We start from the raw sequence: 114,434 nt of genomic DNA on the forward strand, positions 1-114,434 counted from the left end.
CGATGCCCGCCTCGAGTTTGTGCTCCGGGAAACCGTGGCCGTCCTGGTGGACCGGCTGCCGTTCGTCACACTGCTCCTGCGCCTGCGGGGCAACACCGAGATCGAACGCGACGCCCTGGAGCGCCGCCGCGCCTTCGACCACAAGGTGGCCGGACTGATCTCCGCGGCACGCGACGAAGGCTCGCTGCGCCAGGACATCGATCCGCGGACCGTCACCAGGCTGCTCTTCGGCATGATCAACTCGATCGTGGAATGGTACAAGCCGGGCGGGCCCCTCTCCCCCCAACGCCTCGCCGATGACGTGATCACCATGGCGTTCGACGGACTGCACTCCGCCCAGCACTGAGCCAAATACTAAGGGTGCTTGGTATTTTCTCCGATCCCCGGCTACGGTGGTAGAAAGCCAGCCAGGACCCGGAGGAGGCCGTCCATGAACACCGTCATCCGCCTGGCCGTGCCGCGTCCGGCCCGCTTCCGGTCAGCGGCGGGAGCAGCGCTCCTCACGGCGTCCCTGGCCCTCACCGCCTGCACCGGCTCCACTCCCTCCCCGGAACCCAGCAGCACCTCCACATCCGGCCCGACGTCCTCGACCACGCCTGACCGCACCGCTGCTCCGGCCCCCGCGCCGGCTCCGGCTGCGGAGGGCGATATCCCGCAGCTGGTGGAGAACCTCGCTCCGTCCGTGGTCACCATCTTTACGGAGGGCGGCCTGGGCAGCGGCGTGGTCTACTCCGAGGACGGCCTGATCCTCACGAACGAGCACGTGGTCCGTGGCAACACCCTCGTTGAGGTCGCCTTCGCCGACGGCCAGCGGGTGGAGGGAACCGTCAAGGCCACCGACCCCGTGACAGACCTCGCCCTGGTGCAGGCCAACCGCACCGGCCTGCCCAAACCCGTGTACCAGACAGACCTGCCGCGGGTGGGTGAGGGGGCCGTGGTGCTCGGCTCGCCGCTAGGCTTCGAAAACACGGCAACCGCCGGGATCATCTCGGGGCTGCACCGGTCCATTCCGGGTTCGGCGTCCAACAGCCTGTCCCTGGTGGACCTGATCCAGACCGACGCCCCCATCAGCCCGGGCAACTCCGGCGGGGCCGTCATCAACCTGCGCGGGGAAATCATCGGCATCAGCGAAGCCTACATTCCTCCGTCCGCGGGGGCCGTGGCCCTCGGGTTCGCGATCCCGGCCGCGACCGCCGTGGAGGTGGCCGAGGAACTGCTGGCGGACGGCACCGCCGAGCACGCCTACCTGGGCCTCACCCCGGGCGAACTGACGCCGCAGATCGCCGGACAGCTGGGCATTGACGCAAGCGCCGGCGTCGTGGTTCTGGCAGTGGACGAGGACGGCCCGGCCGGACGCGCAGGCATCCGGCCCGGTGACGTCCTGGAATCCGTGGAAGGGGTGGACCTCAACGCCCCGGAGAAGCTCCTGGCGGAACTCCGGAACCGCAACCCCGGCGATACCGTAGGCTTCAAGGTCAAGCGGCAGGACCAGAGCCTTGACCTCAAGGCGGACCTGATCGCGCGGCCCACAAGTAACACCCGATAGGAAGGTAAGAAAATGAGCCACCCCAAAGACGAAGCAGACGCCGGATACATCATTCCGGACCCCTCGAAGGTCCGTGAGGACATTCCCGGCGACGCCGGCGACGAAGCCAATGTGATCCGCTTCAGCGAAGAGCAGGCCCTGATCGAGGAACAGTCGCACGGCATCCGCCCGGACACCTACAGCGTCCCCTCCGGCGGCCCCACGATGGACGAGGCCCGGGGCAACATGGACCTCTCGGACCAGAGCGAAAGCGGCCACGGCACCGGCCGCGAGGATGACAGCAGCGACGACAGCCTGCACGGCGGCGCCGAGTCCTGATTTTTCGGCGGCACAACAGGAGGGGCGTCCCGGTCAACCGGGACGCCCCTCCTGTGTTTTACGGACTTCTCCGTCTGGCTACAGCTCGTACTCAGCCTGGATGCCGAGCCTTTCGTGGACACACAGAATTTTACGCTTCCGCCCGCCCAAAAGATCTGTCCACTGCCCGGCCCGGTCCAGGACGAACGCTCTATCACTCCATGCGGGAAAACCCCCAACGCTCTCTCACTCGATGCCGGAAAACCCCGAACGCTCGCTCACTTTCCTTATGAGAGTGAGCGAGCGTTCGGGAAAAACGCACGTTAAGTGAGAGAGCGTCACGCCAAAACGCACGTTAAGTGAGTGAGCGTGCCCGGGTTATTTGGCTACGAGGGTGAGGACGTCGTAGGTGGCCACGATGTCGTCATTCTGGTTGGTCAGGACGGCATCCCAGGCCACCTCGCCGTATTCGTCGGTCTCGCGCGGGGTGATCTTCTTGGCCGTGAGCGTCACCCGGATGGAGTCACCCGCCGCAACGGGGGTGATGAACCGCAGGTTCTCCAGCCCGTAGTTGGCCAGCACCGGACCCGGAGCAGGCTCCACGAACAGGCCGGCACCCCAGGCCAGCAGGAGGTAGCCGTGCGCCACGATTCCCGGGAAGAACGGGTTGGCCTCCGCGGCCTCGTGGTTGGTGTGGGCGTAGAAGGTGTCACCGGTGGAGTTTGCGAAGGCGGTGATGTCCTCCAGGGTGACCTGCCGAAGGTCGGACCGGACGGCGTCGCCGATCCGCAACGTCTCCAGGGACTTCCGGAACGGGTGCGTCCCCTCCGTCTCAACCGTGAAGTTCCGGCTGGCCCCGGCATGCCACACGCCCGTGACGGCGGTAAGCATGTTTGGTGAGCCCTGGATGGCGGTGCGCTGCATGTGGTGCATCACCGAACGGATACCGCCGAGCTCCTCGCCGCCGCCGGCCCGCCCGGGCCCGCCGTGGACCAGGTGCGGCACGGGTGAGCCGTGGCCCGTCGACGAACGGGCGTCCTCGCGGTTGAGCATCAGCACGCGGCCGTGGTGGGCGGCGATGCCGGTCACCAGTTCGCGGGCCACGGACGGATCGTTGGTGCACACCGAGGCCACCAGGGAGCCGCCACCGCGCGCTGCGAGGCGGACGGCGTCGGGAAGGTCCTTGTACCCGATCACCGAGGATACGGGGCCGAAGGCCTCAAGGGAGTGGACTTCCTCCGCTTCGGGGTCCTGCCAGTTCAGCAGCACGGGTGCCATGAACGCGCCGCCGTCCACCACGCCCGTGGATCCGTCCGCGGACGTGACCGACGGCGAATCGAGCGTTCCGTACGCAAGCTCACCGCCGGCGTCGAGCATTGACTGGACGGCCGCACGCACGTCCTCCAGCTGCTCCACGGAGGCTAGCGCTCCCATGGTGACGCCGTCCGCACGCGGATCGCCCAGGACCACACGCTCCTGGATCCGCTTGCCGATGGCCGCAGATACCGCCGGAACCATCTCCGCCGGCACGATGGCGCGGCGGATAGCTGTGCATTTCTGGCCCGCCTTCGCCGTCATCTCCGTGACCACGGATTTCACGAAGGCATCGAATTCGGGGGTCCCCTCCACGGCATCCGGACCAAGGATGGCGGCGTTGAGGGAGTCGGTCTCGGACGTGAAGCGGACACCGCCCTGCACCACATTGGGGTGCGACTTCAGGGACAGGGCCGTGGACGCGGAGCCCGTGAAGGCCACCAGGTCGCGGTAGTCCAGGACATCCAGCAGGCCGCGGACGGAGCCGGAAATGAGCTGCAGCGAGCCCTTGGGGAGGATGTTCGATTCAACGATGGCCTTGACCACCGCAGCCGCCACGTACCCGGTGGGAGTGGCGGGCTTGACGATGGTGGGAACGCCCGCGAGGAACGCCGGGGCGAACTTCTCCAGCATGCCCCAGACGGGGAAATTGAAGGCGTTGATCTGTACTGCCACGCCCGGGATGCGGGTGTAGATGTGCTCACCGGCGAAGGAGCCGTCCTTGGACAGCACCTCCATGGGCCCGTCCACCACCACCTGGGAGTTGGGAAGCTCGCGGCGGCCCTTGGACCCGAACGTGAAAAGGACCCCGATGCCGCCGTCGATATCAATCATCGAGTCCACCTTCGTGGCTCCGGTCTGGGCAGAGAAGGCGTAGAAGTGCTCGCGCCGGGCATTGAGGTACTGCGCCAGCTCCTTGAGCTTGAGGGCGCGCTGGTGGAAGGTAAACCCGCCGAGTTCCTGCTGGCCCGTGGTGCGGCCGTAATCAACGACGGCGGCCAGGTCCAGCCCCTCCGTGCTCACCTTGGCCAGGACTTCCCCGGTGCTCGCGTCCCGGACGGGCGTTGCGGAAGCTGCCGCTCCGGCGTCGGGCGTCCACCACGAATCCATGATGAAGCTGGGCACTGTCTCCACGGTGTCCACCGTGGCCTGGGGAGCTGTGGCTGTGGTTGTCATCGTTGACGGGTCCTTCCAACAAAGGGGCAGACAGAAGCGGCCAAAGATTACTGACCGTCCGTTCGGTAATATATTTACCATACATGAATGTGCCCCGCTGCACACTAGGAGTCTGGTGCACACGGGAAGCCGCGTACAGTAATGCCAGCCGCGCAGAAGGAGAACACATGAGCACGCCATCACCGAAAGATGCAGCAGCGGAGGGCCACCCCGGCGGCGACAAGGAGTTGTGGAAAATCACCCTCGGCGAACTGGACGAGAAGATGGGCGTCAAAATCGTCGAGGAGTCCGTCCAGCGCGTGGTGGCCACCATGCCTGTGGAGGGGAACAGGCAGTCTTTCGGGCTGCTTCACGGCGGGGCGTCCCTGGCCGTGGGTGAAGCGGTGGGTTCCTGGGCGGCCGTGATCCATGCGAGCACGCTGGGCAAAACTGCCGTGGGCGTGGACGTTTCCGCCACCCACCACCGCTCAGCGCGGGAAGGCCAAATCACCATCACGGCCACACCCATCCACCTGGGCGGCACACTCACCACCCACGAGGTGCTCATCACCAACGAGGCCGGTCAGCGGCTCTGCACCCTCCGCATCACCAACCTGCTGATGCGGCGCCACAAATAAGCCCGTTGATCTGTCAGACGGCGATGTTATGCGCTGGCTCTGACCTTACTGGGTGATGGGTCATCCGGGGGTGTTCTGCCTCCGGCGGCGGACGAGTGCCGTCAACAGCGTTCCGACGGCGATCGCCCCCGCAGCAGCACCCGCTGCGGGAAGCACGCCGGCACCGGTATACGCCAGGCCCCTGCTGTCACGGTCCTGGGCGTAGCCGCCTGGCGGGTCAGCGGGAGGGGTGGCAGCAGGCGGGGTGGCTGCAGGCGAAGGTACGACGACGGCGTCCTGGCCAGGCGGCTTGGAACTCGCCGGGGACGGGGCCAGGTCAGCCGGGGCCGGGTCAGCTGGTACAGGCGCCGGGCTTGCCGGGGGCTCTTCCGGAGCCGGCTGCGCCGGCGGAGCAGGTTCAGTTGGATCCGGTCCGGCCGGGACAGCGGGGGCGAACTCAAAGTCCGCAGCGCCGGAGGCACTGAAACCGTTCACAGTCTCCGCGGTAAACCGGAGTGCATCCTTGCCCTCCGGCGCCGGGAAGCTCCAGGTCCCGTCGGCGTTGACCGGGACGTCGAAAGCGTCCTGTCCCGGGATGGTGATCCGGACGCTGGAGCCCTCAGCGACGGCGGTGGCAGGGGCTGCCGAAACTGTGCCGCTGATGGCCTGCCCCGGTTCATAGGTGGCGCCGGGCGCGGGAGAGGACACTGCAGGCCTGTTGAGGAAGAGTTCCAGCTGGTAGCCGGGCAGCACGGCCAGGCTGTCCGCCAGGGTGGCCCCCACCGCGAAATTCTCCACCACGTTGCCCTGTTCGTCAGGGGTGTCTCCGGCAGCGTGGGTGCCCACGGCGTAGTTGCCGCTGAGATAGGGGCCGCCGGAATCGCCGCCGCTGGACTGGACGCCATAGGACAGGAATCCGTTGAACGCCCGCAGGTCGTTGGGGTCCGCAGCGTAGCCGGGCCCGGGAACCACAAAGATCCCCACGGCGTCCACCCTGCCGCAGGACCAGGCCGAAGTCCGCCCCGAACGGCAGACCGGCATCCCCGCAACGGGCTCGGCCGTGCCGATGATCTTGACCTCGGGTTCCGGCTGGGACACGTCCCCCCAGGTGCTCGCGGCCGGCAGCGGGTCAAGGTCCGCGCGGAGGGACTCGACCACAGCAATATCGGTTCCCACGTTTCCCGGATCGCCCGGCTGCAGCGGGTCGTTCACGCTCCCGGGCCGCAGGACCGGGCTGTTGCCCGGGCCGCCGAACTGGCTGAAACCGAACTTCCCGAGCGGCCCTGTCCGGTTGAACTGGAATTCGAGCTCTGCGGTTTCCGCTGCCCCGTCAGAAGCACAGTGGCCTGCCGTAAGGACGGCCGGCAGGCCGGACGGGCCAAACGCCGAAAAGCCCGTGGAACAGATCCAGCCCGTGTCCGCGATGTACCCGACTCCCCCGCGGAGGTCCTCTTCCGGCGCCAGCGGAGTGCCGTCGTCGAGCTCCACGTTGGCGAACCGGGCAACAAATTCCGCCGGCGATTTCCTGCCGGTGCCCACACCTACGGAGTCCGCGGCGTCAGTAGCCTGACCATCCGGCCCGGCAGCAAGGGCGCCTGGGTTCCCGGCGGACTGCTCATCAGCGCCGTGCGGGGCCCTTTCCGGGGCCGCTTCCAAAGCGCCGACGCCACCGGTCCGGATGACGAACTTTCCTCCTGAGGTGACCACCGCCTGCAGTCCGTGGAGCCCCACCTCAGCCACGTACGCCTGGAACAGCTGTTTGGTGCTCAGCGCCAGCTCGGCACCGGGGTCCGGGGCAACAGGGTCCGGCGAAGCGGGCACCACGGCGCCGGCCGGCGCCTCAACAACAAGGCCAGGGATGCCGGCGGCGAGCGCAGCCACCGCGTCCTGGAGCTCGGCACCCGTTCCGGACACCACGATCCGCCCATCCTGCAGGCGGGTGCCCGCATAGCCGGGAACAGTCCGGAGCTGCCCGGCGGCGGCTGCGGCGCGGGAACCAAGTTCCCCTGCCGCAGCAAACTGTTCCGGGGTCAAGCCAAGGTCCCGCTGCACGGCATCGGCAAGGGCAGCGTCGGACAGGGATGAAGAGCCCAGGCCACCAACAGCCCCCTCCGCCGGAGGAATTTCAGTGTCCGCCCAGCCCGGGGCAGCAGCAACAGCGGAGGTTGCGAGGATTCCCGCAGCTGCGCCCAGGGAAAGGACCCGGCGGAGTACCTGCCCGGTCACCGGGCCACCCCCGCTCCGCAAAGGGCCAGCACGGCGTCCAGCTCAGCCGCGCTGAGGCCGTTGTCCAAGAGGAATGTGCGGGTATCCAGGCTCCGCACGAAGTCCGCCACGGCGTCCCCGCGCGCCTCGAGCAGCGGGCCCAACTCCGCCTCGCTGAGGTGGCGTTCCCGCGCATGGGGTGGGCCGTGGGTGCGGTAGCGCTCATTGATGCCGCGGGCTGCACGCCGGTAGCCGTCGGCGATGTCCTGCCCGGAGTCCCCGGCGAGGTCCTGGACCATGGCCGCCACCATGCCACTGCGGTCCCGCCCCGCCGCGCAGTGGAGCACCACGGCACCGCGGGCAGAGGCTGCCGCAAGTTCGTGGAAGACGCCCACCAGCTTCCCAGGGAACAGCCGGGCGTTCTCCGGGTAGTGGGCGGGATCATTGAGGTAGGGGCCGGTCACCGCGGTAAAGCGGGGGTGGCCCGGCTCCTCGGTCGGCGCTGAAACCACCACCATCCCGGACCAGGCTGCCCCGCCCACCACGGGATCCGTGTCCCGGCGCTGCGCCTCCGCCGCGTTGCGGAGGTCAATCACGGTGCGGATGCCGTCGTCGTAAGCCTGCCGCCAGCCGGACGCGGTGAGCCACTCGCGCCGGCCCATGCGGTACACGCCGCCGGCCACATGCCATGCGTTGACAGCACCATCCCAGCCCATGGGCCTGCCCGGTTTCTTCATTCGCACAGCTAATCACACCCGCCACACGAGGCGCATGTCACAGGCAGGTAGTACGGTGGCTCGTACTTGCCTTCTTCCACCGTTCCTTCTTCCACCATTCAAGGAGAGCCACTTGGGAAACATCACTGCACGACGGCGCCACTCGGCTTTTGCAGCCGGCCTCGCCACCCTTGCCATGGCGGCAGGGCTGGCCACTGTTCCTGCACAGGCTGCGGACAAGACCAAGTACATTGCCCTGGGAGACTCCTTCGCCGCCGGGCAGGGAGCCGGGCCGTACCTGGATGACTGCTACCGCAGTGACAACACATATTCAGGCCTTGCTGACGCGGCCAAGGCCGTCAAACTGGTGGTCAACGAGGCCTGCAGCGGCAAGACCACCCAGGATGTGGTGGACGCCCAGCTCAGCCAGCTGAACAAGAGCACCGAACTGGTGACCGTCACCGCAGGCGGCAACAACCTCGGCTTCGGCGCCATTATCACCTATTGCGGTGTGGCCCTGGCCGGCATGACCCCGGGCGCGGAGTGTGACGCTGCCACCGCTTATGCAGCCGCCCAGCTCGAGAGCGGGCAGCTGTACCGTGACGTGGTCTCGATGATCGAGAGCGTGCAGGCCGCCGCGCCCAACGCCAGGATCGTGGTCACCGGGTACCCGTATCTCCTGGACCCAATCCCGGCTGGCATGACCGACCCCGCGGCGCTGTTCATCTATCAGGCCACCGAGTTGGCTGACGACCTGAACGACGCCATCGCCGAGGCCGCGGGCGAGGCCGGGGCAACCTACGTTGACGTGAGGTCGGCGTTCCTCGGCCATGGCGCCCTGTCCCCGGATCCGTGGATCAACCTCGGCGGCCCGGGAAACCCCGATAGCTTCCACCCGAACGCCGAGGGCTATGAGGCGTATTACAAGGCCCTGAACGCCGCCGGGGCCTACTCCGCCGGGTAGCAGGGCACGGCTAGCCGCGCTTTGCCAGCCGGTACTCCAGGCCAGCCCGGACCATGGGCCACTCGTGCTCCAGGATGGAGAACACCACGGTGTCCCTGAGGAGCCCGTCGCGGGTCCGGGAGTGGTTGCGCAACACGCCGTCCTGCTTGGCGCCCAGCCGGGCGATGGCCTCGCGCGACTGGTGGTTCAGCCAGTGCGTCCGGAATTCCACGGCCGGGCAGCCCAGCGTCTCGAACGCGTGCCGCAGCAGCAGGAGCTTGGAGTCGGGGTTGGTCCCGGTTCCCTGCACGGACGCGGCGTTCCAGGTGGAGCCGATCTCCACCCGGGGCGTGCCGGCGTCGATATTCATGTAGGTGGTCATCCCGATGATCCGGCCGGGAGCGCCGGTGGCGGGATCCACCAGCCGGGCAGTGAACGGCAGCATGGATCCCTGCTCCTGCAGGGCGAGGCGCCGCCCGATCTCGGCGGCCATCTCCTCGGGGGCAGGCACGGAGGTGTACCAGAGCCGCCACAGGTCGCCGTCCCGTGCCGCGTCCACCAGGCCGTCGTGGTGCTCCACGGACAATGGTTCCAGGGTTACATACCTGCCCGTGAGGGTAAGGGGTTCTAGGAAAGTCACGGCACCAGCCTAGGTGCTACCACCACCGGGGCCGGTTACGCTGGGGACAGCACCAGGACGGCGAGCGAGGGAGTTTACGTGTCAGGAACCAATCCGGACCCTGAGGATGACAAGATCACAGGCCTGGAGCCCGGCGGCGGTGTGCCGCCAGGCGAAACGCCTCCCGGCGAAGGGTCGGTGGCAGGCAGCCAGGAACCCAGGCAGAAGGGGTCCGGAAAGGGCCAGCAGATCTTTTGGCTCGGAGCCATCGGGGCCGGCGTCCTGCTGTTCCTCCTCTATTTCATCGGCTACATCGTCGGTTTCTTCGACTGACCGGCGTTCCTAGCCGGGCCAGCTGAAGAAGCCTTGGCCGGTCTTCCGCCCCAGTTCGCCCCGGGCCACCTTGTCCTTGAGGATCTGGGGCGGGGCAAAGCGCTCCCCCAGGGTGGAGTGCAGGTATTCTGCGATGCCCAGCCGCACGTCCAGGCCCACGATATCCGTGGTGCGCAGCGGCCCGGTGGGGTGCTTGTAGCCAAGCACCATGGCGTTGTCGATGTCCTCGGCGGAGGCTACGCCTTCCTCCACCATCCGCATTGCCTCCAGTGCGATGGCCACGCCCAGGCGTGAGGAAGCAAAGCCGGGCGCGTCATTGACGACGACGGCGGTCTTGCCGAGTGCCTCCACCCACCTTCTCGCTGCGGCGGCGAGGTCCGGTGACGTTTGCGCGCCGAGCACCACCTCGATGAGCGTGGATGCCGGAACGGGGTTGAAGAAGTGCAGCCCGAGGAAATTCCCGGGCCGCTTCAGTTCTCCGGCGAGGCCGTTCACGGACAGCGATGAGGTGTTGGAGGCCAGATAGGCGTCCTCGGCCAGCCGCTCCTCGATGCCGCGCAGTGAGGTGACTTTAAGGTCCCAGTCCTCCGGCACCGCTTCCACCACCAGCTGGCGGTCCTTGAAGTCGTCGTAGTCCACGGTGACAGAGAGCCGGGACACCATTTCGTCCAAATTGGCGTCCGTCATACCGCGCTCGATGCTCTTGGCCGCCGCTGATTCCACGCGCTCACGGGCAGCTGCCGCGGACTGGTCGTCGCGCTCCACCACCAGCACGTCTGCGCCCTTGATGAGGAAGGCGTGGGCGATGCCGGCCCCCATGCGGCCGCCGCCGAGGACACCCACGAAGTGGGGAAGATCAGCGGGCATGCCGGAGGAAAGTTCTGGTGTGGTCATCGGTTCTGCTCTCCGCTCTCGGTGCCGGCCGTGGTGCCGTCGTTCTTGGCAGCGTTGCCGCCTTCCTTGCCGCCGGCTTTCGTGCCGGCCTTCCTGTCCAGGAACTCCTGCATCCTGTCGAACTTGGCCTGGGACTCGAAGAGGATTCCCTGTGCCAGCTGGTCGATGACGGGATGCGCTTCGGCAGGGGCGTGGAACACGGACTTGGTGATCCGTACTGCCAACGGATCCTGCCGCCCGATCCTGTCCGCCAGGCTGTGCGCCGCATCCATCAGTTCCGCGGCTTCGTGGATCCCGGTAATGAGGTTTACGGCCAGCGCTTCCTCGGCGGTGAGTACCCTGCCGGCCAGGAGGATCTGCTTGGCCACGGGCTCCCCCACCAGTTCCTTCAGCCGCCAGCTGGCACCGGCGGCGGCGAGGATTCCCAGCCCGGTTTCGGGGTTGCCGATGCGGACGCTGGACGTCCCGATCCGGAAGTCCGCCGCGTAGGCCAGCTCTGCACCTCCGCCCAGGCAGTACCCGTCCAGCGCGGCAATGACGGGCATGGGCAGCTTGGCGATGCGGACGAAGATGGTGGAATTGATGCCCTGCAGGGCGTCGTCGCGGCGCCGTTCGCGCAGCTGCGCAATATCGGCGCCGGAGGCGAACACCCCCTCCACTCCGCCGATGATCAGCACCTTGGGGTTCTGCTCCAGGGCGGTGCAGACCACGTGCAGCTCGTCCACCATCTGCTGGTCAATGGCGTTGCGCACCTCGGGCCGGTTCAGCAGCACCACCACACGGTCGGTGCGTTCCTCCACAAGGAGCGTGTGGAACTTCTCTGCCGCCAGGTCCACGCGGCCGGCCATCAGACCTTCTCCAGCAGCATGGCCGTGCCCTGGCCGACGCCGATGCACATTGTGGCCAGGCCCATCTTGGCGTCCTCGCGCTCCATCCGGCCCAGCAGGGTGATGGCAATCCGTGAACCGCTGGAACCGAGCGGGTGCCCCAGGCTGATGGCGCCGCCGTCGTTGTTTACAACGTCCGGGTTAATGCCCAGACGCCGGACGCAGGCGAGGGATTGCGTGGCGAAGGCTTCGTTGAGTTCGACGGCGCCGAGGTCGCCTACGCTGTAGCCGCTCCGCTTGAGCACCTTCTGCGTGGCGGGGACGGGGCCGATACCCATGATTTCCGGCTCGCAGCCGGCGGAGGCGCCGTCGATAATGCGTGCGCGGGGCGTCAGGCCCAGCCTTTCAATGGCGGCTTCGGAGGCCACGATGATGGCCGATGCGCCGTCGTTCAGCGTTGAGGAGTTGCCTGCGGTGACCACGGAACCTCCGTGCGTGACGGGCCTCAGTCCGGCCAGGACGTCCATGGTGGTACCTTCGCGGGGTCCCTCATCCGTGTCCACCACAGTCTCGGACTTGCGGGTCCTGACGGTGACGGGAACGATCTCGTCCTTGAACCGCCCGGCGGCGATGGCCGCGAGCGAGCGTTCGTGCGACCGGACGGCGAACGCGTCGGCGTCCTCGCGGGAGATGTTGTCCACGCGGGCAACTTCCTCGGCGGTCTCCGGCATGGAGTAGGTCATTTTGTCGTCGCGGGAAAGTTCTCCCTTCTGGAACAGCGGGTTGGCGAACCGCCAGCCGATGGATGTGTCGAAGATGGCACCGGGCTTTGCGAAGGCAGTGGCGGGTTTTTCCTGCACCCAGGGCGCGCGGCTCATTGATTCCACGCCGCCGGCTATGACGATGTCCGCGGCGCCCGACTTGATCATCTGGCTGGCCATGATGATGGCGCTCAGTCCGGACGAGCACAGCCTGTTGACGGTGATCCCCGGGATGTGGAGGGGCAGCCCGGCCAGCAGGGTGGCCATGCGGGCCACGTTACGGTTTTCCTCGCCGGCACCGTTGGCGTTGCCCAGGATGACCTCGTCGATGCTGTCCGGGTCCAGGCCCGCCCGGCTGACGGCCTCCCGGAGCACCAGGGCGGCGAGGTCGTCGGGACGAACGGAGGAGAGGCTCCCGCCGTACCTGCCCACCGGCGTTCGTACCCCGCCAACAAGGAAAGCCTGCGGACCTGCGGTTGCAGCCATGGAAACACCCTTCACGCGATAAACAGCACTGTCATCAGCGGCCGGCAGATTACCCACTTACCGACCGTTCGTTCTGTAAATAGTACACGGGAGGGTGTGCCGTGGATACGGGGACCTCCCGGGTACGGGGTCCCCTGGGCGGACTCAGAGGACCTTGAGCCCCAGATGGGCTGCCAGCAGGGGCGCCAGGAGGGCAAGCTGGACGTCGTCGATGACCACGCCGCCGAGACTGCCGAGTCCACTGATCCCCCTCAGTTCCGTGCCGCGAATATCAAAGTCCTGGAGCTTGGCCCCGGTGAAGTCCAGGGATCCGATGGTGCAGTTCTTTAATGCCACCCGCGTTCCAGTGGCCGAGCCGAGGTTCAGTTCGTTGATGATGCAGTCGCTGATCAGGACGTCGGTGAGTTTGGAACCCCGGAGGTTAAGGAAGTCCAGCTTGCCGCCGTCGATGCGGACCGACTGCCATCCGCTCTCATGCAGTTCGGCAGAACCCAGGCGGGCATTGCGGATCTCGACCTCCCGCCATGTGGAACGGGCGGCCAGGAAAACCGGCGCGTACAGTTCCTCCAGGATGCAGTCGCGGAACGTGGAACCGCGCAACTGGGCTTCATTAAAGACCGCTCCCTGAAACTCGCAGTCGATGAAGTCGGCGCCGCCCAGGTCCAGCCCCTCGGCCGCCACGCGGCTGTACCGCGCGCCGTCGTACCGCCCGCCGCGCTGGAAGTCCGGCTCAGCCACGTCCGTCAGGTTCTCGAGCCGGACGGGCGTAAGGCGTGGTGCGGTGACGCCGGAAGCTGCTGTCCGTGGGGCGCGCGGGGCCACTAGATGGATTCCGCCTTGGCCGCTATGTCCGCCAGGTCCCTGCGGAGCGCTTTCCGGGTGGCTGCCATAGCCATCTTGCCGAAAACTGCCATCATGATGCGGGTTGCGGCGCTGGGCTTGTGCATCTCTCCCCCGAACGTCACGCTGAGGTTTGTGCCGCCGTCGCGCGGGGAAAGGCTGAACCGGGTGCTGTAGTCGGCGCCGCCCTGGACGGCCTTCACGATGGTGCCGTGCGGCGGCTCAGCCTCTGCCACCCACATCTCCACGGTCTCAGACCTTCCCATCATCTTCCGGGTCTCCTTCCAGCGCATTCCTTCCCCGTACGGGCCGTCCGTCAGCAGCTGGACGGACTCCACGCCGGTCAGCGTGGTGGCGGAGCCGGGAATGTCCGTTATGACGGACCATACTTTTTCCGGCGACGCATGGATGTGCTGGCTGAGGCTGATGCTGTGGTCCATGGCTTCGAGCCTAGCCGCGGAGCCGTGCAATCGACAGAACCCCGGTGCCACAGGGCAACTTGTGGGGGACTTGAATTAGTAAGCATGCTTCGTGTTAGTGTGAAAATGTTCGATCACCGGAAACGAAAGGAGCCACCATCATGGGCCTCGGAGACAAGATCAGCAACGCAGCGGAAGACATGGGCGGCAAGGCCAAGGAAGCGGCCGGCAATGCCACGGACAACGACCGGCTGAGGGCAGAAGGCCAGGCCGACCAGGTCAAGGCCGACGCCAAAAAGGTCGGCGAAAGCGTCAAGGACGAATTCAAGCGCGACTAGGTATTCCTGCGCCATCCGGCTTGGCCGGGTTCCAGTAAGCAGGGCGAACGGCGGCGGATCCCTTTGGATCCGCCGCCGTTCTGCTTGTCCGCTGGCTTCCGCACCATTCTTCATCGATTGCTCCAATACTGCCGTTTTGGGGCAACGGCAGATAGCCAGCAACCGATGGAGCGTCACCATCCGCTGCGGGTGGGTGTGTGCCCCTGCCGGGAATCCTCGGGCATCGTCATTTCGGCGCGCAGCCCCAGGAGCCGGATAGGGCGGCCCGGCTCAATTTTCACCGCAAGGTCCAAGGCACGCGCCAGCACTTCGGCGGGGTCCGAGGTTTCCGGGATCTTCCGGGCGTAGGTCTTGGTCAGGAACGGCGCGTAGCGGACCTTGAGCGTCAGCCCGATCACCGGCCGCCCCTCGGCAGCGACATCTGTGAGGACGTGTGCCGCCAGTTCCCGGACGGCGGCCTCAATCTGGCCGGACCCGGTCAGGTCCTGCTGAAAGGTGGTTTCCCGGCTGTGCCCGCGCGCCACCCATGGAGTGTCATCGACTGTCCGCGAGCCGTCACCCCGCCCCAGCTGCGCATACCAGGGCCCCATCTTCGGACCGAACTCCGGAACCAGGTCATCGGGATTGGCCGCTGCGAGCTGGGCGACGGTCCCGATGCCGAGCTTCGAAAGCCGGGCCGACACCTTCGTCCCCACGCCCCACAGCTCGATCGTCGGCCGGCTCCCCATGACCTCCAGCCAGTTGCCCTCCGTCAGCCGGAAGACCCCGGCCGGCTTGCCAAACGTCGTGGCCACCTTGGCGCGGACCAATGTGTCGCCGATGCCCACGCTGCAGTGAAGCCGGGTTTCCTTCAGGACGTCGCCCTGCAGCCGGCGGGCATAAGCTTCCGGATCTTCGGCCTGGATCCCAACAAACGCTTCGTCCCAGCCGAGCACCTGCACCGTGGCGCCCGGTTGCGAGCGCAGCACCGCCATGACTTGTTCGGACGCCGCGAGGTAGGCCTCCTGGTCGACGGGCAGGATGACGGCGTCCGGCACTTTCCGTGCGGCGATGCGCAGCGGCATTCCCGAGCCGACGCCGAAGGCCCGCGCCTCGTAAGATGCCGTAGACACCACCGCCCGCTCAGTGGGATCCCCGCGCCCGCCGACAATCACCGCCTTGCCCGCGAGCTCCGGCCGCCGGAGCACTTCGACGGCGGCGATGAACTGGTCCAGATCCACATGCAGCACCCACGGTTCGTCCACAGGCCCAGTCTGCCCCCGCCGGCGCGCTCGGCACCACCCGTTGTAGACGCTCCAGCCCGGTTTTGCGCGGTAAAGCCGATGAAAGGGCAGGAGATATGCGGGACCGGCCGGCAAAAGTGGGCTGGCCTGGCCGGGAGACGCCGACGGCGGGACTCCCCTTCCAAGGGGCGTCCCGCCGTCGTCCGTACTGCTTGGGGCGGACCGTCAGCTGTACAGGGCGTTCTTCGGTTCGTTTGCCTTGACCTTCTGCCATCCCAGCCACAGGAGCAAGGCGAAGAACGGGATGGTGGCCAGGGTCCACAAGCCCAGGTGGAACACCTCACCGGTCTTGCTGGTCATGGTGTCGAAGCCGATCAGCACCGTGATGGCCAGGAGGGCAACCAGGCCAACCCAGCTGCTGGCAGCGCCGCCCGGCGCGGGCAGGGAGGAGACATTGCCCTTCTTCTTGCGCAGGGCGATCTGGCTGGCAAAGATGGCGCCCCAGGTGAAGATCACGCCGATGGATGCCGAGTTCAGCGCGAGGTCGAAAGCGTGCGAGCCGCCCAGCCAGATGTTGAGCATGATGCCCGCCAGGTACACCGCGCCGATGGCCAGGATGGCGGCGTACGGCACGTGGTTCTTCGACATCCTGGTCAGCCATTCCGGTGCATGCCCGTTGTTGGCCATGGTCCGGAAGATGCGGCCGATCGAGTACAGGCCGGAGTTGCAGGAGGACAGCGCGGCGGTAATGACGATCATGTTCATGACATCGCCCATCCAGCCGAGGCCCATCTGCCCGAACACGGTAACGAACGGCGAGGTGCCGGCCACGTACTGGTCCGATGGCAGCAGCATGGCCAGCAGGGTCACGGAGCCGACGTAGAACACCACAATGCGGAACACGACGGCGCGGATGGCCTTGGGCACTTCCTTGGCCGGGTCCTGCATTTCGCCGGCGGTGATGCCCACCAGCTCAATGCCGTTGTAGGCGAAGATCACGGCGTTCAGGACCAGGATCATCACCAGGGCACCCTTGGGGAACATTCCGCCTTCGGCTGCGAAGAGGTTGCTGACCGACGCGTTGCCGTCGCCCACCTGTGCGTTGGTGATGACCATGAAGGTGCCCACGGCCAGGAAGATCACGATGGCACCCACCTTGAGGCAGGAGGCCCAGAACTCGAACTCACCGAACGCCTTGACGCTCATGAGGTTGACACCCACCAGGAGCAGCAGCGCGGCGATGGCGGACAGCTCAACGGGCACGTTGGGGAAGAAGAACTGGAAGTACAGGCCGATCGCGATGAGCTCGGCGATGCCGGTCATCGCCCAGTTGATGAAGTACATCCAGCCGGACAGGTAGGCGCCCTTTTTGCCGAACATCTCGCCGGCGTAGCTCACGAACGAACCCGACGTCTGCCGGTACATGATCAGTTCGCCCAGGGCGCGCATCAGCAGGTAGGCGATGACGCCGGCAATGGCGTAGGAAAAGATCAGGGCCGGGCCGGTGGAGGCGAGGCGTCCGCCGGCACCCATGAAGAGGCCGACGCCGATGGCGCCGCCCATGGCGATCATGGTGACCTGGCGCCCGCTCAGGGATTTCTTGTAGCCCTCGGCGCTGAGGGTGGGGTCGACGGCGGTGGATGGTGCCGTGGGGTTGCGGACTTCTGCGGGGGTACTTTGAGGCACAACTGTTCCTTGTGGGTTGGCGGGTTGGCCGCATCCGGGACTGCGATGATTCCGCCCCCAAAATTCGGCGATCTGCCCCTTGGGCATCCGAATGTGAGCGGAATCTCTCGTGGCGCCGAAGCTTCGCGCGGCTCGTCTATCTTACAAGACCCGCCGGGGTGCTACGTGACCCGCACTACACCTGCCCTTTTTCGATCACCAGGTTGAGCTCATTGTCCACGCTCACGCGGTAGGCCCGCAGCGGCTCGGCGCCGGTGGTGGAGCAGCCGCTGGCGAGGTCGAACGCGTGCTGGTGCAGCGGGCAGATCACCTGCTGGCGGTCGATGGTGCCGTCCGCGATGGGGCCACGCCGGTGCGGGCAGACTGCTGCGAGCGCCCGCACGGTTCCGTCCCGGAGCCGGAACACGGCCACCTGTTCGCCGCCCACCGCGAAGGCCCTGCCCTCGCCCAGTGGGATCTGGTCCACGGGGCCAAGGGTGTGGGACGTCGCGGCTGGTCCGGGGACACTCATCGGGCCGGCGTTCATTGGACCGGCACCTGCGGAAGGACCGTCAGCGGCAGGGAGGTCCTGAACTGGCCGGGCGTCTGCGGATCCGCGCGTTCGCTCCACGGATCCACGTAGCTGTCCACGGACGCCTGCATCGAGGCATCCAGCTGCGCCGCGATTCCGTGGGCGTCATCGACGATCACCGCGCGGAGGTGCGCTATGCCCACCCGGGGCACAAACGCGTAGGTCCGCTCCAGCCAGTTGGCGTGTTCGCGGTAGTACTGCATGAAGCGCCCAGTGAGGACCTTCACCTCTTCGGGATCGTCAACAGTGGCCAGGAGGTCGCCTTTGCGGATGTGGGCACCGGCCGCTCCGCCAACGTAGATTTCCCAGCGGCCTCCTTCCACGGCCACCACGCCCACGTCCTTCACCAGGGATTCAGCGCAGTTGCGGGGGCAGCCGGAGACGGCCAGCTTCAGCTTGGCCGGCGACTCGATGCCCTGGAACCGGGATTCGATCTCGATGCCCAGCTTGGTGGAGTCCCCCGTGCCGTAACGGCAGAAGTCCTTCCCAACACAGGTCTTCACGGTCCGGAAGCTCTTGCCGTAGGCGTACCCGGACGGCATCTCCAGATCCGCCCAGACCTGCGGCAGGTCCTCCTTGGGGATGCCCAGCAGGTCGATCCGCTGGCCGCCGGTGAGCTTGATCAGCGGAACGTTGTGTTTCTCCGCCACATCCGCGATCCGGCGCAGCTGCTGCACAGAGGTGACGCCGCCCTTCATCTGCGGCACCACGGAGAACGTGCCGTCCCGCTGGATGTTGGCGTGCACCCTGTCGTTGATGAAGCGGGCGTCGCGTTCGTCGATGTACTGGTCCGCCAGCATCATCTTGAGCAGGGAGGCCAGGCCCATCTTGGACTTCGCGTCCTCGGCGCCGCCCGGGGCGAGCGCCTGGAACACGGCCGAGACGGACCGGAGCCCGCGTTGCCGGATCTCGGCCATGAGCGCGGCCTTGTCCAGCGGGATGCCCGGAACGTAGTACGTGGCAGAAGGGTCCTCCTCCACGGCCCCGTCCGCCGCCCACTCCACCACCTGCTTCACCAGCAGCTTGCAGGAGCCGCAGCCCTTTCCGGCCCGGGTGGCGTCCATGGCCCCGGCCACCGACGTGCAGCCGCCTTTCACGGCCGCGGCCAGGTCCTTCTTGCTGACGCCGTTGCAGTTGCAGACCTGGGCGTCGTCGTCGAGCTCGGCCACGCCCACGTCCTCCCCGGGGGTCCCGAGATCGAACATCAGGCCGATCCGTTCCTCGGGCAAGGGCGTGCCGCGGTCGTAGGCCTGGGTCAGGAAAGCCACCTTGCGGCTGTCGCCGAGCAGGGTGGCACCCACCATCTTGTTGTCACGGACCACGATGGATTTGAAGACCCCGCGGCTGGGTTCGGAGAAAACGATGTGCTCGTCGGTGTCCAGCTCCGGTCCCTGCAAGCCCATGGAGGCGACCTCAACCCCCGCCACCTTGAGCTTGGTGGCAGTCCGCGACCCCAGGTACGCGGCGCTGGTGTCCGCACCGGTGACATGGTTGGCGAGCACCACCGCCTGCTCCCACAGCGGTGCCACCAGGCCGTACACCTCACCGCGGTGCTGGACGCACTCCCCCACGGCGTAGATGTGGTCCTCGTCCTGCACGCGCAGCCGGTCATCCACCACGATGGCCCGCTCCACCGGAAGTCCGCTCAGGACGGCCAGGTCCACGTTGGGCCGGATCCCGGCCGCCACCACCACCATGTCGCATGGAATGTCCGGGCGGTCGCGGAGGCTGACGCCGGCCACCCTGTCCCTGCCGAGCACGGCTGTGGTCCGGCAACCCGTCAGCACCCCGATGCCCAGGGCCTCAACGCTCCGGCGGAGCACCGCACCGCCGTCGGGCCCCATCTGCGCGCTCATCAGGTGGCTCCCCGAGTGGACCACGTCCACCCCCAGCCCAAAGCTGCGCAGCCCCGCGGCCGCCTCCAGCCCCAGGAGGCCGCCGCCGACCACCACCGCATGCCGGTGGTGGTCATTCCGGGCGTGCTCTGCCATTTTGCGGGTGTCGTCGATGGTGCGGAAGCCGAAGACGCCCGGTTTGACCGAGCCGCCTGGCGTGTAGAGCCCGTCCATCGGCGGCAGGTGCGGGCGGCTGCCCGTGGCGATGATCAGGGTGTCGTAGGGCGTCACCCGGCCGTCGCTGGAAAACACGTGTTTGGCGAACCGGTCGATCCTGTCCGCCCGGACCCCTGCATGCAGTGTGATGCCGTTGTCCTCATACCAGGACAGCGGGTTGAGGAAGATGTCCGCATCGCTTTCCTCGCCCGACAGGACGTGGCTGAGCATGATCCGGTTGTAGTTTCCGTAGGGCTCGTCCCCGAACATGGTGATTGTGAACTGGTCCGCTCCGCCCCTGGCCAGGATTTCCTCCACGGCACGGGCTCCGGCCATTCCGTTTCCGATGACCACCAGGCGCCGGCGGGCGTCGCGGCTGCGTGCCCGGCTGCCGGGCCGGGTTTGTGCCCGTTCGGCCACGCTGGTCATCAGTGCTCCACCATGCCCAGGTCGATGACCACGGTGCCGTTGACGCCCTCCGGCGCGGCCAGGTACAGCTCCACGGCGGAGCCGCCTTCGATGTCCTCCACCACCCGCAGCGGGACATGGACGTCGCTCTTGGCACCGATGGGAAAGTACCGCATGGGCACGCCGTTGCGCATCAGCACCACGGCGATGAGTTCCCCGCTGGAGTTTCCGCCGCGGAAGTACAGCGCCTGGTTGACGACGCCGTCCGGGACATAGTGCGAGAGCTCGCTGTGCAGGGGCACGGGTTTCTCCATCCCCAAGCCTTGGAAGTGGTAGATGCCCTGCAGGAAAAGGTTCTTGGTGATCACGGGCAGATCCTTTCGGCCGGCGGAACGACGAGCATGGCCCTATCTTCCGCCGCCGATGTTTCCGCCCGCCGGTCCCCCGGTAAAGAGTGCTTAACGCAAACCTCACCGGGTGAAGGGCCTGCATTCCTCCGAACCTGCCGCTAGACCGGCGCGAGCACACCCTTGTCCATGGAATAGCGCGTCCAGCGCCCGACGGCGGTGTTCCCGGCAAGGGTGCCTTCCGCGCCGCCGGCCACACCACGGCTTCGCCGCGTGCAGGCCGCGAACCACTCCCGCAGGGCGCGGTCGTGGCTGACCATCACCAGGGTCCCGGCGAACCCTGCAAGGGCCGCCTCGAGCTGTTCCACCAGCACGGGCGCCAGGTGGTTGGTGGGTTCGTCCACGATCAGGGTGCCGTAGCCGCCCAGCAGCAGCCGGGCCAGGGCCAGCCTGCGCTGTTGACCTGCGGACAGGCTGCCTACGGGCACGTGGAACTCGCTGGTGCGGAAGAGTCCGAGGCGGAGGAGTGCCTCCGCGTGCTCGTCGATATTGCCTCCCAGGCCTGCGGCGAAGGCCGGCAGCAGGCGCAGTGAGGGACGCTGCGGCAGCTCCAGCTCCTGCTGCAGGTAGCCCACGCGTTCGGGCCGCGTGACGGAGCCGGCTGATGGTTCCAGGGTTCCGGCAAGGATGGAGAGCAGCGTGGACTTGCCCGCGCCGTTGGGCCCGGTGATCAGGATCTTCTCACCGGCGCCGGCCTGGAAGTCGGTGGTTCCCAGCCGGCCGGGCACGCTCACGCCCCGGACAGCCAGCACCGGTCCACCCGGCTTCGGCGCACCAGCCTTCGGCGCACCTGGCTCCGGTATCCCGGACGGATCCATCCGGGAGGCGGCAGCCCCCGGGTCCACGTCCAGGCTGGCGTTAAGCCGCAAGGGTACCGGCGGCCGGTCCACGGGGCTGGCTTCGAGGCGGCGCAGGCGTTCCTGGGCGTTCCGGACCTGGCTGCTGGCGGCCTTCTGCCAGGTTCCGGCCTTGAAGTCGAAGCCCATTTTGTCGCCGTCGCGCTTGCGGCCGTACCCCATGGTCCCTGCAACAGTCTCGGCCTGCCGTTTCTCGGACTCCATCGCATCAATCCAGGTGTGGTACTGCTGGACCCAGCGTGCGCGTTCGGCTGCCTTCTCCCGGAGGTAGCCGTCGTAGCCGTTGCCGTAGCGGGTCACGGCGCGGCGCTCGGCATCCACTTCAATGATGGTGCTGGCCACCTTGCGGAGGAGCACCCGGTCATGGGACACCACCACAACGGTGCCGCGGTGGGCTGCCAGCCGGTCCTCCAGCCAAGCCGTTCCGCGCGCGTCCAGGTGATTGGTGGGTTCGTCCAGGAGCAGGATGTCCGCTGGATCGGCCAGGACACACGCCAGGGCCACCCGTTCCTGTTCCCCGCCGGACAGCGATCCCAGGAGCCGGTTCCGGTCCAGGCCGCCCAGGCCCAGCCGGTCCAGCGCTGCCTCCACCCGCGACTCGGCTGCGTAGCCTTCGCGCAGCTGGTACTCCGTCTGGAGCCTGCCGTAGGTTTCCAGCTCGTCGTCGTCGGCGTCGGCGAGCCCTGCCTCCAGCCGGTCAAGCTCCGCTTCGATGGCCCGCAGGGCGGCCAGGGAAGCGTCGATGGCGGAGCCTACTGTGAAGGATTCCGGCAGGCCATGGGCCTGGGCGAGATAACCCACCCGGCCCTGGATCCCAGCCGTGCCTTCGTCGGGGGTCTCGAGGCCGGCCAGGAGCCGCAGCAGGGTGGATTTGCCGGCACCGTTTTCGCCGACGACGGCCACGTGTTCCCCGGGCGTGATGGCCAGGTTGATGCGGTCCAGCAGCAGCCGGTCCCCATAGCCGTGGGAGACGCCGGAAAGGGTCAGGTGTTCAGTCAAAGGAAGTCCTCGCAAAGTTCCGCAGTGTGGCCGCAGGCTGGACCGGGATTTCGGTCCTCGACGGCGGCCCTGGATTCGGGAAAGCAGCCCGGCGTGGCCGGCTGCTGGCTAGGACTTCATCGCTCCAGCCTGCCCGCCGGCGGTGGCCGAGTCAAGCGGTCACGTACCGGCAGTCAGGCAGCGGCGAGCACGGCAGCCTTCCTGCGCCGTGCCTTCGCCAGCCGCGTTCCGATCAGGCCCTGCCGCGGGCTGAAGAGGTAGACGACGGCGAAGACCACACCCTGAGTGAGCACCACCATGGCCCCGGAAGCCGTGTCCAGGTAGTAGCTGAGGTAGATGCCGGTGATCGAGCAGAGCGCCGAAACCACCGGCGCGATGACCAGCATCCGGGAGAACCGGTCCGTCAGCAGGTAGGCCGTGGCGCCGGGAATGATTAGCATGGCCACCACCAGCACCACGCCCACGGTCTGCAGCGCCACCACGGAGGTCAGGGCAAGCAGGCCCAGCAGGAGTGCCCCGAGCCTTTGGGGCGAGAGCCCGATCGCGTGGGCGTGGGTGGGATCGAAGGCATAAAGCGTGAGGTCCCGCCGCTTGAGGATCAGGATGGCAAAAGCCACCACGCCCAGCACCAGGACCTGGATCAGGTCCGGGATGCTGACGCCCAGAAGGTTGCCGAAGATGATGTGGTTCAGGTCCGTCTGGCTGGGAGTGACGGAGATCAGCACCAGGCCCAGGGCAAACAGGGAGGAGAACACGATGCCGATCGCGGCGTCCTCCTTTACCCGGCTGGTATTGCGGACCACCCCGATCAGGGTCACCGCAATCAGCGCGAACACCAGCGCACCCAGTGCAAACGGTGCGCCCACGATGTAGGCGAGCACGACGCCGGGCAGGACGGCATGCGAGACGGCGTCGCCCATCAGGGACCAGCCGATCAGTACCAGCCAGCAGCTGAGTACGGCGCAGACGACGGCGGCGAGGGCCGTGGTCACGATGGCACGGACCATGAAGTCGTAGCTGAGGGGTTCGAGGAGGAGTTCCATCGTCAGCCCGCTTCCTTCCGGTTGAGCACGTCCAGCCCAAAGGCCATGGCGAGGTTTTCCGGCTGCAGCACCAGTTCGGGCGGGCCGTGCATGAGGACCTTGTGCATCAGCAGCACGGCTTCATCGCAGAGCTGGGGCAGTGCGTGCAGGTCATGGGTGGACACAAGGATGGTGCAGCCGTCCGAGGCGAGCTCGCGCAGCAGGCGGGTGATGGTGGCCTCGGACCGCTTGTCCACGCCCGCGAAGGGCTCGTCCAGCAGCATGATGGTGGCGCCCTGTGCGATGCCGCGGGCCACGAACGCGCGCTTTTTCTGCCCGCCGGAGAGCTGGCCGATCTGCCTGCCGGCATATTCCCCGAGTTCCACCCGGTCCAGTGCCTCGTCAACGGCAGCGCGGTCGGCCTTGGATGCCCGGCGGGTGAAGCCCTGGTGGCCGTACCGGCCCATCATCACCACGTCGCGAACGGACAGCGGGAACTGCCAGTCCACTTCCTCGCTTTGCGGAACGTAGCCGATCCCCCCTTCCCTGCGTGCCTTGGAAGGCGGCTGGCCTCCAATCCGCACCGTGCCGGCGTCGGGCTTGACCATTCCCATGATCACTTTGAACAGCGTGGATTTACCGGACCCGTTCATGCCCACCAGGCCGCAGATCCGTGCCGGTTCCACCGTCAGGGAGGCAGCATCGAGGGCCAGGACTTCGCCGTAATGCACCGTGACGTTCTCGACGGCGATGGCCGGGGTACTCATGACCCCGCACCGGCCGTGAGGGCGCTGGTAATGACCCCGGCGTCGTGCCGGATCAGGTCCAGGTAGGTGGGGACCGGTCCGTCCGCTTCCGAGAGGGAGTCCACGTAGAGCGTGCCGCCGAAGCTGGCGCCCGTGGCTTCCACCACCTGCTGCATGGGGGCATCGGACACCGTGGATTCACAGAACACCGCGGGGACATTGTTGGTTTTGACGTATTCGATGGCCCGGGTGATCTGCTGCGGAGTGGCCTGCTGCTCGGCATTGACAGCCCAGATGTAGACCTCCTTCAGCCCGGCGTCGCGTGCCAGGTAGGAAAACGCGCCCTCGCACGTGACCAGTGCCCGCTGGTTCTCCGGCACGGCGGCCAGGCTGGAGGTCATCTCGTCCTGCACGGCCTGGAGTTCGGCCTTGTAGGCGTCCCCGTTCGCGGCGAAGGCGGCCGCGTTGTCCGGGTCCAGTTCGCTGAACGCCCGGACCATGTTGTCCACGTAGGCCTGCACGTTCACCGGCGACATCCATGCGTGGGGATTCGGTTTGCCCTGGTAGGAGTCCTCACTGATGGACATCACCTCCACGCCCTCGCTGACCACGGCATGCGGCACGTCGAGCCCCTCAACGAACTGCCCGAACCAGGCCTCCAGGTTGAGTCCGTTGTCCAGGATGAGGTCGGCTTTTGAGGCCTTCCTGATGTCGCCCGGGGTGGGCTCATAGCCGTGGATCTCAGCGCCGGCCTTGGTAATGGACTCGACCGTGAGCTTGTCCCCCGCGACGTTCCGGCCGATGTCCGCCAGCACGGTGAAGGTGGTCAGGACCACGGGCTTGCCGTCCCCGTTCCCGGCAGCGCCGCCACCGCAGGCGGTCAGCATCATGGACAGCACGACGGCGGCAGCGGCCGCGGCACGGAAGCGCGCCGTCCGCCCGGGGCGGGTTCGGGCGGCTACTTTGGCGCACCGAAACATAAATTTAGGCATACCGAAGATTCTACGGGAAGCACGTTTCCGCCAGCAACGCTCCCGGGCCCAACCCAGTCGCAGCAGATGTCCTTTTGACGCCTGAAACCGACATCTGCTGCGACCCAGTTGGGAGGCTAGGCTGAATCTATGGCCACCGCCCACCGCATACCGCCCGCACCGCAGCCCGAGCTGTACCGCTTCAAGCCCCTGGACTTCGCCACCCTCGTCACCTATGTGGCCATCGCCGGGTTCTTTGCCGTCGCCGGTGAGCTGCTGGCTCCCTTCCTGCGCCAGATAGCTCCCAGCCCGGCGGCAGCCTCCTACGCGATCAACCTGCTCTTCTATGCCTCCGTGGGCATACTCGCATTCCTCGCGGCCAGGAAGGTTGTGGGTCGCGACGTGAAGGTCCTGGCCACCCGGCCGTGGTTCACGCTGCTGATGGTCCCGGCCGCGGTGATTGCCATGATGATCCTGACCGCCGTGGTGGTGGCCCTCAGCGGCGAGGCCCAAACGTCACAGAACCAGGCTGGACTGCAGGAGCTGGCACAGCAGATTCCGGCCTGGCTGATGGTTCCGCTGCTGGTGGTGGTGGGACCGTTCGTGGAGGAGTACATCTTCCGCCACCTGCTGATCGGCAAGCTGAGCCGGCGGGTGAACATCTGGATCTGCTGCGCCCTGTCCGTGGTGCTTTTCGCGGCCCTTCACATCGTGGGCCAGGAAGCGGTCACCTTCACCGCGCTGCTCCCCTACCTGGCCATGGGCGCCACGCTGGTGTTTGTCTATGTGTGGACCGGCAAGAACCTGATGTTCGCCTATTTTGTGCACGCCGCCAAGAACCTGCTGGCCGTGGTGTTTATCTACGCCATCCCGCCGGAGGTCTTCGAACAGCTCCAGCAGGTCCAGCCCTAGGAATCCAGGGGCAGGCCGCGCAATGTGAAGCGGTGGCTGCCGCGGGTGCGCCCGGTGATGTACACCTTCAGGCCGCCGGACGCGTTGGTCCCGGCCAGGTACCGGTAGCTTTCACCGGGGTTGTAGGCAGCCGGGGTGTCCGGGCTGGCAGGTGAACCGGGTCCGAACTCAATGGCGTCCCCGCCTACCCGGTAGCGGCTCGTCCCCTCCACCAGCTGGAAGGCGCCGGTCCCACCCAGCGGGATGGCGCCGTCGAGCGTTCCGCCCGGCCGGAAGGTCAGCTCTAGGGCGAAGGCCGTGTCTGCGCCCTCGAAACTGATGTCCAGCACCGCCTGGCCGCTGTCAGCCTGCACGGCAATGTCCGTGGCAAGCTTGTGGACCACGGTGGGCCGGCTGCCGAAGTCCATGCCCGCGCTGAACCGGCCCTCGTGCTCCAGCGCGTAAATGCCGTCCGCCCGCCGCTTCTGTGCCGGCAGCGGCAGGTAGAAGTTGGCCTCCAGCTCCTCGGACAGGGTCACGGCGGTTCCATTCGCCACCGTGTGCTGGCTGCGGAAGGGACCAAGGTCAAAGAAGCTGCGGGACAACCTCATGTCCGTGAGCACCGCCGCTCCATGCGCAAAGCGCAGGAAGGTGGGATTTGCGGCAAGCCCGGACACCACACCGGGCACCAGGGCGTCGCAGCCGCCAAACACGGTGACCACCGATCCGCCGCCCCGGAAGCGGTACGCGCCGCAGCTCTCCAGCGCGGCGTCCGCGGGTGCCATGGCGGCATGGAAGGGAAGGCCCGACGACGGCGGCGCGCCTTCGGCAGGGCGGGTTCCGGGCAGCGCCTCCCGCAGCCAGGGATCCAGCCGGGCCAGCGCCAGCAGCTTGGCCGGCTCATGCAGGGGCAGCCCCTCCAGCCAGGTGGCCGCGGCGGCGAAGTCCTGCCGGCCGTCCTGGTTGGCCAGCCGCCGGTACAGGTGCAGGAAAGGGGCGGCGTCGAAGGTCATCCACTGGTCCTGGCGGCGCGAGAACACCGACTCCACGCTGCCATCCGGGCTGAACCACGGCAGGAACGCGGTGAGGTTCCGGCGGACGTGGTCCAGCAGGTCCGGCCGTCCCGAACTGTCCGCGATGGCCAGCAGGGACGGATTGGTGACGGCGGTGGCATACAGCGGACTGCGCTCGGAGTACATCCCGTCCGGCAGCTGGTCGATCCCCTCCGCCAGCCACTCCGAGATCCTCTCCGCAATGCCCGGCCGCGGCTGCAGCCGGTCCATCTGCGCCAGCGCCGCGCACAGCTCCCACCGGTGGTTGGGCGTGTGGACCCCGCCCGCAACCATGGCATCCGTGGCCCGCGAGACGATGCCGCTGAGCCTGGCGTCCACCTCCGCCAGCACCGGGTCCGACGGGGTGTCCAGGGCCCGGATCAGGCCCAGCGCAAGGCACACGTCATTGAGCGTGAAGGCCGAGTCCGGAGGTGAACACAGGTTGGTGCCGTCGAACAGGCCGGTGGGGCCCTGGAGCTGTTCCAACCGGTCAAGGCACCCGGCCATCGGCTTCCGCAGCCCGCCTGCCCCGTGAAAGCCAGCGCCGTAAAAGCGGGAGCCGGGCTCGGTGAACACCGTGACCATCGCCAGCAGCCTGCCCATGGCGGGCCGGTGCGCCAGGGCCGCCACGTCGGCGTCGTGCGTTGCCAGCAGGGCCTGCACGGACTGGTCCGCCGCCTCCCCCACACGGTTGAGGAATGCTGCGTCCACGGAAGCTGTCTGCAAGATGTTGCCTTTCATGGGTCTGCCCGGGGTCCTGTCCCGGAGCAGGCTGGTGGGGTAGCGCTTCGGGGCAGGACCCTAGTCCTTCAGGCCCGCACTGACGTCGGCGTTGAGCACGTATTTCTGGAAGACGAAGAACACCAAGACCAGCGGCAGGATGGAGATTACGGAGGCGCCCAGCAGCACCGGCCAGTCGATGTTTTCCGCACCCACTATGCTGCGCAGGGCAACCTGGAGCGTGTACCACTTGGGATCGTTGAGGACGATCAGGGGCCAGATGTAGTCGTTCCACCGCCACTGGAACGAGAAAATGGCGAGCGTGAACAGGATGGGCCGGGACAGCGGCAGCATGATCCGGAAGAAGATGGCCAGCTCGCTGGCGCCGTCAATCCGGGCCGAGTGCAGCAGGTCATCCGGCACCGTGAGGAAGAACTGCCGGAACATAAACACACCCGTGGCCGTCAGGACGGACGGAACAATGATGCCGGCCAGCGAGTTGTAGAGGCCCAGATCGCGGATCACCGTGAACGTGGGGTTCAGGATCACCTCGGTGGGCAGCATGGTGGTGACCAGGATGCACACGAAGAACAGCCGGGTGCCCTTGTTGTTGTACTTGGCCAGCGCATAACCGGTGCAGGCGCTGAAGAACACCGTGAGCACCGTGGTGACAATGGCCACCGTTGCCGTGTTCAGGAAGTACTGGGCGAAGTCCACCCGCTCCCACGCGTCGATGAAGCCCTGGAAGGTCCATTCCCGGGGAATCATGGACAGCGGATAGCTGAAGAGCTCGCTGCCCGGCTTGAAGGAGCTGAGGAGGAACCAGAGCAGCGGCAGGGCGTAGATCGCGGCGATGGCCCACATGAGCACGGTGAGGGGGACGGACAGCCGGGCCCGGCCTTCACGGTTGCCCCGGGGTCCGCGCCTGCCCTTGGCGGCGTCCGCCTTCTCGGCTCCGAGCGCGGATTCCTCCGCGATGGCGGGAGGGAGGTTGGCTGCTGTTGCCATGGTCAGGCCTTCTTCCGGTTGAAGCGCAGCTGGATGAGGGCGATTGCCAGCAGGACCACCATCAGCACCATGGAGGCGGCACTGGCGTACCCCACTTTGGACTGCTCAAAGCCGGTCTTGTAGATGTACTGCACGATCAGGGTGTTCTCCGTTCCGGGGCCGCCGTTGGTCAGGGCCTGGATCATGGCGAATTCCTTCATCGCATGGATGGTGGAGAGCAGGATGACCATGAACGACGTCGGCGCGATGCCTGGGAGGGTGACGTTCAGGAACCGCTGCCATGCGTTGGCGCCGTCCAGCTCCGCTGCCTCCAGCAGGGCCTCCGGGATGTTCTTCAGCGCCGCGATGAAGAGCAGCATGTTGAAGGCCGTCCCGCCCCACGCTGAGGCGAAAATGACCACCGCGAGCGCCAGGTTGCCGTTGCTGGACCATGGGACCGCGCTGCCCCCGGCGCTGGTAATCAGGAAGTTCACGAACCCGAAATCCTGGCCGAACATCCACTTCCAGATCACGCCGACCACGATGGGTGAGATCAGCCACGGAAGGAAGATGACGATCTTCGCTGCAGTCCGTCCCCGGACAGCCTTGCTGACCAGCAGCGCGGCTACCCCAAGGGAGCAGACGTATATCAGCGGCACGGACAGGACCGTGTACACAAAGGTCCGGCCGAGCGCGGCGTAGAAGGTGCTGTCCGCGAAAAGTTTCTGGAAGTTGGCCAGGCCAATGAAATTCAGCTTGCCCACGCCGCGGTAGTCCGTGAAGGAATACAGCAGCCCCAGTGCTCCGGGCCAGACGAAGAAGACCAGGAAGAGCACCACGTTGACGCCGATGAGGACCAGCGGTGCAATGACGTAGCGGTTCCGGCGCTTCTGCTGGGACTTGCTCCGGACCGTTCCCGGCCCGGGCGCCGGCGGCGCCACCGTGGTGCTCAAGGTTGGGTTTGCCACGGATCAGGCCCCGTTGTAGAGCTTCACGATGTTGTCCACCGTGGTCCTGGCATCCTGGCTGCCGGAGAGCATCTTGACGGTCTCTTCGCGCAGGGGGTCGCCGGAGAACGGGGTTTCCGCGTAGGCCTCGGCCACCACGCGTTTGATGGCGTTGTCCCCCTTGGCCTCATTGCCGGCAATCTGCTTCTGGTACAGCTCGAAGGAGGCCTGCTGGAACGGATACTCCACCTGCAGGTCCTTGACCGGCAGGTAGCCGCCCAGCTTGGCGAACTCGGTGTAGTTTGCGTCCTCGTAGAACCAGTCGATGAACTTCCTGGCCTCCTCATCGGCGCCGGTGTCCTTGAACGCGACCATGAAGCCGCCGCCGAGGTTGGTGGCACTGACTTCCTTCTTGGGCAGCGGCACGGAGAGCCACTCGAAGTCCTTGATGTTCTTGTTGAAGTCCGCTACCTGCCAGCTGCCGGAGTAGTACGCGGCAACCTGGCCGCTCTTGAACATCGCGTTGCCGTCCTCGCCGCTGAGCCAGACCGACTTGGGCATGGTCTGGTCATCGTTGATCTTCTGGAAGTACTCGAGGGTTTCCACGGCCTCGTCGTCGGCAGCGTACTTGTCGCCTTCCTTGGCGAAGGCGGTGCTGCCGAACTCGTACATCATGGCGCGCAGGCGGTGGCCGGAACGGTCCATCACAAACCCGTACTTGGCGCCGGCTTTCTCGCGGACCTCGTTGACCGCGGCCACGAACTCGTCCCAGGTCCACGCCTGCTCAAGGTCGGTGGGGTAGCTGACGCCGGCTTTGTCGAACAGGCTCTTGTTGACGAACAGGCCAACGGCCGTGAGGTCGGAGGGAATGGCGGGGATGATGCCGTCCGGGGATTTCTCGAGGAAATTCTGGTCGATCCCCCGGGACGCGGCGATGTCCGAGAGGTCCTGGAGCTGGTTGACCCAGAGCGGATCGATGCTGGTAACGCGGGCCAGGGCCGGGAGGTCGTTGGCCGTCGCGGCGTTCTTGAGCTTGGTGACGATGTCCGCCGTGGGCACATCCACCACCTCAATGGTGATGCCGGTTATTTCCTTGTACTTCTCGGCGGCAGCTGCAAAGGCGCCGCCCTGGTTCGTATCCCCGGAGAGGACCAGCTGCAGGGTCTTGGCGCCACCCTCGGACCCGCCTCCGCCGCTGCTGCCGCAGGCCGTAAGCCCCGCTGCCAGGGCCGAGAGGCCGAACGCCGTGAGCCCGAACTGGCGGCGGCTGATGCTGGAGATTCTTGTCTTCTCTGACAATGGTCTGTCCTGTCTCTCGCTGGGCTCCAGGCCCTGTATTCGCGGCCCTGGATGAATGTGGTGGCGCTGCCCGCCGGTGAACAACCTGGAGGGAAAAGCCTTTCCGCCCAACTGTGACGTATGTCATGACAATGTGTCAAGAGAACTTTCTATCGTTATATAATCCTCGTCAGGACCTTCCCCGGCAGCACGTGCCACCGTACCTTGGTGGGATGGGACTGAACATCCAGATAGTCATCGACTGCACCGGGCCGCATGAGCTAGCCGACTGGTGGGCTGAAACCCTCGGGTGGTCCGTGGAACCGCAGGACGCCGCCTTCATCCGGTCCATGATCGAGCAGGGCTTCGCCACGGAGGACCAGACCATGACCCACCGGGGCAACCTGGCGTGGCGCGAAGGCTGCGCAATTCGCCCTACCGAGGAGCTGGAGTCCAAGGCGCCGGCACGCCGCCTCCTCTTCCAGACGGCGCCGGAGGCCAAGACGGTGAAAAACCGCGTGCACTGGGACATCAACCTGGCAGGCCGGGACAAGGACGAGGTCCGCCGGGAACTCGAGGGCCGGGGCGCCACGTTCCTGTGGACGGCCAGCCAGGGCCCGCACTCCTGGCACACCATGGCGGACCCCGAGGGCAACGAGTTCTGCATCAGCTGAGGCCGATTACTAGACTTGGACGGTGAGCAAACAGATTCCCGCCCAGGTGTCCGACGTCTTCGACCCCTCCCGCTGGCGCACCGTGTCCGGCTTCGAGGACTTCCAGGACATGACCTACCACCGGCAGGTGGAGCGGGATTCCGACGGCGAATGGCTGCGTGACCTGCCCACGGTCCGGATTGCGTTCAACCGGCCCGAGGTGCGCAACGCGTTCCGGCCAGGCACCGTGGACGAGCTGTACCGAGCCATGGACCACGCCCGGATGTCCCCGGACGTCGCCACCGTCCTGCTCACCGGCAACGGCCCCTCCGCCAAGGACGGCGGGCACTCGTTCTGCTCGGGTGGAGACCAGCGGATCAGGGGCAGGGACGGGTATCGCTATGCGAACGGGGAAACCCAGGAAACCATCGATCCTGCCCGCGCCGGCAGGCTCCACATCCTGGAGGTCCAGCGGCTCATGCGGACCATGCCCAAGGTGGTCATCGCCGTCGTCAACGGCTGGGCAGCCGGCGGCGGCCACTCCCTGCACGTGGTGGCGGACCTCACCATCGCCTCCCGCCAGCACGGCAAGTTCAAGCAGACCGACGCCACGGTGGGCAGCTTTGATGCCGGATACGGCTCGGCCCTGCTGGCCCGCCAGATCGGGCAGAAGGCAGCGCGCGAGATCTTCTTCCTTGCCCGCGAATATTCCGCTGAGGACATGGTTCGGATGGGTGCCGTGAACGAGGCCGTGGACCATCACCGCCTCGAAGAGGTTGCCCTGGAGTACGCGGCGGACATCGCCCGCCAGTCGCCCCAGGCCATCCGGATGCTCAAGTTCGCCTTCAACCTCGCGGATGACGGCCTTGCCGGGCAGCAGGTGTTTGCGGGCGAGGCCACGCGGCTGGCATACATGACGGACGAGGCGGTGGAGGGCAAGGAAGCCTTCCTGCAAAAACGCGAACCCGACTGGTCCACCTTCCCGCACTATTTCTAGGCAGGAGCGGAACATGAATACTCCAGCGAAAGCCGCCGGCCCCGTCAACATCGAGCCGGCTCTGACGGCCCTGGCGGCCGCCCTCCACGGCGAGGGTCCCGCCGTCGAACTCTCCATCGGCGACGACGGCGCCCTGGTGGTGGGGCATGTGGAAACGCCGGGCTGCGACGACGCCGTGGCCGTGGTCCGCACGTCCGGCTCCACCGGCGCCCCCAAAGCCACGGTGCTGACCGTGGAGTCGCTCGCCGCGTCCTCGATGGCTACCGCACTGGCGCTCAAGGGCGAGGGCCAGTGGCTCCTGGCGCTGCCTGTGCAGTACGTCGCGGGCATCCAGGTCCTGGTCCGCTCCCTGTTCGCAGGAACCCGCCCCTGGGTCATGGACATGTCCCACGGCTTTACCCCTGAGGCCTTCACCGCCGCCGCCCAGGAACTGACGGACAAAATCCGGTTCACCTCGCTGGTCCCCACCCAGCTTCAGCGGCTCCTCGACGCACCGTCGCCGGAGACCCTGGCCGTGCTCCGCCGCTTCAACGCCGTCCTGCTGGGCGGCGCCCCCGCCCCGGCGTCCCTGCTGGCCGCTGCCCGCGAGGCCGGTGTCCGGGTGATCACCACCTACGGGTCCGCCGAATCCTGTGGCGGGTGCGTCTACGACGGTTTTCCGCTGGAGGGCGTCTCGGTCCGGGTGGAGGAGGACGGCAGGATCCTGCTGGGCGGGGACACCATCGCCGCCGGCTACCTTGAGTCGCCGGAGAGCACTGACACGTTCTTCGAGGAGGACGGTGTGCGCTGGTACCGCACCAGCGACCTCGGCAGCATTGACGACGACGGCCGGCTGACCGTGCTGGGCAGGGCGGACGACGTGATCATCACCGGCGGCGTGAAGGTTTCCGCCGCGCACGTCCAGGAAGAGCTGGAGAAGTCCGACGCCGTTGCAGCTGCTTTCGTGGCCGGCGTACCTTCCACCGAGTGGGGGCAGGCCGTGGCGGCCTACGTTGCGTTGGCGGACCCCGCGCCGGGCCCGGCGCCAGGGGCGGAAGCCGGGGACACCGCCGTCGTCCTTGAACAGCAATGGCACCGGACGCTGGGGGTCCTTGCACCCAAAACCGTCCTCGCGGCCTCCGAACTGCTGATGCTGCCCAATGGCAAACCGGACCGCCTGGCCATGACCGCCGAGCTCAAAGCCCGGCACCAGGGAAAGTAAAGTAGACCTGCACCACCCGGCCGGGCTCCCCTCCTGCCGCCCCCGACACACGCGAGGTACTTAACGTGGCTACAGCCGCACAATGGATCCAAGGCGCCCGGCTCCGGACGCTGCCCGCCGCGATTGCGCCGGTGCTGATCGGCTCCGCCGCAGCCTACGAGATGGGTTCGTTCCTCCTGTTCAACGCCATCCTCGCGGCGCTGGTGGCCCTCCTGCTCCAGGTGGGGGTGAACTTTGCCAACGACTACTCGGACGGCATCAGGGGGACCGATGATGACCGCGTGGGCCCGCTGCGCCTGGTGGGATCCGGGGCGGCCAGCCCTGAACACGTAAAGCGGGCGGCGTTCGGCGCGTTCGCGGCCGCCATGGTGTTTGGCCTGGTGCTGGTGGTGATCACCCAGAGCTGGTGGCTGATCCTTGTGGGGCTGGGCTGCGTCATGGCCGCCTGGGGCTACACCGGGGGCAAGAACCCCTACGGCTACATGGGCCTGGGCGACGTGTTCGTCTTTGTGTTCTTCGGGCTGGTGGCCACCCTGGGCACCACGTACACGCAGGCCGGACAGATCAACCTGCCCGCCATCATTGGCGCGATCGGCACCGGGCTGATCGCCACCGCCCTGCTCATGGCCAACAACGTCCGGGACATTCCCACGGACATGCAGGCCGGCAAGAAGACCCTGGCGGTCCGGCTGGGCGACAAGCACGCCCGCGAAAGCTATGTCCTGATGCTGGCCGTGGCCATCCTGCTGGTGGTGATCCTGGCTCCCGGCCGGCCGTGGATGCTGATTGTGCTGCTGCTGATTCCGGCCTGCCTGATGCCCGCATGGCTGATGATCAACGGGCGCAAGCGCAAGAGCCTCATCCCGGTCCTCAAGCAGACCGGCCTGATCAACCTCGGCTACAGCCTGCTGTTTTCACTGGGACTGGTGCTCAGCCGCGGTTTCTAGCCAACCCGCCTGGGGCGGGCAGGGTTACTGGCGCTCGCGGCCCTTCGCGTCATTGTTGATGGTAACGCCGGGGTTGGCGTCGAGCAGGGCATCCTCGGCGTGTGCGTCCTGGACTTCGCCGGCGGAGCGCAACGGCTTGGCTTTGCCGGAGAAACGGTGCTGCAGGGCCGCCGCGGCTTCGTCCCGCTGCTTCTGGAAAAACAGGTAGCTCACGGCGAAGGCGATCAGGGCCGCGCAGATAACGGACATGAAGGCACCCAGCCCCAGGAAGCTAAAGAGCACGAACAGGGGCGCGAAGAGAGCCAGGCGGATCAGGGAATATTTCAAAAAGGCCACTATTCAAGTTTAGCCGCCTCCCGCCCGCGGCCCCTGCGCCTCCTGACGATAGACTTAATGGCATGCTCCTCCGTGTGGCTTTGGCCGTCGCAATCCTCGCCATCTTCGTGTATGGCCTCGTCGACGTGATCCGAACCGACGGGCGCCTCACCCGCGGAATTTCCAAACCCGCCTGGATCGTGGTCATGATCGTCCTGCCGGTACTGGGCGCCATCCTCTGGCTCCTGATCGGCCGGCCGCGCGGTACTCCCCCGCAGCGGCAGGACTACCGCCACCCCACCGCCCCGGACGATGATCCGGACTTCCTCCGCAACCTGGAGGTCCGCCGCCGCCAGGAGGCGGAAGCCGCCCGCCTCAAGAAGCTCAAGGATGAGCTGGATGCCAAGGCAAAGGACGGCGACGGCGGGAAAGACAAGCACGAGACCGACGAACACGACAACGACGGATTGAAATAGTCCCACCCCGGAAGGGCACTCCCCCGGATGGTGCTCAGGCCGTTTGGCGCTGGCGGGAGAACGCTTCTGCCAGCACGCCCTCGCAGCTGCGGACCACAACCCGGCAGGCGTCCAGTGCCGGCCCGTCCGTCAGCGGGCTCTCCGCCACAGCGCGCCAGCGCAGCAGGTAGCGGCGGGCTTCATCAGCCATGTCCCCGGGCGCCGTATCCGCGTCCAGCCCCAGCCTCACGTGCGGCGCGGCGCCCCGGCCGCCGATCAGCCCCTCTGCTTCCGCCGCGAGTTCAGGGCTGAGCGGCACGCCCGTGGTCCGCAGGGCGGCCAGCAGGCGCAGTTCGCGGAACTCGTGGGCGTTGGCCTGCAGCCGCTCAAGGGCGGCAGCCAGGTGCGCGGTTCCCGGGCGGGGCGAGGTGCGCAGCAGGGCCTCCACCGCCACCAGTGCCGTGCGTGCCTTCAGCGCCCCGGCCCGGGCCTGGAACTGGCGGTCCAGCAGGTCCAGCAACGGGTCCAGGCCACTGCGGCGGGCAAGCTCGTGGGCCAGCGGGGTGGGTTCGTTGAATCCGTTGGAGACCAGGACCACAGCCAGCCGGATCCCGAACAGGCCAAACCGTGCCAGCAGCGAGGCCCTGGCCTCCGCCGTCAGCCCTTCCGGGATGGTGGACCGGAGGAACCTGTCGGCTGAGAGCAGTGATTTCTCGCGGTCGCCGCGGTCCAGGCTTGCCAGCAGCTGGAGGGCAGCGAATTCCTGCTGGCGCATGGTCCGTGCACCCTGGGCAAGGAGCCCTGCCACCGGAACGACGCCCAGGGCGAGTTTCCGGAGGTTGGGGTCATGGCGGTACCTTTCCGCGATTTCCCCGGCGGACAGCAGCGAATCGATGCGGCCGCCGCCCACCTCATCTGCCCTTGAAAGCACCGCGATTGCATTGACGGTACCCGAGCGTCCAGCTTCCGTGTCCCGGAAGGATTCGAGGAACCGCACATCCGCTGCGTGCATGTGGCGCATGAGGTAGATGATGGCGTCCGCTTCGGACTCTGTGTCCGCCGGGGCCAGGAAAGCGGCGGAGCGGGCAGATACCCCGCGGGAGAGCGAGGCGATGCCGGGGGTATCGATCAGGGTCATGCTCCGCAGCGCCGGCGACGGCCACTCCACCTCCAGCCGGTCCACGTCCCCCGCGTCCACGTCCCCCAGCACGAACACAAGGCGGCCGTCCACGCGTTTAAGCGGCAAGGTCCGGGGCTCGCCATCGGTGGGGTGGAGGGTAATGCGGGGAGTGTGCCCATGCCGGTACCAGGTGATGATCCGGGTGCACTCCCCCGTGTCGGTGGGCGCTATCTCCTCGCCGATGATCGCGTTCAGGAGCGTGGACTTCCCGGCCTTGACCATGCCCGCTACGGCTACCCGGAGTGGCTCCGCGAGCCTCCGTGCAATTACCTGGAGGGCGGCCGCACCGGCAGGATCATCCCCATAGGTCTTCAACGCCTCCTGGACCAGGCCCGCGGCTCCGGCAAGCGTGGAATTAGTCATCGCGGTCCGCCCGCAGGCATCATGGTGCCTGCGCTGGCTACTTCGGCGGCAACTGCCTGCGCGGCGCGGTGGAGCGCGTCCACCTTCTTGAGCTGGGCCTTGATGTCCCTGATGCGGGCGTCCTTTTCCAGGGCGTAGGCATTTGCTGCTTCCTGCGCAGCGGACACAGAATCGGCCAGGGAGCGGTGGTGTTCGTCCGCGATTTCCGTGAAGTGGTCGCGGATTGAACGCTGAACCAGCCGCAGCCGGTCCTTCAGTTGCTTGCCCACCTGGAAGGCAACGTCGTCGAGCTGCCGCCTCACGAGGGCCTTGGCCTCCCCCTGCCGGCGCTTGAGCCGTGCATCCTTGTCTTCCCGGTAGGCCTTGCGTCCCAGCAGGAACCCGGCACCCAGGGAGAACGGGTTAATCAGCGCCATGCCGAAGATGCCGGTGATGAGTCCAAACATCAGCACCCCGCCGTAGGAGCCACGCATGCCGATCAGCACCTTTTGCACCGGGTTGACGTGCCCGGCGTCCATCCCCGGCATCTCGTCCACGGGATCCAGCACGTCAGCGGAATGTGAAACCTGCATCACCGGCAACGGAACTTCGTCCGCGACGAAGTTGTCAGCCACCTGTCCGGCCAGCCACTGCGCCCGCTCACTGGTGAGGACGAAGGTGTCCGAGATGGCGGACGCGGCGGATGTCTCCAGCCACTTCGAAAAATCAGTCCAGGCCGGGCCCGGGTCCTCCTGGTCAATGGCGGCTTCAGCTTCCCGCTGGATGTGGCGGAGCCGGTTGCGGAGGTCGTATTCCATGTCGGCGATGAGGTCGCTGATGCCGTCGCTGAGGGTGACCTGCCAGCGTGCAGACCGTTTCCGCAGCTCGTCGGCCTCTGCCCTGGCCGCCTCCAGGTCCGCAAGCATCCGGGGCGTGCCGTCAGGGTTTTCAAGTGCCTCAAGCTCCGATTGCAGGGAGAGGCGGAGGTTCTCGGTGACGGCAAGCAGGTCCTGGCTGACAGCGCGACCCTGGAGCCGCTGGGCGCCTTCCACGATTCCGCTGCGGAGGTGGGCGATCAGGGCGGGGAAGCCGGATTCCTCATTCAGCCCGCTGTCCTGCAGGCGTGCTGCCTCGAGGCGGAGGTCCGAGGAAACGGGAAACAATGGAATATCCGCCGCTACCCTGCCGAGATGGGAGCGGTCCATCTCCTCCACCCGCCGCCATTCCGGGTAGAGGTCGGTCTTGGTCAGGACGCCCACGACGTTAGGGGTGATCCGCATGGCCTGCCGCAGGAAGCGCATCTCCGGTTCGGTGTATTCCTGGGAGGCGTCCGAAACCAGGAGCATCGCATCGGCGGTGGGCAGTGCCGTGAGGGTGGCCAGGGTGTGCGCCGACCCCAGGCCCCCGACGCCGGGCGAATCGATGACAATGAGCCCGCCTGACAGGATCCTGCGGGGCAGGCACACCTCGGCAGCCAGGAGTTTCTTGCTGTTCCCGGGATTTCCCTGCTCGGAAACGTAAGCCGCGAGGTCGGCGACGGGGATCGGCTGGCGGTCAATGGCATCGCCGGCGTCGGCCCCGGAGGTGGGAACCAGGATCGCGGCCGAGGCCGGATCCCCGTACCGGACAAGTGTGGGAACAGACGTGGCGACGTCGTCGTCGACAGGGCAGGCGGGCGCACCCACCAGTGCATTGATGAACTTGCTTTTGCCCTGCTTGAATTCGCCCACCACGATGACCCGGATACTGGGATCCCTGAGCCGCCCCAATGCAAGGTCCAGGCGTTTCCGGAGGTCATCCCGGCCTCCGGCGCCGACGAGCTCCAGTCCGTGCTCCACAAGCTGGGTAAGCTGGCCGGCCGTCACCGGAGTTGCTGGGTTTGCCGGTCCTGCTTCTGCCACAGCCTGTCCTCTGCACTACGCCTCAAAGATCGTTCCGGGACGATGGGCCGGCTGCTAGGCACCAAAGTCCATGGAGTCTGCCGCCTCCCCAGCGCCAGCGTCGTCGATGTCATTGCCGATGTCAATGGTGGCTGCCTCGTCCTCAGCGAACTGGAGCCCGGCGTGGGGGGCAGCGGCCTCTGCATCAACATCTATGTCAACGTATGGTTGGTGCTCATCGGAAAGGGGTGCACCGATGAGCGTGGCCGGGTGGCCGGCCTGGCCGGCGCTGACGGTCGCGGTGTCGCTGTCAGCGTCAAGGTCGAAGAAGCCGTCGATCCGGATATCAGCGAAACCCGTTCCGGCTCCCGCACTGATGGCGGGGTCGCCGAATTCCGGCACGGAGTCGTTGTCGAACCACTGCTCAACGTCGCCGTCCGCCCAGATGTTGAGGCCCTGGGATTGATCCGGGAGGGTGCCGCGGTCATCGGGCGTGGAGGAGTAGGAGTAGTTGGCCACCACGTGGGCCAGCTGCTCCACAGCTCGTCCGTGGTCGTCGGGCTCCCCCCCGCCGGCAAGGGGGTTTCCGCCGCCCCCGGCGTGCCCGGTACCGGCGCCGGTTCCGGAGTTGAAGTCCCGGTCGGCCGCGGAGGCCGTGACGCTGAGGGGGGCATAGTCCAGGACAACCGGCATGGCGGCATCGACATCGGCGGAGCTGACACCGGCAAGGCCGTGCTTCTCCAGGACGCCTTCGGGATCATCCAGGAAGCCCTGGGCCGCCTGGCGGTCAGCGAAGATGCCCATCAGGAACTGGACCACTTCCTTTGCGACTGTCATGTGCTGGTCCTCAGATCGTGTTCTGTGCGGTATGCGGGTCCTGATGCCTTGGATCAAAGGTATTGTTCCTGCCGGGAACCGGCATCGGGCCGGTCCCCCTTACCCGCGGTGCCCCCGGTGGGGAACCGCCGGCTTTCCCGTTAGGGGTGTTAGGGGGACTGGTCATGCGCCTGGCTTTCCGGGCCCAGCGCAAGACGCAGCTTGGCCATGAGGTCCGACCGGTTTTCCGCGCCGAGCCGTCGCCGCATCCGGGCAATGTGGTGCTCGGCGGTGCGCGGGGAGATGTAGATGGCTTCGCCAATTTCCCGGTAGGTTTTGCCGTCGAGCACCAGCCGGGCCACTTCCTTTTCCCGCTCGCTCAGCCCTGCGCCGTCTGGTTGCATGCCATTACCTGCCTCGGTGGGGGGAGCATTGCGGGACTCGGGTGACGCCGTCGTTCCCTGGCCCGCCGAATTGGCCTGCGGGTGGAGGTCCCGGGCGCAGGAGAGCAGGCGCACCATATCCTTGCGCTCGTCCGCCCGGGCTGCAGCGTGGCCGGCAAGCCGTGCCCCTTCCCAGGGCATGCCCACCAGCCCCAGGCCCCTGGCCGCCGCCTCGACGTCATCGGGACGGAACCTCTCGGCAAGAACCGTGACCCACGCTTTACCGGCCGCCGCGAGCACGGCCGCCAGGTGGCTTTGCCCTGCTGCCCGCGCGAGCGCCGCTGCGTGCGGTGCCAGGTCCGCGGGGCTTTCATTCAACAGGGCGGCCTGGACCGCTGCCCAGTGCAGCGGCACGGCCCACAGCGGCGGATTGCCCAGGCGCTCCAGCAGGTCCCATGCGTCATCGAGGTACGGGGCTACCCTGCGGCCCTCCCGAAGGCGGGCGGCAGCAATCATGAGTTCGCCCCATGGCAGGAGGCTGTACAGGTCCACGGCGGTGTGGAGCGTCGCTTCGCGCGCCCGTTCCCAGGCTTTGATGAGCTCGGGGAAATCGCCGTTGCGCCGGGCAAGGCCCACTTCGAGGGCCGAGCAGAGGAACTCGTCCCGCGGCACCAGCGGCCAGTGGTTCGCCTTGGAAGCCTCATTGATCGCCAGCCGGGCGTCCTCGAGCCTGTCCTGCATCATCGCTGACCATGCCTGCAGCAGGAAGAGCCGCGGTTTGGCTGTATCTCCTCCCTGGCCGGCGGCCGCCGCAGACCGGCAGATGGTTTCCGCCAGGTTCGGTTCTCCGCTGTGCAGCGCCACCAGTGCCGCCAGTGCCGCCGGAGTCTCCGGCAGGGGAAGCGCCGTACCTGCTGAATTGAGCAGGTCAGAGGCGTGGATCAGGATCTGGAGTCCCTGGTTCGGGTCTCCCGCCAGGGACTTGAGGATGCCTTTCCCGATGTGGGCAAGGGTGGCGGCAAGCAGCGTGGGGGACGCGGGCGGCGCGTCGGCACCGAAGATGTTTTCCGCCCCGGAACGGTCCCCGCATCCGATCAGGGTGACGGCGGCAAGGGGCGCGGAGTGGCCAACACGTGAGGGCCCCAGCCAACTGTAGACCTCGGCTCCGTGGGCCAGCATGCCCCGCTGGGCCCACACCGCCGCCGCCACGTCCGCGGCCCGGCGGACGTCCGGCGGATCGTCCTGCCCCAACAGGGTGTCCACAACGCGGGTGGCCGTATCAAGGTCCCCGTTGGCCGCCGCGGCCTGGGCCCGCCGGGCCGCTGTGGCCTTCTCGCCGGCGCCGGCCAGCAGGGCCTCGTCGTAGAGCTGGTACGCCAGGCCGGGATCGCGTTCAAGCGCCTTGTCCGCCGCCTTCTCCAGCTCAGTTGCAACGCGCGGATCGGCAAGTCCGGTGCGTGCCAGTTCCCGGGCAAGATCGCCCAGCGGCTGGCCGTTGGCCGTGTAGACGCCCACCAGTTCCCGCTGGAGCGCATGCACCTTGGTCGTAGGGGCGACCGAGAGCAGTGCGTGCCGGGCCGGTCCCACCACGGCACCGTCAGGAGTCAACAGGCCCGATGATTCTGCCCTGTGCACCAGGGCGTCAAGGCCCTCCGCCCCGTTTCCATCGATCTTGCGCTGCAGGTCCGAAGGCAGCGGTCCGGGCAGGGCAAAACCAACGGACAACGCCAGCAGCAGTTCCCGTACTGCCGCGTTCTCGCCGTTGAGCTGGCTTGCCATGAGTTCTGCACCCGGCAGCGAGGGCCCTTGATGGTTTGGCTCCGGATGGCGGAAAGCGGTGTTTTGGGTGTGCGGCTGGTAGCTGACCATGTCAGGCCGCCGGGCTGGTGGTGGTGGCGGTGTCCGTCGCCGTCTCCGTGCCGGACAAACCGGAGTCAAGGGACTCCTCCGCTGTGGACGTGAACCCGCTGGTTCCTGTAGGTGACGCCGATACCTGGACCGTCGGCGAAGGCGAAGCCGTGCGGTCCCGCAACTTCGAACCCTTCACCGGTTTGAGCCATCGGCCGGATTCGGTCGGGGTGGCCGTGTCCGTCGGCGTGGGCTCCGCCGTGCTGGAGTGGCGGGTAGGTTCCGGCGCGCTGGTATCCGTTGCAGACGGCGTCGGCGTTTCGGATTCGCCGCCGGATTCCGTGGGGGAAGGGCTTGCCGTGCCGGACTGATCGCCGGTATCCGTGGGGGACGGGCTTGTTGTTTCGCCAGTGGCCGGCGTCCCGGTGGACGTGGCTGTATCAGTCGGCTCACCAGTAGTCGCCGTATCCCCTGGCGCCGTGCTGCCGGTGCCGCCTGCCGCGGCAGCGCTGGTGGAGGGCCCTTCGGAGGCGCCCTTCTCGATGGCCCGGATGGACGCCACCTTCCCGTCCGCCAGAGGGCCGGGTGCCTGGGAGGCAGCGGCCCGCTGCATGCCCGAATCGCCGCCTGCCACCGGGATCTGGACATCTCCCGCGGCGCCTGCCCCGCTGCCGCCGCTGTTGCCGCCTCCTGCGGCCCCGGTGGCGGGGACTGCGGGCCGGTCGTTGGCAGCCCCGGCCGGCGGGACGAACACCGAGGTCAGGCTGTCGAATCCTGCCGGGCTTTGGGCGGCGGTGGCAGTAAGAACGGTCAAGAGGACGGCGGTGGCAGCCACGGCAGTAAGCCGTACCCGCGGTTTCGGGCCGTGTGCTCCGCCCTTGTCCCCCTGGCCCTGGCTGAGGGCTGCTGCCGCCAGGGAGCCCGGGGCAGGTGTGGGGCTCCGGGACCAGCTGGCCAGCCTCAGCGGCACCTGCGCACCTTCCGGGGCCCCGATGGGAACAACGTCACCGGAATCTTCAGCTGGCGTGGCCTCCGCCGCAGCAGCAATGGCCGCCCGTCCCAACACCGCGGACACCGCGGCGCCCAGGCAGATGGAGGACTTGGGGTCTGCGTCCACGGCGATGGGACGGTCAAGTTGTTCCGAGATCAACTGGGCAACAAGGGGAATCCGGGAGGATCCGCCAATCAGCAGCACGGCAGTGAGCTCCGCCGGCTCCAGCCCGAGCTGTCCCAGCGATTGCTCCAGGGCATCCACGGTGTCCCGGACGGCGTCCTCGATCAGGGACTCAAACTCGGGACGGACCAGGCGTATCTGCTGCTGGATCCCGGGCAGGAGCACGGAGATGTTGGCCTCGCTGTCGCTGGACAGCGCTTCTTTGGCTTCAACGCATTCCCGCCGCAGCCGGGAGAGTGCGGCGAGCACTCCGGGGGCGGCCGGGTCCAGCCCGGCCAGGGCGCCGTCGGTGTGGTCAGCCACATAGCGGAAAAGGGCGGCATCGAAATCGGCGCCGCCCATGTGTTCAAAGCCTTCCGGTTGCCCCAGCAGTTGAAACCGGTTGCTGGCCTCTTTGCGGAGGACAGCGGTATCGAAGGTTCCGCCGCCAAGATCGTAGACGGCAATGATGCTGCCGTCCTCCACCCGCACCTGCGACGCATAATGGAGGGCTGCCGCTTCCGGCTCCGTCAGGAGCGTGACGTTCCCTAGCCCCTTGGCGGCGAGGGCGTCCTTGATGAGGGACGTGCGGTGGAAGCCCCAGGCGGCGGGGTACGTGAGGATGATTTCCGACGGCGGCGCCCCCTGGCGTTCCTCCGCCCGGTCTGCCACCCAGCGGGCCATGGTTGCGAACACGTCCTCGGCGGCGAGGGACAGCGTGCCCACGGAGATCGGCACGGCGTCGCCCACCCGGCGCTTGAACTCCCGCACAACCTGCCCCGGGGAATCCAGGCCGCGGCGTTCGGCGGCTTCCCCTACCAGGACGGGCCCGTCGTCGGGGTAAAAAAGAACAGAGGGTACCGAGGTTCCACGCAGTCCCAGCGGCAGGCACTCGGGAGAAGAAGCTCCCTGGTCAAAACGGGCTATGGCAGCAGCTGTGAAGCTGGTTCCCACATCAACGGCGAGAACGTAGCTCATGGGTACCTCAGGAAAAACTGTTGTTCCGCCAGCAAACTTCATCACGGGCGCACGAAACCAAAGTAGCATTACCGGCTGACCGGGAACAGCCCTGTTGCTACATCGATTTTACAGATGTCCCCCTGCCCGCGGAGACCTTCCGGGTTCCCTGCTCAGAGGCCTGAATACGAGTGCAGCCCGTTGAAGAACTGGTTGACGATGGTGAAGTTGAAAACCACGCAGAGGTAGCCCACGATCGAAAGCCAGGCAGCCCGCGTGCCGGTCCAGCCACGCGTTGCGCGCGCGTGGAGATATCCGGCGTAGACAACCCAAATCACGAAGGTCCACACCTCTTTGGTGTCCCAGCCCCAGAACCGCCCCCAGGCCTTTTCTGCCCAGATGGCGCCGAACATGAGGGTGAACGTCCAGCCGATGAACGCGATGGCGTTAATGCGGTAGGACAGGTTCTCCAGGCTCAGCGCGGACGGCACCAGGCGCATGAAGCCAAGCTTGTCCGCACCGCCGGCGGCGGCCGTCTTCTGGCGGTGGGACTGGACCAGCTGCAGGGCGGACATCGCGAAGGTCAGGGTGAAGAGGGCGGAGGACAGCACTGCGATGGACACATGGATGATCAGCCAGTAGCTCTGGAGGGCGGGAACCAGGTGCCCCACGGGGGTCCAGTAGGCCACGGAGGCGGCCACCAGCATGATGATGGCCAGGCCCACCACGAACGTTCCCAGGAAGCGGAGGTCGCGGCGGACCAGCACCAGCAGGAACACCGCCACCGCCACGAACGCGCCGGTGGTGAGGAACTCGTACATGTTGCCCCAGGGCACCCGGCCGGCACCCAGTGCACGGGTCACCACGCCGGCGGCGTGGATCAGGGCGCCAAGGATGGTCAGGGCCACTGCCACCCGCGCGGGAGCGCGGCGTTCCGAGGAATAGCGCATGTCGGCGTCGGCGGTGATGACTCCCCCGGCACCCGCGCTTGAGGCCTTAGTGGTGGACGACGACGGCCGCTCGGCCCTGCCGGCCGGCCCGCCCAGGTGCGTCCCGGCGTCGGCACGGGAGCCTTCAGCTGACGCAGCGCGTTCCCCCACCCCGGCTGCCACCGGAATCCTGGACCCGTCCTGGGCCTTGGCTGCTTCCGAGGCCTGGGCCGCTTTGAGGTCGATCGCGCGGAGCGCCCTGCTGCTCTTGGCCAGATCCCAGGCAAAAGCGATGAACGCGATGGTGTACGTGCCGGCCGCCAGCAGCATAAAGAGCTCGCTGTACTGGCCCATGGTTTCGTTGATTCCGTACGGCATTACTGGTCCTTTTCGGGCCCGGTGGGGCCGGCTGGGGTGGTGACTGGGCCGGTGGTTGCGGCAGTTCGGGTGCTATTGTCCCCCGGGCTGCCGGGAGTTTCCTGTGAGGTCCGGGGCGGGTCCTGGCCGGGATCCAGCTGCCACTCCGTGGTCAGCAGCTTGCGGAGGGCTGCCGCTTCGCCGGCCAGCCGGTGGTCCTCGCCGCGGGCCAGGAGCCCGTACTCAACCATGGTCTGGCCGTCCTCGTGGGTGCCCGTACGGACCCACACGCGGCGGCGGTTGACGTAAAGCGACAGGACCAGGCCGGCCACTGCCAGCAGCGCGAAGATCAGGGCGTAGAGCTGGCCGGGATTGTGGTGGATGTCCACGCCGATGTACCGCTTGACGCCGTCGAAGCTGATGGTGCCCTTCCCGTCGGGGAGGGTATAGCTGGTCCCGGGAGAAAGGGTGATGCCGCCGGCGTCCAGGTTGCGGGCGTTCAGCGGGGTCAGGTCCTTGACGTCCAGTTCGAAGACGTTCTGCGGCGCTCCGTCGTCCAGGCCCAGGTCCCCGTAGTACGAGTTAAGGGTCAGCTGCGGGTTGAAGAGTTCCGGGTCGCCGCTGAAGGACACCCCTTCATCGCTGACGAACGCAGTGGGCAGGAAGAACCCGGCGAAACCGAGCTGGTCGGGCGCGGCGTCCGGGACCTTGATGACCACGGAGGAGTAGTAGTTGTCCCCCTGCAGCTTGGCCACCACGGGACCCTGCATGGCCACGTTGCCCGCGCCGTCCCGGATGGTCACCACCGGGGCGTAGCCGTTGCCGGTGAGGTAGATGCTGGTGCCGCCCAGGGTGACGGGATCGTTGACCTTGAGGGTTTCCTGCTGCGCCGGGGCGTCCGGGTTTTCCTTGGTGGTCACTGCGGCCGAGAAGTCGATGGGCTGGCCAAACTTGCCCTCGGACTCGCGGTCGAACGTGATGTCGAACTTGTCCAGCTGGATGGAGTAGGGCTGCAGCTGGCTGGACTGGAAATTGGTGCCGGGCGTGAACTGGTCATAGCCCACCAGGGTGTTCACGAAGGTGTCGCCCTCCACCAGGATCCGCTGGCCGCTGTAGCCGAACAGGCCGCCGATGGCCACGGACACCAGTACGCCAATGAGGGACGTGTGGAAGACAAGGTTGCCCACTTCCTTCAGGAAGCCGCGCTCGGCACCCAAAGACGGCCGCGCGCCGTCGTCGTCCCTGACCTCAACGCGGTAGCCGCGCTTCTTCAGCAGCCCGGCGGCGCTGTGGATGGCGTCCGACGCCGGGATCCCGGCGCCGGCGGGAATGACCAGTGTGCCGTACTCAGGAAGGCGGGAAAGCCGCTTGGGGGTGCGCGGCGGCTGGGACCGCATCGCCTTGTAGTGGGCGATGGCGCGGGGTACCACGCAGCCAATCAGGGAAATGAACAGCAGTAGGTAGATGGCGGAGAACCAGGCCGAGGAGTAGACGTCGTACAGCTGCAGGGTGTCCAGCAGCTTGCCGTAGTCCGGGTTGTCCTTGATGTATTGCGTGACCACCGACGGGTTTGCCGGACGCTGCGGGAACAGCGAGCCGGGAACGGCGGCAACAGCCAGGAGCAGCAGCAGGAAGAGCGCCGTGCGCATGCTGGTCAGCTGGGTCCAGGCCCAGCGCAGCATCTCCTTGGGGCCCAGGGCGGGCAGCGCGGCGTCGGCCTTGGCCTCTGAGACCTTGCCGGCGGCGGGGGTGGAGGGCTTTTTCTCTGCGTTCACGCGCTCGCTCATCAGATCGGCAACTTCACATCGGTTTGGAACCAGTACTGCAGCTCGGTCACCCAGGTGCCCCAGACGCCGCTGGCCATCAGCAGGCCCAGCACCACCAGGATGCCCCCGCCGGTGCGCTGGATGGCCAGCCGGTGCTTGCGGAAGAACGCCATCACGCCCATGCCGCGCCGGACCGCCAATGCGATCAGCAGGAAGGGAATGCCCAGGCCCAGGCTGTAGACGAAGGCCAGGAAGGCGCCCTTGGCAGCGGAGGATCCCCCGGAAAGGCTCAGCAGCTGCACGGCCGAGTAGGTGGGCCCGATGCAGGGGGCCCAGCCCAGCCCGAAGGTCAGGCCCAGCAGCGGCGCTCCCCAGAGCCCGGCCGGCGGCCTGGCCGAGATTTTGGCATCCCGCTGCAGCCAGCTGAAGCCGCCCATGAACACCACGCCCATGACAATGACCAGGATGCCCAGGAGCTGGGTGATCCAGGCGTTCTGGGAACCCGTGATGAGGGTCCCCAACTGGCCAAAAGCTCCGCCCAGGAGGACGAAAATGACCGAGAAGCCGAGGACGAACAGCCCGATCCCCACCAGCATCCGGCCGCGCTTCTGCTTCTGCAGGTCCACGCCGCTGAGTCCCGTGACATAGCCCAGATATCCGGGCACCAGGGGCAGCACGCACGGAGAAAGGAAGGAAACCAGTCCGGCCAGCAGGGCCACCGGGATGGCAAGCAGGAGCGAGCCGTTCAGGATGGCTTCGGCAAAGGGGCTGTTCACGGTCCGGACCACCGCTACTCTGCCACGGCGGCAGCGATGAGGGCCTTCAGGGTGCCTTTTTGGACTTCGCCCAGGACCCGGGAGGCCACCCGGCCCTGCTTATCCAGCACCAGGGTTGTGGGGACCGCGCCCGGCGGGACCAGGCCGGAAACCGCCAGGAGGACACCGCCGTCCTTGTCGTCAAAACTTGGGTAGGTCAGGTTGAAGGTCTTCTCGAAGGCCTCGGCGGTGGCTTTCTCGTCCCGCAGGTTGACGCCGAAGAACTGCACGCCCTGGTCCTTGAACTCCTGGTGCAGCTCTTCGAGGATGGGGGCCTCCACCCGGCACGGGGCGCAGGCGGCGAACCAGAAATTCAGCACCGTCACCCTGCCCTGGAAGTCGGCCGGCGCCACGGCTGTGCCGTTGAACAGCGTGCCGTTGACCTGGATGGCGGACTTTCGGTCCCCTGCGGCGAACTCCGTCACGGACCCATCGCCGGCAACATAGTTCTTGTTGTCCCCCGCCTTGGCCTGCTGCGCCAGGGCGTCCTCCTGGGCACAGCCGGACAGGCCCACGGTCACGGCGGCCAGGGCCAGGCCGCCGGCAGCCAGCAGGCCGCGGCGGGAAGTCACGAAATTACTGTCGGTCACAACTAGGCTCCAGGGGTGCTGGACGCACCCGGAAGAAGGGAAGCGGCCGGTTCGCTGTACTGCACGCGCAGGAGCGTGCCGGCGTCGTCGAACACCAGGGACGTGATGGACGTCAGGGTGCATTCGCGTTTCCGCGGGTCATGCCACAGCGGCTTGCCCTCGGCGCTGAGGCGGGTGGCCCAAATGGGGAGCTGGTGGCTGACCATGATGGCTTCGGGCCCGTCCGTTCCAAAGTCCCCGGCTGCCAGCTCGATGGCGCGCACCCGGGCGTCCTGGACAGCTTCCATGACACGGGACGCCTGGGTCTTGTAAGGCTCGCCCCAGGAGGGCCGCAGGGGGTTGACCAGCCGCGGCCAGTGCTTCGGACGGCGCAGCTCGGCCTTGGTGACCCTCATGCCCTCAAAGTAGTTCTCTGCCTCGATGATCCGCTCGTCCGTGTGGATCTGCAGCTTCAGGGCGTCCGAAGTCGGCCGGGCAGTTTCCTGCGCACGGTCCAGCGGCGAGGCGGCGAGGTAGGTGATCCGGGCCCCGCCGGCGGCGCGGCAGCTGAAGTGCTCGGCGAGCGTGCGCGCCATCTCCTGCCCCAGTTCGGAGAGGTGGAATTCGGGCAGCCGTCCGTAGAGAACGCCGTCGGGATTGTGGACCTCGCCGTGGCGGAGCAAATGGACAGTGGCTTGGGGCATGTTTACCAGTTTCTCAAAGATGGCGTGCGATCCGAAATCTCCCGGCGAAGCTTCTACAAAGAGTAGAACTGAAGTTTTTGAAGAAATGTTCCGAAGCCGGGAACAAAACATGCAAATGCATGTTTATACTGGATGCAGCAGTTAGTTGATACTTCAACAGATGAAGTTTCAACAGCATCCCCGACAGCACGCCTATCCAAGGAGCAATCACCATGGCACTTCCCGCAGACATCACCACCGGCACCTGGACCCTCGACAACTCACACAGCGAGATCGGCTTCACGGTCCGCCACGCAGGCATCAGCAAGGTCCGCGGACAGTTCACCGAAGCCGCCGCCACCCTGGACCTCCCCGAGGACGTCACCGGCGCCAGGATCAACGCCACCATCAACACCGCCAGCTTCGATTCAGGCGACGCCAACCGCGATGGACACGTCAAGGGCGAGGACTTCTTCGACGTGGAGAAGTTCCCCGAGATTTCCTTCGTCTCCAACGGCCTGGTGGCCAAGGGCAACAGCTACGAACTGACCGGCGACCTCACCATCAAGGGCGTCACCCGCCCCGTGACCCTGGACACCGAGTTCAACGGCGTGGCTGTTGATCCCTTCGGCAACACCCGGGCAGGCGTTTCCGCCGAGACCACCATCAGCCGCAAGGACTTCGGCCTGACCTGGAACGCCATCCTGGAGACCGGCGGCGTCCTGGTCAGCGACAAGGTTGCCATCAACCTCGAGCTCGCCTTCATCGCTCCCGCGGCATAATTCTTTCCCGCATTGGCACCCCGGCCCTGGACTCCCGCAGTCCGGCGCCGGGGTGCCGTCCTTTAAGGGCGCCGCTCTTCACCGCCAGCGCGCAGTACCGTCACGCCGCGGGTGTCCAGGGACGGGACTACAGTGAACGCCATGAGCAACTCTCCCAGCGGACCCCGGAACGGTTTCGCCGAGCTGTTTTCCGTTACCGCCCGGCCCACCGAGATTAAGGTCTCGTTCTGGATCTGGTTTGTGGGAGGGGTCCTTGCCCTGCTGGGCGGACTCCTGGGGATGCTGGCGTCCCTGGTGCTCTTTGCCGTAGCGCCCGCGGCCGCTGCAGCCGTCGTCGCACTGATGCTGCTGGGCGCTGCCGTGGGGGCCGCGCAGATGGTTCTAGCGGTCAAGATGAAGGCCGGCCGGCAGTGGGCCAGGGTGGCCCTGACGGTACTGGCCGGGATCACCCTGGTCCTGGCCGCGGTTAATACGGCGGCAGGCATGGGGCAGGGTGCCGGAAACTGGACAGCCTTCCTTGTCAGCCTGGCGGCAACGGTCCTTCTGTGGCTGCCGAATTCCCAGGCATGGTTCGCAGCGGTTGCGGGCCGGAATACCTCTTCCGAATGACCCACAAGGAGCCCGCCCGGGGGTACGGTGGACTTAAGTGATGCTGGGGGTAGGGGACAGGACCGAGCCCGGCGACCTACCTGGAACCCGACACGCAAAAGGACCGCCCATGAGCACTCCCCCCGTCCCGCCTCCCGTTCCGAACGATCCCGAGTCCGGCGGCGAGGCTCCGCGCTACGGCCAGAACGCACCGCAGTATGGCCAAAACCAGCCCCAGTACGGGCAGCAGTCCGGAACCCCGCAGTATGGACAGAACGCACCGCAGTACGGGCAGAACCCGCCGCAGTACGGCCAGTCCGGCGCTCCCCAGTACGGCCAGAACCCGCCGCAGTACGGGCAGAACCCGCCCGCGGCCCCCGGCTACGGCCAGCAGCCGTATGGCCAGTCCCCCTATGCGCAGTATCCCTCCGAGCAGCCGCAGCCGACCGGCAGCACCGGCGTTCCCCAGATGGTCAACATCTCCTTCTGGTTGATGATCGCTTCCGCCGCGATCTTCGTCATTTCGATGCTGACCGGCCTGACCACGCTGGACGATCCCATGTTCCGCGACGCCTTTGAGACCCAGATCGAGGGCAGCGGGGCGGGAGTCACGTACGAGGATATGAAGGGCGTCATCGCCGGAACCTTGGTGGTGTTTGCCATCATCGGCCTTGCCCTCTACCTGCTGGTGGCGTTCTTCGTCCGCAAGGGCAAGAACTGGGCACGGATCCTGGGCACGGTCTTCGCGGCACTGTCCATCTTCGGCCTCTTTGGCCCGCCCAGCTTCGCAACCATCGGCACCCTGCTGGGGATTGCGGCCATTGTGTTGCTCTACCTGCCGGCCTCGGCTCCGTATTTCCGCCGCCAGCAGCCGTTCGCCAACCCATACGGCGGCAACATGGGGAACCCGTACGGCCGGTAACCCCAAGCACTCCCACCCTTCGGGCGTGGGCACCGGGACCAGCCGCTGACGGAATCTAGGCGGTCTGCCCCGGGGCCTGCGCCCGTTGTGCGTGATAGGCCAGGATCTGCAGTTCCGTTGCCATGTCCACCTTGCGGAGGTTCACGCCCTCCGGGACCTGGAGCATGATCGGGGCGAAACTCAGGACGCTGCGGACCCCGGCCGCCACCACACGGTCGCACACATCCTGGGCAACCGAGGCGGGAAGGGCAAGGACCACCATATTGGCCCCGGTGCGGTGCAGCACCGTTTCCAGATCCGCCACGTCGCTGACGCGCAGCCAGCCCACCTCGTTGCCCACCACCATCTGGTCCGCATCAAAGATGGCCACGACGTCGAAGCCCCGGGATTCGAAGCCTCCATACCGTGCGAGGGCCTTGCCCAGGTTGCCGGCGCCGACGATGGCCACTTTCCAGTCATGGGTGAGTCCCAAGGCAGCGGCGATGTGCCGGCTCAGGTACTGCACCTCGTAACCGACTCCGCGGGTGCCGTAGGAGCCCACGTGGGAGAGGTCCTTGCGGAGCGTTGCGGAGCTGACGCCTGAGGCTTCGGCAAGGGATTCTGAGGAGACCCGTTCCACTCCCTCTGCCAGGAGTGTATTGAGGGCACGAAGATAGAGGGTCAGCCGGGCCACTGCAGCGGGCGGAATCTGTTTGGCTGCCGTGCCCGCAGGTTCCGGCAGGTCCGGGACAGCCTGGGGGGTTGAATCCAGCGAAGCCACCAGCCCCTCCCTCGCATCGCGTTGTGACTCCACTCTAGGGCCCAACCGGCAATGCCATCAAAGCAGGTGCCACCGATGCAGGGAAGACTCTGGACCGCGCCATGCCGGGTGCTGCTCCCCTACTGTGCCATGGCCCGCTGGAGCACGCGTTCCAGCCGGGCTTCGTCGATTTTCCAGAAATCGCGCTGCACCCCGTCCACCAGAACCACCGGGATTTCTTCCGCGTAGCGTTCACGGAGTTCCGGCTGGTTGTCCACCAACTCCTCGGACCACTGAAGTCCCAGCGAGGACGTAACCCGGCTGACGGCGTCGCGCGCGTCTTCGCAAAGGTGGCAGTCTGCCTTGGTGATCAGGACAACGCGGGGTGTGGCCATGCCTTAACCGTAGCCCCGTTCCCACGGCACCCGCGACGCCGGGCCTGTGGGAACAAGGCTAAACCGGGATTGAACAGCGGATTGACTAGACTCGACTGCATGCCCGAGGAGAAGTACGTTGCCGTAGTCACCAAGCCGGTTGCTGCGCCGCAACCGGGCGAGGCGGCGTTCTTCGATGTGGACAACACCCTGATGCGCGGCGCGAGCCTCTTCCACGTTGCCAGGAAGATGCACCAGCGCGGGGCGTTCACCATGGCCCAGGCCGCCGGCTTCGCGTGGAAGCAGTTCAAGTTCGTGGCCCGCGGGGAAAACATGGACGATGTCCATGCCGTCCGTGACTCCGCACTGACGCTGGCCGCAGGGATTACGGTGGATGACATCAAGGCGCTCGGCGAAGAGGTCTACGACGAGATGATCGCCTCCCGCATCTGGCCCGGCGCCAAAGCGCTGGCGGAGCAGCACCTGCGCGTGGGCCGGCGGGTGTGGCTGGTGACGGCCACCCCCATCGAGGTGGCCACGGTGATCTCCACCCGCCTGGGACTGACCGGCGCCCTGGGGACCGTAGGCGAAATTTCCGAAGGCATGTACACCGGGCGGCTGGTGGGTGACATCCTGCACGGCTCGGCCAAGGCGGTTGCCGTCCAGGCCGTGGCCGACGCCGAGGACCTGGACCTCAAGCGCTGCTGGGCGTACAGCGACTCCTACAACGACATTCCGCTGCTGACGCTGGTGGGCCACCCGGTGGCCATCAACCCGGATGCCCGCCTGCGCCGGCACGCCCGGGACAACAACTGGCCGGTCTACGATTTCCGGTCCGGCCGGCGCGCGGCCACCTTCGGGCTCAAAGCCGCAACGGCCGGCGGCGCCGTCTACGGGCTCTGGAAGGGCTTCGCCCGCATCCGCGGCCCGCGCATCTAGGTTGGGGTGCCAGCACAAAGAAATGCCCGCCGCCTCGGAAGGCGACGGGCATTTCCGCGCTGTTCGAAGTATCTCTACTTCTTGTTGCGGCGCTGGTGACGGGTCTTGCGAAGCAGCTTGCGGTGCTTCTTCTTGGCCATACGCTTGCGACGCTTCTTAATAACTGAACCCACGTAAGTTCCTTACAAACTAGATGCAGTACCTGTCTGATGGAAATTGTTCGTGGACAGAGCTACGAACTGAACAACTGACAGATTCTTACAATGACGTAAAACGTTCCTTAACAGGGTACCGCTTCCGGGAGGCGGCTACGGACAGCTGCTCAGGCTGTCTCGGTGTGACCGTCCACAACCGCACCTTTGAGGTACTGTTCGACGGCTTGTTCCGGAACCCGGTAGGAGCGGCCGAAGCGCACTGCCGGCATCTCGCCGGAGTGCACCAGCCGGTACACGGTCATTTTGGAGACGCGCATGACCTGGGCTACTTCAGCCACGGTCAGGAACTTCGCGTTGGAGAAGTTCTGTTCTGCCGACATTTCCCTATATTCCTTTGCTGACGGATGGACAACAGTGACCCCAGGTACGTGCCAATGCGGTGTTCCGATGCTGAGCCATCCACCAACCACCTATCTAGATACTCTAGATGTTCCTGTGGCAGAAGTGAAAGTAGTAGATCCCCCTAATTCGCTTCCCGGCGCTTGCGCGCGGAGGCCGCCAGCTGGTCCAGGACAGATACCGAAACGTCCCAGTCCATGCAGGCATCTGTAACGCTCTGCCCGTAGACGAGCCCAGCCCGGCCGGCCGCGTGCTCTGCAACATCCAGATTCTGTGCTCCGCCCACCAGGAAGCTTTCGAGCATGACGCCGGCAACCGCCTGGGCGGACGTGCCGCCGTCCTCCAGCTGCGCACCGATCTCCAGCGCCACCTCCGCCTGCCGGTGGTGGCTCTTGCCGCTGTTGGCGTGGCTGGCGTCCACAATCAGGCGCGGGTTCAGCTGCTTGCCGGCCAGCGTGGCAGAAGCCGCCCCGACGTCGGCAGCAGAGTAGTTGGGTCCCTTGCGTCCGCCGCGGAGGATCACATGGGTGTCCGGGTTTCCGGCGGTGGACACCAGTGCCGCCCGGCCGTCACCGTCAATGCCGAGGAACGCCTGGGCTGCGGCCGCTGCACCGCAGGCGTCGATGGCCACCTGGAGGTCGCCGTCGGTCCCGTTCTTGAAGCCGATGGGCATGGACAGTCCGGACGCGAGCTGCCGGTGGATCTGGCTTTCGGTGGTGCGCGCCCCGATGGCGCCCCAGGAGATCAGGTCGGCCATGTACTGCGGGCTGATGGGCTCGAGGAACTCAGTTGCGGTGGGGAGGCCCAGGGCGGTCACCTGCTGCAGGAACTGCCGGGCGATCCGCAGGCCGGTGACCATGTCGTGGCTGCCGTCCAGCCGGGGATCGTTGATCAGGCCCTTCCAGCCCACAGTGGTACGGGGCTTTTCGAAGTAGGTCCGCATCACGATCAGCAGGTCTTCCCTGTGCTTCTCGGCCTGGCTGACCAGCCGGCGGGCGTACTCCAGCCCGGCTTTGGGATCGTGGATGGAGCAGGGGCCCACGATGACCAGCAGGCGGTCGTCCACGCCGTCCATGATGGCGCGGACTTCATCGCGTCCGCGTTCGACGACGTCCGCCACCCGGGCGTCCAGGGGCAGTTCCGCGATGAGTTCGGACGGGGTGGGCAGCGCCGTGAATTCGCTGACACGCAGGTTCGAGGTCGACTTCGCCGCGTCTTCCGTGCGGGAGATGCCGGCGTTGGTGCTTGCGGGGGCTGTTGCGGTGCTCATGGTGGGGTCCTGTTCCAGATGGGAAGCGGGCCCGGATCAGAACCCGCCGGAGAAACGGCGAAGGGCAGAGAATGATCTCTGCCCTGTTGGCTCTGAAGGAAAGTTGGATGCGTGTCAGTTAGACGCAGGCCCCTCCAGAGCCAACGAAAAATACGCATACCAACGGTTTGTCATGCCATGAACCATAACCGCAGGTTCCGCTCATTGCCAAAACAGTTACGTCGCGTCACGGGACAGGCTTGCCACCAGCTCGGCATGCTTCCCGTCCGTGAGGCGGTACCAGTACATGATGCCCACGGCTGCCAGTACCAGGGCGCCGGGAAGCAGCCCCGCGGCTGCCCGGATGGCAAGGGTTGCGGATTCCGGCTGCCCTGCCGCACCCGAGGCGTAGCCGCCCCAGGCCAGGGAAAAGGCCACCACGCCGGCGCCGAAGCCCATGCCCAGCTTCCTGGTGGCGGCCAGGAGCGCGTAATTGATGCCCTGCACCCGGACCCCGGTCTTCCACTCGCCGTATTCCACGGTGTCCGCGATCAGTGCCCAGGTGACGATACTGACCGACGCGGACGCAAGCAGTCCGAGCACCAGGCCTGCCACGCCAAGCAGGGGCACCTCCGCGGGGGCCAGGAAAACCAGCACACCGCCAACGGCACCCAGGCCGGCGCCGGCGCTGTACACGGCACGCTTGCCCCAGCGCGCCACCGGACGCGGAATGAGGACCGCCAGGGTGAGCGTGATGGCCACCTGCGCGGCGGCCATGAGGGGAAAGAGGTCCACCCGGGACAGGACATCGCGGAGGTAGTAGAACTGGGATGCTCCCGTGGCCGATGTTCCGGTGACAAAAAGCACCGAGCTGACGCAGAGGATGACCAGCGGCGAGTTGGCCTTCAGCGCCGCCATGCTCTGGCTGAGGGTGATTTTGGGGACGCTGCCGGGAACTTGCTCGGCACAGGCGGCACCCGTAAAGGCGTAGAGGGCAGAGCCCACCACGGCGAACGTGATGGTCAGCCAGGTGAAGACCTGCTGCATGTCCTGCCCGGCCCCCAGGAGCGGCGCGATGAAGAAGCCCAGCGTGGCTCCAACGGAGAGTCCGCCAAGGGTCCGTGCACCGCCCAGCCGGGCACGCTGCGTGGCGTCCTGCGTCATGGCCCCCACCAGGCAGCCGTAGGGAACATTGACCGTGCTGTAGGCGATGCACACCAGGCCGTAGGTGCAGTAGGCGTAGAGCAGCTTCAGGGACGGATCGACATCCGGGACATGGAAGACGGCCACGCTCAGCAGGAGCGGGATGAAGCCGAACATCAGGAACGGCCGGAACTTGCCCCACCGCCTGCTGTGGACGCGGTCCACGATGCGCCCGGCGGCGATGTCCGTGAACGCATTGAAGACCCGCAGGACAAGCAGCAGGGTTCCCGCTGCTGCCGCCCCGATCCCCGCAACATCCGTGTAGTAGACGAGCAGGAACATGTTCCCTGTGCTGATGATCATGCTGTTGGCGGCATCGCCGGCGCCGTAGGCAAAGACGCTGAGCCTGCTGAGTTTCTTCATCACTTCCTGTTTCCGCAGGCTGGGAAACCGTTTTCTCCACCCGCAGAAGGAACTTACCCCAAAATCTTGCGCAAAAACAGCAGCTGGCGGATCCAGTGGTGTTCCTGGCCGCCCTCGTGGTTGTTGAACCGGTACACCTCGATCTCCTTGTCTGCACCGGTTCCGGAAGAGCCCGCTGTTCCGGCACCGTAGGCGTTGAAGCTCGCAAAGACCGTCGACGGCGGGCAGATGTCGTCCATCTGGGCGGCGGAGTACAGCGCAGGCGCTGTTGCCCAGCGGGCCAGGTTCACGCCGTCGAAATAGCGCAGGACGGCGAGTGCGGCGTCATACCGGTCCCGGTGCCGTGCCAGGAACTGGGCGATTTCCGGGTACGGCCCGCGCGGTGTGATGTCGATGGCCCGGGGAAAGTCCTGGAGGAACGGGACGTCGGGCAGCGCGGCGATGACGCCGTCGAGCCTTCCAGCCGCCAGGCCCGCAGTGGCCACCACGATGCCGCCGCCCTGGCTGACGCCTGCCAGCACCACCCTGGAGGGGTCGACGGCGGGGTGGGACTGGGCGGCTTCCACGGCCCGGAATGCGTCCACGTACACCCTGCGGTAGTAGTAGTCCTCACGGCTTCCGAGGCCGCGGGTCATGAGTCCGGCGTGGGCGACGTCCCCGGCGGAGGGGTGCGGGTCCGGCGTTTCGCCGAGTGTGCCGCCGTAGCCCTGGCCGCGGGTGTCCATGATGAAGTGCGCGTACCCGGCCTGGGCCCAGCGGGTGTCCTGGTTGACCAGCCCGCGGCCGCCCGAGTAGCCGACGTACTGGACCACTACCGGCAGTGCAGCCCCCGGTTCCCTGTGCGCCGGGAGGTGGAGCCAGCCCCGGACCGGAGCGCCGCCGTACCCGGCGAAGGTGACGTCAAAGGTGTCAATGACGGAGAGGTAGTTTTCCACCGGTTCAAAAGCGGCATACAGCGGGAAGGCGCGGGCTTCGCTGATGGTGGCATCCCAGAACTGGCGAAGGTCCTCCGGGGGCGTCACGTCCGAGGAGTACGAGCGGAGCTGCGCAAGCGGGAGGTCGAAGAGCGGCATGGGTTATCCAATCCTTTCGGCAGGCGCCCCGCGGCGGGCGCCGTAGGTGAGAACTGCGGGCTTTCCTGGTTCAAGATGGGCTTCCTGGACGGCGGTTCCGTACCGGACCAGGACTTTCACCGGCGTCCGCGCGGCCAGGGTTGCCTGCACCAGCTGCCCGCCCTGCCAGTCCAGGTCCACTTCCACCCCGGGCCGTGCGCGGAGCCGGCCCGCCCTGCCTGCGGCCAGTTCGGCGGGCAGGGCGGGAAGAAGCTCTATCTCGTGCAGCCCGTCCACTATGCGGTGGCTTTGGACGAGGCACTCGGCTATACCGGCCACAAACCCCAGGTTGCCGTCGATCTGGAACGGCGGGTGCGCACCGAAGAGGTTGGGGTACAGGCCTCCGCTCTGACCGCCGCGGGGTGTGTCCATGTCCCGGAAGTAGAGCCGGAGGAGGTCACTGACTTTTCCGGGCTGGCGGAGCCGGGCGCGCAACAGGATCTTCCACGCCAGGGACCAGCCGGTGGCCTCATCGCCCCGGGCGTCCAGGCTGGCCCGGACGGCCGCTTCAAGCCCGGGGGTGAGTGGAGTGTCCCCGGGAAAGGCGAGGTAGAGATGGCTGACGTGCCGGTGCCCGGGCTCCCACTCCTCCGGATCGTCAAGCCACTCGCGGAGCTTTCCGCCGCGTCCCGGTGCCGGTTCCGGAATCCGGGGCAGGGCCCTGCGGGCTGCGGAGGCCACGGGGTGGTCCTCCATGCCGAGCTGGCGGGCAAGCATGTCCAGCATCCTGAAGACATCGCCGATGAGGGTCAGGTCCATGGTGGAGGACCGTGCGGCGGACCCCTGAACCCGGGCGCCGGAGGACGGGCCAGGTGCGGCGAACGTGTTTTCCGGGGAGGTGGAGGGGACCGTTCCCAGCGAGCCGTCGGGGAACTCAACCAGGAGGTCCAGGGCAAATTCCGCGGCACCGCGAATGGCGGGCCAGGCAGTGCCGCGGGCAAAAGTGTCCGGGTCGAAAGTGTCCGCGTCCGCGGAACTGTCGGTGCTGCCAAACTGCAGGTGCTCCCACAGGTGCCGCACCAGCCACAGGCCCGCCAGGGGCCAGTACGCCCACTCCGGCGAATGGGACCCGTGGCCCACCGGTTTCGCGTAGGCCCACAGGTCCGAGTTGTGGTGCACGGCCCAACCGCGGGCGCCATAGTACTCCCTGGCAACGGCGGCCCCGGTTTCCTGCATGGCCCCGATGAGGGCAAAGAGCGGTTGGGCGCACTCAGCCAGGCCTGTGGGTTCCGAGCCCCAGTAGTTCATCTGGAGGTTGATGTTGGTGGTGTAGTTGGAACTCCAGGGGGCCGGCAGTTCGGCGTTCCAGATGCCCTGGAGGTTGGCCGGCACTCCCTGCCATGCTGTCCCCTGCCGGGAGCCGGCGGGGCCGGACCGCGAACTTGAAATCAGCAGGTACCGGCCGTAATTGAACAACAGGGCAGCCAGGCCCGGGTCGGCCGCCAGCGGGCCATCAGGGTCGGCGTTGGCCGCCAACAGGCGCCGTGCCGTGTCCCCGCCCTCCCATACCGGAACATCGAGCTCCAGCCAGGCGGCCCGGTAAAGCCGTGAATGGCTCTCCTCATGGCATTCCTGGAGGGCAGCACGCCCCGACGCGCGGGCCTGGTCCACCACGGCGCGGGCGGCGGCCGCTGCGGTGGCAGCAGTGCCCTGCGGCTGGCGGGCCAGCCCAGCGAAGGTCGTCTCGGTGGTGAGGTAGATGTCGGCTCGACGGACGCCGGTGGCGGCCAGGCCGTCGTCGTGCCCTGTCCCGTCGTCGTGCCCTGCCACGGACCGTCCGTCATGCTCCCAGGTGGCTGCCACTGCCCCCTGCATGCTGAGGGAACCGTCCTCCGAGTACTCCACCACGCCGCCGTCGTGCGCGGGGGCAGCGTCGGAGGGCAGTTTTAGCTGGAGCGACAGGCTTCCGCCTTCGCCTTCGCGGCGGAGGATGCGGAGCGAAGAGTCCAGGCGCACCGCGAGGTCCAGCCCCTGCGGCGCGCCCGTCCGCAGGGAGACCACAAGCACCGAGGGGTGGTGGCTGATGAATGCTTCCACGCGGACGGCGTGGCCGTCCAGGCTGTACGTGTTGGTGCTGAGGGCGCGGGCCAGGTCCAGGCTGCGGTGATAATCCGACGGCGGCCGTGCGGGAGCGCCGCCATCTCCCCTTTCGCCTGCTGCCGGGTCTGATGCGGCGAGTGACGCCGTGAAGTGGAGGTCGGCGAACGGAAGGTACGCCTGCGAGTGCCGGTGCTGCAGCCCTCTGAGGGTTTCGGCGGCGCCGGCGAAGTCGCCGGAACCGATCAGGTGCCGGCTTTCACCAAGGATCCGGTCCGCTTCCTCCCGGCTGAAGACGGGCTCCCGGTCCTGGCTGTGCGGTGATCCGGACCAGGCGGACGAATCGTTGAGCTGGAACCGGTGTTCCACTGCGCCGCCCGCCTGGCTGCCACCGAACACCATGGCCCCCAGCCTGCCGTTTCCCAGGGGAAGGGCTTCCAGCCATTGGGTGGCAGGGGCGTCGTAGGCGAGGAGGTGTTCTGGGGGCATGGGTTCAGATCCTAGGGCCGGCCGGGGAACAAGGGAAGGTCAGGCCACACACTGAACAGCGGCTACAGCCGCGAGAGTTCCGGGACGAACACCTGCAGGTTGTGGCTTTGCACCACCAGTGCACGGAGTTCGCCCAGTCCCCCGGAGGCTGCCCCCGCGGCGCGCGCCTGCACCAGGACGTTGCCCAGCGCAGTTGCTTCCACGGGCCCTGCCACCACTTTCTTCCCGGTGACGTCCGCCGTGAGCTGGCAGAGCAGCCTGTTCTGGGAACCGCCGCCCACCACGTGCACCACGTCCACCGTCCGGTCAGCCAGGCGTTCGGCGTCCCGGATGGTGCGGGCGTAGCCGGCGGCGAGGCTGTCCATGATGCATCGGGTGATGGCGGCGGGATCGTCAGGCAGTACCTCTCCGGTGCGCCGCACTGCCGCCCGGATGCGTTCAGGCATGTTGTCCGGTGCGATGAAATAGGAATCGTCCGGGTTGATCTGCGGCCCGCCCGGCGGGAGCGCGGCCGCCGCCGTGAGCAGGGCCGTCAGCTCGGGCCGGAACCCCTCCTGCGCCCAGGTCCGCTGGCATTCGCTGAGGAGCCACAGCCCGCCCATGTTCCGCAGGTAACGGATGGTGCCGTCCACGCCGCGTTCGTTGGTGAAGTTGGCCTCGCGGCTGGCTTCGGTAAGGACGGGGTGCTTCAGCTCGAGGCCCACCAGGGACCAGGTGCCGGAGGAGATGTACGCGAAGTTTTCCCCGCCGTCGTCTGCTGTCGCAGGCACTGCGGCGACCGCCGAGGCGGTGTCGTGTGAGCCGACAGCCACCACGCGGGTGTCCTGCGGCAGGCCCACTTGCGCGGAAATTTCCGGCAGGAGGGTGCCCACCGTCTCGCCGGGCTGGATCAGCGGCGGGAACAGGTCCTTCCGCAGGCCCAGGGTGGTGAGGAACTCGGTGGCCCACTCCCCTGCCACGGCGTCGAACAGCCCGGTGGTGGAGGCGTTGGTGGCCTCGGTCCGGCGCTGCCCGGTCAGGAGGAACGCGATCAGGTCCGGGATCAGGAGCGCCTGCACCCCGTCCAGGTCCTGCTCGCTGGCCAACTGGTAAATGGTGTTGAACTGCAGGAACTGCAGCCCCGTGGTGCCGTAGAGGCGGGCCGGATCGAGTTTCCGGTGCACGGGTTCCACGGCGGCGCGGCTGCGCTCGTCCCGGTAGCTGAACGGCTGGGCGGTCAGTTCCCCGGCGGCGTTGACCAGGCCGTAGTCCACGGCCCATGTGTCAATGCCAATGCTGGTTACCTGCTCGCCCTGGGCAGCGGCGACGGTTGCTGCTGCCGCCAGGCCCTTCAGCACCTCGGCGAAGAGGGCGTCGAAGTCCCAGCGGAGGCCGCCGTCGATCTCCACTACACCGTTGGGGAAGCGGTGTACCACTTCCAGTTCCACGCGGCGTTCACTGCTGGCCGCCCCGCCGGCCATCCGGCCCAGGATGACCCGGCCCGAGGAGGCGCCGATGTCGACGGCGGCAAACACACCGGGAGCGGAATGCGCGCCGTGGACCGTCGAAATGTCCCCGCTCATCGGAGGAAGGCTGCGGCCACTCCGGCGTCCACGGGGATGTGCAGGCCGGTGGTGTGGGACAGTTCGTTGCTGGTGAGCACGGCGGCGGCGTTGGCCACGTGCTCGGGCAGGACTTCGCGCTTGAGCAGGGTGCGCTGGGCGTAGTACTCGCCCAGTTTCTCCTCGTCCACGCCGTACACGGCTGCGCGCTTGGCGCCCCAGCCGCCGGCGAAGATGCCGGAGCCGCGGACCACGCCGTCGGGGTTGATGCCGTTGACGCGGATCCCGTGCTCACCCAGTTCCGCGGCGAGCAGCCGTACCTGGTGGGCCTGGTCGGCCTTGGTGGCGGAGTAGGCGATGTTGTTGGGGCCGGCGAACACGGAGTTCTTGGAGGAGATGTAGATGATGTCCCCGCCCAGGCCCTGGGCAATCATCACCTTCGCGGCGGCCTTGGCCACCAGGAAGGAGCCCTTGGCCATGACGTTGTGCTGCAGGTCCCAGTCCTTCTCGGTGGTTTCCAGCAGCGGCTTGGAGATGGACAGGCCGGCGTTGTTGACCACCAGGTCCACGCCGCCGAACGCCAGGACAGCGGCGTCGATCGCGGCTGCGACCTGCGCTTCGTCCGTCACGTCTGCCTGCACGCCGATGGCAACGTCCGGACCGCCCAGCTCTTCGGCCACCTTTTCGGCGTTCTCGAGGTTCAGGTCGGCGATGACAACGCAGGCGCCTTCCGCGGCGAGGCGGGTGGCGATGGCCTTGCCGATGCCGGAAGCGGCGCCGGTGACCAGGGCGATTCGGGTGGCGTGGGACTTGGGCTTGGGCATCCGGGCCAGCTTGGCTTCCTCCAGCGCCCAGTATTCGATCCGGAACTTCTCGGATTCCTCGATCGGGGCATAGGTGGAGATGGCCTCGGCGCCGCGCATCACGTTGATGGCGTTGATATAGAACTCGCCGGCCACCCGGGCGGTCTGCTTGTTGGCGCCGAAGGAGAACATGCCCACGCCGGGAACCAGCACAATGGCCGGGTCCGCGCCGCGCAGTGCCGGGCTGTTTTCGTCCGCATGGCGGCTGTAGTAGGCCTGGTAGTCCTCACGGTAGTCCGCGTGCAGCTCGTGCAGCCGTGCGATGGAGTCCTCAACGGAGGCGCCGGCCGGAAGGTCCAGGATCAGAGGCTTGACCTTGGTGCGCAGGAAGTGGTCCGGGCAGGACGTGCCCAGGGCGCCCAACCGCGGGTGCTCGGCAGCTTCCAGGAAGTCCAGGACGACGGCGTCATCGCTGAAGTGCCCCAGCTGCGGCTTGTCCGTGGAGGCCAGGCCGCGGATCACCGGTGCCAGCGCCGCGGCTTTGGCACGGCGCTCGGCTTCCGGCAGGGCTGCGTAGCCGGGCAGCTTGGGCCCAAAGGGCTCCGCCTTGCCGTTATCCCTGATGTACTTCTCGGCCTGTTCGATGATCCAGAGCGAGTTCTGCTCTGCTTCTTCGCTGGTGGCGGCCCAGGCTGTGATGCCGTGGCCGCCCAGGATGGTGCCGATGGCCTGCGGGTTGGCGTCCTTGATCGCGGCGATGTCCAGGCCCAGCTGGAACCCGGGGCGGCGCCAGGGAACCCAGACCACCTTGCTGCCGAAGATCTTGGTGGTCAGCGCTTCGCCGTCCACGGCCGTGGCAATGGCGATGCCGGAGTCGGGGTGCAGGTGGTCCACGTGCGCTGCGTCCACCAGGCCGTGCATGGCGGTGTCGATCGACGGGGCTGCGCCGCCTTTGCCGTGCAGGCAGTAATCGAACGCGGCCACCATCTCGTCTTCACGTTCAACACCCGGGTAGACGTTCTTCAGCGCGTTCAGCCGGTCCAGGCGCAGCACCGCGAGGTTCTCGGCCTTCAGCGTGCCCAGGTCCCCGCCGGAGCCCTTGACCCACAGGAGCTGGACGTCCTCGCCCGTGACCGGGTCCTTCTCGGTGCCCTTCGCGGAGGTGTTGCCTCCGGCAAAGTTGGTGTTCCGCTTGTCCGCGCCCAGGCGGTTGGAACGGGAAATCAGGTCTTCAACAGTCTTGTTGCTCATAACTAATCAGGCGCCCCATCCGGCTTGCTGGCCGCCCACGCGGTCCTCGTTGATCTTTTTCTGGTAGCCGCTGGCCTTGAAGGCGGCCAGCGGGTCCGCGGGCAGCCCGCGGGATTCACGCCACTCGGCCAGGACCGGCCGGACGTCGGTGTAGAACGCGTCGTTGAAAACTGCGTTCGCTGCCAGGACGTCCCCTGCGCGCTGTGCTTCGGTGAGTGCGGCGGTGTCCACCAGCAGGGCGCGGGCGGTCATCTCCTGCACGTTCAGGACAGAGCGGATCTGGCCCGGGATCTTTTCCTCCAGGTTGTGGCACTGGTCCAGCATGAGGGCTACGCCCGACTCCTTGCCAAACCCGCCGCCGCGGATCACCTCATGCATGATGCGGAAGAGCTGGAACGGATCCGCGGCACCCACGATCAGGTCGTCGTCGGCGTAGAAGCGGGAGTTGAAGTCAAAGGAGCCCAGCTTGCCCAGGCGCAGCAGCTGCATCACGATGAACTCGATGTTGGTGCCCGGCGCGTGGTGGCCGGTGTCCAGGCAGACGAAGGCCTTCTCGCCCAAGGCAAGGGTCTGGGCGTAGGACGTGCCCCAGTCCGGAACATCGGTGTGGTAGAAAGCCGGCTCGAAGAACTTGTACTCAAGCACCAGCCGCTGCTCGTCCCCCAGGGCGGCGTAGATCTCCTGCAGGGATTCGGCCAGTCGGTCCTGGCGGCCGCGCATGTCATCCTGGCCCGGGTAGTTGGTGCCGTCCGCCAGCCAGATCTTCAGGTCCTTGGACCCCGTGGCGTGCATGATCTCGATGCAGTCCAGGTGGTGGTTGATCGCCCGCCGCCGCACCGCCTCATTGGAAGAGGTCAGGGAGCCGAACTTGTACTCATCATCCTGGAACGTGTTCGAGTTGATCGTGCCCAAACCAACACCCAGCCCGGCTGCGTACTCCTTCAGGGCGGCGTAGTCATCCACCTTGTCCCACGGGATGTGCAGCGCAACGGTGGGGGCCAGCCCGGTCAGCTCGTGGACCTTCGCCGCATCCGCCAGCTTCTCCTGCACGGTCCGCGGGGTGCCGGGAGTGCCGAACACCCTGAACCGCGTCCCCGAATTTCCATAAGCCCACGAAGGGACCTCGATGGCAAGCTCCTCGAGCCTGCCCAGCGCCGTTGCTACGTCATTCATGATGGTTCTTTCCGATGTTGTCATGCTGTGGTCTGTGGTCGCCCCGCTGCTGGAGCTGGTGCCCGCCTGTTTGGCGGCGTTATGCAGTGGAGGGTTCAGCCGCCGCCAGCTGGCGGTCAAGGTTGAATACTTCTTCCAGGACTTGGAACCCTTCGTCGGGAGCCTGGTCCGGGTTCTCAAAAAGAGTGGCCATTTCCGCCTGCCAGCGGGCGTTGACGTCCGTCAGTGCCATGCGTGCCCGGGCGGCATCAAAGTCGTCACATTCCAGGTAGCCCACCAAGAGCCCGTCTCCGGAGAGGAACAGCGAGTAGTTGTTCCACCCGGCATCCTTGAGCGCGCGGAGCATCTCCGGCCACACGGCGGCATGCCGGCGGCGGTACTCGTCAATCACGGCCGGCTGGACCGAGGAGCGGAAACACACCCTCATCTTTGGTTCTCCTGAAATCGCTGATCTTTGAATCGTTTCATTGTTACGATTCAAAGTACTCTTGAATTTGAGTAGGTGTCAAGCATTTCTGTCCGCGGCCACGTAACCGGGGCCTCAATGCCTGCCACATGGAGCAGCAGCACGGAGAATCATGAATCGCTCAGCCAGTATCAAGGACGTCGCCAACCATGCCAGCGTGGCGGTGGGCACGGTGTCCAATGTGCTGAATTACCCGGACAGGGTTTCCCAGCGGACCAAGGACCGGGTACTGAAGGCCATCGACGAGCTTGGCTTCGTCCGCAACGACGCCGCCCGCCAGCTGCGCGCGGGGCACAGCCGCACCATCGGCCTGATTGTCCTGGACGTGGGCAACCCGTTCTTCACCTCAGTGGTGCGTGCGGCCGAGGACGCCGCCGCCCTCCACGGCAGCGCCGTCCTGCTGGGGGACAGCGGCCACGACGCCGCGCGCGAGGCAAACTACATCGACCTTTTCCAGGAACAGCGTGTCCAGGGCCTGTTGATCTCGCCAGTAGGCGATGTCACCGAACGGCTGGACCTCCTCCGCGAGCGCGGCGTGCCCACTGTCCTGGTGGACCGGCTGGCTGACGAGGCAAAGTTCAGTTCCGTGGCAGTGGACGACGACGCCGGCGGATACCTGGCAGCGCGGCACCTGCTGGACACCGGCCGCCGCCGGCTCGCCTTTGTGGGCGGCCCCACCTCCATCCGGCAGGTGGCCGACCGCCTCCAGGGCGCCCGGCGGGCTGTCAAGGAGGAGGCGGACGCCACGCTGGAGGTGCTTGAGTCCGAGGGGCAGACTGTCCTGGCCGGGCGCAGCGTGGGCAATTCGCTGGTGGAGCGGGGGCGTGAAGGGCTGCCGGACGGCATCTTCTGCGCCAACGACCTCCTGGCCCTGGGCGTGATGCAGTCGCTGACCATGACCCACACGTTCCGCATACCGGAGGATGTGGCGCTGATTGGCTACGACGACATCGACTTTGCCGTTTCCGCCGTGGTTCCGCTGTCCTCCATCCGGCAGCCCACGGAGGCGTTGGGACGCACCGCCATCCAGCTCCTCGCCGAAGAGGTGGAATCCCAGAACCCGACGCACCGCTCGGTGGTCTTCACACCGGAGCTTGTGGTGCGGCAGAGCACGAACGCTGGCTAATTGCCGGCCTGCAGCCACTTCATGGACTCGGTCCGGGAGGTGAAGAAACGCGTGGGACACGGCGGGATATGCACGCCCAGGAAGAAGTTGGCCATGATCCGGTCCACCGGGCTGGCGCCCAGCAGCGCGATTCGGTCCGCGGCGCAGGGGATGGAAAACACGGAGCGTGCCGCCCGGGTGACGTTCTCGGTGGTGGCCATGTCCACAAGCATGGGATAGGTCTGCTCCCCCGCGATCCGGTTCACGGCCGCCATGGCAGCCTGCGCGTCCTGAAGCTCTATCCGTGCGCTCGGTTCCCAGATCAGGTGGATGACGCCGTCCGAACGCAGCTCCACCGTCCCCTTGCCGCCGTCGAAAGTTAAAGGCTCCAATCCTGCTTTCCTTCCGTGAACAATTCCGATGACTTGAACAATCCCGATGACCTGAACAGAGACCCGCACGACCTATCATGCCGTAGCTGCGGCGGCTCCGGCCCCGGATTCCTTTGCAGGCGTGGTCCTTGCGGCAAAGATGGCACCCGCCCTTGTGGGCGGCCGGTAGCAGAAGCAAGGATTGGTTATGGATGACGTGCGGGGCGCTGCCAGGGACCTGCTGCAGCGGAAGGACCGTGGCCTGATGGATCTTTGGATCCTGTACTGGAACCACGGCGGGCGCTGCCATCCCTTCGAATTTGATGCCTTTGTCCACGAGGTTCTGCCTGTTGACTGGTTCGACGCGGACGCTTTGGCGGTTGCTGTTGAGGAGCTGTCACTGGAGAGAATAGCCTGATGGATGCCCGCTTCAGTTACAGCTGAGCAGAACCGGCTGCTGAGATCCTGGCTTGGCCCCTTCATGGTGGTCAAGGACTATTCCTGGCCCTTGCAGGACACCTCCGTGCTCCATGTTTCCACGCCCGACGGCGGGAGCTTCATCGTCAAGGCGAGCACCACCAGCCATCACATCCGGCGGGAGATCGCCGCCCTGGCACCGGGCTTGCCCGGCCTCCACGGTTCGGCCCCTGTGCTCAGGCAGGCTTCGGTGAAGGCCGGAATCCTGGTCACAGAGTTCCTGCCCGGCACGTCCGTGGAGGGAACCGCAGCCGAGTACCAGCCCGGGACGTACCGCCAGGCCGGAGCGCTCCTGGCCAAGCTGCACCGCCCTGCCGGGACCTCTGCAGATTACGCGAAGAAGCTCGCCTACCAGACGCAGCTGCTCATCCGGTCGGCCGAAGGGCTCGTGGCCGCCGGGGTGTGCGCCCGTGCAGAGCAGGAGCTGGCCGCACTGAAGCCGGGCCCTGTGGAGCTGGTGACCACCCACGGTGACTACCAGCCCAGGAACTGGCTGGTAGACGGGAACAGGATCAAAGTCATCGACTTCGGCCGGGCGGACGCCCGGCCCTGGGTCCATGACCTGGTCCGTCTCACCCATCAGCAGTTCCTTGGGCGGCCCGCCCTGGCGGAGGCTTTCTACAGCGGGTTAGGCAAACAGCCCGGGAGCTCCGACGCCGGGGTGTGGCAGTTGGAGAACCTGAACCAGGCCCTGGGGACCGTGGTGTGGGCCCATAAAATCGGCGATGCCCCCTTCGAGCAGTCCGGAGTGCGCATGCTGGAACGCATAGTGGCGGGCTAGGACATCCTGCGAGGATGGAGCCATGGAATTCAACCGGCTGCTGCAGATCCGGCGCATCTATGCCCAACCCGCTGCACTGGAACTGCCCCGGGGCAAGGACATCGTCCAGCGCTGGCCGGACGCCGACATCGTGCTGGTTGACAGCCACTGGAACATCCCGGAGCTTCACGGTGAGGAAACCAACGTGCCGCGCTGGTCCCGGATCAAGACGGAGGCGCTTGTCCTGGGCGTCAAAACGGCACTGTCCGTTAAACCAAACGGCCGGTCAGCGGACTTCATTGCCCCCTCAACAGCTAACGGCTGCGCCATGGCGTGTGCCTACTGCTACGTTCCGCGGCACAAGGGCTACAGCAACCCAGTGACCGTGTTCGCGAACATCGACCAGATTTCCAGGGCCCTTGAACGGCACGTGACCCGCCAGGGCATAAAACTGGAGCCCAACCAGTGCGATCCCGAGCTCTGGGTGTACGACATCGGCGAGAACAGCGACTGCTCGGTCGATGCCCTGATCAGCGACAACGTGGAGGATCTGGTAACGCTCTTCCGCGACCTGCCCACCGCCAAGCTGTCCTTTGCCACCAAGTACGTCAACCCGGCGATGCTCGGCTGGGACCACGGCGGGCACACCCGGATCCGGTTCTCGCTCATGCCCGCGGCGCTGGCGAAGTCCGTTGACGTCAGGACCTCCCCCGTGGCTGACCGCATTGCTGCCATCAATGATTTCGTTGATGCCGGGTACGAGGTGCATGTGAACTTCTCCCCCGTCATCATCACTGATACGTGGCTCAGCGACTGGGAGGAGCTGCTGCGCCAGCTGGACCGAACCCTCAGCCCGGCCGCAAAAGCCCAGCTCGCGGCGGAAGTCATCTTCCTGACACATAACGAGCGGCTGCACGAGGTCAACCTCGGCTGGCATCCGCAAGCCGAGGACGTGCTGTGGCGCCCGGACCTCCAGGAGTCCAAGGTCTCCTCCAACGGCTTCGCCAACGTCCGCTACCGCTCGGGAACCAAGGCACGCTACGTGCAGCAACTGACCGCGCTGATCGACAGGATCGCGCCATATTGCCGCATCCGCTACGCGTTCTGAGATTGCCGGCCGGCACCGGCCCGCCGGCATGGCACCGCGCTAGACTGATTCCATCATGACCGGCGCCCGCCCCCGTCTTCTTGCCTGGCTCGTCGCCCTGGCGACCTGCCTCGGAGCCTGCACGCCCGCCGTCGGCACCGATAATCCTCCCACCGGGCAGGCGGTCGCGGCGTCCACCGCCCCTGCCTCCCCTGCACCGCCCTCCGCAACCGGCCTTGCCCTCGCGCCCCAGGAAGCCGCCGCTCCGGCTCCCGCCGTCACAGCCGCACCGCCGCCGGCCCCCGCACCACCTCCGGTCCCCCAGCCTTACGCGCTCAACCTCTACCAGGAGGGGGACTTCGTGCCGCAGTACACCTTCGACTGGTGCGTCGCGGCGAGCATCCAGATGGCACACAACCTGATTGACGACACCGGCGGCGGCACCTGGGCGGACTCCACCCAGCAGGGCGAACTGTGGGAGATGGCACGGGCCCGGTCCTCCAACTCCTTCAACGGCGCCAACCCCCTGGGCTGGGCGCAGGTGCTGACCGAAGCGGGCATGGGGCCGTACAAAGTTGTCAGCATCGCCGATTACGGGTCTGCCCTCCAGACGGCGGCCCGCGCCATCGCCGACACGGGCCGCCCGGTGGGGCTGGTCATGTGGAGCGGCCGCCACGCATGGGTGATGAGCGGGTTCGAGTCGGTGGGCGATCCCGCCCAGTTCCCGGAGTTCACTGTCACCGGCGTCCGCGTGCAGGACCCGCTCTACCCGCACGGCAGCGAAAAATGGGGCCCGTCGCCCCAGCCCAACAGCCTGCTGACCCCCGAGCAGCTGGCCACCCAGTTCGTGGTCCGCGAACCGCGGCGCTGGAGCAGCGAACTGCCGGCCGGCTACCTGCTGGTGCTCCCGGTCACCGCGGCCTGACCTGCGGCAATTGCGGCCGGGACCCGAAGGAATACTCGCCCTACACGGCCGGGCAGGGCGGGTAGGGCTGCCCGCCACCGTATAATTTGCAGCATGCCGATCACGCGCCTGCACCCAGGCAGCCACGCCCAGCCGTCCGCACGCGAGCACTACAGGAGCGGTCTGTGAGCGGCGGCCTCGTCGCCCTGCTGGACGACGTCGCAGCCCTGGCCCGCATCGCGGCCGCCTCGGTGGACGACGTCGCAGCCGGAGCCGCCAAGGCCGGGGCCAAGGCCGCCGGCGTGGTCATCGACGACGCCGCAGTCACCCCGCAGTACGTGTCCGGAGCGGACCCGTCCCGCGAACTGCCGATGATCAAGCGGATCTTCTGGGGCTCGCTCCGGAACAAGCTGCTGATCATCCTGCCGGCACTGCTGCTCATCAGCGCCTTCCTCCCGTGGGCCATCCCGTTCATCCTCATGCTGGGCGGCACGTACCTGTGCTTCGAAGGCGCCGAGAAGGTCTGGCACAAGCTCCGCCGGGACCACTCGGACGAAAAAGCGCCGGCGGTCGAGCGGGGTCCGGAGGCGGAAGCCAAGGTGGTCAAGGGCGCCATCACCACAGACTTCATCCTGTCCTGCGAGATCATGGTCATCTCCATGAACGAGGTGGCCGCGGAATCCATCTGGGCTCGGGCCGTCATCCTGGTGGTCGTGGCCCTCGCCATCACGGTGCTCGTGTACGGGGCGGTTGCACTGATCGTCAAGATGGATGACATCGGCCTGCACCTGGCAGCCAAGGAATCTGCTGCCTCCCAGCGCTTCGGCGAACTGCTGGTCAAGGGCATGCCCGCTGTGCTGGCCGCCATCACGCTGATCGGCACGGTCGCCATGCTGTGGGTTGGCGGCCACATCATGCTGCAGGGAGCCTACGACCTCGGCTGGCACCTGCCGTATGACCTGGTCCACGCCCTTGAAGCACCGGTCGCCGGAATCGCGGGTATCGGCGGCCTCCTGGCCTGGCTCGTGAACACCCTTTGCTCAGCCGTTTTGGGACTGGCCTGGGGCCTCGCCGTGATGGCTGTCCTGCATCCGCTGCTGAAGGCCCTGCCGTTCGGCAAGGAGAAGGGCCAGCACGAGGAAGGCGACGTCCGCGCCGAACTTGCAGGCTACCGGCCGACGAAGCACAAGGCGGATCCTGCTCCCTGACCGGACTAAAGCTCCTCCACCACCAGGTTGCGGTACGCCGCCCGGAGCGGGGCCATCTGCCGGAAGCCCAGGTATCCGCCGCCCAGCACTGCCGCGGTAGCGGCAGTGGGGGTCGGATCGTGCCACTCAAAAAGCGGCAGCCCGTTGATGGCGAAAGCCACCCGCGGCCCGTCCTTTACAACCTCCATCCGGTAGAAGTCCACAGCGTCCCCAGCCGGGGGCAGCGGATCGGCTCCCTGCGCCACCAGTTCAAGTCCGGCGCTCTTGCGCAGGTTGCAGGTCCGGAAGGCCCGCTCGGACTCGTACTTGTGCCGGAAGTAGGACACGTGCAGGGCATCGATGTCCCCGGAATGGTACTGCGGGTAGTACCCCGTCCGCGGTGCCAGGCCACTGGAAAACAGGTCCTGCCCGCCGTGTCCCCGGGCGGAGAAGAAGAGCATGGCCAGGCCGGGTTCCTCCAGCGGCAGGAACTCCCAGCTGATCCTGATGCCGTCCGGGAACTGCACCGGGCACCAGAACGTCCAGTGCGCGTGGTCCCCGAATTTCGCATCGTCCAGGGAACCGGACAGCTCCAGGGCCCCTTGATGGGTCCCCTGGCTCAGCGGCCCTTCCGCCACCCAGTCCACCACGTCCGCCGGGGACCTGAGGGCGTTGCTGTACAGAACCTTCGTTTCCACGCCGGACGTCCCCACTTAGCCTCGTCCCGCCGTCGTGCCTACCAGGCCGCCCGGTACCAGCCCCAGCCCATGAAGCCGGGCGGCAACGTGCCCCGCCACCAGCGCGGCCCCCTGCTGGGAGAAGTGGGTGTTGTCCGCCAGGCCGTCCGGCCAGTGCGCGTGCGAGCCCGGCCCGAAGTGGCAGAACAGCGACTCGGATTCCTCCCGGCCCAGCTGCAGGTACAGCCCGCGGGTCCATGCGTTCAGGTCGATGACCGCCAGCCCGAGCTCCAGGCCAATCTCCCGCACCACTTCCGGATAGTCCTCCAGGCTCTGTTCCAGGTCTTTGTGCCCGCCAGCAGCGCCCGACGACGGCCGGTCCAGGAAGTGCCTGCGTTCCACCGGGGTGCACAGTACAGGCAGCGCCCCCAGGTTCCGCACCTCCTCCGCCATGGTGCGCAGGTTGGCGGCGTAACCGGTCCGGGCAGCAAGGTGTTGCCTCTTCTGGTCGTTATGGCCGAACTGGATCAGGACCAGGTCACCCTCCCCGGCTTCCGCCAGCAGGCTGGCCCACAGCCCCTCGTCCCGGAAGGACTCCGTGCTGGCCCCGCCCTTGGCGAAGTTGTGCACGGCCGCCCAGGTGTAGGAATGAGGGGCAAGGTGCGGTCCCCAGCCGCTCATGGGGTACTCGTGCGTGGGGCAGTTGGCCACCGTGGAATCTCCGGCGAGCAGGATTTTCATGCTGTGCTTTCTCTCGTGGTGCAGGCTCAGCCCTTGACGGAACCGATGAGCATGCCCTTGGCGAAGTGCTTCTGCAGGAACGGGTAGAAGATGAGGATGGGCAGGGTTGCCACCACGATCACCGCGAACTTGATCCCCTGTTCGGGCGGGATGTAGTTCGGGTCCACGTTGCCGGTGCCGAGCAGGTCCGAGGACGCCGTGACCTGGCGCAGGTACATCTGCAGGGTCCACTTGGAGTTGTCGGAGAGGTAGAGCAGGGGCGACATGAAGTCGTTCCAGATGCCCACGGCGTAGAACAGGGCGAACGTGGCCAGGACCGGTTTGGACAGGGGCAGCAGGATCCGCCACAGGATGCCGATCTCGGTGGCGCCGTCCATCTTGGCCGATTCCTCCAGCTCCTGCGGGAGTTCCTGGAAGAAGTTCTTGATGATGATCAGGCTGAACGGGTTGATGGCCGCCGGCAGGATCAGGGCCCAGTAGGAATTGAGCAGGCCCAGGTCCTTGACCAGCAGGAAGGTGGGGATCATGCCGCCGGAGAAGACCATGGCGAAGACCACCAGGGACAGGATGACTTGCCGTCCGCGGAGGGTCTTCTTGGCCAGCGGGTAGGCCATGGTCACGGTGAACGCGAGCTGGACCAGGGTTCCCACCGCCGTGACCAGGATGGTGGTCACCAGCGCCCTGGTGAATGCGGGGGTGGAGAAGATGTATTCGTAGGAGCCCAGGGTGAACTGTTCGGGCCAGACGAAGAACGCGCGCCGGGTGATTTCGGCCTCGTTTGCGAAGGATCCGGCGATCACGTAGATGAACGGCAGCAGCGTGATGATGCCGATCAGGGACAGGAAAACGTAGTTGGCGGCGTCGAAGATCCGCCCGCCGGTGGTGTTGTGAATCTTCATTAGAACAGTCCGCTCTGGTTGAAGCGCTTGGCCAGGGCGTTGGTGCCGAAGATCAGCACGATGCCCACCAGGGATTTGAAGAGCCCCACGGCGGTGGAGTAGCTGTAGGCGCCCTGGGTGATGCCCACGAAGTAGACGTAGGTGTCGAACACGTCAGCCACGGACCGATTCAGCGCGTTGGTCATCAGGTAGATCTGTTCGAAGCCGGTGTTGAGCATCTGCCCGATGGCCAGGATCAGCATCACGATGATGGTGGAGCGGATGCCAGGCAGGGTGATGTGCCACACCCTGCGGAACCGGCCGGCGCCGTCAATGATGGCGGCCTCGTACTGGTCCTGGTCCACGGTGGCCAGTGCCGCGAGGAAAATGATGGTGCCCCAGCCGGTGTTCTTCCAGATCTCCTGCAGCACGATCAGTGGCCGGAACCAGTTCGGATCGGACAGGAAGTCGATGTTGGTGCCCATCACGTTGTTCAGGAACAGGAACAGCGGGCCAAAGTCCAGGGCGAACAGCAGGAAGCTCAGCGACGCCACGATGGTCCAGGACAGGAAGTGCGGAATGTAGACAAGCGTCTGGACGGTGCGCTTGAGGATGGAAAGCCGGACTTCGTTCAGCAGCAGCGCCAGGACGATGGTCAGCGGAAAGGCGATGCTCAGGTTCAGGAACGCCAGGATCAGGGTGTTGCCGAGCAGCCGCGGGAAGTCCGGGTTGGAGAAGAAGTCCTGGAAGTGCTGGGTTCCCACCCACGGGCTGCCGTTCACGCCCAGGAACGGGACGTAGTCCTTGAACGCGATGGACACGCCATACATCGGGGCGTACCGGAACACCGCGAAGTACACCACTCCCGGCACCAGCAGCAGGTAGAGCCACTTGTAGTGCGCGAAATGGACGGAGAATTTACCCCGCGGGACCTTTGGCGGCTTGCGCGGCCTGGTGCTCTTGCCCGCGTCCGTCCCGGGGCCCTGGCCGTGGCCGATATTCGAGGCCAGTGCGTCTGTCAGCTGTGACATTCAGGGCCTCCTTTCTGGAAGTGGTGAGTGGGTCCTGCGGCGGCGGGCTCCGCAGCGAACGTGCGGAGCCCGCCGGCGCGGGCGGGACTGTTACTTGTTGTCCTGCCAGAGCTGGTTGATCTCTTCCTTCACCTTGTCGCCGCCGCTGGTGTTCCACAGCTTGATGGCGTCCTTCAGCCCCTGCTCATCGATCTGGCCGGCAAGGTACTTGATCCGGGCATCGGCCACAATGTTGTCCAGCTGCGCACCCTTGGCGACGTAGGTGGCGGACACGTACGGGGCTGCCGGGTTGTAGACGGCACTCTTGAGGTCCTCGGCCATCACTTCCGTGCGCTTGTCGAAGACCTGCTGCTCATACTCCGTGGGCTGCTTGACGGGGTAGAAGGTGTTGCCCCCAACGTTCATGCCGAGCTGCGCGTAGCTCTTGATGTCCGTGCTGACAGCCTCGGATTCTTCGGTTTCGGGCTTGATGCTGGCAGCCTTGCCGTCCTCAACGGTGAAGTTGACGCCCTCGATGCCGTTGTTCAGCAGGATGGCCACTTCCTTGCCGTTCATGGTGTTGAGGACTTCGAGCACCTTGTCCAGCTCAGCTTCGGTGCGGACGCTCGATTTGGGCACTGCGAGGAAGCCGGAGTAGCCGTCGGTGGGGTGGGCGTGCAGTTCGCCGTCGGGGCCTTCGAGGTTGCCCACGAAGCCCACCTTGTTCTCGTAGTTGTTGGGGTCCGCCTGCTTGAACAGGTTGACCAGGACGCTGACGCGGGAGTCGACGTCCACGATGATGCCGCCCTTGCCGTTAAAGAACGGTTCGTTCCACTTGGTGCCGTCAAAGGTGGCGAAGTCGGGGTTGATGAGCTTTTCGTCCACCATCTTCTTGACGAACCGGTTGGCCTCGAGGAACTCCTCCGTTTCGAAGCTGGGGATCAGCTTCCCGTCCTTCTCGGTCCAGCGGTTCCCGGTGCCGTACCATTCCTCGATGATGTCGTAGGGGCTGTTGGTGCCCAGCGCGCCCCACTTGGGGATGGTGATGCCCCAGGTGTCGTCCTGGCCGTTGCCGTCCGGGTCCTGTTCGGTGAAGGCCTTGGCCACCTGGTACAGGTCCTCGGTGGTCTTGGGCGCCTCGAGGCCCAGCTTGTCCAGCCAGTCCTGGCGGAACATCACGGCGGCGCGCATCGGGGCGCGGCCACGGAACACGCCGTACACCTTGCCGTTGATGCTGGCGTTCTGCTGGATGTCCGGGAAGGTGGTCTTCAGGTTCGGGTAGTCATCGAGTTTGTCCGTGAGGTCCCAGAATGCCCCGGCTTCGGCGTTCTTGACGAACCCCGGGGTCTTGCCCTGGATCACCATGATGTGCGGGATCTCGGAGGAGGCAAGGGTGATGTTGGTCTTGTCCTCGTAGGACGCGTTGGGGGTCCACGTGATGTTGATGTCCTTGCCGGTGAGCTCCTCCAGCTTCTTCTGGACGGCGCCGTCAGCCCTGGGCGGCTGGGCCTCGAGGAACGGCGCCATGATGGACACGGTGCTGAGGTCCGCTGCCGGGGCCTCCCCTCCGCTGCAGGCTGTGAGGGACATGGCCGTTGCCGTGACAACGGCGGCGGCCAGGGAGAGTTTTCTGCGGATCATGGTTTTCCTTTTCCACTTCTTCGGGGTTCTGTTGGGCAAAACGGTTGATAAGGATGTTGTTGATACGTTTCAAGCTAGGGAGGCAAAAGGCAGGGGTGCACGCGCAGGGAAGGCCGACGGCACCTTCCGGACCTGGGCGGGCCGCGCCCTTCCAGGCGTCAGGCCACGGAGGCCGCCGGCAGGGAGCCCTTCGCTCCAGGGTTGTCCGGCCCTGCCACCGAGGCTCCTGCCACCGATTCATCGTTTGCGGTGAAGAACCGGTCACACAGCCAGCCGGTGGCAAACAGCCAGGCGCCGATACTGAAGAACGGAACCAGGCCCGGGACCGTGGTACTGGCGTAGAGCGCCGCAGCGGAGATGAACAGGAGGATGACCGTTCCGGCGAGGTGGCGGAAGGCAAAGCGCGAAGACATCAGCAGGTACTGCGCGAGGGGCAGTTCATACCGCGCATACATCGGGAAGAGGTAGCAGGCTGCGCCGGCCAGGAGGATGGCCGCCACAAAAATGCCCGCCGCCACCAGCTGCGAGAACAGGTCCCCTGATGCGGAGAAGTAGTTCCAGTTCATGGACAGCGCCACCGCCACTCCCATTACCGGCAACGCGAGCGCGTTGGCCCGGACGAAGTTCCGGAAGTAGTCCGAGGCGAAGCTGCGGAATAACGGCGCCGCGTCACCCCGGGCACGCTTCCGCACGGCGATCTGGGCGGCCGCCGTTGCTGGGCCTGCGCCGAGGACACCCAGGCCCAGCAGCGTAAAGACGATCCAGAGCAGGTTCAGGCAGGCAATCCAGAGGAGGGTGTCAAAGAACGAGTAGGCCCGGGCACTGAAGGTTCCAGACAGCATGGCGCAGCTCCCTTCATTTCTCCATCGTTGCAGAGGCGAAGGCGGTAGTGTCCCGCATCACGCCGGTAATCGGTTTCTCGAAAATCTAGACTCACACCGCCAGCAAGGTCAAGCAAAATTTTGAATCGTTACATAACTGGACTCTGGGGAGCTTCATGGCCCAGACTGAGACCTGGAAAGCGCTTGCTGGAGTCCGCACGCGCCCTATGCAACTGTGCCCAGCGGGGGCGGAAACGGAGAACCATGGCAACGCCAACCGGCACCCACAGCCCGGATGCCCCTGCCGGATCAGCAGCAGGAAAAGCTGTCGCCGGTACCGCCGTCGGCACGTCAGCCCCGGCTGCCCGTGTTGCCCTGGTCGGTGTGCATGGCTTCGGCACCCACCACCTCCGCAACCTTGACCGCCTCCAGGCGGCAGGCGCCGTCGAACTCGTTGCGGTGGCCGACCCCCAGCCGCCGGCACCGGGCTCAGTCCCGGAGTCCGCAAAGGTCTTCCCGGGACTAGACGAACTGCTGTCCGCAACACAGGGCCTTGACCTGGTGATTGTGGCGACGCCCATCCAGACGCACGCCCCGCTGGCGCTGGCCGCTTTGGGCACCGGCGCGGACCTGTACCTGGAGAAGCCCCCGGTGGCGTCCCTGGCCGATTTCGACCGGCTCTGCGATGCCGCCGCAGCGTCCGGCAGGAGTGTGCAGATCGGTTTCCAGAGCCTGGGCTCGCACGCCCTGCAGGCCATCGAAAACCTGGTGGCGGACGGCACCCTCGGTACGCTTCAGGGCATTTCGGCAACCGGCCGCTGGGTCCGGGACCGGGCCTACTACAAACGCTCGCGGTGGGCCGGGAAGCGCAGGATCAACGGCGTGGACGTCGTTGACGGCGTGGCCACCAACCCTCTGGCGCACGCCGTGGCAACGGCGCTGAGGATCGCCGGGGCCCGGACCACCGCCGAGGTGGCGTCCGTGGAGACCGAGCTGTACCGCGCCAACGATATCGAGTCGGACGACACCTCCGTGATCCGCATCCGCACCGCCTCGGGCCTGCCCATCACCTGCGCCCTGACCATCTGCGCGTCCGAATCCGTGGAGCCCTACATCACGCTGCAGGGCTCGGCGGGAACAGCCGTGTTCCACTACACCGAGGACCGCCTCACCGTCACCACGGCGTCCGGCACCACTGAGCAGACGTACGGCCGCGAGGACCTCACCGACAACCTGCTGGCCCACCGCAGCTCCGGATCCCCGCTGATCAGTCCCCTCCTGGACAGCGGTGCTTTCATGCTGGTGCTGGAAGCGGTCCGGACCGCCCCACTGCCCGCGCTCATCGGCGATGCCCACATCCGGTGGGAGGGATCCGGGGAAGCAGCCCACGCCGTCGTGATTGGCATTGAGGCGGCGCTGGACCGAGCGGGGCGGGAGCACGCAACGTTCAGCGAACTGGGCCTGCCGTGGGCAACATCGGCCCCCTGCACCTTCAGCGTGCCGGCTTCCTGATGCATCAGCAGGCCACAGGGACCGCGGCACGCGCCACCATAATCCCCGAAGCACTGGGCCAGCTGCACGCGGTCAACCTGCTGACGGTTGGCCTCGCCGAGTGCCTTACGGCACCCGCACGGCCAACCTTCAGCTGGCAGCTGGCCCAGCCGGACGGCGCTGATCCGGCGCGGGCCCTGCAGACCGGCTACGAGGTCACGGTGGAGGACTCACAGGGGCTCAAGTTCTGGAGCTCGGGGCCGGTCCCCTCTCCCGCTCAGCGCGGCGTGCCGTATGGCGGGCCCGCGCTCGACAACGACACGGACTACGCGTGGCGGGTGCGGGTCCGCGACGCCGCAGGGATCCCCGGGCAATGGTCTACTCCAAAGATGTTCAGCACCGGGCTTTCGGACGCTTCCTGGCAGGCCGACTGGATCCGGCGCGCGCCCGGCGGCCGCGCACCCCTGGAAATCCTCGGCGGCGCCCTCCGCGTGGCAGGCTCACCCTTCCTGCCGGTCCCTTGCCCGCCTGCCCGCACCTTCCGCCTCGAAGCCCGCGTCCGGCCGGTGATGGGGTGGGCCGGGCTCATCCTTCGCAGCAGCGGTCCCGGCACCGGCCTGCTGCTGGAGCTCAACACGGCCGGGGAGGTGGTCCTCCGCCGCGCTCCGGTGTGGGAGATTCCCGCCGCGGCCGTCCCGGAAACCACCGTGCTGGCCAAGGCCCGGGCAGAGCGTAGCCTGGACGTCCGCCAGGCCAGGTTGCCCGGCAAGGACCTGGTGCCCGGGTCCTGGCAGGACCTGCTGGTCACCGACGACGGCCACACCATCACCGTGTCCCTGGATGGCGTGCAGCTGCTGGGAGTGCAGGAGCCGGCAGCTCCCGGAGCTGCCGGGAAGCTTGCCCTGCACCAGGGGCCCAGGAGCCAGGCGGAGTACGCGTCGCTGCACATAAGCAGCGCCTGCCAGGACAGTGCCAGCCAGGACAGTGCCGGCGCCGTCCTGCTGGACCACCGCTTCGACGCCGGCGCGGACCAGGCCCGGGCCTGCCTGGCGCACTGGGCCGGCACCACGGTGCACCGCCAGCCGGATGAGTGGACGCTGTTCCGGACCACCCTCCAGCTCACCGGCCCGGTGCGCCGGGCGCGGCTGTTCGTTGCGGCAAACCACCACGCGCAGATCTCCCTGGCCGGCACCTCCTGCCTGGCAACAACCTCCTTCGGCTACCCGGGCGAGGGCTATTACGACGCCGCAGACATCACCGGGCTGCTCGCCGCCCAGCCTCCGGGCACAGCCGTTCCCCTGACCGCCCTGCTGCACTGGTACGGCCCGGGCCAGGGCCGCGCCGCCGGGCTCCCCGGCCTCCTGGTCCGCATCAGCGTCCAGTACACGGACGGCCGCCGCGACTCCTTCTGTTCCGGGCCGGAGTGGTCAGCCGGCGAGGCGCCGTACCGGCAGTCCGGCTACCGCAATGACGAGGGCGATCCCGTGGAACACCTGGACGGGCAGGCCGCCGGTGCCCTGGCCGCCGCGCCAGCCTCCTCCCCTGCCTCCTCCTCTGCTGCCTCTTCTTCGTCCGGGGACCTGCCGCCCGCCATCAGCTGCGGCCGCCACCCGGCACCGGAGTTCCCCGCGCTGCACCCGCGCCGGACCTTCCTGGCCGGCGGGTTTGTTGCTCCCAAGGCCTTCCTGACGGCCGGCGACGGCACCATGGTGGCTGACTTCGGCCAGGTCCTTCCCGGGCGTCCGGAGGTGGACTTCAGGGACGGGGTTCCCGGCCGCACCGTGATGATGCGGGCGGGGTACGCCCTCCGGCCGGACGGCCGGGTTGATGCCGGAAAGACAGCAAGCCAGAACACGGACATGTCCTTCCCGTACACCCAGGCGGCCGGACCCCAGCAGTACAGTGCCACGGTGCACCTGGGCTTCCGCTACCTCGAGCTTCCCGGCGTGGAGGCCGCCGAGGTTTCCGGGGTCGGGGCCGTGCTGGTCCATGGCCGCCATCCGGCTGAAGGAAGTTTCACCTCCTCGGACGAGGCGTTGAATTCCGTCTTCACGTTGCTGCGCGATTCAGCCCTCTACGGCGTCCAGGAGCAGTTCGTGGACACGCCCACCCGGGAGAAGGGCCAGTTCCTGGCGGATGCGGTGAACATCTCCTACGCAACGATGGCCCTCTTCGGCGAGCATGCCTATACGGCCCAGGCGCTGCGGGAGTTCGTCTGGTCCGCCGTCCGCTACTGGTCCGAGGGTCAGGACCGCGGCCGCTACAACGCCGTGTACCCCAATGGCGACGGCAAGCGCGACATTCCGGACTTCTCCCTCATGGTTCCTGAATGGGCCGAGGAGTACCACCTGCGCACCGGCGATCTTGGCCTGGTCCGGGAACTGCTGCCGCACCTTCGCAACACCGCGGACTACGCGCTGCGGTACATTCCGGCAGAAGGGCCGACGGCGGGACTGGTCACCCGGCTGGGCGGCGGTTCCGGCCCCTACCTGCACGGCATCGTGGACTGGCCGGAACCCGGCCGGTTCGGCTACGACATGGAGTGCGCCGCGAAGACCACCGTCAACGCCCAGGCCTATTCGGCGCTGGTGTCCACGGCCCGGCTCTGCGGCCTTGCCGGCGAGCCCGATGCAGCCATCCGGTATGCCTCTTCAGCCCGTCGGCTGGCCGGCGCAATCCGCACCCGCCTGCGCGTGGACGGGGTGATGGTGGACGGCCTGCATGCGGACGGCACCCCCAGCTCCCACGCCGCCCAGCACGCCACGTCCTTCCCGCTCTCCCTGGGCATCACCGCTCCGGAATTCGCCGCCGCCGATGCACGTCGGATCGCCTCCTTGGGGATGAAGCAGGGGCCGCTGACCGTCCACCGGCTGGTGCGGGCGCTGCTTTCCCAAGGACTGACGGACGCCGTGCTGGACCTCCTGACAAACAAGGACCAGCCCGGCTGGGCCCGCCTGCTGGAACGCGGCGCCACGTTCACCTGGGAGGCCTGGGACCTGGTGGAGGGAACGGACTACAGCCAGTCCCACGCATGGTCCGCGTCGGTGGCCAAGGAGATCCTGGACCACCTGCTCGGGGTCCGGTTCAGCTCCCCCGGAGGCTCGGAGCTGCTGATCGAGCCTCCGCTGTGCCGGCTTAACCATGCCCGCGGCACGGTGCCCGTCAGCAACGGCTGCGTGGAAGCCAGCTGGGTCCGGGAGGGCAGCCAGGTGCGGCTCGAGTGCACAATCCCTCCCGGCACTACGGCAGTCGTCCGGCTGCCCGCCGGCAGGTACACAGTCGCTTCGGGGCATGAGGGCACGACGGCGGAGGCCGCCGTCGTGCCCTTCGCTGAAGGTGCCGCGACCGCCCGGACGAATCCCGACGGCGCCGCGGCTGGCAGCGCGGCTAAGGCCGACTTCCGCATCCACCCCGGCACGTGGATATTCACGCCGCAGGCGTAGCCGCCTGTAGGCCCAGGAGACGCGAGATGGCATTCCGCGGCAATGTTTGCGGGGAAGATTGCCGTGAAATGCCATCTCGCGGAGTCACGCCCGTGGGTCAGAGAATGGCGCTCCTGGCCTCTTCCAAGGCCTTCTTCGCAGCCTCCTGCGGGGAGAGCCTGTCGAAGTGGACTTCCAGGGAGTAGCGGGTGAGGGCTTCAACGGCTGCGCTGCCGCCCGCCGGCGGAACCGGAGCGGCGTCGCCCAGTTCGCTGGAGATCTCGTCAATGAACCTGGCGGTCTTGGCATCGGCCGGGGTCAGCTTGGAGACCACAGCCGCACGGATGTCGGAGTTGGCGGGGATGCCGCGGTCGGCCAGTCCGATCTCGCCGGCCGTGGCGTTGTTGGTCACGAAGTCAATGAACTTCTGCGCCTCCACGGGGTGCTTGGTCCGGGAGCTGGCGGACCAGAACATGGAGGACTTGTAGAACTGCTGGGCTTCGGAGGCCTTGCCCTCCACGCTCGGCGGGCGGCGGATCTCCAGGTCCTGGCCGGAGGCCTTGCTCAGGGCGCCCAGCTGGTTGGACCAGTACATGTTCATGGCGAACTTTCCCGTGGACAGGCCCTGCTGGTCGATCGAGGCGGTCGCGTCTTCGGTGATGACTGACGCCGGCGGCACGGCTTTGGAGTCGCGCATCCTGGCCTGGTATTCGTACCACTCGGCCAGGTCCGATTCCTCGAACCCCAGCTTGCCGTCGCTGGTAAACAATGACTTGCCGTGCTGCCGGAACCACAGGTTGGCCGCGGCGTCGGAATTGACCTGGCCACTGCCGTACACCTTCTCGCCACTGGCTTTGGTGATAGCCGCGGCCGTGCTGTCCAGGTCGTCCCAGGTCCAGGTCTTGTCATCGGGAAGGGCCACGCCGCTAGCCGACACCAGGGCCGGGTTCGCCAGCACCACCATGGCGTTCACGCCGCTGGTCACGGCGTACTGCTTGCCGTCCACTTTGCCGGAGTCCGCCACGGGCTGGTCGAACTTTGACAGGTCCACATCCTTCAGCTCGAGCAGGGCGCCGCGCTCGGAGTATTCACCCAGATAGGCGGCGTCCATCTGGATGATGTCCGGGGCATCCTGCGAGGCCACCTGCGTGGCGAGTTTGTCCCAGTAGCCGGACCAGTCGCCGTACTCACCCTCAATATTGATGTTGGGGTTCTCCGCCTCGAAGGCTTCAATCAGCTTCTCGGTCATCTTGTGCCGCACGTCAGAGCCCCACCAGCTGAACCGCAGGGTCACCGGGCCGTCCGAGGCGGCTTCCGGCGAACTGCCGCAGCCGGTGAGGACCAGTGAGAGTGCGGCCGCTGCGGCGGCAGCTTTGGGCAGCAGGGACTTTTGGGCGCGAAACATCATTGTTTGTCCTTTGGCGCGAAGTTGCTGGGACCTGAAAGAAACCGGTTTCCCACAGCCTAGGTGTGAGCCAGCGAACGCGTCAAGGCCTCCGGAGGGCCGCCTGTTCGTGAATCCGCACCTTGCAGGGGAAGCCGGCAGTCAGGCCTGGCTGTTACGCGTCCTGCGCCCATGCCGCCACAGCAAAAGCCCTATAACAAGTGCTGAGAGCATGCCCAGCCCGCCGGTGGCCACCAGCCCGGTACGCACTCCGAACTGTTCCGTGAGCCAGCCGGCCAGGAGGCCTCCCAGCGCGTGCCCGCCCAGCAGGAGGGGAAGGTAGAGGGCCATCACGCGGCCGCGGATCTCCGGCCCGGCCTCCAGCTGGACTGCGGTTGCCGCACTGGTCAGGAACAGGAGGGTCATGAGACCTACCACCACCAGCATCACGGTGAACAGGACAAGGGTGGGCATCAGGGCCGCCACCAGCTGGGACAGGCCAAAGAGCCCCGCAGCGGCCACTATGCCTTTGCGTCCCAGGCTGCGCAGCCGGGCGGCCAGCAGCGCACCGGCCAGCGCCCCGATGGCGCTGACGGTATTGAACAGGCCGAAGCCTTCCACGCCGTTGTGCCACACCCGTTCGGCAAAGGCGGCCAGCACCACGGGGCCGTTCATGCCGAACATGCCCAGGAGTCCGGCCAGGGCGATGACCAGCAGCAGCGACGGCCGTTCCCGGACGTAGCGGAACCCGGCCAGGAGCTGGCCGCGTCCGCGGACCGCCCGGGCGCTGGGATGCAGTTCGGCAGGGCGGATGGCGGCGATCAGCACGAGCACCAGCAGGCACAACGCGGAGTTGGCAGCGAACGCTGCGGCCGATCCCGCCTGGGCAATGACCACGCCGCCCACGGCAGGGCCTGCCATCGCTCCAAGCTGGCCGATGGCGTTGTTGAGGCCGATGGCCGGCCGGAGGTGCGCGTCGCCCACCACTTCATTGACGAAGACCTGGCTGGCCGGCTGGTTGATGGCCGATGTGACGCCCAGCGCCACACAGCTGGCATAGACGGCCCAGACGGTGATGGTTCCGCTCGCGGCCCATGCGGCCAGGCCCAGGGCAAGGACGGCGATGACGGCCTGGCAGCACAGCATGATCCGGCGTTTGGGAAACATGTCCACCAGCAGGCCGCTCAGGGGTCCCACCACCAGCATCGGGAGGAACTGCAGGGCGACGGCCACTCCTACGGCAGCGGGACTGCCGGTCAGCTGCAGCACAAGCCAGTCCTGCGCGAGCCGCTGCATCCACACCCCCACGCTGCCGGTGAACACCAGCGCCAGGAAGAGCCGGTAGTTCCGTTGCGTCAGGGGCTGATACCAGGCCGGCTGGTCTTTGAGAGTGCGGAAGGACTGCACTGAACGCTGGCGCTCGGAAGACACGGCGGACTCAACTCAATAGCGGGCGGATATATAGGACTGCTGGTGTGCCTCAGGCGCGGCGGGCGCGCAGTTTGACGGCGGCAGCGGCCAGGATCAGGGTGCCGGGAACCACCACGAAGAGGGCAGCCAGCATCCAGACGAACACCACCGCTCCGAAGAGCGCGGCTGCCAGCAGCAGGGACCCGCTCCAGTCCTTGAGGGACAGGGACTGTCCGGTCTCGAGCGCCAAGCGCCAGGCGGTGCGGGCATCCCTAGGGGCAACGGCGAAATCGGACCACGCTGCGGCACTGCGCAGGAGCACAATCGCGGCGCCGGCGGCAAGGATCAAGGTGGCTGGCAGCACCACGTCCCGGCCCGGCAGCTGCCCCACCCATGCGAGCAGAAGGTTAAGGACAATCACGACGGCGGCTGCCGCCGTCGTGATTCCAAGCTTCCAGCTGCCTGGCAGGGCAGCCTTGAAGGTGCCCCAGAGGCCGCGGACGGAATCGTCCCGGCCTGAGAGGTGGCGCTCAAGATGGGCGATCCCCGCCGCATACGCGGCGGGGATCGTCACCAGCGGAAGGGACAGCACCAGCACCAGCACCCCTGCCAGCAGCGTCTCGGAGAACAGCGCGAAGCGGTTCACCGGAACGGGTTCGTGGTGGTTGGGGGCGGGTGTGGTGCTGTCCATGACGCTCATTTTCTGTCTCGTTTGTCCGTCAGCCCTTGAGGCCCTGGGTGGAGACGCCTTCAACAATGTACCGCTGGAACACCAGGAAGAAGATCAGCACCGGCAGCAGGGCCAGTACGGACATGGCGATCATGGCGCCGTAGTCCGAGGACTGGGTCTGGTCCACAAAGAGGCGCAGGGCCAGCGGCAGCGGGTACTTGTCCGGGGTGTTCAGGTAGAGCAGCGGGCCCAGGAAGTCGTTCCAGCTCCAGATGAAGGAGAAGATCGAGGTGGAGATCAGGGCCGGTTTCATCAGCGGAAGCATGATGGAGGTGAAGATCCGGACGTGGCCGGCGCCGTCGATCCTTGCCGCTTCATCCAGTTCTGCCGGAAGGTTGCGCATGAACTGGACCATGAGGAACACGAAGAACGCGTCGGCGGCGAGGAACTTGCCGATCAGCAGCGGTACATACGTATCCACCAGGCCGAGCTGCTGGAACACGATGTACTGCGGGATGATCACCACGTGGAAGGGCAGGAGCAGGGTGGCGATCATCATGCCGAAGAAGATGCTGCGGCCGGGGAACTTGATCCTGGCGAACGCGTACGCTGACACGGATGCGGAGAGGATGGTTCCCACCACTGCACCAACAGCCAGGACCAGGGAGTTGGTGAAGAACTGCAGGGTGGACACGCCACCGATGCCGTCCATCGCCGTGACGAAGTTGTCGAAGCTGAAGTTGTTGGACCACAGCGAGGTATTGGTGCCGCCGATTTCGGAGTTCGGCTTGAAAGACGAAGCGATCATCCACAGGCCCGGGTACAGGACCACGGCCGTCAGTGCGAGGGCCACGATATGGAAGACGCCGCTCTTGACGCGTTTGGCCGTTGGAGACTCAGACTTGGGGTTGTAGTGCGCCAGCTCTGCGTCCGGGAGGGACTGGGTGGGGGTTGCCGTGCTTGTCATTTTGCATCACCGCTGTAGTGGACCCAGGACTTGGACGTGCGGAAGAAGATCAGGGTGATGATGCCGACGACGATCACCAGGAGCCAGGCCATGGCCGAGGCGTAGCCCATCCGGAAGTCGCTGAAGCCCCGCAGGTACAGGTAGAGGGTGTAGAAGAGGGTGGATCCGGCAGGGCCGCCTTCACCGTTGGAGATGATGTACGCCGAGGCGAAGATCTGGAATGCGTGGATGGTTTCCATCAGCAGGTTGAAGAAAACCACTGGGGAAAGCATGGGCCAGGTGATGTTGAAGAACTTCCGCACCGGGCCGGCACCGTCCATGGACGCGGCCTCGTAGAGCTCGCCCGGGATCTGCTTGAGGCCGGCGAGGAAGATCACCATGGGGGCGCCGAACTGCCACACGGTCAGCAGGATGAACATGGGCATGGTCATGGCCGGGTTGCCCACCCAGCCGCCCAGGTTGATCCCGAAGAAGGACAGGCCCTGGTCCACCGGGCCGGCGTCGCCGAACATGGCCTTCCAGACGATCGCGATGGAGACGGACGCGCCGATCAGGGACGGGGCGTAGAAGGCCGAGCGGTAGAACCCCTGGCCGCGGCGCTTGCTGTTCAGCAGCATGGCCACTGCCAGTGCGGCCGCGAGCTTGAGCGGCGTACCGAAGACCACGTAGCTGACGGTCACGCCCACCGACTGCAGGAACCGTTCGTCCTGGAAGAGGGTGGTGTAGTTGTCCAGGCCGATCCACTTGGGAGGCTCGAACAGGTTGTAGTTGGTGAAAGAGAGGTAGAGCGAGGAAATCATGGGCCCAACAGTGAGGGCAATGAATCCCAGCAGCCAGGGCAGCAGGAAGGTGTAGCCGGCGCGGGCATCCGCCCCGCGCTGCCGCGATTTGCGCGGCTGCGAGGGGGCGGACGACGACGAGCGCCTGCTCAGTGTTGGGCTTTGAGTCACGAGTTCATTCCGTCAGTCATGAAAGCTTGGGCAGGCAACGCCTGATCAGGCGTTCTGCTTGATGAGGTCTTCGGCTTCCTTGAACCATGCGTCGGCGGCGCCGTCGATGGTGAGCTTGCCGTAGTTGAGGTCGGAGCTGACGCGCTTGAAGGATGCCTCGAGGGTGCCGAAGCCGACGATCGGGGGCTCCGGCGCATCCTTGAGGTACTGCTCGATGGACTTCTCGTAATCCACCACGAGCTTGTCCGTACCTTCGAAGGTGGTCCCGTCACGCTGGGTCTTGGACGCCGGGACACCGCGGGAGGTCTTGAAGATCTGGCCTACCTCGGGGTCGTTGACCATGAAGTCGATGAAACGGGCCGCAGCATCCTTGAACTTGGTCTTGGCGCTGGCCACCATCAGCATGGAGGGCTTTAGGAAGAGGCCCAGGTTGTCCGGGTCATCCGACGGGACCGGAGCAAGCTTGAGTTCCGTGGCGCCGCTGTCCGCGAGGTAGCCGGCCATGAAGTTGTCCCAGGTGACCTCGGTGGCAGTGACGTTGGAGCCGAACGGGGACTTGGGGGCGAGCTGGGTGACGCGCTCTTCGGAGACGATGGCCGGGGTGCCGCGCAGGGCAGCAGTCTGGTTCCACCACTTCTTCATATCGTCCTTGGTGAAGCCGAGCTTGCCGTCCTCGGTAAAGGCCTCGATGTTGTTCTGGCGCAGCCAGATGTTGAACATCCACCAGACGCCGGTGTAGTCCGTGCCGCCGAAGATCTCGCCGTTGCTCTTGGCGCCAACCTCTGCCAGGAAGTCGTTGAACTCCTTGTAGGTCCACGTTCCGTCCGGCTCCGCGATGCCCAGCGACGCCAGCTTGGCCGGGTCGTAGTAGACGGCGAACGCGTTGGTGCTGGTGGGAATGCCGTAGGTCTTGCCCTTGATCTGGCCCGAGGGCAGGAGGGACTTCTCGAACGCGTCCGTGTTGATGTTCACGGTGCCCAGGTCAAGAAGCTGGTTCCGCTGGCCGTAATCGCGCAGGTAGGACAGGTCCCACTGCATGACGTCCGGCAGGCCGCCGCCGGCAGCCTCCGTGGCACGCTTCTGCCAGTACCCGGCGAAGTCGGTGAAGTTGCCGTTGACCTTGATGTCCGGGTTCTTCTCCTCGAACAGGGCAATGGCCTTGCGGGTACGCTCGGCCCGGTCATCGTTGCCCCACCAGGTGTAGTTGATGGTGACGGGGTTCTCCGCGGAGCCCGTCTCTCCAGCGCTGGTGCTGGATCCCGTGCCGCACGCGGCCAGCGCTGCGGCAGATGCGGTGCCGACAGCCACGGTGGTGAGGAAATGCCTTCTGTTGATCATGGGAGCCTCCTTGCTCAGTGTGTGCAACCCCCGATCTCACCTACAACGAAAGTAGTGAGCTGGCTTACACGGCTTCTGAAACGATACAATATCCCCATTCCCGGAAATGGGCAAGCGTTTTCCAAGCGGCTGGTTTCCACCGCCCGTTTATCCACTCAAAGACAAAGGAGTCCCATGACCAACCAGGCAAACCCGGCCCCTGCCAGCGTTTGGAGCAACATCGAAGGCATTGCTTTCGGTGGCGACTACAACCCGGAGCAGTGGCCGGTCAGCGTGAGGCTGGAGGACCTGGAGCTGATGCAGGAGGCCGGCGTGAGCTTCCTCAGCGTCGGCATCTTTTCCTGGGCGCTGCTGGAGCCGGCGGAGGGCCAGTACGACTTTGGGTGGCTGGACGAGGTGATGGACAACCTGCACGGCATTGGCGTCAAGGTTGCACTGGCCACCGCCACCGCCGCTCCCCCGGCGTGGCTGGTACGCAAGCATCCGGAAATTTTGCCGGTCACGGCTGACGGAACCACGCTGGGACCGGGGTCACGGCGGCACTACACGCCGTCGTCGGCCGTTTACCGCCAGTACGCCGCCGGCATCACGCGTGTGCTGGCAGAGCGGTACAAGGACCACCCCGCCCTGGCCCTGTGGCACGTGGACAACGAACTGGGCTGCCACATTTCGGAGTTCTACGGTGAGGAGGACGCCGCCGCGTTCCGCCTGTGGCTCGAACGTCGGTACGGCACCATCGGTGAGCTCAATGCCGCGTGGGGCACAGCGTTCTGGTCGCAGCACTACGGCTCGTTCGAGGAGATTCTTCCTCCCGGCGCCGCACCTTCCACGCTGAACCCCGGCCAGCAGCTGGACTTCCAGCGGTTCAACTCCTGGGCGCTGATGGATTACTACCGCAGCCTGGTTGCGGTCCTCCGGGAAGTCACCCCCGCAGTGCCCTGCACCACCAACCTGATGGCCTCCAGCGCCACCAAGTCCATGGACTACTTTGACTGGGCCAAGGACCTGGACGTCATCGCCAATGACCACTACCTGGTGGCGGCAGATCCTGAACGGCACATCGAACTCGCGTTCAGCGCGGACCTCACCCGCGGCATTGCGGGAGGTGACCCGTGGATCCTGATGGAACATTCGACGTCGGCCGTCAACTGGCAGCCGCGCAACCAGCCCAAGATGCCCGGCGAAATGCTGAGGAACTCGCTGGCGCACGTGTCACGCGGCGCGGATGCGGTGATGTTCTTCCAGTGGCGGCAGAGCTTTGCAGGCTCGGAGAAGTTCCACTCGGCCATGGTCCCGCACGGCGGCCGCGACACCCGGGTGTGGCGCGAGGTGGTTGACCTGGGAGCTGCACTCCAGCTGCTGGCGCCGGTCCGCGGCTCGCGGGTGGAGTCGCGCGCGGCTATCGTGTTCGACTACGAAGCCTGGTGGGCCAGCGAAATTGACTCCAAGCCGAGCGTCGACGTGCGGTACCTGGACCTGCTGCGGGCTTTCCACCGCTCACTGTTCCTGCGGGGCGTCTCCGTGGACCTGGTGCATCCGTCGGCACCGCTGGAGGGCTACGACCTGGTCCTCGTGTGCACGCTGTACTCGGTGGTTGATGAGGCTGCTGCCAACATTGCGGCTGCCGCTGCCGGCGGCGCAACAGTCCTCATCAGCTACTTCAGCGGAATTACTGATGAGCAGGACCACGTGCGGCTGGGCGGCTACCCGGGGGCATTCCGCGAACTTTTGGGCATCCGCGTTGAGGAGTTCCACCCGCTGCTGGCCGGATCGCAGCTGAAGCTGAGCGACGGTACTGTGTCTTCCACCTGGAGCGAGCATGTGCACCTTGAGGGTGCTGAAGCTCTCCAGACGTTCACGGAGTACCCGCTGGAGGGCGTACCGTCGCTGACCCGGCGGGCTGTGGGCAGCGGTGCCGCCTGGTACCTGGCCACCTTCCCGGACCGGGACGGCATCGAGTCCCTCGTGGACCGGCTGCTGGCGGAATCGAACGTTTCCGCCGTTGCGGAAGCCGATCCCGGAGTGGAACTCACGCGCCGGCGCTCGGCCGACGGCCGCAGCTTCCTGTTCGCCATCAACCACACCCGGACTGCGGCAACCGTGCGGGCATCCGGCACGGACTTGCTCGCCGGCGAACGGTTCAGCGGCACCGTTGAAGCAGGCAGCGTTGCGGTGATCGCGGAGGACTGAGTCTCCGGCTGGGGCGTCGCCGGGTCCAGACCCCGGTCATGGATGGCCCCGGGAGACCACAAACTGGGTCCCCGGGGTCGTGTAGTCCGCTGGCTGGAGGATGCTGCGGACCCTCACGGGAGTCCTGCTCTACCGCATGAGTGCATAGGCTAACCAGTGATCTCGATTGCCGGCTCGGTGAACCCTGCGAAGGTCAACGTGTAGACGTAGGTGAGCACGTTGCTGGTCACCTCAGGCCGCCAGTTGGGGTTGGGGCAGCTGAAGGTTGCCAGGAAGCCCGCGGTGCTCGTTCCCTCTGTAGTCTGCGCCGGCACGATCAGCCTGCCGTTCCTCGTGGAGGTGAGATCGGAGGAGCTCGTCTCTGTTACCGACTCCGAGAACGGCTCAACGATCCTGTCATTGCCCGGGTTGTGGCAGACGCCGCTGATTGTGCTGGTGACTGCCAGTACTACGGTCGCATTCGTGTTTCCGACACCTTCAATTCGCGTCTCAGTACACGTTACGGTCGTGCCGGTGATGGTACAGACGGGCTCGCTGAAGCCCTTTGCGAAGTGCGCTCCGGAAGGGGCATTACTAAAGTCGACGACCGCCTGCGCCGCTGTCATGCCCGTTGCGAAGGCGATCAGTAGTGCCGCGAACAGTGCCAGGACGCGGCGGAGTGATAGCTTCATTTTTCAGACTTTCTGCAGATGCCTTTGGCCTCAATGCCGAAGGCAGCAATTAAAGGAATTGGCGGGCCGGCTCTCGCCGGTCCTCTGTGCTTTGGAGGCCTCTCAAGTCCCCAAAGCCACCCGGCCGCAGCACAGGATTGGGCCGCGCCTTTCACATCGGGCGAGCGACCGGCAGCGCCATTGGGTGTGCTGTCCCCGCCGCTCAGGAGAAGATGGCCGTTAGACGGCTAATTTTTCTGGCTGATATGGGGTTCTTCCAGTGCAAACGCTGCAATTATGAATCCGCCGGTTCCCAGTTAATGGCGGTGTGCATACCATCGCTGGCAGGCGACACGGAGGCCAGTTCACACCTCCCAGCGGGATAATTTTACGTCTGGCAGGGGCGCCGCAGAATGCGGCAGCGCCAAATAGGGGAGGAACAGTTGCTGGAGAGGGGCATTAGGTAGGCTGACAGAATTTTCCACATAGCGTTCTTGGCGGCCGGTCATTGTCAGTGGTCTTTGGCAGAGTTGGGTTATGGCAACGGCTGGGATTTCGGGAGCAGGGCAGGCAGAATATCGCGGCGCGTCTTCTGCAAGCCCAACGTCGGTTGCTGACATCTCGCGCTCCCTGGCGTCGGTGACGGTCGCGTCTGATGGTCCGGGGATGATTGATCAGTTGCGGGAGCTTGAGGATCTGAAGTCGCTGACCGCTGCTAAACAGGCCCGGATTACCGTGGCTTTTGATCTCTCCCAGCGGCGGGAGCAGGCCGCCGCCGGTGTCCCGGCCAAGGAACAAGGCGCCGGCGTGGCCGCGCAGGTTGCGCTGGCGCGCCGGGAGTCCCCGGCCCGCGGCAGCCGGCTCCTGGGCCTTGCCAAAGCCCTCGGCACCGAAATGCCCCACGCCCTGGCCGCCCTGGAGTCCGGGCAGTTGAACGAATGGCGCGCCACCCTCATCGTGAAGGAAACCGCGTGCCTGTCCGCCGAAGACCGGTGCGCCGTCGACGACGAACTCGCCGCCGACACCGGAACACTTTCAGGCCGCGGGGACCGGGCCATCATCGCCGCCGTGCGCGCGGCCGCGTACCGGCGTGACCCACACTCGGTGACACGACGCGCGGCCCACGCGGTGAGCGACCGGACCGTGAGTCTTCGTCCGGCGCCGGACACCATGGCCCGGCTGACCGCACTGCTCCCGGTCGCCCAGGGCGTGGCCGCCTACGCCGCCCTGGCCCGCCACGCGGACACTGTCCGATCACACGGTGATGACCGGTCCCGGGGTGCGATCATGGCCGACCAGCTCGTCGAAAACATCACCGGCACCCCTGGCGGGATCGCCGGCATCGAAGTCCAGCTCGTCATGACCGACCGCACCCTCTTCCAGGGCGACAGCGAACCCGCCCGCCTCGCAGGCTACGGAACCGTCCCCGCCGAATGGGCACGCCAAACAGTCCTCAGCCAGCCGGAACGCCCCGGCACAGGACCAGCGGATAGCGCCCTGACAGAAGCGGCAGCAGCAGCCGGCGTCAGGGATGGCAGTGACATTGATGTCTGGCTCCGCCGGCTCTACACGGCCCCCGGCACCGGCAACCTGCTCGCCATGGACTCCACAGCCCGGCTCTTCCCCACAGGGCTCCGCCGCTTCCTCCAAATCCGGGACGACACCTGCCGCACCCCCTACTGCGACGCACCGATCCGCCACCACGACCACATCATCCCTTGGCACCAGAACGGCCCCACCACCAGCACCAACGGCCAAGGGCTTTGCGAAGCCTGCAACCACACCAAAGAAAAACCCGGGTTTTCAGCCACACCAATCCCCGGACCCAGACACACGGTAGAACTCCAAACCCCCACCGGCCACACCTACCACTCCACCGCCCCACCCCCACCCAGCACCGGTCTTGATGTTGCCGGAGCGGGCGCACCAGCCGGTAGTGCTGCTGCCGTGGCCACGGGTCCGCCGCTTTATGCGGCTTCCCCCGCCAGTGCGGACCCGTCCTGCGGCGATCCCGACCCAACAATGCGGGGAACAGCAGAATGTCCCAGGCCGAAGAAACACGGCATCCAGGTCCTCGGCCGCGTTGTTGCTCACCCGCCCGTTGTACCGCACCGGCCCCTGGGAGTCCGGCCCCTGGCTGCAGCCGCTGCACCGCCGTAGTCCTACCGGTGCAGCTTTAACCTTCGCAGCCTTAAACAGCTCCGTCCCGGAAGGAACCAATGGTTCCCGCCGGGACGGAGCTGCCACCCGCCGTCGGACGCTCGGAGTGGAGGAGGCGTCCACCCAAACTGTCCGGAGCCGTGTTGGCGGTGTGAGGACTAACTGCTGATTGCCGACTTCATTTCGTCGTGGGCCTTCTTGCCTGCCTCGTCAGTGGAGAGCCGCTCGAAGAGAACCTCGGAGGTGTACCGCTTGATGATTTCCTGGATCGCGCCAGCGCCCTTCGGCGGCGGCGCGGGTGCCTCGCCGAGCTCGTCCTTGATCTGGTCGATGAACTTGACCACCTTGACGTCAGCCGGGGTCAGCTTGGACTCAATGGCTGCGCGGACTTCCGAGTTCGGATATACACCGCGGTCTGCAAGGAGGGCCTCGCCTGCCTTGACGTTATTGGCCAGGAAGTCAATGAACTTGGCGGTTTCCTCAGGGTGCTTGGTGCGGGACGAAGCTGACCAGAACTGCGAGGCCTTGTACCAAAGTCCGGCATCCTCGGCTGAACCGGTCTTGGTGGGGAACCGCATGATCTTCAGGTCGCCGCCGGAGGCCTTTTCCAGGGCAGGTGCCTGGTTGGACCACCAGAAGGCCATGGCGTTCTTGCCCGTTGCCAGCCCGCTCTGGTCCAGCGGCGCGGCCTCTGCCTCAATAACCTCGGATGCGGATGGGACTGCCTTCTTTGCGCTGAGCTCCTTGAGGAACGCCCACCATTCGGAGATGTCCTTCGGCTCGAAGCCGAGCTTGCCGTCCGAGGTGTAGAGCGACTTGCCGTTCTGCCGGAGCCAGACGCCCAGGGAAGCTTCGTCCGTACCGTACGCTGCGGCGCCGTAAGTGCCATCCGGGGACTTCTCGGTGACCTCGGCAGCGATGCGGCCGAAGTCCTCCCAGGTCCACGTTGAATCGTCCGGCATCTCAACACCCGCGGCCTCAAACACCGCGGGGTTGGCCAGGATGGTGGCTGCATTAATGCCGGCCGCAATACCGGTCAGGCCGTCCTCGCTCTTGCCTGCGTTCAGTGCGGCCTCATCGAGCTTGGAGGTGTCGATCTCATACTTGGACAGGTCCAGCAGGGCACCCCGGCTGGAGTATTCAGTGATGTACTTTTCGTCCATCTGGATGATGTCCGGAGCGTCGTTGGCGGCAACCTGGGTGGCCAGCTTGTCCCAGTAACCGCTCCAGTCGCCGAACTCCGGCTTGATCTTGATGTTCGGGTTCTCAGCCTCGAACTGCTTGATGGCTTCCTGGGTTAGCTGGGCGCGCTTGTCGCCGCCCCACCAGGAGAACCGCAATTCAACAGGGCCATCGGCGTTCTGCGGCGATGATCCACCGCCGCATGCGCTAAGGGCCATAACGACAGCGGCCGCGGCCGCAACGACGCCCGTCTTGCGGATGCGGCGTGCTGCGCCGGGGGAAGGCGACCGTGCCGGTTGCCGGGCAGCAGACGCAGGGCGGGAAAAGAGCTGCACTGGTAACTCCGATCTTCTTTGATCTAGGTGCTGGGGACTGATGCACTGAAGGGATGAAACGCGAAAGCGCTTTCTAGATGTAATAGTACAAGTGCGTGACTTGTATTACAAGATGTTTAGCCGGGGCAATCTGCACACAGCTGCTTCCGGACAGCCGAACGGCCCGCCACAGGGACGGGCCGTTCGGTTGGTACTGCCGGTACTGGCCGGCAGGGGAAAAGCCCAGGGAAGTGGACCTACTTAATGCCGGTGGTCGCGATCCCCTTGATGAGGAAGCGCTGGCCAAAGAGGAACACCAGGAAGACCGGCAGGAGCGAGACGATGGACATCGCGAACAGCGACCCCCAGCTCGTGGCCGACTGCGAATCAACGAAGGCCCTTAGTGCCACCGGAACGGTAAACATGTCCGGGTCCGTCAGGTAGATCAGGGCGCCGAAGAAGTCGTTCCAGGTCCAGATGAAGGTGAAGATGGTGGTGGTGGCCAGGGCCGGAACCATGAGCGGCAGGATGACCCGCAGGAAGATGCGGGGGTGGCCTGCGCCGTCGATCCTCGCAGCCTCGTCAAGCTCCCGGGGAATGCCGCGGATGAACTGCACCATCAGGAAGACAAAGAACGCTTCGGTAGCCAGCAGCTTGGGCACGATCAGCGGCCAGAAGGTATTCACCCAGCCGATCTGCGAGAACAGGATGTACTGCGGAACGATCACCACGTGGAACGGCAGCATGATGGTCAGCAGCATGATGCCGAACAGCAGCTTCTTGGCGGTGAACTGCAGCCGGGCGAATGCGTAGGCCGCCATGGAGCAGGAGATCAGGTTGCCCAGGATGGAGCCGATAACCACAATCGCCGAGTTGATCATGTAGTGGCCGAAGGGGTGGGTCAGGGCCGACCAGCCGGAGGTGTAGTTGCTCATCTCCAGGCTGTTGAGCCAGAGCCCGGGTTCCCGGAAGATCAGCTCGTTGGGGCGAAGCGAGGAAACAACCATCCAGAGCAGCGGGTAGATCATCAGGCCGCCGGCAAGGATCAGGATGCCGTGCTTCATCAGGGACTTTCCGCGCTGGGCCCGGCTGAACGCCAGGGTTCCACGGGACTCGCGGGGCTTGCGGTGGTTCGTAGGCTTGCCGGCGCCTCCGGACTTCTTGTCCGGGGTGGGCAGCGTCTCCAGCTTAGTCGTCATAGAAAACCCAATACTTAGAAGCGATGAAGTTGATGGCGGTGAATACGCCGATGATCACCAGCAGGACCCACGCCATGGCTGACGCGTAGCCCATGTCGAACTGGCCGAAGCCCTTCTGGTAGAGGTACAGCGTGAAGAACATCGTGGAGTCCGAGGGGCCGCCGTTGCCGCCCGAGACGATGAACGCCTGGGTAAACGACTGGAAGGATCCGATGATCTGCAGCACCAGGTTGAAGAAGATGATCGGGCTCAGCATCGGCAGGGTGATCCGCCAGAACTGCTGGAGGGTGGTGGCGCCGTCAACCCTCGCCGCCTCGTAATACATGTGCGGGATCTGCCGGAGGCCGGCCAGGAAGATGATCATGGGAGCGCCGAAGGTCCAGACGTGGAGCAGGATGATGGAACCAAGCGCCGTGCTCGGGTCCGAGATCCATCCCGGACCCTGGATGCCGAACATTGCCAGGACCTGGTTCACCAGGCCCGTAGTACCGAAGATCTGCTTCCAAAGGATGGCTACTGCCACCGAACCGCCCAGGAGGGACGGCAGGTAGAACACCGAGCGGTAGAACGGCAATCCGCGCAGGCCCTTGTCCAGGACCAGGGCGATCAGGAGCGCCACGGCGAGCTGGAGCGGAACACCAACAAAAACGTACGTGAAGGTCACGCCCAGGGAGTTGTGCAGGCGTGCGTCGCTGAGCATCCGGGTGAAGTTGTCCAGCCCCACCCATTCCGGCGGCTGGAGCAGGTTGTAGTCCGTGAAGGACAGGTAGAGGGACATGATCATGGGGCCGATGGTGATGGCCACGAGGCCCACCAGCCACGGCAACAGGAAGATATACGCTGCCTTGTTGTCCCGGCCGTTGGCCTTCTTCTCAGCGGCGGTGGCTTTGCCCTTGCGCCGGGTTATGGAGCTGAGTTCGCTGATGGCGCTCACTGTTGCCGTCCCATTCGTGTCATCAGGCCCGCTGCTGCCGGCATTCCAGCCGGGCGCAACGCCCTGGGTATGTGCTTAGCGGCCATGTGGTCTCCTTTGGTCATCGTGGCCTCCACGTTCTTGGTATCGCCGGGGCGATAGGTGCGCTCCCGTTACTGGAGGGCTGTCCGCCGGAGTTTCGGCGGTTCCCACCCTGCGGGAGGTGCGGATTGAAAAAGCGGCTCCGTACCAAAGTAAACGGTTTCTTGACTCCTGTATAGCCCTTTGTTAGTTTTTGAGAAAACGCTTTCTGTTAGACACGTCACTAGGAATACAACCACACCACTTAAGGGGCAGGACAATGCGGTTACGTCTCAGGAAATCAGTCATGGGGGTTGCGGGCGCAACAGCTGCCCTGGCCATGATACTTACGGGTTGCGGCAGCAACGCCGAGGCCGGGAAAGTGGGGACGGCTGAAGATCCAGTGACCATCCGTTTCGCCTGGTGGGGCAACGATTCCCGCGCCAAAACGACGCTGGAAGTGATCAAGGACTTCGAGGCTGCGAACCCCACTATCAAGGTGGAGGGCGAGAATACCGAGTTCAGTTCCTACTGGGACAAGATGGCCACCCAGATCGCCGGCGGCACCACTCCGGACGTGTTCGCCATGAGCGGCGCCTACCCCAGCGAGTACGCAAGCCGGGGTGTGCTGCTGGACCTGGATGACGTCAAGGACCAGCTGGATACCTCCAAGTTCGCCGAAGGCACGGTGGATCTGGGCAAGATCGACGGCAAGCAGTACACCATCACCGCAGGCGTGAACTCCATGTCCATGGTGATCGATCCCAAGGTTTTTGAGGCAGCCGGAGTTGAGCTGCCGGACGACGAAACGTGGACCTGGGACGATTACGCCCGGATAGCCGCGGACATCACCAAGAACTCCCCGGCCGGAACCTTCGGCACCACCCCCATGTCCAACGACTCCTTCCTGGCAGTGTGGGCACGCCAGAGCGGCGAGGAGCTCTACACCGATGACGGCACGAAGCTGGGCATCAGCGAGGACACCGCCACCGAGTGGTTCGAGCTCAACAAGAAGCTCATGGAAACCGGCGGCGCGCCGTCCGCCTCGCAGACAGTGGAGGATGGCTCTGCCCAGCCTGAAATGACGCTGATGGGCCAGGGCAAACAGGGCATGAAGATCTCCTGGAGCAACCAGATGAACTCCTACTCCGGTTCGCCGCTGGTCATGATGAAGATGCCGGGCGAAAGCAAGACGCCCGGCGCGTGGCTGCGCTCCTCCATGGAGTACGCCATCTCCTCCAAGTCCGCGCACCCCAAGGAAGCCGCCCTCTTCATCAACTACCTGGTGAACAACGTGGACGCTGCCACCAAGATCAAGAGTGACCGCGGCATGCCCGCCAACACCGAGCTCAAGGCTGCCATCACTCCGCTCCTGAAGGAATCCCAGCAGAAGGAAGCGGAGTACCTGGACCGCATCGCAGAGATGGACATCGAGCCGCCGCTGCCGTTCCCTGCAGGCTCCTCGGCCACCATGGAGGTCCTGAACCGGTTCAACACGGATGTCCTGTTCGGCAAGATCTCGCCGCGGGACGCTGCCAAGGGATTCATCCAGGAAGTCAACTCGAACCTGGGCTGACCCAACGGCCGGTTCAGCCATCACAACAACATTTCGAACAGGAGGCAGGCCAGTGACCGAAAGCAGCGGGCCCGTCAGGCCCAGCGCCATCGCCGGCTACGAGGACTGGCCTGCCTACGTCCAGCACCATCCCCGCTACCAGGCAGCCACGCCGGCGGCGCAGGAACTCGCGGACGCCCTGGGCGTCCCAGGAGCGCAGCAGGAGCCTGAAGTGGCGGTCCAGTGGGAGGAAACGCACGACGGCGTCACCACCTCCCAGCTCAGCTGGCAGTTGGGGTTCGGCCCCCGGACCACCAGCTGGCTGCTCCGTCCGGCCGGCAGTTCCGGGCCGCTGCCCGGCGTCCTGGCACTCCACTGCCACGGCGGAAACAAGTTTGGCGGGGCGGACCGGCTGGTGGAACTTCCGGAGCAGCACCCGTCGGCGGAGGCTGCCAAAGCCGGCCACTACGACGGCCGCGCCCTTGCCACGGACATCGCACGGCGGGGTTTCGCCGTCTTGGCCCATGATTCGTTCGCCTGGGGCAGCCGCCGCTTCGATCTCTCCGTCCCGCCGTGGCGGACGGCCTCGGCGCTGGAGGCGAGGCAGGCGCAGTGGCGGGAGGACGGCGTCGTGCCTTCCGCCGCAGATGTCTACAACGCCGCCGCAGGCTTCCATGAAGAGACCGTGGCCAAGACCGCCGGCCTGCTGGGCACGAGCCTCGCCGGCATGGTGGCCCACGACGACCTGGCCGCACTCGAGATCCTCGCCGGGCTGCCGGACGTGGACCAGGACAGGCTGGGCTGCATCGGGTTCTCGGGCGGCGGGGGCCGTTCCCTGGCCCTCGCTGCGCTGAGTCCCCGCATCAAAAGCTATGTGGTGACCTGCATGATGACGACCTTCCAGTCGCTGCTGCCCTCCTACCTGGACGCGCACTCGTGGCTGCTGCAGACCCCCGGTCTCTGGAAGCTGGGTGACTGGCCGGAGCTGACAGCCAGGTCCGGAGCAGGCAGGCTGCTGGTGCAGTATGCCCTGGCGGACCAGCTCTTCCCCGAAGCCGGGATGCGTGACGCCCACCGGGTACTGGAGTCGCTCCACAACCCCGGGACCTACACCGGAAGCTTCTGGCCCGGCGGCCACGTTTTCTCCGCTGACATGCAGCACGAAGCACTCGGCTTCCTGTCCGCCTCGCTCGGCGCCCATGATCCCAAAACCCTCCCCTCAGCTACCTAGGACCCTCCTGATGATTGATCAATCCGCCACCGCGGAACGCGTAAGCCACTCCGGGGGAAGCGCCGTCCCGGCAGCCCTGCCGCGCATCGCCCTGGTGGGCGTGCACGGCTTCGGTGAACGGCACCTCGCCAACCTCGCCAGGCTGGAAGCAGCCGGCGCCCTTGAACTCGCTGCCGTGGCGGATCCCAATCCTCCGGCTCCGGGACGCCTGCCGGAATCGGTAGCCGTGTTCGGCGATCTGGCCCAACTGCTGGCAGCGGACCCGGGCGTCGACGTCGTTATCCTCGCGACGCCTATCCAGACGCACGCTCCGCTGGCCCTCGCGGCGCTGGCAGCGGGCAAGGACGTCTACGTGGAGAAGCCGCCGGTGGCCTCGCTCGGCCAGTTCCGGGAGGTCCTCGCCGCCGCGGAATCCGCAGACCGGCTGGTCCAGGTGGGATTCCAAAGCCTGGGCTCGCACGCGCTGCCGGCTATCCGGGAGCTTGTGGAATCCGGCGGCATCGGCGATGTCCTGGGCCTGAGCGCCACCGGGCAGTGGGTGCGGAACCGGGCCTACTTCAAGCGCTCGCGATGGGCGGGCAAGCGCAGCCTCGATGGCACCGACGTGGTGGACGGCGTGGCAACCAACGCCCTTGCCCATGCAGTGGCCACGGGCCTCCACTTGTCCGGCGCCCACACCATGGCCGACGTCGCATCAGTGGAGACGGACCTTTACCGGGCCCACGACACCGAAAGTGATGACACCTCCATCATCCGCATCCGCACCACAGGTGGCTCAACGCTGCTGTGCGGGCTGACGCTGTGCGCGCCGGAGCAGCAGCGGCCTTCGGTCACGGTGCACGGCACCCGCGGTGAGGTCACGCTCTTCTACACCGAGGACGAGGTGGTCATCAGCACCCCCGACGGCGAGCGCCGCGAGACGTTCGGCCGGACCGACCTGTTGGAGAACCTGCTGGACGCCCGTTCCACGGGGGCGCCGCTGCTGTGCGCCCTGCCGGACACCGGCGCCTTCACCACGGTGCTGGAGGCTATCCGGACGGCGCCCGCGCCGCACCCCATCGACCCCGGCAACATCACGTGGGAGGGCGCGGGCGACGACGCCCATCCGGTGGTCCACAACATCGCGGCCGTGATCGCAAGGGCAATCAAAGCCCAGGCCACCTTCGCTGAATTGGGAGTCCCGTGGGCCCGGAAACTGCCGCCGGCCCGCACCCTCACCTTAGACGGCAAGGCGGTTGCCGAGTACCACGACGGCAGCCGGATCCGGGCGGTCTCCTCGCCGCGGCCCTACCTGCACCCCGTCCGGACCCTCGCAGGCACAGTGGTAACAGACCACCAGCCGCTGGACCACGTGTGGCACCTCGGCGCCGGCGTGGCCCTGCAGGACGTGGACGGCATCAACTTCTGGGGCGGACGGACCTACACGCGCGAAGCCGCCCAGTATGTGTGGCGCCCGGACCACGGCAGCATCGCAGCCACAGACACCCGGATTGAAGAGACGGCTGTGCAGGCGGGGGGCGCGGCAGGCAGGCTGCAGGAAACCTTGAGCTGGAACGGGCCCGACGGCGGCCCGGTCCTCCGCGAGGACCGCACCTGGGCATGGTCCGGGGTCAGCTCCTCCGCCTGGCGGCTGTCCCTGGACTTCGCCCTCTCCCCCGCCGGCCACCGGCCGGTCAGCCTGGGCAGCCCCGGTTCCAACGGCCGTTTTGAAGGCGGCTACGGCGGGTTTTTCTGGCGCCTGCCCGCCTGTGCGGACGCCACCGTATGGACGCCGTCCGGCTCGGGCGAGCCGGAAGTGCACGGATCAGTCACGCCGTGGCTGGCCTGGGCAGGAACGTTCGACGGCGGCAGCGCCACCCTTGTGTTCGTAGCCGCGGAGGGGTCCACGGACCCCTGGTTCGTTCGGGTGGACGGCTACCCGGGAGTGGGCCAGTCCCTGGCCTGGGACGCCCCGGTCATCGCCGAACCGGGAGCCCCCGTCCAGCGCAGCATCACCGTTTTTGTGGCCGACGGCATCCTGGGCACAACCGACATCGAAGCACTCATCAACCAGCAGGGGAACCGTTCATGACCCAGACAACAGCCGACGCCTCCTTGCTTCCGGGCAGGGCGGCCCCCGCCTCCGTGGAGGACCGCGCCATCAAACGCCAGCGTGTGCTGGACATCCTTGACGCAAAGGGCCAAGATTCACTGCTGCTGACCACCAACACCGCCCTGACCTGGTACCTGGACGGCAGCCGGGTGCACATCAGCCTGGCCGGTGACCCCATTGCTGCTGTCCTGGTGGACCGCGGGGGCGACCACCTGGTCACGTTCAACAACGAAGCCGGACGCATCGAGGCCGAAGAGCTGCCGTCCGGCGTCACCCTGCATTCTGTGCCCTGGTACGGCAACCTGCATGAGGCCGCCGCCGCCGTCGGCCTTCCCGGGACGAACGCCGCGCCGCTGGCCGAAGCGGACGTCGCCGCCGAGCTGCGCGCGGCCCGCCAGCAGCTGCTCCCCAACGAGAGCGCCCGGTACGCCAGCCTCAGCGCCGAGGTTGCGGCGCTGATGACGGACGTGCTGTCCACCGCCCGCCCGGAAACCACCGAGTTTGAGCTGGTGTCCGCCCTGGCGGCGCGGGTGGTTGCAGCCGGTGCGGAGCCGCTGGTGCTGCTGTGCAACGGCAGCAGCCGGAGCGGGTTCCGGCACCCGCTGGCCACCCACTCGCCCCTGGGACGCCGCGCCATGGCTGTGGTGTGCGCACGCAGGGACGGCATGGTGGCCAACATCACCCGCTGGGTAAGGTTCGACGCCGGCACTGCAGAAGAGCGCGACGCCGAGGCGCGCATCGCCGCGGTGGAGGCGGACATCTTCGACGCCACGGTCCCCGGCGCCCGGCTGGACCGGATCTTTGCCGAGATCCAGGCCGCCTACACCCGCCATGGCTTCGGCGCAGACCAGTGGGAGCAGCACCACCAGGGCGGGCCGGCCGGCTACGCGGGCCGCGACCCCCGCGTTACTGCCGCCGCCACAGACACCGTGGTCCTGGGCCAGGCCTTCACTTGGAACCCGTCCGGTCCCGGCGTCAAGATCGAGGACACCGTCCAGCTCACCGCGTCCGGCCTGCAGATCCTCACCGTCGATCCCCGCTGGCCTTCCACCTGCGTGAACGGCCTCAAGCGCCCGGACACGCTCCAGCTTTAGGCAAAACGCTCTATCAGCTGACGAACGACGGCGTCACGCCAGGCAGCCTTTTGGCCCGCCGCAGGTGCCGCTCCCCCGCCAAACCAGGCCGGCGCCGTCGTTCGTTTCTCAAAGGCGTGCACTGCGTGACGCCCGCGAACGCGAAAACGCTCCCCCGGTTCCGGCCGAAATATCGGCAGGAACCGAGGGAGCGTTTCGATTTAAGCGTCGTTAAGTGAGAGAGCGTTTCAGGGAAGCTGCAGTTCCCCGTCCACCCGGCGCGGGATGCCGAGTGGGTTGCTTTCGTGCAGGGCCGGGTGCAGCACCGCTTCCGGCGCATCCTGGTAGGCAACCGGACGCTGGAAGCGGCGGACCGCCGTCGCGCCCACGGAGGTGAACAGCGACGTGGTGGCCGGGTACGGGCCACCGTGCTGCTGGGCCCAGTTGACGGCAACTCCGGTGGGCCAGCCGTCAAAGAGGACGCGGCCGGCAAGCTCTGACAACTGCTCCACCAAGGCAGAAATGTCCTCGCCCGGCTGGGCATGCACGGTGGCGGTGAGGCTGCCAGGCACCCTGGCCAGGACCTCTGCCAGCTCTTCCTGGTCCGTGTACTCGATGAGCATGGTGGTGGGGCCGAAGCACTCCTCCAGCAGCTCCTCAGGGCGTTCCAGGGCCTTGGCAGCCGAGGTGGAGAAGACCACCGGCGCGGCGCCGTCGGACACCGCGTCCTGGTCCACCGTGCCGCTAACCACGTCCACGCCGTCCACCGACGCGAAACTGCGCAGGCCGTCCGGGTAGGCCTCGGCAATGCGACTGGTGAGCATGCCCAGGGCAGGCTTGTCCTTGCTTGCCGCCGCCACTTTCGCGGCGAAGTCGGTTCCGGCCGGGATAAATACGAGTCCGGGCTTGGTGCAGAACTGTCCGGCGCCCAGGGTGAAGGACCCTGCCAGGCCTTCCGCAAGCTGCCCGGAACGCTCTGCCAGCGCCGCCCCGGTAACCACCACCGGGTTCAGGCTGCCCAGCTCCCCGTAGAACGGGATGGGATCCGGACGGGATGTCGCCAGGTCAAAGAGGGCACGGCCGCCCGGGATGGAGCCGGTGAAGCCCACCGCCTTGATGGCTGGATCCTGGACCAGCGCCGTTCCCACCTCGCGGCCGCTCACCAGCGCGAACAGGCCTTCAGGAGCACCCGCTGCGCGCAGGGCTTCGGCAACGATTTCCGCCGTCCGCTCGGAGAGGCGGAGGTGGCCCGAGTGGGCTTTGACAATGACGGAGCAACCCACGGCCAGGGCCGAGGCCGTATCGCCGCCGGCAACGGAGAAGGCGAACGGGAAGTTGGAGGCGGAGAACACCGCCACCGGTCCGATGGGCCGGAGGATGCGCCGCAGGTCCGGCTTGGGCGGAGTGGAGGCAGGGTCTGCGTGGTCGATCACGGCCTCCAGGTAGGACCCCTCGGTGATGACGCGCGCAAACAGGCGCAGCTGGCCGGTTGTCCGGGCTACCTCGCCGGTCAGGCGGGCTGCGCCAAGGCTCGTCTCGGAATCGGCGATCTCCACCAGCTCGGCGGCGTTCGCGTCAAGTGCTTCTGCCACGGCCGTGAGCCAGGCGGCGCGCTCAGCATCGGAAGCGGCCGCGGAAATCTTGGCTGCCTCCGTTGCGGCGGCCGTGAGCTCGGACAGGGAAAGGGTTGCAGTTCTCACGTGGATTACCTGTTCTGTGGGTATGGATTCATCGTGTCTGGATAGCTCTGCTTAGCGTGCGTCGGTAAAGCGGAAGCCAAGTCCGGGCTGGTTGGTGAGCGTCACCCGGCTGTTGCTGAACCGGACCGGCGAAGGCCCTGCCAGGATCCCCAGCTGCTCAAAGGATGCCTCCTCCACGTCCTCCACCAGGGTGGGCTCCGCGAGGGTCAGCGCCAGCTGGCCGGATAGTTCCGGGAGCAGGTGCGGCATGACCTTGATGCTGTTGGTCCGGGCAAGTTCCACGATGCGCCGGAAGGGGGTGATGCCGCCCACCCGGATGATGTTCGGCTGGATGATGTCCACTGCTTCCGCTTCTATGAAATCCCGGAAGCGGTAGATGGTGTGCAGGTTTTCACCGAGGGCGATCGGCACCGGTGAGTGCTTGCGGAGCCTGCGGTAGGCCCACAGGTCGTCCGCGCGGATGGGTTCTTCCAGCCACTCCAGCCCGTAGCCGGACAGCACGTCCAAAGCTTTGAGGGTGGTGGGCAGGTCCCAGCGCTGGTTGGCATCGATCATCAGCTTCCGGTCCGGCCCCAGGACGGAGCGGACAGCGGCCACACGTTCCGCGTCCTCGCGGATGTCCGGCTTGCCCACCTTGATCTTGACCGCGTGGTGCCCGGCCGCAACCCAGCGCTCGGTCTGCGCTACGAGCTCCTCAAGGGTGTAGTGCAGGTTCACACCGGAACCGTAGACTTCGGCGGATTCCTGGCGCTGCCCCAAAAGTCCGGCGACGGAGGTCTGGGCGCGCGATGCCCGGAGGTCCCACAGGGCCAGGTCCACGCCGGCCATGGCGATGGTGGTCAGTCCCCCGCCACCCGCCTCATGAAGCCGTTTCCACACGGCGTCCCAGACCGTCTCCGGGTTGGCGGGCAGTCCGGAGATAAAAGGGGCGATGTCGTAATCCAGCAGGGCCTTAACCGCCTGCGGGCCAATGGTGGGGGTCCAGGAAAAACCGTGCCCCGCGCCGCCGTCGTCCGTGTGGATCTCCGTGGTGATCACATGGTTTTCCGGTGCCTCCACGCCCCAGCTGCGGCGCAGCGGAACCGTGATGAGCCGGGTGCTAAGGCCGGTGATGCGCGGTTCCGTGCGGACGGCAACAGCCGCGGGGGCGCTCATCAGCGGCCAGCCAGCTCGTAGCCCTTGGCGAGGATAGCCTTCAGCTGCACCAGCTGCTCCTCGGTGGGGTCCACCAGCGGCGGGCGCACGGAACCGACCGGAAGTCCGCCCAGCCGCAGTCCGGCTTTGATCAGCGAAACGCCGAAACCGGGAGTCTGGTCGCGGAGGCGGACCAGCGGTGCGTAGAAGCCCTCCAGCAGGGCGTTGCGGCGGTCCTCGTCGCCTGCCTCGTAGGCGTCGTAGTAGGCCTTGGCGATCTCGGGAGCCATGGCGAACGCCGCCGACGAGTACAACGGGATCCCCAGTCCGCGGTAGGCGCCCTGGGTCAGCTCTGCGGTCAACAGGCCGTTGAAGAAGGCGAAGTCCTCCCGGCCGGTAGCACGCACCGCGGAGACGATTTCCTGGGCCAGGCCAACATCTCCCAGCCCGTCCTTGAAGCCGATGACCTTCGGGTTGGCAGCCAGCGTGGCCATCGAGGCGGCAGTGAACTTTGCGTTGCCGCGGTGGTAGACGATCACCGGCAGGCTGCTGGCATTGGCCACGGCCTCGACGTAGGCAACAAGGCCGTCGGTGGGGCCGGTCACCAGGTACGGCGGGAGGACCAGGAGGGCGTCGGCCCCAGCTTCCTCTGCGGCGCGGGCCGCGGCAATCGCGTGGCCCAGCGGCCCCCCGGCGCCGGCGACTACCGGGACTTTTCCGGCAACGGCCTCGACGGCGGCCGCGACCACCGTGCGGACCTCCTCGATGCTGAGGGCGTGGAATTCGCCGGTGCCGCAGGCGGGGAAAACACCGCCCGGACCGAACGGAAGCCGGGAGCTGATGTGATCCTTCAGCAGGGCTACGTCAACAGTGCCTTCGGCCGTGAACGGAGTGACGGGGAAGAACAGTACGCCGTCGAATTTCATGGTGTCTCCTTGGCTCCGCTGCCGGCAGTGACCAGCGCGGAGTTCTCGTCGTTGAGGGGTGTGGTGGACTTGAGCTCGGTGCGCCAGCTTCGCGTGGGCTGCCAGCCCAGGAGTTCCTGGGCCTTGGCGATGGAGAAGGCCGGGCTGGTTCCGGTGAGTCCGGCGCTGAGGGCTTCGCTTCCGGGGAGGAATCCCGGCATGAGCTCCGCCAGGGGTGCGGTGGCCAGTGCGTCTGCGGCTCCCACAAAAAAGGTTTCCCCGTTGGGGATCGACGGCATCTTCTCCAGGAGCAGGTCCAGGAAGTCCGCCACGTCCCGGGCATCAACGTAGTTGAACAGGGCAGGCGCGGACAGGGCGGGATCAGCCAGACGTTCGGCCAGGGTGTGGCCCTGCTGCGTTGGGGCACCTTCCCATTCCTCCGGAGAGATGACGAAGCAGGGCCGGAACGCCGCGTAGCGGATCTTCTCGCCCTGGGCGGCAGCGAACGTCTGCACTGTCTGCTCCGCGATGAGTTTGGACAGCGCGTAGGCGTTCCACGGCCGCGGCGGCGTCCGCTCATCCAGCGGGAACGACGGCGGCAGCCAGCCCGCCGGTGAGCCGTAGCCCAGCACGGTGGGGCTGCTGGCCGTGACGATCTTCGGCACTCCTACTTCAGTTGCCGCGCTGATCACCGCGAAGGCGAGCCGCGTGTTCGTGGCGAAGATGACGTCCTCAGGGGCACTGAACGGTACCGCTATCGCCGCAAGGTGGATGACGGCGTCGGGCGTGGTGGCCCGGAGGAGGCGCAATGCCTCGCCCGGAGCCAGGAGGTCAGCTGTTTCCTGCACGACGCCGGCGGGCAGCTGGTCCGCCGGAACGGCGTCGCGGTCCACGGAGATGACGTGGTGGCCCTTTTGGGCGAGCCCCGCCACAACGCTGCGGCCCAGGCGGCCGGAGCCGCCCGTGACAAAGATCCTGCTCATGGTTATTCCTTCGGTTGGTTTCCCGGGCAGGAGTCAGTTGCCGCGGCGGAGGTCGACGCCGAGGTCCAGGTCCTCGATGCGTACGGGCAGGGAGGACTCAAGGGAGCGGTTGCCGGCGATGCCCACCGAGACGGAGCGCAGCCCGTCCAGGTAGCCCGAGGGGCGGCCCAGCGGGTCCTCGCCCGGGCCGTTGAAGAGGTCGGAGAGCAGGAGTTCGTCGCCGCCGCCGTGGCCGCCTTCGCCATTGACGATCGGCACCTCGTAGGCAGCTTCCCAGTGGCGCTGGACCACCAGGCGTTCGCCGTTGCGCCGGATTGCGTCGTCTTCCTCAATGGGGGTGGCGCTGGGGTCCACGACGGTCTTCTTGTCCGTGCTGGACGTGACGGCGGCGCGTTCCACCACTTCGAGCTCGGCGCGGCCTTCAGTGCCGTTGACCGCTACCCGGTAGCCCTCCCAGGGGCTGTGGGCGTTCAGGGAGTAGCTCAGGCGGGGCCCGCCCTGGTACTCCACCACGAGTGCGAGATTGTCCTCGATGGTGATGCCGCCGGTGAAGACGTCCTGATCGCGGCGGTAGCCGTCGTAGTGCTCGTTGTCCAGGAAAAGGGCCTTGAGGCGCTCGTCCTCCCGAAGGTCAAGGGTGAACGGATCTTTTTCAGCGGTGGCAGGCGCATCGGCGTCCGGCGTCCCGCGCTCGGGGCGGGGACCCAGGCCGCGCTCGGCGGCGTTCTTGTCTCCGTAGAACTTCAGGCCGCCGGAGGCGAAGACGCGCTCCGGGACGTCGTCAATCCACCAGTTGACCAGGTCGAAGTGGTGCGAGGCCTTGTGGATCAGCAGGCCGCCGGAGTTTTTCTTCTCACGGTGCCAGCGGCGGAAGTAGTCGGCGCCATGGACGGTGTCCAGGACCCAGCTGAAGTCAATCGAGGTGACCTTGCCGATCACGCCGCTCTGGATGATTTCCTTGAGCGCGCTGTTGCGCGGCGAGTAGCGGTAGTTGAAGGTGACCACCACGTTGCGGCCGGTCTCGTGCACGGCCTGGGTGATGCGGCGGCAGCCTTCGGCATCAATGGTCAGGGGCTTTTCGACGACGACGTCGGCGCCTGCGCGCAGTGCCTCCACGATGTAGTCGGCGTGGGTGTAGTCAGGCGTGGTCACCACGACGCGGTCGATGGTGTTGGCCTGGATGAAGGCGGTGAGGTCAGCAGGGTCAAAGGCTGCGACAGGCCCTGGCGCACCGAGTTCCTGGATGAGCTTCTGGTAGAACTCCACACGGCCGGGGTTCACGTCCGAGAATGCCACCAGCTCGGCGGTGTCCGCGTGCTTGCCGAAAATGGCGCGGATGTACATCTCGGAACGCCCGCCGGTGCCAATCAGGGCAATCCGGGCTTTCCCGCCCTGGCGGGCGGGCGCACCTGCGGCGGCTGCAGCCTCGGTGCTGTGCGCGGCTTCGGACCGGGCCTCTGGGGCGGAAGTCGACTCGGCTGTGTTGACCATGAGGGGTCCCTTTCGAAGACTCAAAAACCGGCCGGTAGGGGCCGCTGTTCGGTGAAGATCTGGTGCTTTTGGTACCTCGCCTCAGAAAGCGTTTTCTCAGGCTGCTATATGAGTTGTATCAACCCCATCGCTCATTCGTCAAGCATTGGCAACGCAGGAAGAAAGCGTTTTCTGCCCTGCGCAGGCTCCGAAGCGGGAAAGAACGGGAAAATTGGCCGGGAAAAGTGGGAAAAGAAGAGAAATCGCTTTCCCGTCCCGTTATATGCTTTCAGTCACTACATGCTTTGACGAATACGCCGCCAGTCGGTTCGGATCCTGCCCTGCAACGGAACGGCGCCACCACCTGTACCAGCGGCGCGAAGGAAGGGACCACGCATGGTCAGGAAATCGGCATCGGGCAGGATCGGCATCGCGGATGTTGCCGTGAAGGCGGGCGTCTCCCACGCAACGGTTTCGCGCGTCATGAACGGCAACTTCACGGTTGACCCCGAGATCGCAGCCCGGGTCAGGGCTGCCGCGGTGGAGCTGAAGTACCAGCCCAACCCCGTGGGCCGGAGCCTGGCGCTGGGCAAGACGGACACCATCGGCATTGTTGTTCCGGACCTCGCCAACCCCACCTTCCAGGCCATTCTCCGCGGCTTGAGCCGGGCTGCCGCCCAGGACGGGTACCGCGTGCTCATCGCCGACTCCTTTGAGGTCTCCAGCGAGGAAACCATCCTGGCGGGCGAGGCACGCCGGCGGTGCGACGGCCTGGTCCTCTGCGCGCCCCGCATGAGCGACGCCGAACTGGAGGAGATTGCGCCGTCCCTCCGGCCGCTTGTCCTCATCAACCGCACCACGGCAGCCGCAGGCGTCCCCAGCCTGGTGGTCGACTATGGCCAGGGCGTGCAGGATATCGCCGAACACCTGGTGGAACTTGGCCATACCCGGCTCGCCTTCCTGGCAGGCCCTCCCCGCAGCGCCTCCAACAACCTGCGCCTGCAGGGACTGCAGGCCTTCAAGGCGGCCCATCCACAGGTGGAAGTCACCATGCTTGAGGGCGGCTCCGACTTCGATACCGGCCACGGCGCGGTGGACGCGGTACTGGAGAGCGGCGCCACGGGAATCCTTGCCTTCAACGACCTGGTGGCGATGGGACTGATGAGCGGACTGCATGAACGGGGCCTGGACGTCCCCGGCGACATCTCCGTCACCGGGTTCGACGACATCCCTTTCGCCAGGTACACGACGCCGGCGCTCACCACGGCAGCCGTTCCCATCACCGAGCTGGGCGAGCAGGCCTGGCACCAGCTGCGGGCCCTTATCCGCAACGAGGAAAGCGACGCCCCCGGAAGCCGCTACCAGCCGAAGCTCGAGGTGCGGGCCAGCACCGGTCCCGCCAAGGCTGCCCGCACGGCAGTCCACGGCTGACCACCCCCTCCTGCCAGCGGAGTTTTTGGTCACGTATGACGACTTGAAGGGGCTCCAAGTCCTCATATCTGCCCAAAAACTCAGGGACGGATTGGTACAGTTCCTCCGGAAGCCAGCCCCGCCTCCCGGTAGTACCCCTCAATGTGCGCTGCCACCAGCTGTGCCGCACGGTCGCCGTCGTCATTCCTGATGGCGGCAAGGATCTCGCGGTGCTCGGCCTTCAGGCGCGAGGCTGTTGCCTCCCAGTCCGGAAGGTTGGACGTCAGCTGCGCGGCGTACCGTTGGATGGACTCGCGCAGGGACCCCATCATCGCGCTGACCACGGCATTCCCCGCGGCATCAGCCAGCGCCAGGTGGAACCGGACATCCAGGGCCAGGAATTCGTCAACGTCCAATCCCACGGCGGCCATCTCCTCCAGCAGGCTGCCGGCTGCCTCCAGCTCCGGAGCCTCCGGACTTGCCCTTGATGCCGCCCAGGACTCCAGGAGGACCCGGGTTTCCACGATGTCCGCCACCGGAAGGTGCTGCGTGGCAACGTGCAGGCGCAGCGCGGAGCCAAGTGCCGCCGTCGGATCCGAAATGACCACCGTCCCTGCATCCGGTCCCGACCCCACCCCGGCCCGGACCACGCCCATGGCTTCAAGGATCCGGATGGCTTCACGGACCGATGTGCGTGAGACCTTCAGCTGCTCGGCGAGGGTGCGTTCAGCCGGCAGCCTGCCGCCCACGGACAGCCGGCCCTCGGAAAGTTCGGCCTCGATCCAGGACAAAACAAGCTGGTGCGTACGCATAAGGCCATGGTACTTGATGTGGTCCAACCACATGGCCTACAGTGTGGTTAGACCACAGGAGGTCCCGAACGTGGACCTGCCGCCCATTGGAGGACGCCATGACCCACACCATCCAGCCCAATAATCCGGAGACAACGCCTGCCCCGGAGGCCACCGATATCCCGGCAGCCGCACCCGCTTCCCCTTCGGCGGTTTCCGGAGTGCCGGCAGCCCTGAAGCGCCGGATCCCCAAGTACTCGGACCTGGCGCCGCTGATGCAGTTCAAGAAGCCCGAGTTCAGCAAGGAAGCCCGGCTCAAGCGGGCCAGTACCATCTGGGAACTCCGCGACATCGCCAAGCGCCGCACCCCGCAGGCACCCTTTGACTACACCGACGGCGCTGCCGAAGGGGAGATCACCCTCCGCCGCGCGCGGGAGGCGTTCCTGGACATCGAGTTCCGGCCCGGCATCCTGCGCAACGTCTCCAAGATCGATCTGAGCACCGAAATCCTGGGCAAGCCCTCCCGGCTGCCCGTGGGCATCGCCCCCACCGGCTTCACCCGGATGATGCAGTCCGAAGGTGAATACGCCGGTTCCCAGGCCGCCGAAGCCGCCGGAATCCCCTACACCCTTTCCACCATGGGCACCGCGTCCATCGAGGATGTGGCGGCTGCGGCACCGAACGGCCGCAACTGGTTCCAGTTGTACCTCTGGACGGACCGCGAACGCTCGCTGGAACTGATTGAGCGGGCCGCCAGGGCCGGCAACGACACCCTCATGGTCACCGTGGACACCGCTGTGGCCGGCGCCCGCCTCCGCGATGTCCGCAACGGCATGACCATCCCGCCGGCGCTGACCGTCAAAACCGTCCTGGATGCCTCCTACCGCCCCGCCTGGTGGTTCAACTTCCTCACCCACGAGCCGCTCACGTTCGCGTCGCTGTCCCGCTACACCGGGACCGTGGCCGACCTCATCAATTCCATGTTCGATCCCACGCTGACGTTCGAGGACCTGGACTGGCTGCGCGAAACCTGGAAGGGCAAGCTGGTGGTCAAGGGCATCCAGACCGTGGAGGATGCCCGCCGCGTCGTCGACCATGGCGCCGACGGCGTGGTCCTCTCCAACCACGGCGGCCGGCAGCTGGACCGTGCGCCCATCCCGTTCCACCTCCTCCCCGAGGTCAAGCAGGCCTTCACCGCGGACAACAGCGATGCCGCGATCATGCTGGACACCGGCATCATGAGCGGCGCGGACATCGTGGCTGCCCTTGCCCTGGGCGCCGACTTCACGCTGATCGGCCGCGCCTACCTGTACGGCCTGATGGCCGGGGGCCGGGCAGGCGTTGACCGCACACTGCAGATCCTGGAGAAGGACATGGCCCGCACCATGGCCCTGCTGGGTGTCAGCAGGATCTCCGAGCTGACCCCGGACCACGTGCGCCTGCTCAACAAGTAATCGCCCGGGGCCCCTACTTTTTGCGGCCGAACTTCGGCAGGGTGGGGAGGTTCGCCAGGAGGTCGGCAGCCTTGGTGGCTGCCCGGCCCACCGTCCTGCCGATCTGCTGGGGAACGGTGTCGTCGCTCAGGGGCGCCGTGGTTCCGCCGGGAATGACGACGGCGGGACTCAGCTCGGCGCCGTCGCGCGCCAAGACGCCGGCGGACACAGCTTCCGCTGCCACTGCTCCGGCGGGGGCGGCTTCCTGGTCCGCCGGAGCCGCCTTGCCGGCGGTGCGGGAAGCCTGTTCCTGGCTGCTGCCGGCGGCAGCGGCGGGAACAGATGCCGCAGCAGTGGTTTCCACCGCCGGGGCTGCTGCTCCCACATCCAAGGTTTCAAGCCAGGTGGCAATGCCCTCGAGCGGCTTGCGGTTGAGTGCGTAGTAGCGCTTCTGGCCCTGGGCCCTCATGCTCACAAGCTGGGCTTCGCGAAGGACTTTGAGGTGCTTGGAAATGGTGGGCTGGCTCGCCGCCAGTTCCTCCACCAGTTCGCCCACGGCCTTGTCTCCTGAGCGGAGGGAAACCAAAATGTCACGCCGGGTCGATTCCGCTATGACGGCAAATACGTCGTCTGTCACCATGCCTCCCACCCTAGCGACATATACGCCGAAAGGCATCCACTATTTCGGCCGTGCCGGACGCCATTGCCCGGGCTCCTCAG

General features: G+C 66.5%; 102 protein-coding genes (1 of these 102 cut by a window edge). 33 read left to right on the top strand and 69 right to left on the bottom strand.

The window, feature by feature from the left end; genetic code table 11:
* From ABRP28_RS11050 to ABRP28_RS11060, 3 genes are all read left to right on the top strand, one after another.
* On the top strand, nt 1-346 hold the 3' portion of the coding sequence (locus ABRP28_RS11050; RefSeq protein ID WP_350002777.1) for a TetR/AcrR family transcriptional regulator. 272 nt of this gene lie to the left of the window's left edge; only the last 346 of its 618 coding nucleotides appear in the window; the start codon falls outside the window, past its left edge; it ends in the stop codon at nt 344-346.
* 84 nt (nt 347-430) lie between these two features.
* On the top strand, nt 431-1,546 hold the full coding sequence (locus tag ABRP28_RS11055) for a trypsin-like peptidase domain-containing protein (RefSeq protein WP_350002779.1): 1,116 nt from the start codon (nt 431-433) through the stop codon (nt 1,544-1,546).
* Between the two features lie 12 nt (nt 1,547-1,558).
* Complete coding sequence (locus ABRP28_RS11060; protein WP_350002780.1) at nt 1,559-1,864, top strand: hypothetical protein; 306 nt, start codon at nt 1,559-1,561, stop codon at nt 1,862-1,864.
* Nucleotides 1,865-2,221: 357 nt separating this feature from the next.
* Here ABRP28_RS11060 and paaZ read toward each other — a convergent pair whose 3' ends face one another.
* Entirely contained in the window at nt 2,222-4,333 is a 2,112-nt protein-coding gene (paaZ, locus tag ABRP28_RS11065) for a phenylacetic acid degradation bifunctional protein PaaZ (RefSeq protein ID WP_350002782.1), read from the bottom strand.
* A gap of 167 nt (nt 4,334-4,500) precedes the next feature.
* On the opposite strand from paaZ, the gene ABRP28_RS11070 reads away from it, so the two are divergent.
* Entirely contained in the window at nt 4,501-4,950 is a 450-nt protein-coding gene (locus tag ABRP28_RS11070) for a hotdog fold thioesterase (protein ID WP_350002784.1), read from the top strand.
* 60 nt (nt 4,951-5,010) lie between these two features.
* Here the strand turns inward: ABRP28_RS11070 and ABRP28_RS11075 are convergent, their stop codons facing one another.
* Entirely contained in the window at nt 5,011-7,155 is a 2,145-nt protein-coding gene (locus ABRP28_RS11075; protein ID WP_350002786.1) for a peptidase, read from the bottom strand.
* Nucleotides 7,152-7,871: a tyrosine-protein phosphatase gene (locus tag ABRP28_RS11080; RefSeq protein ID WP_350002787.1), complete on the bottom strand. Its 720-nt coding sequence runs from the start codon at nt 7,869-7,871 to the stop codon at nt 7,152-7,154. Before ABRP28_RS11080 ends, ABRP28_RS11075 begins: the two co-directional genes overlap by 4 nt.
* Before the next feature lie 112 nt (nt 7,872-7,983).
* On the opposite strand from ABRP28_RS11080, the gene ABRP28_RS11085 reads away from it, so the two are divergent.
* Entirely contained in the window at nt 7,984-8,814 is an 831-nt protein-coding gene (locus ABRP28_RS11085; RefSeq protein ID WP_350002788.1) for an SGNH/GDSL hydrolase family protein, read from the top strand.
* Nucleotides 8,815-8,824: 10 nt separating this feature from the next.
* Here ABRP28_RS11085 and ABRP28_RS11090 read toward each other — a convergent pair whose 3' ends face one another.
* Nucleotides 8,825-9,433 carry a GNAT family protein gene (locus tag ABRP28_RS11090; protein WP_350002789.1) on the bottom strand — a complete coding sequence of 203 codons (609 nt, stop codon included), beginning with the start codon at nt 9,431-9,433 and terminating at the stop codon, nt 8,825-8,827.
* 78 nt (nt 9,434-9,511) lie between these two features.
* Between ABRP28_RS11090 and ABRP28_RS11095 the strand changes: the two genes are divergently transcribed.
* Nucleotides 9,512-9,745: a DUF6480 family protein gene (locus ABRP28_RS11095; protein ID WP_350002791.1), complete on the top strand. Its 234-nt coding sequence runs from the start codon at nt 9,512-9,514 to the stop codon at nt 9,743-9,745.
* Nucleotides 9,746-9,754: 9 nt separating this feature from the next.
* On the opposite strand, the gene ABRP28_RS11100 is transcribed toward ABRP28_RS11095, so the two are convergent.
* The 5 genes from ABRP28_RS11100 to ABRP28_RS11120 form a co-directional block, all read right to left on the bottom strand.
* Nucleotides 9,755-10,639 carry a 3-hydroxyacyl-CoA dehydrogenase family protein gene (locus tag ABRP28_RS11100; protein WP_350002793.1) on the bottom strand — a complete coding sequence of 295 codons (885 nt, stop codon included), beginning with the start codon at nt 10,637-10,639 and terminating at the stop codon, nt 9,755-9,757.
* The gene (locus tag ABRP28_RS11105) at nt 10,636-11,487 is read right to left on the bottom strand and encodes an enoyl-CoA hydratase/isomerase family protein (protein ID WP_350002795.1); all 852 of its coding nucleotides are present in this window, start codon (nt 11,485-11,487) and stop codon (nt 10,636-10,638) included. Before ABRP28_RS11105 ends, ABRP28_RS11100 begins: the two co-directional genes overlap by 4 nt.
* On the bottom strand, nt 11,487-12,713 hold the full coding sequence (locus ABRP28_RS11110; protein ID WP_350002799.1) for a thiolase family protein: 1,227 nt from the start codon (nt 12,711-12,713) through the stop codon (nt 11,487-11,489). The genes ABRP28_RS11105 and ABRP28_RS11110 overlap by 1 nt, the downstream gene beginning before the upstream one ends.
* Nucleotides 12,714-12,857: 144 nt before the next feature.
* Nucleotides 12,858-13,535, bottom strand: coding sequence for a pentapeptide repeat-containing protein (locus tag ABRP28_RS11115; RefSeq protein WP_350002801.1), 678 nt, complete (start codon nt 13,533-13,535; stop codon nt 12,858-12,860).
* Nucleotides 13,535-13,993, bottom strand: coding sequence for an SRPBCC family protein (locus ABRP28_RS11120; protein ID WP_350002803.1), 459 nt, complete (start codon nt 13,991-13,993; stop codon nt 13,535-13,537). Before ABRP28_RS11120 ends, ABRP28_RS11115 begins: the two co-directional genes overlap by 1 nt.
* 140 nt (nt 13,994-14,133) lie before the next feature.
* On the opposite strand from ABRP28_RS11120, the gene ABRP28_RS11125 reads away from it, so the two are divergent.
* Nucleotides 14,134-14,310: a CsbD family protein gene (locus tag ABRP28_RS11125; protein WP_350002805.1), complete on the top strand. Its 177-nt coding sequence runs from the start codon at nt 14,134-14,136 to the stop codon at nt 14,308-14,310.
* Nucleotides 14,311-14,483: 173 nt separating this feature from the next.
* Here ABRP28_RS11125 and ABRP28_RS11130 read toward each other — a convergent pair whose 3' ends face one another.
* From ABRP28_RS11130 to ABRP28_RS11170, 9 genes are all read right to left on the bottom strand, one after another.
* The gene (locus ABRP28_RS11130) at nt 14,484-15,539 is read right to left on the bottom strand and encodes a DNA polymerase IV (RefSeq protein WP_350003052.1); all 1,056 of its coding nucleotides are present in this window, start codon (nt 15,537-15,539) and stop codon (nt 14,484-14,486) included.
* 219 nt (nt 15,540-15,758) lie between these two features.
* Nucleotides 15,759-17,219, bottom strand: coding sequence for an amino acid permease (locus ABRP28_RS11135; protein WP_350002807.1), 1,461 nt, complete (start codon nt 17,217-17,219; stop codon nt 15,759-15,761).
* Between the two features lie 175 nt (nt 17,220-17,394).
* On the bottom strand, nt 17,395-17,745 hold the full coding sequence (locus tag ABRP28_RS11140; protein ID WP_374152843.1) for a Rieske (2Fe-2S) protein: 351 nt from the start codon (nt 17,743-17,745) through the stop codon (nt 17,395-17,397).
* Nucleotides 17,742-20,270, bottom strand: a complete 2,529-nt coding sequence (gene nirB, locus ABRP28_RS11145) for a nitrite reductase large subunit NirB (protein WP_350002809.1) — start codon at nt 20,268-20,270, stop codon at nt 17,742-17,744. Before nirB ends, ABRP28_RS11140 begins: the two co-directional genes overlap by 4 nt.
* Nucleotides 20,270-20,617, bottom strand: a complete 348-nt coding sequence (locus ABRP28_RS11150; RefSeq protein WP_350002811.1) for a molybdopterin oxidoreductase — start codon at nt 20,615-20,617, stop codon at nt 20,270-20,272. The genes nirB and ABRP28_RS11150 overlap by 1 nt, the downstream gene beginning before the upstream one ends.
* Nucleotides 20,618-20,757: 140 nt before the next feature.
* Nucleotides 20,758-22,512 (bottom strand): ABC-F family ATP-binding cassette domain-containing protein, encoded by a 1,755-nt coding sequence (locus tag ABRP28_RS11155; protein ID WP_350002812.1) that lies wholly within the window; start codon nt 22,510-22,512, stop codon nt 20,758-20,760.
* Nucleotides 22,513-22,685: 173 nt separating this feature from the next.
* The gene (locus ABRP28_RS11160; protein WP_350002814.1) at nt 22,686-23,555 is read right to left on the bottom strand and encodes a metal ABC transporter permease; all 870 of its coding nucleotides are present in this window, start codon (nt 23,553-23,555) and stop codon (nt 22,686-22,688) included.
* Nucleotides 23,556-23,557: 2 nt separating this feature from the next.
* Nucleotides 23,558-24,301: a metal ABC transporter ATP-binding protein gene (locus tag ABRP28_RS11165; protein ID WP_350002815.1), complete on the bottom strand. Its 744-nt coding sequence runs from the start codon at nt 24,299-24,301 to the stop codon at nt 23,558-23,560.
* A complete protein-coding gene (locus tag ABRP28_RS11170; RefSeq protein WP_374152844.1) occupies nt 24,298-25,272 on the bottom strand; it encodes a metal ABC transporter substrate-binding protein in 975 nt (324 codons plus the stop codon). Before ABRP28_RS11170 ends, ABRP28_RS11165 begins: the two co-directional genes overlap by 4 nt.
* Before the next feature lie 129 nt (nt 25,273-25,401).
* Here ABRP28_RS11170 and ABRP28_RS11175 point away from each other — a divergent pair, with 129 nt between their 5' ends.
* Entirely contained in the window at nt 25,402-26,163 is a 762-nt protein-coding gene (locus ABRP28_RS11175; protein WP_350002816.1) for a type II CAAX endopeptidase family protein, read from the top strand.
* On the opposite strand, the gene ABRP28_RS11180 is transcribed toward ABRP28_RS11175, so the two are convergent.
* The 4 genes from ABRP28_RS11180 to ABRP28_RS11195 all read right to left on the bottom strand — a co-directional run bounded on the left by ABRP28_RS11180 (nt 26,160) and on the right by ABRP28_RS11195 (nt 31,147).
* On the bottom strand, nt 26,160-27,905 hold the full coding sequence (locus ABRP28_RS11180) for a hypothetical protein (RefSeq protein WP_350002817.1): 1,746 nt from the start codon (nt 27,903-27,905) through the stop codon (nt 26,160-26,162). The genes ABRP28_RS11175 and ABRP28_RS11180 overlap by 4 nt on opposite strands.
* A 90-nt stretch (nt 27,906-27,995) precedes the next feature.
* Nucleotides 27,996-28,922, bottom strand: coding sequence for a carbohydrate ABC transporter permease (locus ABRP28_RS11185; RefSeq protein ID WP_350002819.1), 927 nt, complete (start codon nt 28,920-28,922; stop codon nt 27,996-27,998).
* A gap of 2 nt (nt 28,923-28,924) precedes the next feature.
* Entirely contained in the window at nt 28,925-29,869 is a 945-nt protein-coding gene (locus ABRP28_RS11190) for a sugar ABC transporter permease (protein WP_350002821.1), read from the bottom strand.
* A 3-nt stretch (nt 29,870-29,872) separates the two neighbouring features.
* Entirely contained in the window at nt 29,873-31,147 is a 1,275-nt protein-coding gene (locus ABRP28_RS11195; RefSeq protein ID WP_350002822.1) for a sugar ABC transporter substrate-binding protein, read from the bottom strand.
* A gap of 212 nt (nt 31,148-31,359) precedes the next feature.
* Between ABRP28_RS11195 and ABRP28_RS11200 the strand changes: the two genes are divergently transcribed.
* The 4 genes from ABRP28_RS11200 to ABRP28_RS11215 all read left to right on the top strand — a co-directional run bounded on the left by ABRP28_RS11200 (nt 31,360) and on the right by ABRP28_RS11215 (nt 34,924).
* Nucleotides 31,360-31,800: a VOC family protein gene (locus ABRP28_RS11200; RefSeq protein WP_350002823.1), complete on the top strand. Its 441-nt coding sequence runs from the start codon at nt 31,360-31,362 to the stop codon at nt 31,798-31,800.
* A gap of 22 nt (nt 31,801-31,822) precedes the next feature.
* Nucleotides 31,823-32,776, top strand: a complete 954-nt coding sequence (locus tag ABRP28_RS11205; protein ID WP_350002824.1) for a 1,4-dihydroxy-2-naphthoyl-CoA synthase — start codon at nt 31,823-31,825, stop codon at nt 32,774-32,776.
* 13 nt (nt 32,777-32,789) lie between these two features.
* Nucleotides 32,790-33,977, top strand: a complete 1,188-nt coding sequence (locus tag ABRP28_RS11210) for an AMP-binding protein (protein ID WP_350002826.1) — start codon at nt 32,790-32,792, stop codon at nt 33,975-33,977.
* Between the two features lie 65 nt (nt 33,978-34,042).
* The gene (locus tag ABRP28_RS11215) at nt 34,043-34,924 is read left to right on the top strand and encodes a 1,4-dihydroxy-2-naphthoate polyprenyltransferase (protein ID WP_231453909.1); all 882 of its coding nucleotides are present in this window, start codon (nt 34,043-34,045) and stop codon (nt 34,922-34,924) included.
* A 24-nt stretch (nt 34,925-34,948) separates the two neighbouring features.
* On the opposite strand, the gene ABRP28_RS11220 is transcribed toward ABRP28_RS11215, so the two are convergent.
* A complete protein-coding gene (locus ABRP28_RS11220; protein ID WP_350002828.1) occupies nt 34,949-35,260 on the bottom strand; it encodes a DUF4229 domain-containing protein in 312 nt (103 codons plus the stop codon).
* Nucleotides 35,261-35,322: 62 nt separating this feature from the next.
* Here ABRP28_RS11220 and ABRP28_RS11225 point away from each other — a divergent pair, with 62 nt between their 5' ends.
* Entirely contained in the window at nt 35,323-35,715 is a 393-nt protein-coding gene (locus ABRP28_RS11225; protein WP_350002830.1) for a PLD nuclease N-terminal domain-containing protein, read from the top strand.
* A gap of 34 nt (nt 35,716-35,749) precedes the next feature.
* Here the strand turns inward: ABRP28_RS11225 and ABRP28_RS11230 are convergent, their stop codons facing one another.
* The 10 genes from ABRP28_RS11230 to ABRP28_RS11275 all read right to left on the bottom strand — a co-directional run bounded on the left by ABRP28_RS11230 (nt 35,750) and on the right by ABRP28_RS11275 (nt 49,393).
* Nucleotides 35,750-37,237 carry a dynamin family protein gene (locus ABRP28_RS11230; protein WP_350002832.1) on the bottom strand — a complete coding sequence of 496 codons (1,488 nt, stop codon included), beginning with the start codon at nt 37,235-37,237 and terminating at the stop codon, nt 35,750-35,752.
* Entirely contained in the window at nt 37,234-39,117 is a 1,884-nt protein-coding gene (locus ABRP28_RS11235; RefSeq protein WP_350002834.1) for a dynamin family protein, read from the bottom strand. Before ABRP28_RS11235 ends, ABRP28_RS11230 begins: the two co-directional genes overlap by 4 nt.
* Before the next feature lie 54 nt (nt 39,118-39,171).
* On the bottom strand, nt 39,172-39,933 hold the full coding sequence (locus ABRP28_RS11240; protein ID WP_350002836.1) for an IniB N-terminal domain-containing protein: 762 nt from the start codon (nt 39,931-39,933) through the stop codon (nt 39,172-39,174).
* Nucleotides 39,934-40,082: 149 nt separating this feature from the next.
* Nucleotides 40,083-42,164, bottom strand: coding sequence for a LuxR C-terminal-related transcriptional regulator (locus tag ABRP28_RS11245; protein ID WP_350002838.1), 2,082 nt, complete (start codon nt 42,162-42,164; stop codon nt 40,083-40,085).
* Nucleotide 42,165: 1 nt separating this feature from the next.
* Entirely contained in the window at nt 42,166-44,274 is a 2,109-nt protein-coding gene (locus ABRP28_RS11250) for an Hsp70 family protein (protein WP_350002840.1), read from the bottom strand.
* A gap of 152 nt (nt 44,275-44,426) precedes the next feature.
* Entirely contained in the window at nt 44,427-45,560 is a 1,134-nt protein-coding gene (ccsB, locus tag ABRP28_RS11255) for a c-type cytochrome biogenesis protein CcsB (protein ID WP_350002842.1), read from the bottom strand.
* Nucleotides 45,560-47,326 carry a cytochrome c biogenesis protein ResB gene (locus ABRP28_RS11260; RefSeq protein ID WP_350002844.1) on the bottom strand — a complete coding sequence of 589 codons (1,767 nt, stop codon included), beginning with the start codon at nt 47,324-47,326 and terminating at the stop codon, nt 45,560-45,562. Before ABRP28_RS11260 ends, ccsB begins: the two co-directional genes overlap by 1 nt.
* Nucleotides 47,326-48,081 carry a cytochrome c biogenesis protein CcdA gene (locus ABRP28_RS11265; RefSeq protein ID WP_190613222.1) on the bottom strand — a complete coding sequence of 252 codons (756 nt, stop codon included), beginning with the start codon at nt 48,079-48,081 and terminating at the stop codon, nt 47,326-47,328. Before ABRP28_RS11265 ends, ABRP28_RS11260 begins: the two co-directional genes overlap by 1 nt.
* Nucleotides 48,082-48,095: 14 nt before the next feature.
* Nucleotides 48,096-48,710 carry a TlpA disulfide reductase family protein gene (locus ABRP28_RS11270; protein WP_350002846.1) on the bottom strand — a complete coding sequence of 205 codons (615 nt, stop codon included), beginning with the start codon at nt 48,708-48,710 and terminating at the stop codon, nt 48,096-48,098.
* A 2-nt stretch (nt 48,711-48,712) separates the two neighbouring features.
* Nucleotides 48,713-49,393 (bottom strand): histidine phosphatase family protein, encoded by a 681-nt coding sequence (locus ABRP28_RS11275; protein WP_350002848.1) that lies wholly within the window; start codon nt 49,391-49,393, stop codon nt 48,713-48,715.
* Between the two features lie 212 nt (nt 49,394-49,605).
* On the opposite strand from ABRP28_RS11275, the gene ABRP28_RS11280 reads away from it, so the two are divergent.
* The 3 genes from ABRP28_RS11280 to ABRP28_RS11290 all read left to right on the top strand — a co-directional run bounded on the left by ABRP28_RS11280 (nt 49,606) and on the right by ABRP28_RS11290 (nt 51,664).
* Complete coding sequence (locus ABRP28_RS11280) at nt 49,606-50,154, top strand: YceI family protein (protein ID WP_350002851.1); 549 nt, start codon at nt 49,606-49,608, stop codon at nt 50,152-50,154.
* 141 nt (nt 50,155-50,295) lie between these two features.
* Nucleotides 50,296-50,763: a hypothetical protein gene (locus tag ABRP28_RS11285; RefSeq protein ID WP_350002852.1), complete on the top strand. Its 468-nt coding sequence runs from the start codon at nt 50,296-50,298 to the stop codon at nt 50,761-50,763.
* 109 nt (nt 50,764-50,872) lie between these two features.
* Nucleotides 50,873-51,664 (top strand): hypothetical protein, encoded by a 792-nt coding sequence (locus ABRP28_RS11290; protein WP_350002854.1) that lies wholly within the window; start codon nt 50,873-50,875, stop codon nt 51,662-51,664.
* Nucleotides 51,665-51,719: 55 nt separating this feature from the next.
* Here ABRP28_RS11290 and ABRP28_RS11295 read toward each other — a convergent pair whose 3' ends face one another.
* A complete protein-coding gene (locus ABRP28_RS11295) occupies nt 51,720-52,424 on the bottom strand; it encodes a redox-sensing transcriptional repressor Rex (RefSeq protein WP_350002856.1) in 705 nt (234 codons plus the stop codon).
* A gap of 119 nt (nt 52,425-52,543) precedes the next feature.
* A complete protein-coding gene (locus ABRP28_RS11300) occupies nt 52,544-52,798 on the bottom strand; it encodes a glutaredoxin family protein (RefSeq protein WP_350002858.1) in 255 nt (84 codons plus the stop codon).
* 99 nt (nt 52,799-52,897) lie between these two features.
* Between ABRP28_RS11300 and ABRP28_RS11305 the strand changes: the two genes are divergently transcribed.
* On the top strand, nt 52,898-53,716 hold the full coding sequence (locus tag ABRP28_RS11305) for an HAD-IB family hydrolase (protein WP_350002859.1): 819 nt from the start codon (nt 52,898-52,900) through the stop codon (nt 53,714-53,716).
* Nucleotides 53,717-53,790: 74 nt separating this feature from the next.
* On the opposite strand, the gene ABRP28_RS11310 is transcribed toward ABRP28_RS11305, so the two are convergent.
* From ABRP28_RS11310 to ABRP28_RS11355, 10 genes are all read right to left on the bottom strand, one after another.
* Nucleotides 53,791-53,889 (bottom strand): 30S ribosomal protein bS22, encoded by a 99-nt coding sequence (locus ABRP28_RS11310; protein WP_003792170.1) that lies wholly within the window; start codon nt 53,887-53,889, stop codon nt 53,791-53,793.
* A gap of 149 nt (nt 53,890-54,038) precedes the next feature.
* Nucleotides 54,039-54,251 (bottom strand): helix-turn-helix domain-containing protein, encoded by a 213-nt coding sequence (locus ABRP28_RS11315; protein ID WP_066278759.1) that lies wholly within the window; start codon nt 54,249-54,251, stop codon nt 54,039-54,041.
* Nucleotides 54,252-54,394: 143 nt separating this feature from the next.
* Nucleotides 54,395-55,540 carry a 3-deoxy-7-phosphoheptulonate synthase gene (locus ABRP28_RS11320; protein ID WP_350002861.1) on the bottom strand — a complete coding sequence of 382 codons (1,146 nt, stop codon included), beginning with the start codon at nt 55,538-55,540 and terminating at the stop codon, nt 54,395-54,397.
* A gap of 216 nt (nt 55,541-55,756) precedes the next feature.
* On the bottom strand, nt 55,757-57,085 hold the full coding sequence (locus ABRP28_RS11325; protein WP_350002863.1) for a glycoside-pentoside-hexuronide (GPH):cation symporter: 1,329 nt from the start codon (nt 57,083-57,085) through the stop codon (nt 55,757-55,759).
* Between the two features lie 53 nt (nt 57,086-57,138).
* Nucleotides 57,139-58,158, bottom strand: a complete 1,020-nt coding sequence (locus ABRP28_RS11330; protein ID WP_350002865.1) for an acetylxylan esterase — start codon at nt 58,156-58,158, stop codon at nt 57,139-57,141.
* A gap of 3 nt (nt 58,159-58,161) precedes the next feature.
* The gene (locus tag ABRP28_RS11335) at nt 58,162-60,723 is read right to left on the bottom strand and encodes a glycoside hydrolase N-terminal domain-containing protein (protein WP_350002867.1); all 2,562 of its coding nucleotides are present in this window, start codon (nt 60,721-60,723) and stop codon (nt 58,162-58,164) included.
* Between the two features lie 62 nt (nt 60,724-60,785).
* Nucleotides 60,786-62,285 (bottom strand): rhamnulokinase family protein, encoded by a 1,500-nt coding sequence (locus tag ABRP28_RS11340; protein WP_350002869.1) that lies wholly within the window; start codon nt 62,283-62,285, stop codon nt 60,786-60,788.
* On the bottom strand, nt 62,282-64,318 hold the full coding sequence (locus ABRP28_RS11345) for a bifunctional aldolase/short-chain dehydrogenase (RefSeq protein WP_350002871.1): 2,037 nt from the start codon (nt 64,316-64,318) through the stop codon (nt 62,282-62,284). Before ABRP28_RS11345 ends, ABRP28_RS11340 begins: the two co-directional genes overlap by 4 nt.
* A 6-nt stretch (nt 64,319-64,324) precedes the next feature.
* Nucleotides 64,325-65,491, bottom strand: coding sequence for an L-rhamnose isomerase (gene rhaI / locus ABRP28_RS11350; RefSeq protein WP_350002872.1), 1,167 nt, complete (start codon nt 65,489-65,491; stop codon nt 64,325-64,327).
* A gap of 79 nt (nt 65,492-65,570) precedes the next feature.
* Nucleotides 65,571-65,918, bottom strand: a complete 348-nt coding sequence (locus ABRP28_RS11355; RefSeq protein ID WP_350002873.1) for an L-rhamnose mutarotase — start codon at nt 65,916-65,918, stop codon at nt 65,571-65,573.
* 151 nt (nt 65,919-66,069) lie between these two features.
* Here ABRP28_RS11355 and ABRP28_RS11360 point away from each other — a divergent pair, with 151 nt between their 5' ends.
* Entirely contained in the window at nt 66,070-67,083 is a 1,014-nt protein-coding gene (locus ABRP28_RS11360) for a LacI family DNA-binding transcriptional regulator (protein ID WP_350002875.1), read from the top strand.
* Here ABRP28_RS11360 and ABRP28_RS11365 read toward each other — a convergent pair.
* The gene (locus tag ABRP28_RS11365; protein WP_350002877.1) at nt 67,080-67,454 is read right to left on the bottom strand and encodes an STAS/SEC14 domain-containing protein; all 375 of its coding nucleotides are present in this window, start codon (nt 67,452-67,454) and stop codon (nt 67,080-67,082) included. The genes ABRP28_RS11360 and ABRP28_RS11365 overlap by 4 nt on opposite strands.
* 187 nt (nt 67,455-67,641) lie before the next feature.
* Between ABRP28_RS11365 and ABRP28_RS11370 the strand changes: the two genes are divergently transcribed.
* From ABRP28_RS11370 to ABRP28_RS11390, 5 genes are all read left to right on the top strand, one after another.
* Complete coding sequence (locus tag ABRP28_RS11370) at nt 67,642-67,851, top strand: hypothetical protein (RefSeq protein ID WP_350002879.1); 210 nt, start codon at nt 67,642-67,644, stop codon at nt 67,849-67,851.
* Between the two features lie 3 nt (nt 67,852-67,854).
* The gene (locus tag ABRP28_RS11375; RefSeq protein WP_350002881.1) at nt 67,855-68,691 is read left to right on the top strand and encodes an aminoglycoside phosphotransferase family protein; all 837 of its coding nucleotides are present in this window, start codon (nt 67,855-67,857) and stop codon (nt 68,689-68,691) included.
* A 22-nt stretch (nt 68,692-68,713) separates the two neighbouring features.
* Complete coding sequence (locus ABRP28_RS11380; protein WP_350002883.1) at nt 68,714-69,778, top strand: spore photoproduct lyase family protein; 1,065 nt, start codon at nt 68,714-68,716, stop codon at nt 69,776-69,778.
* Between the two features lie 55 nt (nt 69,779-69,833).
* Nucleotides 69,834-70,682, top strand: coding sequence for a hypothetical protein (locus ABRP28_RS11385; protein WP_350002886.1), 849 nt, complete (start codon nt 69,834-69,836; stop codon nt 70,680-70,682).
* A gap of 164 nt (nt 70,683-70,846) precedes the next feature.
* The gene (locus ABRP28_RS11390) at nt 70,847-71,869 is read left to right on the top strand and encodes a DUF808 domain-containing protein (RefSeq protein ID WP_350002888.1); all 1,023 of its coding nucleotides are present in this window, start codon (nt 70,847-70,849) and stop codon (nt 71,867-71,869) included.
* Between the two features lie 5 nt (nt 71,870-71,874).
* Here the strand turns inward: ABRP28_RS11390 and ABRP28_RS11395 are convergent, their stop codons facing one another.
* From ABRP28_RS11395 to ABRP28_RS11420, 6 genes are all read right to left on the bottom strand, one after another.
* A complete protein-coding gene (locus ABRP28_RS11395; RefSeq protein WP_350002889.1) occupies nt 71,875-72,546 on the bottom strand; it encodes a DUF1961 family protein in 672 nt (223 codons plus the stop codon).
* Between the two features lie 15 nt (nt 72,547-72,561).
* Nucleotides 72,562-73,266: a rhamnogalacturonan acetylesterase gene (locus ABRP28_RS11400; protein ID WP_350002891.1), complete on the bottom strand. Its 705-nt coding sequence runs from the start codon at nt 73,264-73,266 to the stop codon at nt 72,562-72,564.
* A gap of 26 nt (nt 73,267-73,292) precedes the next feature.
* Nucleotides 73,293-74,165: a carbohydrate ABC transporter permease gene (locus ABRP28_RS11405; protein WP_066278800.1), complete on the bottom strand. Its 873-nt coding sequence runs from the start codon at nt 74,163-74,165 to the stop codon at nt 73,293-73,295.
* Nucleotides 74,165-75,175 carry an ABC transporter permease subunit gene (locus ABRP28_RS11410; protein WP_350002892.1) on the bottom strand — a complete coding sequence of 337 codons (1,011 nt, stop codon included), beginning with the start codon at nt 75,173-75,175 and terminating at the stop codon, nt 74,165-74,167. Before ABRP28_RS11410 ends, ABRP28_RS11405 begins: the two co-directional genes overlap by 1 nt.
* Before the next feature lie 90 nt (nt 75,176-75,265).
* On the bottom strand, nt 75,266-76,795 hold the full coding sequence (locus tag ABRP28_RS11415) for an extracellular solute-binding protein (protein WP_350002893.1): 1,530 nt from the start codon (nt 76,793-76,795) through the stop codon (nt 75,266-75,268).
* Nucleotides 76,796-76,953: 158 nt separating this feature from the next.
* Nucleotides 76,954-77,637, bottom strand: coding sequence for a DUF624 domain-containing protein (locus ABRP28_RS11420; protein WP_350002895.1), 684 nt, complete (start codon nt 77,635-77,637; stop codon nt 76,954-76,956).
* A gap of 243 nt (nt 77,638-77,880) precedes the next feature.
* Here ABRP28_RS11420 and ABRP28_RS11425 point away from each other — a divergent pair, with 243 nt between their 5' ends.
* The gene (locus tag ABRP28_RS11425) at nt 77,881-79,128 is read left to right on the top strand and encodes a Gfo/Idh/MocA family oxidoreductase (RefSeq protein ID WP_350002897.1); all 1,248 of its coding nucleotides are present in this window, start codon (nt 77,881-77,883) and stop codon (nt 79,126-79,128) included.
* Nucleotides 79,128-82,550, top strand: a complete 3,423-nt coding sequence (locus ABRP28_RS11430) for a family 78 glycoside hydrolase catalytic domain (RefSeq protein WP_374152977.1) — start codon at nt 79,128-79,130, stop codon at nt 82,548-82,550. The genes ABRP28_RS11425 and ABRP28_RS11430 overlap by 1 nt, the downstream gene beginning before the upstream one ends.
* 97 nt (nt 82,551-82,647) lie before the next feature.
* Here ABRP28_RS11430 and ABRP28_RS11435 read toward each other — a convergent pair whose 3' ends face one another.
* From ABRP28_RS11435 to ABRP28_RS11460, 6 genes are all read right to left on the bottom strand, one after another.
* Entirely contained in the window at nt 82,648-83,937 is a 1,290-nt protein-coding gene (locus ABRP28_RS11435; RefSeq protein ID WP_350002900.1) for an extracellular solute-binding protein, read from the bottom strand.
* Between the two features lie 138 nt (nt 83,938-84,075).
* Nucleotides 84,076-85,344, bottom strand: a complete 1,269-nt coding sequence (locus ABRP28_RS11440) for an MFS transporter (protein WP_350002901.1) — start codon at nt 85,342-85,344, stop codon at nt 84,076-84,078.
* A 49-nt stretch (nt 85,345-85,393) separates the two neighbouring features.
* Entirely contained in the window at nt 85,394-86,023 is a 630-nt protein-coding gene (locus ABRP28_RS11445) for a Poxvirus protein I5 (protein WP_350002902.1), read from the bottom strand.
* Between the two features lie 19 nt (nt 86,024-86,042).
* The gene (locus ABRP28_RS11450; RefSeq protein ID WP_350002903.1) at nt 86,043-86,960 is read right to left on the bottom strand and encodes a carbohydrate ABC transporter permease; all 918 of its coding nucleotides are present in this window, start codon (nt 86,958-86,960) and stop codon (nt 86,043-86,045) included.
* Nucleotides 86,957-87,910, bottom strand: a complete 954-nt coding sequence (locus ABRP28_RS11455; protein ID WP_350002905.1) for a sugar ABC transporter permease — start codon at nt 87,908-87,910, stop codon at nt 86,957-86,959. The genes ABRP28_RS11450 and ABRP28_RS11455 overlap by 4 nt, the downstream gene beginning before the upstream one ends.
* A 45-nt stretch (nt 87,911-87,955) precedes the next feature.
* Complete coding sequence (locus ABRP28_RS11460; RefSeq protein WP_350002907.1) at nt 87,956-89,248, bottom strand: ABC transporter substrate-binding protein; 1,293 nt, start codon at nt 89,246-89,248, stop codon at nt 87,956-87,958.
* 174 nt (nt 89,249-89,422) lie between these two features.
* Between ABRP28_RS11460 and ABRP28_RS11465 the strand changes: the two genes are divergently transcribed.
* The gene (locus ABRP28_RS11465; RefSeq protein ID WP_350002908.1) at nt 89,423-91,438 is read left to right on the top strand and encodes a beta-galactosidase; all 2,016 of its coding nucleotides are present in this window, start codon (nt 89,423-89,425) and stop codon (nt 91,436-91,438) included.
* A 149-nt stretch (nt 91,439-91,587) separates the two neighbouring features.
* On the opposite strand, the gene ABRP28_RS11470 is transcribed toward ABRP28_RS11465, so the two are convergent.
* The gene (locus ABRP28_RS11470) at nt 91,588-92,109 is read right to left on the bottom strand and encodes a hypothetical protein (protein ID WP_350002909.1); all 522 of its coding nucleotides are present in this window, start codon (nt 92,107-92,109) and stop codon (nt 91,588-91,590) included.
* Between the two features lie 645 nt (nt 92,110-92,754).
* Here ABRP28_RS11470 and ABRP28_RS11475 point away from each other — a divergent pair.
* Nucleotides 92,755-94,248, top strand: a complete 1,494-nt coding sequence (locus ABRP28_RS11475) for a DUF222 domain-containing protein (RefSeq protein WP_350002910.1) — start codon at nt 92,755-92,757, stop codon at nt 94,246-94,248.
* 158 nt (nt 94,249-94,406) lie between these two features.
* Here the strand turns inward: ABRP28_RS11475 and ABRP28_RS11480 are convergent, their stop codons facing one another.
* From ABRP28_RS11480 to ABRP28_RS11490, 3 genes are all read right to left on the bottom strand, one after another.
* A complete protein-coding gene (locus ABRP28_RS11480; RefSeq protein ID WP_350002911.1) occupies nt 94,407-95,765 on the bottom strand; it encodes an extracellular solute-binding protein in 1,359 nt (452 codons plus the stop codon).
* A 236-nt stretch (nt 95,766-96,001) separates the two neighbouring features.
* The gene (locus ABRP28_RS11485; RefSeq protein ID WP_102975962.1) at nt 96,002-96,943 is read right to left on the bottom strand and encodes a carbohydrate ABC transporter permease; all 942 of its coding nucleotides are present in this window, start codon (nt 96,941-96,943) and stop codon (nt 96,002-96,004) included.
* Nucleotides 96,933-97,877, bottom strand: coding sequence for a carbohydrate ABC transporter permease (locus ABRP28_RS11490; protein WP_102975961.1), 945 nt, complete (start codon nt 97,875-97,877; stop codon nt 96,933-96,935). The genes ABRP28_RS11485 and ABRP28_RS11490 overlap by 11 nt, the downstream gene beginning before the upstream one ends.
* A gap of 367 nt (nt 97,878-98,244) precedes the next feature.
* On the opposite strand from ABRP28_RS11490, the gene ABRP28_RS11495 reads away from it, so the two are divergent.
* Genes ABRP28_RS11495 through ABRP28_RS11510 form a run of 4 tightly spaced genes read left to right on the top strand, consistent with a single transcriptional unit; the run spans nt 98,245 to nt 103,909 of the window.
* Nucleotides 98,245-99,513 (top strand): sugar ABC transporter substrate-binding protein, encoded by a 1,269-nt coding sequence (locus ABRP28_RS11495; protein WP_350002913.1) that lies wholly within the window; start codon nt 98,245-98,247, stop codon nt 99,511-99,513.
* Between the two features lie 52 nt (nt 99,514-99,565).
* The gene (locus ABRP28_RS11500; RefSeq protein WP_350002915.1) at nt 99,566-100,723 is read left to right on the top strand and encodes an acetylxylan esterase; all 1,158 of its coding nucleotides are present in this window, start codon (nt 99,566-99,568) and stop codon (nt 100,721-100,723) included.
* A 10-nt stretch (nt 100,724-100,733) separates the two neighbouring features.
* Nucleotides 100,734-102,794: a DUF6807 family protein gene (locus tag ABRP28_RS11505; protein WP_350002916.1), complete on the top strand. Its 2,061-nt coding sequence runs from the start codon at nt 100,734-100,736 to the stop codon at nt 102,792-102,794.
* Nucleotides 102,791-103,909 (top strand): M24 family metallopeptidase, encoded by a 1,119-nt coding sequence (locus ABRP28_RS11510; protein WP_350002918.1) that lies wholly within the window; start codon nt 102,791-102,793, stop codon nt 103,907-103,909. Before ABRP28_RS11505 ends, ABRP28_RS11510 begins: the two co-directional genes overlap by 4 nt.
* 227 nt (nt 103,910-104,136) lie before the next feature.
* Here the strand turns inward: ABRP28_RS11510 and ABRP28_RS11515 are convergent, their stop codons facing one another.
* Genes ABRP28_RS11515 through ABRP28_RS11535 form a run of 5 tightly spaced genes read right to left on the bottom strand, consistent with a single transcriptional unit; the run spans nt 104,137 to nt 110,101 of the window.
* Entirely contained in the window at nt 104,137-105,588 is a 1,452-nt protein-coding gene (locus ABRP28_RS11515; protein ID WP_350002921.1) for an aldehyde dehydrogenase (NADP(+)), read from the bottom strand.
* 51 nt (nt 105,589-105,639) lie between these two features.
* Complete coding sequence (locus ABRP28_RS11520) at nt 105,640-106,743, bottom strand: mandelate racemase/muconate lactonizing enzyme family protein (RefSeq protein ID WP_350002922.1); 1,104 nt, start codon at nt 106,741-106,743, stop codon at nt 105,640-105,642.
* Nucleotides 106,743-107,648, bottom strand: coding sequence for a 5-dehydro-4-deoxyglucarate dehydratase (locus ABRP28_RS11525; RefSeq protein WP_350002924.1), 906 nt, complete (start codon nt 107,646-107,648; stop codon nt 106,743-106,745). Before ABRP28_RS11525 ends, ABRP28_RS11520 begins: the two co-directional genes overlap by 1 nt.
* Complete coding sequence (locus ABRP28_RS11530; protein ID WP_350002926.1) at nt 107,645-108,610, bottom strand: NAD(P)-dependent oxidoreductase; 966 nt, start codon at nt 108,608-108,610, stop codon at nt 107,645-107,647. Before ABRP28_RS11530 ends, ABRP28_RS11525 begins: the two co-directional genes overlap by 4 nt.
* A gap of 33 nt (nt 108,611-108,643) precedes the next feature.
* A complete protein-coding gene (locus ABRP28_RS11535; RefSeq protein WP_350002928.1) occupies nt 108,644-110,101 on the bottom strand; it encodes a Gfo/Idh/MocA family oxidoreductase in 1,458 nt (485 codons plus the stop codon).
* 375 nt (nt 110,102-110,476) lie between these two features.
* Between ABRP28_RS11535 and ABRP28_RS11540 the strand changes: the two genes are divergently transcribed.
* Nucleotides 110,477-111,511, top strand: a complete 1,035-nt coding sequence (locus ABRP28_RS11540; RefSeq protein WP_350002930.1) for a LacI family DNA-binding transcriptional regulator — start codon at nt 110,477-110,479, stop codon at nt 111,509-111,511.
* An 80-nt stretch (nt 111,512-111,591) separates the two neighbouring features.
* Here the strand turns inward: ABRP28_RS11540 and ABRP28_RS11545 are convergent, their stop codons facing one another.
* Nucleotides 111,592-112,302: an FCD domain-containing protein gene (locus ABRP28_RS11545; protein ID WP_350002932.1), complete on the bottom strand. Its 711-nt coding sequence runs from the start codon at nt 112,300-112,302 to the stop codon at nt 111,592-111,594.
* Between the two features lie 98 nt (nt 112,303-112,400).
* Here ABRP28_RS11545 and ABRP28_RS11550 point away from each other — a divergent pair, with 98 nt between their 5' ends.
* A complete protein-coding gene (locus ABRP28_RS11550; protein WP_350002934.1) occupies nt 112,401-113,735 on the top strand; it encodes an alpha-hydroxy acid oxidase in 1,335 nt (444 codons plus the stop codon).
* A 13-nt stretch (nt 113,736-113,748) separates the two neighbouring features.
* Here the strand turns inward: ABRP28_RS11550 and ABRP28_RS11555 are convergent, their stop codons facing one another.
* Entirely contained in the window at nt 113,749-114,354 is a 606-nt protein-coding gene (locus tag ABRP28_RS11555) for a metalloregulator ArsR/SmtB family transcription factor (RefSeq protein WP_350002936.1), read from the bottom strand.
* Nucleotides 114,355-114,434 lie beyond the last annotated feature (80 nt).

It is taken from the genome of Pseudarthrobacter sp. WHRI 8279, from assembly GCF_040224115.2.
In the GTDB taxonomy this organism is placed as follows: domain Bacteria; phylum Actinomycetota; class Actinomycetes; order Actinomycetales; family Micrococcaceae; genus Arthrobacter.

Coding starts and splice junctions, on each gene's coding strand:
- ABRP28_RS11375 (WP_350002881.1), top strand. CDS start 67,855: ATGCCCGCTTCAGTTACAGCTGAGCAGAACCGGCTGCTGAGATCCTGG.
- rhaI (WP_350002872.1), bottom strand. CDS start 65,491: ATGAATGACGTAGCAACGGCGCTGGGCAGGCTCGAGGAGCTTGCCATC.
- ABRP28_RS11340 (WP_350002869.1), bottom strand. CDS start 62,285: ATGAGCGGGGACATTTCGACGGTCCACGGCGCGCATTCCGCTCCCGGT.
- ABRP28_RS11425 (WP_350002897.1), top strand. CDS start 77,881: ATGGCAACGCCAACCGGCACCCACAGCCCGGATGCCCCTGCCGGATCA.
- ABRP28_RS11100 (WP_350002793.1), bottom strand. CDS start 10,639: ATGACCACACCAGAACTTTCCTCCGGCATGCCCGCTGATCTTCCCCAC.
- ABRP28_RS11360 (WP_350002875.1), top strand. CDS start 66,070: ATGAATCGCTCAGCCAGTATCAAGGACGTCGCCAACCATGCCAGCGTG.
- ABRP28_RS11070 (WP_350002784.1), top strand. CDS start 4,501: ATGAGCACGCCATCACCGAAAGATGCAGCAGCGGAGGGCCACCCCGGC.
- ABRP28_RS11485 (WP_102975962.1), bottom strand. CDS start 96,943: ATGACGACTAAGCTGGAGACGCTGCCCACCCCGGACAAGAAGTCCGGA.
- ABRP28_RS11225 (WP_350002830.1), top strand. CDS start 35,323: ATGCTCCTCCGTGTGGCTTTGGCCGTCGCAATCCTCGCCATCTTCGTG.
- ABRP28_RS11170 (WP_374152844.1), bottom strand. CDS start 25,272: ATGCCTAAATTTATGTTTCGGTGCGCCAAAGTAGCCGCCCGAACCCGC.
- ABRP28_RS11060 (WP_350002780.1), top strand. CDS start 1,559: ATGAGCCACCCCAAAGACGAAGCAGACGCCGGATACATCATTCCGGAC.
- ABRP28_RS11555 (WP_350002936.1), bottom strand. CDS start 114,354: ATGGTGACAGACGACGTATTTGCCGTCATAGCGGAATCGACCCGGCGT.
- ABRP28_RS11380 (WP_350002883.1), top strand. CDS start 68,714: ATGGAATTCAACCGGCTGCTGCAGATCCGGCGCATCTATGCCCAACCC.
- ABRP28_RS11305 (WP_350002859.1), top strand. CDS start 52,898: ATGCCCGAGGAGAAGTACGTTGCCGTAGTCACCAAGCCGGTTGCTGCG.
- nirB (WP_350002809.1), bottom strand. CDS start 20,270: ATGACCAGCGTGGCCGAACGGGCACAAACCCGGCCCGGCAGCCGGGCA.
- ABRP28_RS11520 (WP_350002922.1), bottom strand. CDS start 106,743: ATGAGCGCCCCCGCGGCTGTTGCCGTCCGCACGGAACCGCGCATCACC.
- ABRP28_RS11105 (WP_350002795.1), bottom strand. CDS start 11,487: ATGGCCGGCCGCGTGGACCTGGCGGCAGAGAAGTTCCACACGCTCCTT.
- ABRP28_RS11300 (WP_350002858.1), bottom strand. CDS start 52,798: ATGGCCACACCCCGCGTTGTCCTGATCACCAAGGCAGACTGCCACCTT.
- ABRP28_RS11445 (WP_350002902.1), bottom strand. CDS start 86,023: ATGAGCGTCATGGACAGCACCACACCCGCCCCCAACCACCACGAACCC.
- ABRP28_RS11110 (WP_350002799.1), bottom strand. CDS start 12,713: ATGGCTGCAACCGCAGGTCCGCAGGCTTTCCTTGTTGGCGGGGTACGA.
- ABRP28_RS11550 (WP_350002934.1), top strand. CDS start 112,401: ATGACCCACACCATCCAGCCCAATAATCCGGAGACAACGCCTGCCCCG.
- ABRP28_RS11450 (WP_350002903.1), bottom strand. CDS start 86,960: ATGACAAGCACGGCAACCCCCACCCAGTCCCTCCCGGACGCAGAGCTG.
- ABRP28_RS11370 (WP_350002879.1), top strand. CDS start 67,642: ATGGATGACGTGCGGGGCGCTGCCAGGGACCTGCTGCAGCGGAAGGAC.
- ABRP28_RS11460 (WP_350002907.1), bottom strand. CDS start 89,248: ATGATCAACAGAAGGCATTTCCTCACCACCGTGGCTGTCGGCACCGCA.
- ABRP28_RS11345 (WP_350002871.1), bottom strand. CDS start 64,318: ATGAGCAACAAGACTGTTGAAGACCTGATTTCCCGTTCCAACCGCCTG.
- ABRP28_RS11120 (WP_350002803.1), bottom strand. CDS start 13,993: ATGGACCACAGCATCAGCCTCAGCCAGCACATCCATGCGTCGCCGGAA.
- ABRP28_RS11210 (WP_350002826.1), top strand. CDS start 32,790: ATGAATACTCCAGCGAAAGCCGCCGGCCCCGTCAACATCGAGCCGGCT.
- ABRP28_RS11400 (WP_350002891.1), bottom strand. CDS start 73,266: ATGAAAATCCTGCTCGCCGGAGATTCCACGGTGGCCAACTGCCCCACG.
- ABRP28_RS11330 (WP_350002865.1), bottom strand. CDS start 58,158: ATGCCGCTCTTCGACCTCCCGCTTGCGCAGCTCCGCTCGTACTCCTCG.
- ABRP28_RS11055 (WP_350002779.1), top strand. CDS start 431: ATGAACACCGTCATCCGCCTGGCCGTGCCGCGTCCGGCCCGCTTCCGG.
- ABRP28_RS11470 (WP_350002909.1), bottom strand. CDS start 92,109: ATGAAGCTATCACTCCGCCGCGTCCTGGCACTGTTCGCGGCACTACTG.
- ABRP28_RS11385 (WP_350002886.1), top strand. CDS start 69,834: ATGACCGGCGCCCGCCCCCGTCTTCTTGCCTGGCTCGTCGCCCTGGCG.
- ABRP28_RS11510 (WP_350002918.1), top strand. CDS start 102,791: ATGACCCAGACAACAGCCGACGCCTCCTTGCTTCCGGGCAGGGCGGCC.
- ABRP28_RS11405 (WP_066278800.1), bottom strand. CDS start 74,165: ATGAAGATTCACAACACCACCGGCGGGCGGATCTTCGACGCCGCCAAC.
- ABRP28_RS11355 (WP_350002873.1), bottom strand. CDS start 65,918: ATGAGGGTGTGTTTCCGCTCCTCGGTCCAGCCGGCCGTGATTGACGAG.
- ABRP28_RS11420 (WP_350002895.1), bottom strand. CDS start 77,637: ATGCTGTCTGGAACCTTCAGTGCCCGGGCCTACTCGTTCTTTGACACC.
- ABRP28_RS11430 (WP_374152977.1), top strand. CDS start 79,128: ATGCATCAGCAGGCCACAGGGACCGCGGCACGCGCCACCATAATCCCC.
- ABRP28_RS11530 (WP_350002926.1), bottom strand. CDS start 108,610: ATGAGCAGGATCTTTGTCACGGGCGGCTCCGGCCGCCTGGGCCGCAGC.
- ABRP28_RS11175 (WP_350002816.1), top strand. CDS start 25,402: ATGGCCACCGCCCACCGCATACCGCCCGCACCGCAGCCCGAGCTGTAC.
- ABRP28_RS11185 (WP_350002819.1), bottom strand. CDS start 28,922: ATGGCAACAGCAGCCAACCTCCCTCCCGCCATCGCGGAGGAATCCGCG.
- ABRP28_RS11505 (WP_350002916.1), top strand. CDS start 100,734: ATGATTGATCAATCCGCCACCGCGGAACGCGTAAGCCACTCCGGGGGA.
- paaZ (WP_350002782.1), bottom strand. CDS start 4,333: ATGACAACCACAGCCACAGCTCCCCAGGCCACGGTGGACACCGTGGAG.
- ABRP28_RS11290 (WP_350002854.1), top strand. CDS start 50,873: ATGAGCACTCCCCCCGTCCCGCCTCCCGTTCCGAACGATCCCGAGTCC.
- ccsB (WP_350002842.1), bottom strand. CDS start 45,560: ATGCCGTACGGAATCAACGAAACCATGGGCCAGTACAGCGAGCTCTTT.
- ABRP28_RS11320 (WP_350002861.1), bottom strand. CDS start 55,540: ATGAGCACCGCAACAGCCCCCGCAAGCACCAACGCCGGCATCTCCCGC.
- ABRP28_RS11410 (WP_350002892.1), bottom strand. CDS start 75,175: ATGTCACAGCTGACAGACGCACTGGCCTCGAATATCGGCCACGGCCAG.
- ABRP28_RS11250 (WP_350002840.1), bottom strand. CDS start 44,274: ATGAGCTACGTTCTCGCCGTTGATGTGGGAACCAGCTTCACAGCTGCT.
- ABRP28_RS11260 (WP_350002844.1), bottom strand. CDS start 47,326: ATGAGCGAGCGCGTGAACGCAGAGAAAAAGCCCTCCACCCCCGCCGCC.
- ABRP28_RS11545 (WP_350002932.1), bottom strand. CDS start 112,302: ATGCGTACGCACCAGCTTGTTTTGTCCTGGATCGAGGCCGAACTTTCC.
- ABRP28_RS11535 (WP_350002928.1), bottom strand. CDS start 110,101: ATGGTCAACACAGCCGAGTCGACTTCCGCCCCAGAGGCCCGGTCCGAA.
- ABRP28_RS11525 (WP_350002924.1), bottom strand. CDS start 107,648: ATGAAATTCGACGGCGTACTGTTCTTCCCCGTCACTCCGTTCACGGCC.
- ABRP28_RS11465 (WP_350002908.1), top strand. CDS start 89,423: ATGACCAACCAGGCAAACCCGGCCCCTGCCAGCGTTTGGAGCAACATC.
- ABRP28_RS11080 (WP_350002787.1), bottom strand. CDS start 7,871: ATGAAGAAACCGGGCAGGCCCATGGGCTGGGATGGTGCTGTCAACGCA.
- ABRP28_RS11495 (WP_350002913.1), top strand. CDS start 98,245: ATGGGGGTTGCGGGCGCAACAGCTGCCCTGGCCATGATACTTACGGGT.
- ABRP28_RS11125 (WP_350002805.1), top strand. CDS start 14,134: ATGGGCCTCGGAGACAAGATCAGCAACGCAGCGGAAGACATGGGCGGC.
- ABRP28_RS11240 (WP_350002836.1), bottom strand. CDS start 39,933: ATGACAGTCGCAAAGGAAGTGGTCCAGTTCCTGATGGGCATCTTCGCT.
- ABRP28_RS11335 (WP_350002867.1), bottom strand. CDS start 60,723: ATGCCCCCAGAACACCTCCTCGCCTACGACGCCCCTGCCACCCAATGG.
- ABRP28_RS11245 (WP_350002838.1), bottom strand. CDS start 42,164: ATGGTCAGCTACCAGCCGCACACCCAAAACACCGCTTTCCGCCATCCG.
- ABRP28_RS11165 (WP_350002815.1), bottom strand. CDS start 24,301: ATGAGTACCCCGGCCATCGCCGTCGAGAACGTCACGGTGCATTACGGC.
- ABRP28_RS11200 (WP_350002823.1), top strand. CDS start 31,360: ATGGGACTGAACATCCAGATAGTCATCGACTGCACCGGGCCGCATGAG.
- ABRP28_RS11160 (WP_350002814.1), bottom strand. CDS start 23,555: ATGGAACTCCTCCTCGAACCCCTCAGCTACGACTTCATGGTCCGTGCC.
- ABRP28_RS11275 (WP_350002848.1), bottom strand. CDS start 49,393: ATGCCCCAAGCCACTGTCCATTTGCTCCGCCACGGCGAGGTCCACAAT.
- ABRP28_RS11475 (WP_350002910.1), top strand. CDS start 92,755: ATGATTGATCAGTTGCGGGAGCTTGAGGATCTGAAGTCGCTGACCGCT.
- ABRP28_RS11435 (WP_350002900.1), bottom strand. CDS start 83,937: ATGATGTTTCGCGCCCAAAAGTCCCTGCTGCCCAAAGCTGCCGCCGCA.
- ABRP28_RS11280 (WP_350002851.1), top strand. CDS start 49,606: ATGGCACTTCCCGCAGACATCACCACCGGCACCTGGACCCTCGACAAC.
- ABRP28_RS11285 (WP_350002852.1), top strand. CDS start 50,296: ATGAGCAACTCTCCCAGCGGACCCCGGAACGGTTTCGCCGAGCTGTTT.
- ABRP28_RS11325 (WP_350002863.1), bottom strand. CDS start 57,085: ATGAAGAAACTCAGCAGGCTCAGCGTCTTTGCCTACGGCGCCGGCGAT.
- ABRP28_RS11230 (WP_350002832.1), bottom strand. CDS start 37,237: ATGACTAATTCCACGCTTGCCGGAGCCGCGGGCCTGGTCCAGGAGGCG.
- ABRP28_RS11315 (WP_066278759.1), bottom strand. CDS start 54,251: ATGTCGGCAGAACAGAACTTCTCCAACGCGAAGTTCCTGACCGTGGCT.
- ABRP28_RS11140 (WP_374152843.1), bottom strand. CDS start 17,745: ATGAACGCCGGCCCGATGAGTGTCCCCGGACCAGCCGCGACGTCCCAC.
- ABRP28_RS11415 (WP_350002893.1), bottom strand. CDS start 76,795: ATGATCCGCAGAAAACTCTCCCTGGCCGCCGCCGTTGTCACGGCAACG.
- ABRP28_RS11540 (WP_350002930.1), top strand. CDS start 110,477: ATGGTCAGGAAATCGGCATCGGGCAGGATCGGCATCGCGGATGTTGCC.